Genomic DNA, 115343 nt, shown 5'->3' with positions numbered 1-115343 from the left:
GCGTTATCGATTGTCGGATTCAGTTCTGCAAGGATTTGCTGCGTCTCGTTATATTGTTGTTGTAAAAATAATAATTCTGCAAAAGCTAATGCGCTTTCCTGAACATAGGTTTGTGCGCCAATCTGGCGGAACTGCTGCAAGGCCGCATTGTAGTATTGTGCGGCCTGCTGATTATCTCCCTTTAACATGCTGGCCCTGCCAAGGCTTTGTTTAACGATAGCGGTACGCATTACGTTATTTATCTGGGTGCTGATAGCCAATGCGTCCAGCAAATATTGCTCAGCCTGGGCGATACCCTCAGGCTTTTCTAAATAACTTTCTGCAATATACACCAGAGCATAACTGTAGCTGGAAAGGTTGTTCAGTCGCTGATAGAGCGTTGCAGCCTGCTGCATATGGTCCAGCGCCAGATCATGCTCAGCAATTTTCCGGTAGGCCATGCCGAGCCGGAAATGAACAGACGCCAGAGCATCAGTATCGTTGAGTTGGTCCGCCAGTAGCATGGCCTGTCGCAGATGCTGATGGGCCTGACTGAAACGGTTATTCTGCAGTGCCAACCGGCCTAGCATAATCCGCGCGGCCAGTTCTTTGGTCGGGTCAGTAAGTTTTAGCGCTAATTGCAGGCTCTGACTGGCAAAATGTTCGGCCCTGGCTAAATCGCCAAGCTGGTTATATGCCTGAGCGAAGTTGGTCAGTACATCACTGTATAATTGTTGTTGCTCTGCACCTTCACTGTCATGTAACAGCGTTTCGGCCTGTTGCAGATAACTGATGGCATGGCGGGTATCCCGGAACAAAATGCCATATACTTTTGCGCGTAGCAGTGCAACGTGGGCGTGCTGATGATTATTTACCGCCAGCTCGCTGGCCTGTTGTAGTGCCTGCAGTGCTGCATCTTTATTGTCGGCGCTAAGATACGCCTGGGCCAATACCAGCCAGTCTGAGTAATGTCGTGGCGCTTCGCTGGCAAGCAGGGTGGTAATAACAAGTTCGTGATCTTCTGAAGCACTTTTTAAGCGTTCAACCAGCCCGGTTGCCAGTGCATTCTGACTACATAATAAGCTGTAGCAAACCAGGCCACAGAGCAATATGGTGCGGGGCATTCGCATAATTTAGTAATAACTCATTTTTTTCGCCAGTGTAGCCTGAAAGCCCGGGGCACGCTACAGCTTGCGCAACGGTTTGCCGGCTAAAAAAGCGCTTATATTGTCACACAGTTGCATCAGTAATCTGGATCTGGCTGCCGGGCTGGCCCAGCCAATATGTGGTGTAACAAGCAGGTTGGGCAGACGTTGCTGTAACAGAATATGGTCTGGGGCGGGCGGTTCAGCGCTCAGTACGTCCAGCCCTGCTGCCAGCCGGCCTGCTTTAAGTTCATTGTACAGAGCCGTTTCATCGATCAGGTCGCCGCGTGCGGTGTTGATAATAATGGCGTTGTCGGGCAGCAATGCCAGCCGCTCAGGGTTAAGTAAGCGGTAAGTGTCTGTGGTCAGCGGACAATGCAGCGACAGGATTTCAGCCTGGCGCAACGCCTGTTCAAACTGAACTCTGCCCTGCCGGCACTGTTGTATACCCGGACGCTCACTTACCACCACCTGCATGCCAAACGCTGCGGCTAATCGGCCGGTAGCCTGGCCCAGCGCACCATACCCAAGCACAACAAAGGTGCGGCCGGCCAATTCAGTTAAACGGTGGTTATGCAAACAAAAATGCGGGCTCTGGCTCCACTCACCACTGGCAAGCGTGTGCTGGTAATTACTGATTTGATTGGTTAAGCCCAGTAACAGCGCCATCGCATGTTGTGGCACTGCCGTGTCGGCGTAGCCTCTGACATTGCATACGGTAATACCTCTGGCCGCTGCTGCCGCCAGGTCAATATTGTTGACACCGGTCGCTGCTACACAAATCAGTTTAAGCTGGGGCAGGACCTTAAGGGTTTCGCCGCTAAGCGCTACTTTATTGACGATTGCAATATCTGCCGCTAGCAGCCGCGAAGCAACCTGCGCTGGGGTGGTGCTGGCAAAGCCTGTAAAATGGCAGCCCGGTAACCGTAGCGCTGCTAAATCGGTATCGCCCATCGAGCCGGCATCCAGAAAAACAATTCGGGTCATGCAATTCTCAAGTGATTTGGTTATGATGCACCCCTTCAATGGCGGAGGTGTTATGTTTCCTGCAAAATTTCAGGCGGTTATTTTTGCTTTTATCATGTCCGGCTTTATGGCATTTTTGATGTCGGGCATTCTGACGTTTATTAACCTTGGCTGGTTCAGCGGTTTCGCTGCTGCCTGGTTAAAGGCGTTTCTGTATGCCCATGCCTGCGCTTTTCCTCTGGTATTTATATTCGCGCCGTTAAGCAGACGCCTTACCGCAATGCTGATTAAAACGCCTGAACTTAGCGGTAACTGATATCTTTGTACATTGGCGCCAGTAATGCCAGTAGCGCATTCTGATCGGCAATACTGATTTGCTGGCGTTGCATAACCTTAATTAACCCTTCAACCAGCGCGTCATAATCGGCCAGCGTGATATTAAAGCCGGTGTGGCTTTCCTGCATGCTGCTGCCACTGTACTGGCAGGGGCCGCCCGTTAAGTCACACAATTGCTCAGAGAGCATGGCCCGGAACCGGCCAATGTCACTGTCAGCAAAATGGTGGACTATCCGTTCGTCATGTTCAATTTCGTAAAGTAAGCCATCGACAATGGCCGCAATGCCCTGCTCAGCACCTAATCGCTGGTACAACGTCGTTTGAGTTGCACTGCTGCAACCCAGTAGAATCAGCAGACAGGCAGCAATTAATCCGCCGCGTATTACCATGTCGCCTCCAGTGCCAGATAATAACCGGTTTGCGAACCCTGACCGGCAATGTCGCCCAAATCAACGTAGGCGCCAGTCAGGCTGACGTTTTTATTAATAAACCAGGCAATAAAGATATCGCGCCAGTGCTGTTCAGCAGCAAAAGCCAGCTTATCCGGTTTTTGTTTGTACTCTATACCAATTGCCAGATTGTAGTTTAAAAGTACGGCAGCAGAGCCCTCAAACAACAGTTGATAGTTGTTATTGTCAGCACTACCAAAACCCAGTAAGCCGGTCTGGTTTGCTTTGCTGGCACGCAGCGTACCATTTAGCAGCAGGTTACGACCGGCTACCTGATTGAACAGCACTTTACTGGCAGCCAGGTAAACATCAGTACCCTTATCGCTGGCGGCGCCGACAGCTTCAGGCAGGCCGAAATCGAGATTGCGTTTATGCTGCACACCAATGCTGATTTGTGGCATAGCGGTATACAGCAACTCCCCGGCAAGATGGTATTTCACCGAGAAAATATCCTGCGATAAACTGCCACCAATTGATTCCAGTGCAAATCGCTGGCGGGCATAGGAAAACTCCCAGCGATTATCAAAACTGAAGGCAACTCCGCCGCTGTTCAGGCTGAAATCATCCACGTTAACTCTGCTGGCAAAGGCGGTTGCCGACCATTCATCACTGCTGGCATAACCGTTAATTACCGCCCAGGGCACAATACCGCCACCGGCGTTGCCTTCAATGTTCGTGACGCCGCCGGTTGCAATAATTTTGCTGCCGGCGGTTGCCATCGCCGGTAACCACGCCAATAAAAACACTACTATTCGCGTTATCATTCAGAAACCTCCATTGTCGGTTTTTCCCGGGCGGCAAAGTTGGTTAGCCACAGGCTGAAATCAGCGGTAGCCAATGGTTTACTGAAAAAATAGCCCTGCACCGTGTCACAACCTGATTCTTTCAAATAACTTAACCCCGCCAGATTTTCCAAACCTTCAGCCGTAACCTTAAAGCCCAGACCATGGGCCAGTTTAACGGTTGCCCCTACAATAAGGGCGTCGTTATTGTTTGTTTCTATATCTTTAACGAATGCCCGGTCAATTTTTATCTCATTTACAGGCAACTGTTTCAAATACGCCAGAGAAGACTGACCGGTACCAAAATCATCAATTGCCAGATTAATTGCCATGGCTTTCAGGGTGTTTAAATTGGCAATAACTTTATTAGTATCCTGCATTACCGCGCTTTCAGTCACTTCCAGTGCCAGGGCGCTGGCCGGAACCTGATATTGCTGCAGTAAACTGCCAATCTGTTCGGGCAGGCTCTGATCCAGCAAATCGGCCGCTGACAGATTAACGGCTACCCGCAATGTCGGGTAGTCCTTTTGCCAGGCTGCAAGTTGTTTAATAACCGTTTTCAGCATCCATTGGGTAATGAGACTGATATTGCCCGAATGCTCAGCGGTCGCAATAAACTCCACCGGTGAGATAAAACCCAGTTGCGGGTGCTGCCAGCGAATAAGCGCTTCGGCGCTATGGCATTGCTCTGTAGCCAATTCAACTTTGGGTTGATACACCACATATAACTGACCGCTGTTCAGCGCGCCGGGTAAGTCGCGGATCATCGTCAGTTCACGTTGATGGGTTTCGTCCTGACCGTGCTGATAAAACGCAATACCACCACCAGCCTGACTGGCATTCTCCTGAGCCAGGTCTACCCGGCGCAGTGCAGCACTAGCTGAACCCTGTCCCGGCTCAAACGGATAAATACCAATAGCAATTTTCAAATTTATCAGTGAGTTCTGAATGTTATAAGCCGGTTGCAGGCTGCGGTATAAGTCCACCAGCTGTTGCTCGGTCAGCGTTTCGTTAAACAGCATCAAAAATTCATCACCATTTAAGCGGGCGCAAAATACCGCGGCTGGCTGGTGATGCCCTAACCTTTGTGCTAACAGCTGCAGCAGAGTATCGCCGTTGGTCAGGCCCAGCGTATCGTTAATATGCTTAAACTGAATAATATTAAGCTGCAGCAGGGTGCCGTGCTGTGTTTCTAAAATTCCCGGCAGCCGTTGCTCTACCGCATGACGATTTAGCAGGCCTGTCAGGGCATCATGCTCAGCTTGCTGGCGCAGTTGCTGCTCGCGTGCCGCAATACTGTGCTGCATGTTAACCAAAGTGCTGGTCAGTACCCCTATTTCATCCTGACTGATAGCGGGTGGCACGGCGGCGTTACCCTGGCCAATATCAGTAGCAAATTTACTCAGCTGACTTAACGGTTTACTGATACTGCGGGCAAACATAAAGGCGGCAACCAGTGCCAGTAACAGACCGAATGCAAAAATTTCAACCAACTGGCGGCGTAATTGCTGGTAGCTGGCCAGCCAGCGGTCATCGGGTAAATGCAGTAAAGCCCATAGCTGTTGCTCATTATCAAGTGGCTTACTGCGGGTAATAAAGCTGAAATCGCTCGCAAAGTGAGTTGTGCCCGCTAAGGACGTTACATTATTAAGTTGCGGTAGCAGCAACTGTTGCGTCTGGGCTGGCAGGGTACTGGTAAGTTGGTTGCCGGACTGGCTGTTCAGTTGAATAAAGCTGATATCTAAGCCGGTAATACCTTTTATCTGCTCTGCCAGCGGGACATCGACTAAGAACCCCATTCCTACCCAGGCAATTAGTGCGGGTGCTCTTACCGGCACCACTACTAATTGATAAGCCTGGCCATCAATCAGTAAAGTATCTGTAACGGCGCTGTTGCTGCCGGTTGCTGACATTAGCCGGCCAAGGTCAACCGCATCCATTGGGGCGTTGCTGGCCAGAAGTTCGCCTTTGGGGGTAAATAATAACGCCAGCTGGGCATTAATCCGGCTACCATGGTTTTGTAACACAGATTCAACAGTGGCTTGCTCAGCGGTAGCAATGGCCTGACGAAAACCAAAGTCAGCAGCCAGCAGGCTGACACTGTTGGTTAGCTGGGCAGCCCGGGTGTCCAACGCCTGCTGGAAAACCTTGCTGGCAACATTCAGTGATTGCTCTGCTTGCTGCAGCGAATTGGCACGCATTGATTTTAAGGTGGCGTAGCCGGTCAGTAACATCAGAAGGCTAAGTAACACAACCAACAAGCTTATCCATTTACTGCGCAACGAATTAAACATTCAGTGGCTACCTGCTACCAAAACCACGTTGTGGTGGCTGCGGCTTTTGCTGTGATAAATCAATGTCAAGCTGATAGGCGGCGCTTTGCACGGGCATGACAACATCTAAAACGGCGGGTTGCCGGGGTTCCAGTTGCCAGGGATGCCACAAATAAAGCTGATAGCTGCCGGGGGCAATATCAGGCCATGTCAGTTTACCGGACCCGTCGCTTACCGCGACCAGATTGCTTTCACTCACGTAAATATAGGCCTGCATATAATCATGAATGTTGCAGCCAAGAGCAATAATGCCTGGCGTATCAAAAATTATCGGTGCTTCAGGTTTGTCGGCATAGAGCTTTATTTCAAACTGTTTGGCTGGCGAAAATGAGTAAACATGATGCCGGGTTTTGTCGAGGTTAGGGAATTCTACCTCGCTGCCAGCCGGTATTGCACTGACAAAAGGAACAAAGGTTAATTGTTGCTGGGCCACCTGAATACGCTGAGGCTTAAGCTCGGGGTTGGTAAGAGAACGCAATTCCACTACCGCATCGGCCAGCGGTTGTTGCTGCTGATTGCTAATATTGATCGTTAAACTGGCAGCGAATAGCGCGCTGGACTGCAAAGCCAAAGCGATGAAAAGTCCACTGACGCTTACTTTTAACTTCATAATACCTGCCAGCTTTTTGGGTAATGTAAATAACCATAGCAAGGTCTTGGCTTAGCGACAAACAGAATCTGTATTAGCAGCTGATATAGTTTAGCCGGAGATATAACGTCAACAACCTCTTACATATTTACTAACAATTTGATGTTAGCCCGGCACCTGCAACAGTGTTAATTTAGCGTCAGACATTTAAACAATTGAGCACAACATGCAACTTATTGTTACCGCTATCAGTAAAGACTACGGCAGCATTCCGGCAGTGCGGCAGGTAAGTTTTCAGATAAATTCAGGCGAAATATTTGCCTTGCTGGGGCCAAATGGCGCCGGCAAGTCTTCCATCATCCGGATGCTGGTTGGTATGACCAAACCCGATCAGGGCAGTATTCTGGTTAGCCATCAGGATGAGCACTACGATCATGTACCGCGCCGGTTACTGGGCTATTTACCCGAAGATCGGGGTTTATACCCTGACAAAAGTATTGAAAAAAACCTGTTGTATCTGGCGCAATTACACGGCCTCAGTAAACAAAAGGCGCTAAAAGAAATGGCGCACTGGCTGGAGGTGTTTGACCTGACAGATCGTCGTGATGAAGATTTAAAGCAGTTGTCCAAAGGTAATCAGCAAAAAGTGCAGCTGATTGCTGCGGTGTTGCACCAGCCAGCATTGGTTATTCTGGATGAGCCGTTCTCCGGGCTTGATCCGATTAATCAGGAAAAAGTAGTGGGCTTTCTTAAAGCGTTAAAAGCCCGTGGCATGACTGTGATTTTAAGTGCTCATCAGATGGCGATGGTAGAGAAGCTGGCTGATCACATGTTGCTGATGGCCAAAGGCTCGGCAATTCTGACAGGCACGCTGGCTGATATTCAGCAACAGGCGGGGCCGCAACGCCAGATGGCTATAAGCTGCGCCGGGCCTGTTAACGTTGAACAGTTACAGCAGTGGTTGCCAGATCTGGCAATAGAAGTGATCAGTGCCAACAGGTTTATACTGAAGCTGACCGCTGAGCAGAGTGTTTCAGCCACCTTAAAACTGCTGGTCAACGAGTTAGAGCTTACCCAGGTGGAAATGCAGACGGCAGATTTGCATCAATTATATTTAATGGCAATGGCCCGGCATCAGCAGAGGGAACCGGCATGATTTCAAGACAAAGTGTGACTGTGGCGAAGTGGGAGTTTCTGCGATTTTTTAAATGGAAGCAGCAGCTTATTTCCTATCTGCTGATGATGGCAGTAATGGCGGCTGTTGCGTTATGGAGCTACTTTACCGATGAAAGCCGCAAGGTATACCGGATAGCCGTGCCGGCAGAATTCACCATCAGCAATACTGAACAGTTTCAGTTTCAACGGCCGACCATAGCACTGGATGAGCAACTGGCGCAGCTAAAAGACGGCGAAAGCTGGCACGGGGTGGTCACGCTCAGCCCGGATAAGGAGGCTGAGTCTGGTGTAGTACTGCATACTTTGGCAGCAAAAAAGTGGCAACAGCAGCTTGAAGCCGAGCTTAATAACTATTTCCGCCAGCAATACGCAACCGAGCTGCAGTTAACAGCCGGCCAGCTGAGCCGGCTGCAACAACCACTGGCGCTTGAATACGTTTACCTGGATGAAGACTTTAAAGGCAAAGACACCCCTGAGAAAATGATTGCGCTGGGTGTGCTTATTTTGCTGTTTATTGGCCTGAGCACAGCGTTTGGTCAGGTGCTTTTGAGTATTACCGGCGAAAAACAACAGCGGGTAACAGAACAGCTGTATGCCATCGTCACCCCACAGCAGTGGATGGATGGCAAGGTGCTGGGGCATAGTTTAAGTGCGATGAAAGCAATGGTTACCTCTGCTCTGGTGATGTTGCTGGTGTTTATAGTGGTTAGTGTGGTGGTAAGAGACGATGGTATTAACCTCAGCTGGTTGAATTGGGGCGTACTGGCCTGGCTGGTACCATTTGCGCTGCTGGGGGTATTGCTCAGTGCCTGCTTTATGGGCGCTATTGCCGCCTCAATCGATGATCCAAATACCAGTGGCAAAGGGGCAGTGATGATGATCACCTGGCTGCCAATGTTGTTTACCTATCTGGTTATCGACAGCCCGACCGGCACCGCCATGACGGTATTAAGCTGGCTGCCGCTTACCTCTTTTGCCGCTATGCCGGTAAAAATGGCGATGGTTGATTTACCCTGGTGGCAACCTGCGTTATCGCTGCTGTTGCTAGTGGCGGCCGTATGGTGGATGCGGCGGGTAGCCGGCCGGATTTTTTTGCGCGGTATGCAAATGTATGGCAAAGAGCCCAGCTGGGGCCAGATTGTTGGCTGGGCGCTGAGTAATAAGGCGGATTAGTTGCGCTCTGTCAGGGCCTGCTCAATATTAATACCAACAATAATGGTACCAATATGCTGTTGCTGCTGAAGTACAGGCATACTTAAATGGGTTAAAAAACGCCGGCTGGATTGGTCATATTCCACCGGCCCCAGGTAAAAGGGGCGGGGTTGCTCAAAAATACTGAGGAATTTTGCCTCATCGCCCTGCCAGTAATCTGACGTCAACGCGCTAATGGCAACATTCGCCCCCTGACTGTCTGTAACAATAACTTCAGTGACAATACCGTGGAAGTTTTGCTGCCATTGGGCGAGCATTTTCGACAGCGTACTTGCCAGCATAGAATCAGCCAGCTCTGATGTTTGCTGATCCTGTTCAGTTACCCACAGCTCGTCATACTGTTTAATGGCGTCCGTTGTTTGCTGCAGCGCGTTCTGCGCCTGAATTGCCGTAATCAGGTCAACATGCTGGGTTAGTGCCGTTATAGCTGGCAGTAGCATGTCAGTTATTTTCTGCTGTTCATTGTCGGGCAGGACAAAAGGGCTGCTGGCACAGCGATGTACTTGTTGGTTAAAACGATTTAAAAAATCTGGTTGCTGTTCTAGGAAACTATTGGAAAAGTAAACCCCCAGCGCGACATAGCGGAAGAAGCGCTTTTTGAACTGCTGCTCTGGCAGCTTAAGGTTTTGTTGCATCAGGACAAAGTCTTCCTGATCAGCCAGTACCACATCAATACGCTGTAAAGCCAGAAGCTGGACAAGCTGTGCCAGAGTAGTAACTTCAACGTCAAGCAGGTAGCCATTAGCTTTGAACCAATCAGCCTGATGGCTGCCTAACACGGCACCAAAACGAACACTGTCGTTTGGTTGGTGATTGTGGTTACTGCGGGAGAACCAATACCAGTTTTCCAGAAATAATGGCGCGGACAAGCTGGCATAGTTGGCAATGTCCGGGTCTGGCATAGCGGTAAAGTAGCCATCAATGCGCTGCTGTTTAACCTCATGTTTTGCCCGGCGCCAGGGTAAATAACTCAGGTTATAGCGTTGATGTTGTTGTTGCATAATGCACTGAATTTGATTGTTGGCCCGGTCATTAACTTTTGTAACGTTGGTACCAAGGGTAATTGGCGTCGCTGCAGTTGCCAGCAAATTAATGGTCAGCCAAACGTAGGTCATCTCACTGTCCTGGTTGTAGATCATGGGTACAGTATAACGGCTAATTTCAGTAGCGCTCGCGACAAGGTGAGCCAGATGCTTTATTATTGTTCCGAATTATTTGGAGTAGATATGTTTAATTCTTCGTTTCGACAGCAGGCTGCAGCCTGGCAGCAACAATTTGCCCATCGCCAACGTGGTAATTTGCTGCAGCGGTTACTGGCCTGGATAGTGCTGGGGATGATGCTGGTAGTAGCGGCCGCCATTTTGTTGTTTATGCTGCTGTTAAGCTGGCTGGTTATTCCTATTGTTATCTACCGCTACCGGAAAAAAATGCGCCGTTTTACCGAGGCTGCCCGCCAGCATGCCGAACAACATCAGTCTCAGGGCGAGCATTATCAGCAAAGCTCAGGCCGTGACAGCAGAGTCATTGAGGGCGAAGTACTGCATAAAGACGAGCGTTAACCCATGGCAGTATTTAACAAGATTGCCTAGTTTGCCGGCTGCACGGCCAGTTTGCTCTGAATATAATCGCCGTGGCGGATAAACAACAGGTCTGCAATTTTTCTCAGCATTGCTTCCTCGTTAGGCTCAAGTTCGCCATCGGCAAAAGCAACCTTCCACAATTGATCCAACAGTGCTAACCGGTCGGCATAGGGCAGATCTTTCAGTTTGCTGGTAAAGCCATGCAGGCAGGTGGCGTCTTTGGCCTGAGCCAGTGCAGCAGCAAACACGGGTTCTGCCTGCTGTGCTGTTAAACTGAATTCTGTCTGCAAATACTGCATTACCAGATCGTGCTCCTGCTGCTCCGAGCTGAAATCGGCATGCGATAACTGCAACATCAGTACCACGGCCAGATATTGCTGCTCGGTCAGCCCGGCGTCGCGCCATTGCTGATGAGTATTGCCACTGCCCTGCCAGTCTGAATTTGATTTTTCCAGTAAGTTTTTCAACAAATTAAACATAGTTTCTCCGGTTGGGCGGTTCACACCGCTTGATTTGGATAAGACGCAGCCCCATTCAAACAGTTCCGTTTTTCTGCCATAGTGGCTTAAGCATAAGCTAAGGATACCCCACATTGCCAACCCTGATTGTGATACTGCTTGGTAGCCTGATTATCGGCGCAGTGCTGGGACAGGAACCGTGGCGACGTTTTCGACGCCGACAAATTCAGACGCGGCCTTTCCCGCAGCAATGGCGCGCCATTCTCCGGCAACGGGTGCCGTACTTCCGGGCGTTGCCAGCCGATTTACAATTGCAGCTGAAAAAACATATTCAGGTGTTTATCGCTGAAAAAAAGTTTATTGGTTGTGACGGCCTGACAGTAACCGATGAAATGCGGGTTACTATTGCCGCTCAGGCTTGTCTGCTGCTGCTGAACCGGCCTGACTACTATTATCCCAGGCTTGAGCAAATTTTAATTTATCCGGCAGCCTTTATTGTTCATGGCGCCGCACCTGACGGTGCAGGGGTAGTAACCGAACAGCGCCGGGTGTTAAGTGGTGAGTCCTGGGGCCAGGGGAAAGTGGTACTAAGCTGGCAGGATACGGTGCAGGGCGCGGCAAAACCGCATGATGGCCGCAATGTGGTTATACACGAATTTGCCCATCAGCTCGATCAGGAAAAAGGCCAGGCCACCGGCGCGCCGCTGCTTAGCCGCAGCAGTGACTATCAGCAATGGTCAACCGTAATGCAACAGGCTTTTGGTCAGCTCCAACATCAAACGGCCAGTGGCATCAGCGGGTTACTGGATGGTTATGGGGCAACTAACCCCGCCGAATTCTTTGCAGTTATTTCTGAAGTGTTTTTTGAACAGCCGGAACAATTGCAGGCCCAATATCCGGCGCTTTATCAGCAGTTAAGCCTTTTTTACCGGTTAAACCCGCTAAGCTGGCAATAAAAAAGTGATCTGATGCCGGCTTTGCGTCATACTTTGTAGCTTAACAAGAACCGTTCTTATTTAGCGAAGGATGCCTTATGCGAAGTTGGATAGTCGCTTGTTGCCCCCGTTTCCGAGTGGCTCTTTTCACATTTATGTTGCTGGTTACTGCGTTGGTAATTCCCATTTTAACCATCAAGGCCCAGGCTCAGGATAATCAGCCTGTGCCAGTTCGTGTAGCCATGCCTGCAGAGCAGAGTGTTGGCCAGCAACTGCAGCTGACCGGCACTCTGACTGCCCGCCAGCATGCCCGACTATCAGCCCGTACCAACGGCCTGGTGTCGCGGGTCAGGGTTGATGCCGGCGATAAAGTGAGTGAGGGCCAGGTGTTACTGGAACTCGATCCGGCGCTGGCGACAGAGCAGTTAAAGCAGCTGCAGGCCGCCAGTCAGGTAACAGCGGCTGAACTGGCGGAAACAGCGCGGCTGGTGACAGAGGCTGAGCAGTTAACGTCACAAAAACTCTTTCCGCAAACTGAGCTTGAACTGCGCCAGGCCAATAAAGCGCGTGCTGAAGCGCTGCATCAGCAAGCACAGGCCGCTGTGGCGCACCAACAGGAGGTACTGGCCCGCCACAAACTAATTGCACCATTTGCCGGGGTAATAGCTACTAAAATGACCGATGCCGGCGAATGGGTAAGCCTGGGCACCCCGGTACTTGAACTGGTGGCGCTAAGCCCGCTGCATTTAGATGTGCAAATGCCACAGGAACATTTTCAAACGCTGGATCAGTTGCAACACGTCAAGGTGCAAAGCGATATGCAGCCTGGCACCGCACTGCAGGCCAGTATTATCGCAACTGTGCCGGTAATCGACGCCACCGCCCGCAGTTTTCTGGTGCGATTGCAGCTACAACCGTCCGAGCAGCTGCAATTACTGCCTGGCACCTCGGCCAGCGCCACCTTTAATATGACAACCCGCAGTGAGCAAAGTGTTGTTGTGCCGGCCGATGCCATATTGCGCCATCCCGATGGCAGTTTCAGTGTGTTTGTCGTGCGGGATAATAAGGCATACCGGCGTCTGGTGACACTGGGCCGGCGCAATGGCAAAGACGTGGAAGTAGAAGATGGTCTGGCAGCAGACGAGGCGGTGGTAATCCGCGGGAATGAAACCCTGCGGGATGGCCAGCAGGTAACGGTTAGCCGGGATCAGGATTAAGGAGCAGCTATGCTGGCAGCAGGAATTCGGCGCGGCACCATTCTAGCCGTAGTGGTATTAATTATTGCCGTGCTGGGCATTGCTGCCGCGATGCGGATCCCGGTGCAAATGATCCCGGATCTGGAAGTGCGCACGATCAGTGTGGTCACCGGTTGGCCGGGAGCGACACCACAGGATATTGAAAAAGAAATTCTGATTGAGCAGGAGCGTTATCTGCGCAATCTGCCTAATCTGCAGCGGATGATTTCGCTGGCTGAAACCGGCTCGGCGACCATAGAGTTAGAGTTTCCGTTCGGGGTCGATATTAACGAAGCGCTGATCCGGGTCAGCAATGCCCTGAGCCAGGTTAATGCCTATCCTGAGAATGTCGATCAGCCCCGCCTGTTCAGTAGCTCCTTCTCCAGCAATGCCTTTATGTATTTCCGGTTAATGCCGCTGCCCGGTAACCCGCTGGGGCTGGATATGGACATGGTGCGTGATTATGCCGAAGACTATGTGCGGCCGCGGATGGAGCGGGTGCCCGGTGTCTCGGAGATTGGGGTCAGTGGCGGCGCGCCGCGCCAGGTTCAGATATTGGTTGACCCGGCCCGGTTAGCGCAGCGCGGGATCAGTATGACGGATGTCCGCCAGGCTATCCGTAACCGCAATACCGATGCATCAGCTGGCGATATCGACAGCGGCAAACGCCGTTATTTACTGCGGATGGTTGGCCGGTTCAGTGATTTGAGTGAGCTGGAAAATCTGATTATTTTACAACGTGGCGATAGCACGATCCGGCTGAAAGACGTTGCCGGGGTAAAGCTGGACCATTTTGAAGTGCGGGATATGTCTTATTCTGACGGTGAGCGTACATTGAGTTTATCGGTACGCCGGGAAAGTGGCTCAAATGTCATTGATATAAAAAATGCCATGCTACCGGAAGTGGAGCGGATAAATCAGGATATGCTGGCAGCCAACGGCTTACAGCTGAAACTGGTTAGTGATGATGTGCGCTATGTGCAAAGTTCCATAACCAATGTCTGGACTAATCTTGGGCTTGGCGCCTTGCTGGCAACACTGGTTATGTATTTGTTTTTGCGTTCGCCCCGCGCCACCCTGGTGGCTGTAATTGGCGTGCCTATATGTACTATCGCCGCCTTTTTAGGCCTGCTGTTGTTTAACCGCACCATTAATGTTATTTCGCTGGCGGGTATCGCCTTTGCCATTGGCATGACAGTCGATAACACCATAGTAGTGCTGGAGAGTATTGAACAGGCCAGGCGTAATGGTTTAAAACGCTTAGACGCCGCCATCAAAGGCGTGCAGGAAGTCTGGCCGGCAGTGCTGGCGTCCACCATGACCACCGTGCTGGTATTTGCCCCCATCTTATTTGTCGAGCAGGAAGCCGGACAGCTGTATTCCGATATCGCGATAGCTATAGCGTCGGCTATTATTGCCTCAATGCTGGTGGCGGTATTTGTGGTGCCGGCCGCCATTGCCAGGCTGGGTTTTGGCTCGGGCGCAGCATTAACTGAGCAGGACGATACACCTGGCCGCTTATTGCGGGGCATAAGTAGCCTGGTTAGCAGTGCGAAAAGCCGGGTGCTGACATTAGTGATCACCCTGGCGTTAACGGTTGGTGCCGGCTGGATCCTAATGCCGCCAGCAGAATATCTGCCGGAAGGTGAAGAGCCAAAAGCCTTTTCGCAAATGATCGCGCCACCGGGGTATAACTTGTCGGAAATGAGTGTGATTGCCGACGAAATCCGGCTTATTCTGAATGATGCTGTAAATGCCGACCCTGAACTATTCGACCAGGGGCAAAGCCGGATCCCTTCATTGCAGTATTATTCGCTGAGCGTCTCAGTCGGGCGGATCTGGGTACTGAGCGAACCAACCCGTGATGACGACATAGAGCCAATGATGAATGCCCTGACCACGCTGTTCCGGGAATATCCGGGGATGCGGGCTTTTTCGGCGCGGGGCTCAATTATTTCCAGTAACGACGGCGGCACCCGGGCAGTGGCACTGGATATTTCCGGCCCTGAGTTGGCAGACTTGTACCGCACGGCCGAAGCGGCTTATCTGGCAGCGGAGCAATTGTTTGACAATCCGCAGCTAAATTCTGATCCGTCGTCATTGTCATTGGATCAGCCATTAATCGAAATCAGGCCGCGCTGGTCGCGGCTGGCCGAGCTGGGGTTCGATACCACAGACTTTGGGTTTGCTGTTGCTGCATTAAGCGACGGAGCCTTTGTTGATGAATTCTTTATGCTGGACGATAAGGTCGATATTTTTCTGTTCAGTGGTGCCGGCACTGAACAGACGCTGGAGCAGTTGGCTCAGGCGCCGGTGCAGACGCCAATGGGTACAGTATTACCGCTAAACGCGTTGGCTGATCTGGTTGAAGTAGCCGACAGCGCCAGTTTACGCCGGGTTGATGGCCGGCGCACTGTGACCTTATATATTATTCCGCCGCGGGATGTCGCGCTGGAAACAGCAGTTGCCCGGGTACAGGACGAGCTGGTGCCGCAATTGCAGCAAGCCGGCGATGTGGCCACCGGGGTCAATCTGAGTATCACCGGCGCCGCTGATCAGTTAGATGCAACCAAAGCAGCACTGGCTGGTAATTTTGCCATTGCCGTTATTCTGATTTACTTATTGCTGGTGGCTATTTTTACCCATTGGGGTTATCCGTTATTCATTCTGGCAACAGTACCGCTGGGGCTAGCCGGTGGTTTGGTAGGCTTAGCGGTTATTAATGGCATTGGCGACTTGCTGCAGTTGGCCGGCTTGCCGGGCATTTCCCAGCCATTTGATATGATAACCATGCTGGGCTTTCTTATTTTGCTCGGTACTGTGGTGAACAACCCGATATTAATTGTCGATCAAAGCCGGAAAAATCTGCAGCAGGCCAATTGTAATGTGATAGAAGCGGTAACTGCAGCGGTGGCCACCCGTTTGCGGCCAATATTAATGTCTACTACCACCACTATTTTCGGCCTGGCGCCGCTGGTGTTTATTCCCGGGGCAGGTACTGAATTATATCGCGGGGTCGGCATTATTGTGCTTACCGGGTTATTATGTTCAACCATTATTGCCCTGACGTTTTTACCGGCTTTACTGGTAACAGTAATGCAGTGGCAGCAGCGGCGGGCCGGTAAACAACAAACTACGACATAAAAAAGGTTTTAATCAGCATCGCGCCCAGCATTATGGCCATCAGCGGGTAAATCCAGCGCGCGTATTTGCTTAAATCCTGATCTTCGGCTTTTTTGCCGAACTTCTCCACCAGGGTCACTATTACAAACAGGCTGACAAATAAAATAACCAGAATGGTCAGTAAATTACCCATAAATCGCGGTTCCTTGTTATTCGCTGTATCATTGGCCTGCAGCTTAACACCGGCAGGAAGTGTTAGCCAATATGGTCGGCAACACGGTAGCGTAGCAGACGGTATTTAAGGTGAGTACAGCAATGGCACAACCCGAACTCGACAGCGGTTATTATCTGCAGCACTTTAACGAGTTACTGCAGTTTGTCGTGCAGCATTATCAATCGGTGCTAACCCCTGACAGCCAGGTTTTTATCGATGACTTTACTGCGCTAAGCGAAAGCGCGCAGCAACTGCTGGTGCGAATGCTAAATCGCAAGGGCCTGGTGTTCAGTGATACAGAACTGCAATACGCTGAAATTGGCCCAACCGGGCCGGTGCTGGACGAGCTGACTGCAGCTGGCTTTGTTGCGCCATTAACTGAACATGACTTAGCCGATTTCTGGCTGCGGCTCACCAAGGACACCTTGTGGCAGCTACTGCAACTGGCAAAAAACCAGTTTTCAGAGTCAGACTGGAAAGCGCAGGTAGCTGATTTAGCCATTAAAAAAAGCCAGACCAAACCACTGTTACTGGGCGCGGCATTAAATCTGCCAGTTAACTGGCTGCCACTCATTGCCCAGCTGCCGCAGCGTTATCTGGTGCTGCGCCGTCAGGACACATTAAATTACCTGTATTTTCTGTATTTCGGCCGGATTGAGGCCAACTTATCTTTATTTACTTTACGTGATTTAGGAATCAGGCAAAGCGGCCAGTTTAAACAACAGTTTCAGCCCCGTTTTACTGAAGCCAGCCAGGCCCAACTGGCGTACCAACTGGCCAAAGCCAAACCGGCGATCCATGACCTTGCCAAACAATTAAAAAAGCAGCCCGACAACGCGCCAACCGAATTACAGAATTGGTTTAACAAGGTAAGCGCCTGGCCTGCTGCTGAAAGCGGCAGTGCAGATGAGGCCCTGCAGCTAAAACGCAGCGAGCGCTGTTATCAGCTGGGTAAACTGGCTGAACAATGTAAGCTTAATGATTTAGCGATTAATTTTTACCAGCTAAGCAATGGGTTTCCGGCCAGCGAGCGGTTGGTCCGGTTGTATTATAGCCAGGAAAAGCTGGTGCAATGTCAGCAGTATTTGCAGCAATTACTGGCTGACCCCAGCTGTGATGAAGAATGGCTGTTTGCCGAAGATTTTTACCGGCGCAAGTTTAATGCACCGAAGGGAAACGAACGCCGCTCGCAATTAAGCCAGCTATTGCACGATGCACCAGAAATTGGAGTGGACGAACTTTATCTGGGCCAGGCCGAGCAGGGCTTAATGGCCCATTATCAGGCGCAGGACTATACGGTGTTTCATGGCGAAAATAACCTGTGGCTGGCGTTATTTGGCCTCTGGTTCTGGCATGAGTTATTTGAGCATCAGCACAGCGCCCTGCATAACCCGTTTGAGCGCCGGCCCCGCAACTTAATCAGCGGTGGCTTTTATCAGCAATTCAGCAGCGAGATAGAGCAGAAGCTACAGCAATTAACGGCGGTCAATGCTGCCAGCACTTTACTGGCAGCCATTACTGCTAACTATGGTAAAGCCAACAGCCTGTTTTACTGGCATAGCGATTTAGCAGAGCAACTGATGCCGCTAATCCAGTTTGCACCGCAAAATACCGATGGCAGCAGTGCACTTGCGCCAATACTTCGCGCTATGGCCCAGGATTTTAAGCGCCACGCTAGCGGCTACCCCGATTTACTGCTGATTAAAGACAAGCAGCTGCAGTTTATTGAAGTAAAAGCGCCTGGCGATAAAATTCAGCGTCATCAGCTGGCCAGGCTAATGGCCATGCAACAGGCTGGCTTTAAGGCCCGGATAGAAAAACTACAATGGATAGTCGACCCCAACCGCATCTATGTTGTGCTGGACGTTGAAACCACCGGCGGCAAGGCAGCAAACGACCGGGTAATTGAAATTGGCGCGGTAAAAGTGCAGGCCGGCGAGGTGCTCGATACCTTTAGTACCTTAATTAACCCACAGCGTTATATTCCGTCGTTTATTACCCGGCTAACCGGTATTAACAGCGCCATGGTCAGCGAAGCCCCCACTTTTGCTGAAATTGCCGGCAAGCTAAGTGAATTCCTGCAGGGCGCAGTATTTGTCGCGCATAACAGTAAGTTCGATTACGGCTTTATCCGCAGCGAATTCACCCGGCTGGACATGCCCTTCGCCATGCCGCAGCTATGCACGGTAGTAAATATGCGCCGCTACTACCCGGGGCTGCAATCTTACAGCCTGGGCAAGCTTTGTGAAGAGTTCGACATTAAACTCACCAACCACCACCGTGCACTGGACGATGCTACGGCGACAGTGGAGTTGTTAAAGCTGATTAATGCCAGGCGCTGTGCGCCAGAACTTGCTCCAAAATAAAACTGCTTGATTTATATTCAATTAGCGCAATAGACTGGGCTAAATTTTGGAACTTGCAGGATCTTCGCGGCACAACTCGCGGGTTTTGATCCTTTGAATAAGCTGTTATGCATATCTAGGAAATTATGGTGTTCGATTTTAACCCAACATCTGGATGGACCTTGGAGATGGAGCTTAGGTGCTTTGTGATCTTCAAGAAAACTGAAGCGGCCGGCTTCCCGAGAGGTATGCAAACTGATCTATGTAATGATTTAGCTGCTAAGTCTAATTTGAGTGCAGAAACAATAAAGGCAAAGGTTGGTAACTTTAAGTCCGAAGCCGGGTATACCAACGAGACCAACGCTTCTAAAGCAACTAAGTATCTCATCAAAAACTATGGAGCCCTATCTGAAGAAGAAACCGAAGCGCTCTTGGCTGGCTATATGTTGAGCAAGATCGAGAATGCGTAACCAGCCATTGAGTTCGCGCACTTCGTGCGCCGGACCTAGTTTCACTCGGCCGCTTATAGCGGGCGTTAGCTTTAGAGAAATCAATCATGCTTAAACTCATATTCAGTGTTTTTATTTTATTTTTATCTACTTCTTGTTTTGCAGGATGCTGGAAGATTGGGGAATTTAGTGGTTATTCAGCGAGAGCTGGTGATAAGTATGAGATCAAAGCTGATGGTCTAACAGGTAGAACCTTCATGTTACAAATAGCCGCTGAGGCTTCTGCGCTTGTGCCTAGTGATTTAACTTGTAAGCAAGTATCCTCAACATCATTAGTCTGTATTAGCAGTGAAAATCACAAAGGTGTAGTAGAAACTTGGTCTGTTGATCCAAAGAATGGCTTAGCATTCCATACAAAATCAATCAGCGGATATGGCATGTTTGACGGGGCAAATCTGTTCGTAGGGAAAATTCTAGGTTCATGTGGCTAACTGCTAACAAAGCCAGTCAGCAATATCGACTACGTGGCCTAGACAACAAACGCTGCGCGGTTTTTTTGGCCGCTTCTTGCTGCGTCAGCTTTTAAGAGTAGATTATGGACATATGGGTAGCTATATTGATCGCCTTTGGAGGTAATGCGGCACTACTAGCTATGCTAGGATTTGCTGGAAAGTCATTAATAAATCAATGGCTTAACAAGTCGTTAGTGGAGCATCAAATAAAGCTATCTAGATTTAGTGACAAGCAAGCTGATGCTATTGCAGGCACATACGCATTTGCTAGAAAATTCAATTCACGATTAAAAGAATACCTTGAAATACCTGATGTTACTGGTGGTGGATCTAGAAATGCTAGAGAGCTGGAGGTGATCAAGAGTCATAAAGAATTTTTGGATTATTACGAGCAAAATCAAATATATCTTTCAAAAAAGTCTGTTCAACTAATCGACCAAATTAATTCTGAATCTAAGAACGCTTTCAACAAATATTTGTATCAGGTTAAAAATGCTGAAAACATACCAGAGACGGCGAAAGAATGGCTTGATATTGAAGGCTGTGTGAAAAATGAGCTAGAGCAGTTATTCACTGAGTTGGAGAAAGAGTTCCGTGAAATTGTCGGCAACAAAAGCTAACAAAAGTGTCGAAATCAATAGGGTCAATGACATTGATATTAAAGCGGAAGGTAATGGCGAAGCCGGGTTTCAGTGCTTTAACCCAGGCTTCGCTGTAAATTGGCTATTGAGATAAGACAGTAATGGAGGCCCAGTGACTGTTGTTTCTTACTAAGTAAACTGTGCGATCTGCCAGGCAAAACCGTAGTGCTCTGCCATTGCTGGCGACTCGCATATTTTTGTCGAACGGGGTTATTGCTACGATAGTGCCGTCAAAAATTGCGTCGGTAATGTCGTAATCGGTAAAGCTACCGTCTGGCTGATACTGGCTAACAAACTGCTCTAAGTCAGCAAAGCTGCGGTTGCTTTCAATCTTGCTGACAATAACGTTTTCAATGTTCTTAGCGCAATCCGAGTAGATAATAGAAGCACCGCCGAACATGGCTTCGTTGCTTGTGCAAAGCGCTGCCGGATCCGGCGCTGGAAACTTGCCTTCAGTAACATCAAACGCTGCCACCGCTATGCTGTAAAACATTGCCACTAATACTAAAAATATCTTCATAAACTACCTACTTTTTTAAGTCTGGCGACCATATTGGCTTCCAGAGCTTTGCGCCATAAGTCAAAACTTACACTTTCCATCATGAACTGATTTAGACGTTCGCAACGACCGCCGAAACGAGGATCGTAGCTGACTAATTAAAGTTTTTCAGTTATTGTTAAAATAAAGTTTCATAGGTTAATATATTTGTCGGCTTGGCGAAGTTGATTTCGCTGCTTAATTTCAGGCTATCTGTTACGAACTAAGTTTTGAACCTGCGATAGTAAGGACTACTATATGAACACGATTGAAAAGCTACTAATATCACGTGGCGAACTTGAACGCATTTATGTTGGGCAACTGCATCTTTATCTTTGGCGAGCGCTGCACAATTCCACTAAGACGGGCAATCCACTGTATCCGGATTTTGAGTCTCGTGAAGTACGCGCCGGCGTCTTGCGGGCGCCTGATGTCGAAGTTTCCAAAGATAAGCGTGGTGTTGAGCAGGTAGTGTCACGGCTGGGAGAAGGTACGTCGTTGTTTGATAAGCCAGGGGCTTTTGGTGCAGGTAATTGGACGTACTTTGAGATCCCGGAAGGCACACAAATACCATCGGGCCTGATAATTACCAAAGACAGTTATAATCGACGTTTTAATGCGACACACTATTCGATAAGCCCCAACTACACGATGCCAAAGGCGCAATTTATAGCCCTGCTGGATCAGTTGGCGCGCAATGCTGAAGCACAAAGAAGGAAGTTGAGTAATGGCTGAACTTAGTCTTGCTACCTTAATGGTCAGCATCCAGGCGGTAGCTAAGCAAATTGAGCATTTTGAAGGTTTGCTAAGCTCTGAAACTGTCAGGGATAAAGCAGAAATTCAAGAGCTGCTGTTGTCTCTGGATAATGCTGCCGAAAACCTGAAAGAGGTTTATGAAAGCAAGTGGCAGGAGGGCAGTAATTTTCCTGCATATAACGAGTTGACTCGGTAGGATGACAGCATTGGGGGGACAGGCTAACAATGGGGGTAACGTTGGAAGTTATTTGTTGGCCAGAGAACTCCAACCCGAGAATTAAGTTATGTCAGTAGAGTTATATGATGCTTTGGTTTGGATTGCTCTGGCATCAACCATTAGTACCCTGATTTCCATGTGGTGCTTTATCAGAGTGACAGTGAAATATTTTGATAAAGAATTAGCGCGTATGGGCAGAGACTGGGTTACGTCAGACTGGAGGGGCTCACGAATTGGCACCTATGCGCTTGCAATTATTTGGCAGAGAGCGTCTATTTTCTATGAGATCCGCCATGAAGATGGCAGCGCATTAGCCAGGAGAAGGGATTATGTGCTGGCAGTATGGATGCAAATATCATTAATGGTTTGTATGATTGCAGCGATAATTTTTTATCCTGAGATGTCAGAATAGCTCTGCGATTTGGCATCAGAATATAGTGGGGAGCTCATATCAGCTAAAAGCTACCCGTTAGGTGCAACCTCACTACGCTGTTTCCTTGATTAAACGTTACTGCCCCTCGGTTCTATAATGTCGGTACTTAATGTCGTCACTGCCTTAGAGGCAAAACGTTAGAAAAAGGGGGCGTAGCTAATTAATTTGATGGCAGAAAATCTGCTATTAGCTCCGCTCATATTCGCTACTGATTTTCGCCAATAATCCGGCTTAACCCCAATAGCAAAGCTACTAGGGTCAGGCCAACTTATTACCGCTTATTTTTTTGGCATCAATTCAAGCAGGGCATGCACGCTTGCTTCAACACCTGATTTTATAGAAGGCTCTGGTGAAATTTTAAACTGAGGGCTATGGTGGCTTGCAACCGGTGCGCCGCCTGCTTTTGCTCGTGCAAAGTCTTCAGCAGGCGTGCCACCTACTGAGAAATAAACACTGGGAATATACGGATCGGTAGTAAAGAAACCAAAATCTTCAGCTCCCATACCAGATTCTGCCGGTGGAATTAAGGCCTCCTCTCCCATTTTTTCTACGATAACCCTTTTCAGCCGTTGGGCTAAATTTTTGTCGTTAAAGGTTGGGGGGTAAGCTTCAGGGCTCACTATGACTTCAGGCATTTTGTCGTCACTTAAGCCCGCTGTTTTAGCAGTACCAATGGCAACACGTTCTATTGCTGATAACAATTGCTCCCTAACCTCCGGGTTTAAGCTTCTTACCGTTAATTGCAAATGTGCGCGCTCAGAAATAATGTTGTGTTTAGTGCCTGAGTGGAATGAGCCAACGGTAATAACCCCTGCGTCTCGTGGTGCGAGTTCCCGGCTGATAATAGTTTGCAAATTCGTGACGATCTGAGCGCCCATAACAATGGGGTCTTTACCTTGATGAGGATAAGCACCATGCGCACCCACGCCATGAACGATAATATCTACGGAATCAGACCCTGCGTAGGGTGAACCTTCATCGATAGTAATTTTACCCGCTACTGCATCAGCATCAACATGGAAAGCAAGCGCATAATCGGGTTGGCCAAATTTTTCCCAAATTCCATCCGCCATCATGGCTGATGCACCCGGGCCTTTTTCTTCAGCAGGTTGACCGATTAACATTAAGGTGCCCGACCATTGATCTTTAATCTTAGCCATATACCTTGCGGTTCCCACTAAACTGGTGATGTGCACGTCGTGACCACACGCATGCATTACGCCAACTTCATTGCCATCCCAATCCGTCATTACGATTTGAGAAGCATTTTTTAAGCCGGACAATTCTTTTACCGGTAAACCATCCATATCGGCGCGAAGCATAACCATTGGTCCGGGACCATTTTTCAATATTGCCACAATACCTGTGCCGCCAATGCCCTCTGTCACGGTAAATCCAGCAGCGCGGATTTCTTCAGCCAGACGTTTTGCAGTATTGTGTTCCATTAAAGATAATTCAGGATTACGATGAAAATGATCCCACAACGGAGCGAGATGCGCTTTATAGTCTTTGTCTATACTGTGTGAAATTTCTGAAGTAGTAGCCGCGCTAAGCCCAATGCTTAAAGAACCAAGTAAGATAAGAGAGCAAATTTTTTTCATGGCAGTGTGTCTTATAAATGGTTTGAGATATCAAACATACACCCATCTCCCTTGAAAGTCTTTTCTGTTTGAAAATGGAGTCGTAGCTAATTAATCTTACAGCTGAAAATCTGCTTTGGGATTTTTTGTTTTGATAGCTCACCATTTTGTTCAGACCTGCAGTACCAGGGAGCTCTTGGTTGCGGTTTATTGCCCCGTATTACTGGAAGCGATATTGCCGTTTTACACGAAACTGAAATTTGTTATGCGTTTTTGAGATAGCTGATGCTTTGTGTGCGGCTAAAAATTGAGCTAAAGTAAACCAATTGTCTTGTTGGCAAGACACGAATTATAGAAAACCCATTTTGTGAGACAACGGCATTGAGTAGTCGTAGTTCGATCCTTCCTCTTTTTGACGCAACCCCCGCCTGATGGGTACGCGTTATCAGCCTCACAAGTACTTAAATCTATTGCTGTTATTGCTGGGTTCAGCAACTCTGTTAGTTTTGGTTTGGCATCAGTTTGCTGCGGAAGCTGTGCTTGCCATTACCACAGACTCGCCGTATACCGTCGAGGCTGTTGATGACCGCTCCGTCATTGAGAATGAAGAATCTAGCCGAGTGAAACTTACACGTGAGAACGGTCAATTTATTGTTGATTGTACTATCGGTGAAGGGTATGAGTGGCCTTTTTGCGAATTTCAGGTGATTCTCGGTTATCCACCTGGAGGTCTCAATTTAACACGCTATGATTCTGTCAGAATTAAGATGTGGGTGGAGGATCAGAGCGACTTTCAGATGCGGTTGTTTCTTCGCAATTTCAATCCGGCTTATTCTACCGTTGGAAATTTTCAATCTCTTAAGCTGCAGGAGTTAGCGTTCAAGCTTGGCCATGAGCAACACAGTTACGCTGCCAAACTTTCCCAGTTCACGGTGGCCTCCTGGTGGAGCAACCAATTCCCACTAACGATTGAGCACGCCGGAGCCGATATAAGTAACGTCTCTGTTCTGTCAGTGGCGACTAGCGGTCACGTACAACCGGGACGTTACCGTATCGTGATTGAAAGCATTGAATTCACGGGGCAACTTATCTCAGAGGCAAGCTTGCGGCTTGTCATTATTCTTGTATGGACTGCATGCATTTTTTTATATCTGGTATTAGATAGTGTACTCACCCGGCGTGAACTGGCGCTAAGCAGACACCATCATATCTCGCTGAGTAACATCAATGAAGCGCTGCTTATAGAGAAAGATAACTTCGCCCAGATGGCGCTCTACGATCCATTGACCGGTGTCTTAAATCGACGTGGCCTTAGTGATGCGCTAATGGACCGCTTGCAAAATGAAGAGTCGGAATTATCTCCGTGGTCGATCGTGTTTATGGATATTGATCATTTCAAAAACATAAACGATAAATATGGCCATGCGGTAGGTGACCAGGTCATAGAGCAATTTACCGCTCAAGTGCAGCGGCAAATTAAAAGAAATGACTTACTTACTCGCTGGGGGGGTGAGGAATTCTTACTGATTCTTCCGGGTACTCACTCTACCGATGCGCTGGAGGTGGTAGAGCGTCTGCGTGACCACCTGACTACTTTCCCATGGCCTAAAGGCTTGAAATTAACCTGCAGTTTCGGCGTAACGGAATATTCAATCAACGAAAATCTTAGTGTGGCAATTAAACGTGCCGACGAGGCGATGTATACCGCCAAGCAAAAAGGCCGTGACAGAGTCGAGGTTAGGCAAGCTTGTTAATCAATAGTAATCTATAGGGGCAGATCATAATTACCCTTGCCTAAACGTCTAATCTAAATCCGGTTAATGTCAGTTGGTAACTAAGTTAGTGCAATAGCGGGTGATAAAACTGATATTATTGATGATCAATTTATCGTGCTGTTGGCAGTTAACAACAATACTAAAGGAGCGCCTGTGAACCCGGAATTCTGGCAGGAAAAATGGCAAAAAAGAGAAATTGCTTTTCATCAGGCCGCCGCTAACCCATTGCTGGTAAGCTGTTTTAACCAGCTACAGCTTGTACCCGGCGCCAGGGTGTTTTTGCCCCTTTGCGGCAAGAGCCTGGATATCCACTGGCTACTGGCGCAGGGTTATCAAGTCGTGGGCGCCGAGTTAAGCGAAATGGCGGTGCAGGAACTGTTTGCTGAGTTGGGGCTGGTACCCACTATCAGCAGTGCGGGAAACTTGCAGCACTATCATGCCGCTGAACTTGAGGTGTTTGTCGGCGATATCTTTCAGTTATCACAAGCTACCTTAGGCCAGGTTGCTGCGATATACGACCGTGCTGCGCTGGTGGCGCTACCGGCTGAGATGCGCCAACGTTATGCAAAGCATCTGGTTGCAATCAGCCAATGCGCGCCACAACTGGTCATTTGCTTTGAGTATGATCAGGCGCAGCTGGCAGGGCCGCCGTTCTCGGTTAATAGCGAAGAAATGCATAACCTTTACAGCAATGCTTATCAACTTAACTGCCTGGCAGAACTCGAAGTGCCGGGCGGTTTAAAGAAAAAGTGCCAGGCCACCGAGCTGGCCTGGCTTTTAAACCAACGATAAGGTTTGCCGCAGCTAATAACAGACAAAAGCTGCCAGAATACTCCGGGCCTACTGCGCTTTTTCCTTAGCTAACCGCTGTTCCAGCCGCTGGGTTACTGCTGCTGCATAAAACTTGCAACCATCGGTATCTGCTAAGCCGTTGCTCTGTAAACGGGTTCGCATATTGCTGGCCGATGGATGCGGGGTAAGCAAGATCTGGCAATCAAGCGCCGCCAGTTTATCTAAACCGGCGCGGTAGGCTTTAAGGTAACTAAGGTGCTCACTAAAACGATAACTGTCGCTGCTAACCGGCGATAAGCTGTCGGCATATACCAGCACCTGACATTGTCCGGCTCCACAACTGGTCCACTGCCAGCTGAACGCGCCCGGGGTGTGCCCCGGTGTTGCCACGGGCATCAGGCTTAGCTTACCCAGGTTAACCACCTCGCCGGCCGTTACCTGGCCATCGACTTTAACGGCTGGAAAAGGCGGGTGCATGCCGGCTTGCGGATCGGTGGCGGCCACCACGCCACTGGCTAACACCGGTGCGGCAGCGGCAGACGCCAGCAGCCGGGCACCGCTTAGTTGCTGAAGCCGGGCTAAACCGGCAACATGGTCAAAATGTTCATGGCTTTGCAGTAGCAGTTTTATATCCGTTATTGCAAAGCCAAGCTTTTGGATATTGGCTGCAATCACCTCTGCGCCCGCTTCAGTTGCGCCATCAATCAGAATATGGCCATCGGCACTGGTGATCAGAATAGCGCTGATGCCGCAGGTACCAACATAGTAGCTGTTGCCGTAAATATGAAAGGGGGGTCCGGCTTTGTCCCATTTATCCCAGTCGGTGCAGCTGTTAACCCAGTCACTGGCTGCTGGGTTTGCTATCGTTGGGCTTGTTGTTGCGTAGCAAGTGGCAGCCACTGCAGCACAACTTAAGGTACTGACCATACAAAAATGGCGAAAAATGTTATACAACGTCATATCGGCTGCCTTAAAGAGTGGCGGGACAGCGCTAACCTTAAAGGGCGAAACTCGTTTTGGCAATTATTATCAGTTAAAGGCAGTAGCCAATAATTGACTATAATTGTCGGGACGGTCTCCCGCTGCGCTGCAATTCGCGCTTCTGAAACTTTTAACAAGATTTAATTGAAAAATGAAATATTTAGCACTGATTATTCTGTTATGTAACCCATTTTCTTTAAAGGCAGATGCTACTCAATACCGTATTCTGCATATTAAAGATAATGTCTATCGTTTTACTGCAGATCGACATCATTCGGCATTTATGGTGACTGATGCCGGCATTTTTATAACAGACCCTATTAGCAAAGATGCCGCGAGTTGGTTGAAACAACAACTTGCCTCGCGGTTTAAGGTGCCGGTCCGTTATATGGCATATAGCCATAATCATATTGATCATACTGCTGGCGGACAGGCGTTTGCCCAGGATGGGGTAACGGTAATAGCACATCAGTTAGCGGCCGATGATCTGCATATGACTAAAGCGCCCACTGCGCTGCCCGACGTTACGTTTACCGATAAGCTGACCGTCACACTTGCTGATAGCCAGGTTCAGCTTAGCTACTATGGAACAAATAATGGCCGTGGTAATGTTGCAATGAGGTTTATGCCGGCCAATGTGCTGTTTGTGGTTGACTGGATTGTTGTTGGCCGCATGCCCTATAAAAATCTGCCGGGTTATGACATTCAGGGAATGATCCAGTCAACTCGGGCGCTATTGGCTGGCCCGCCCTTTGAGATCTTTGTTGGTGGCCATGCAGAAATTGGTAAAAGGGCAGATATTGAACATTACCTGAGTTACCTGGAAGCGCTTTATGCTGCTGTCAGGGACGGCATGCTCGAGGGTAAGCAACTGGAACAACTGCAGCATGAAATTAAACTGCCGGCCTATTCAGGCCTTCGGATGTATGATGAGTGGTTACCCTTAAATGTTGAGGGCGTATACAAAACACTGGTCGACAGCTCCTATTTTAATTTCCGGCCGGATCTGCAGACAACCTTTTAATCAGAGCTTAGCGGACGTTTATATTTGCCGGCATAGCGGTATGTCAAATTGCAGCTCGCGATGGCAATGAACATTTCCAACTATGGTTAAGGGCAATTTTGGGTTGGTTTAATCTGCTAACAGTAGCGGGCTTTCACCTGCTCTGTAACTGGTTGCCGTGCTGAACACCTTTGGTTGGAGCACACTCAGGGCAGACCCATACAGTTAGCATAGAAGCTGACACTTGCAGGCCAGTCGGAGAACACACCAATTACCCCGACGTCTTGTGCCATAACGTGCAGGACTTCCAACATATCGCCATCGTTATTAATAACCGGGTTGACCGTTTGATAATACCAGCCGCCGCCATGTTGTAATGGGCCGGATCGCTCAAAAGACCAGGCAATAATATCCAGCCCTGCATCTTTAGCATTGCGGGCATAAGCAGAAGGCACAATGTTATTATCTGCGTCCAGCTCCAGCAAGGCCCACATCGGTGGCGCAACAATGTTAATTTTTTCGGCAGCATAGCCTTGCAGCTCTGTCGCTGACGGCAGATCAGAAGGGGTATTTGCGTCATCCAGATAAACTGCCTGGCGGCCGAATGAAGGCTCATTGGCCAGCCAGTATCGAATGTCAGCGATATTAAAAGACTGCGGCCAAACATCTTTGGGTTTTACGCCTGCGGTACGATAATCGTCAATAAGCTGCTGGGCATAGTCAGCCTGGCTGTACGTGCCCTGATAAGGCATTGGCACCTCGGCTGCTTTTAATTCCGGGGTAAATTTAACCCCCAGTTGTTTAAACAACGCTATGCTTTGGGCGTGCGTCAACAGGGTGCCCGTTGTGGCGTACAGATCTGTGCGCCAGGCCGGCGTGCCTTGCATATACTCTGCAACGCTGGTGGCTTCTGGATTAAAACCATCCATTTTACCCTTCAACATTTTAAATTCGGCTAAGGTTATGTCGCTGGTGCAGCATCTGGCGTGTGCCGGCGTGCCAGTGGCAGGGTCTGCCGGGGTAAATGGTTCGCTGCACTTTGCTGCCAGCTCGGGTATTGCCAGAATATTAGTGGTGGTGTGCAAATCGCATTGTGAATGACGGCAGACCAGCTCTTTGTCCTGGGTAAAGGTGACATCACACTCCATAATGCCAGCCCCCATTTGGGCTGCTGCTTCATAAGACTCCCTGGTATGCTCCGGAAATTGCAAAGGAGCGCCGCGATGGCCAATAGAAAACTGGGTTTTTTTTAACTTACGGCCGGTATTGCAGCTTTGTAAGCGCTGTTTCAGCGGGCTGGGATCCATATTATCAACTAAATAAGCGGGGCGCGGCCCGAACTGCACAGCATACTTGTCGGGTAATTTAAGAGCAGGGCTACTGATAGTTGTCTGGTTGTCGTAAAGATTAAGCTGAGAAGTTTCAGCAGCGTGGCCGAAAGCAAACACCGGGCTCAGCGAGAATGCCAAATACAGGGCGGATATGCCAGGACCGCGCAAGATCGTTAAATTGAGCATAAACTTTTCCTTGGTAGTTAGTTTAACAATAGCAGCATTAAGGAACGCATTTAACAGCCGATTCACTGCACGGCAGTAATACCCTATTCAATGTATGTGAATTAAAAGTGAAAAATTGATGACTATAATATGATGATTTAATCTGTGGCGGGAGGCATTGGTGTTTTTATGTGCAGTTCAGTCTACAGCAGGCTAAAAGCCTGTATGCTTGAATATAGCGGGCGGCAACGCCGTGCGGCGGCTTTTTCTGACATTGACATCGGGTGGTGAAGGCGAATGACCCAAGGTGAACGCAGTTATGCAGGCTGGACCTGGTTTGTGTTATGGCGTTTTGTCGTGACAGTGGTGCTGGCGCTATTGCTGCTGCTCATCGTCTTGCGCTTTGTGCCGCCGCCAACGTCATCTTTTATGTTGCAAAGCCCCTATCCGGTGCGCCAGCAGTGGGTAAGTATTGATACCTTGCCGCCCCATGTGGCGCTGGCGATGGTGGCCTCTGAAGATCAGTTATTTCCAGAACATTTTGGTGTCGATTTTGCCGCTATCAGTGATGCTCTGGAGCAGTATGACGAAGGTGGCAATCTGCGCGGTGCCAGTACCATTAGTCAGCAAACAGCAAAAAACTTACTACTCTGGCCAGGGCAAAGCTTTGTTCGCAAAGGGTTGGAAGCCGGCTTAGCGCTAAGTCTTGAAGTACTTTGGGGTAAAAAACGTATTTTAGAAGTGTATTTAAATATCGCGGAGTTTGGCAAAGGTATCTATGGAGTGGAAGCGGCCAGCCAGCATTATTTTGGCAAAGCTGCCAGCCAGCTGACTAAAAACGAAGCCGCCCGCCTGGCTGTGCTGCTCCCCAGCCCCCGCAAACGAGATCCGCGTCAGCTGACACCTTATCTGCGTGAGCGGGTGGTTTGGGTAGAACGGCAAATGCGCCAACTCGGCCCGGCTTATTTAACTCCAATCCTGAATTAACCTGCTGGCCATCCACTTGCTCTGACAGCGTTCCTCACTATACTTTTAATTTTAAATTAAAGGATACCAAATAGTGATTAAAATGTTAATTTTGGTGCTGTTAATCTATTGCTGCCAGTCAGCCGCGGCAAGCAAGCCAGAGCTGCTGCTGGCAGAGGTGTACCATGAACAGATTGACGTACAGCATTATTGGGTTAGCGAAAAGCTGGATGGGGTGCGGGCCTACTGGGATGGTAAGCAGCTGATTTCCCGAGGTGGCAATGTTATTGCTGCGCCAGCCTGGTTTGTCGCTGGTTTTCCGCCCCGGGCGTTAGATGGTGAGCTATGGCTTGGGCGAAACCAGTTTGCGGCTACCTTAAGCATTGTCAGTAAACTGCAGCCGGTAGACAGCGAGTGGCAGCACATTCGCTATTACTTGTTTGAGTTGCCAGATGCTGCAGGTACTTTTACCGGACGGATTAGTGCCATGCAGGCGCTTACTCAGCAATACAGCAGCCCTTATTTACAAGTTGTGAAGCAGTTCCGGATTGCAGATAACGTACATTTGTTGGCTAAACTTGCTGAGCTTGAAAGCGTTGGTGCTGAAGGGTTGATGCTGCATCATCAGGATGCCTTATACAAAACCGGCAGAAGTAGCGATTTGCTGAAACTGAAGACCTATCAGGATACTGAAGCACAAGTTGTTGGCTACCGGCCGGGGAAGGGCAAATATCAGGGTATGGTGGGTGCTTTAGTGGTTAAAACGCCGGAAGGTAAAGAGTTTGCGATTGGCAGTGGTTTAACCGACGCTTTGCGCCAGACACCGCCGGAAATTGGTGCTGTGGTAACTTACCGCTATAACGGTTATACCCGACATGGTCTACCGCGTTTTGCCCGGTTTTTAAGGGTGCGGGAGGCGTTGTAGTGGGTGAGATGGCTTAATACTGCCAGAAAACTGCGATAAGTTACCTTCTGTGACATTTGTCGCAGATTCTGCTTGACATTGCTGCGACAAATGTCGCAATCTGGCGCTATTCGTTAATTTCTGAACACTATTCTATGCAACAGCCTACCGCACCAGAGCTGGAAATTCTGAAGTTACTCTGGCAAAAACAACCGCTTACTGCGCGTGAGCTGCATGATGAGCTGGCGCCTGTGCTGGGCTGGGGCTATTCATCTACCCGCAAAACACTGGAGCGAATGGGAGCAAAGGGGTTTATTAGCTGCAGCAGCAGCGGTAACAAAAACACCTATACCGCTATGCTGGATAAAATGCCGACTCTGGCAGCTTACGTACAGGATTTCGCGAACCGGGTTTTTGAAATAAAAGAGCCATTGCCGGTGGCAATGTTTGCCAATAGCAAACTGGTGAATGCCAGTGAAATGGCCGATCTGGAAAAACTGCTGCAACAGTTGGCCGGTACTGAGCAATCCGCAGCAGATAAGGATCGGTAGCATGGCTTTGCAACTGTTATTGTCGTTGCTGTTGTGCAGTGTCTGGGCGGTGTTGCTGTGGTGGGCCAGTCAGTATCTGCTGAAAAAAATCTCCGGCTTGCAGCAATGGCCGGCATTTTACTGGTGGTTGCTGGGCTCATGTTTTTTGCCGTTATTACCGCTACCGCAAGTGGGCCAGTACTTTGCTATTCCCTCCGTTTTGCTGCATGACACGCTGTACGCCGTGCAATCCTTAGCTGCCCAGCCAGCTCACCCAGGTCTAACTGAGCAGCCGGTGGCATTGGCCTGGTTCTGGCGCGGGCTGCTGGCATCGGTGGCTATGGTGAGTTTGTGGCGTTTAGGGCGGGTGATCAAACAGTGGCGGCAGTTACAACAGTTAATCAGCTTAACCGAACCACTGGCTGCGGCGAGTGTATTAACCCCGGCGCAACAGACAACCTATCCGCAGCTTGAAATTAGGCAAACCCAGGCTGCGGTATCGCCTTTTATTGCCGGCTGGCGGCATATGGTATTAGTCGTACCAACCTACATCTGGCAATTGCCCGCAGAGCAGCGCCATTTGTTAATTGCACATGAGCTGGTACATCTGAACCGACACGACCCTCAACAGTTAATTCTGCTGCGGCTACTGGTTGCCTGTTGCTGGTTTATGCCAGTATTAAAACGGATTGAACAGGCTTTTGTGCGAAGTATTGAACTGGCGGTTGATCAGGCAGTATTAGCCAGCCAACCTGAACGGGCGGCAGTGTATGGTCAAACCTTACTGAACAGTTTAAAGCTCAGCCGGCCCAGCCGGTTGCCTGGCCTGGCCGCTGGCTTTATCCATGGCAGCGCGGGGTCGACTTTTTACCGGCAGCGCTTGCAGCAGTTATTTAAAGGGCCGCAGCCGTTGTCTGACTGGCAAAAATGGCGAATTGGCGTTGTTTTTGTTGGCAGTGCATTTTTGTTGCAGCTTAGCAGCGTGGCTTTAGGCTACAATGCGCCGCCGCAGCAGTGGCTATTGCCGCTTAGTCAGCCAGTGGTAAGTTCATTTTATGCCGAGCGACATCCCATCAGGCAAAACCGGCCACATCAGGGCCTGGATTTCGTTGCTGCCAGCGGGGTTACGGTTAAAGCCAGCCAGCAAGGCAGGGTGCTGATTGCCGATGCCCGCAGCCTGAACAGCCGCTATGGCAACGTAGTGCTGATAGATCATGGCCATGGCTACCAGACTTTATATGCTCATCTGAATGAATTTAGCGTTACAGCGGGCCAGAGTATTGATGCAGGTGAGCCGGTAGGTACAGTAGGTACCAGCGGCCGGGTGACCGGGCCGCATTTGCATTTTGAGATATTGCACAATGGCGTTCAGCAGGATCCGGCCAGCTATCTGGTGCTGCCTTAATCAATGACCGCTTTTTTAATGCCACGTTTCACTGATAACAAATTAATGATGGAGCCCTGAACAATGCCAAAACCTTTGCAGCTTGCTGCACGCCTGGCCCGTTTAGCTGATATTCCTGCCCGTCACCGGCGGGTCATGCTGCTACTGTCGCTGCTGACCCTGATAGTTACCTTCTGGCCTGCGCCCCGCAGTACCCCGGCACCGGTAACGGCAGTGGTAATGCCCGGCCTGGTGGCCGAAGGCTGGCGCAGCTGGCAGATGACTCAGCTTAGCGATAACTGGCAGCAGACAAAGGGCTTATTAGCGTCAGTGCTGCAATCTCAGAATGAGCACATCCGCCATTACGCTATCGAACCCGGTGACAGTTTAAGCCGTATTTTCTCAGCTCAGGGTTTCAGCCAGCAGCAAATGCAGCAGATAATGGCTGCTGATCAATCGCTGTTAGCGCTGGATGTTCTGCGACCAGGTAATAATCTGACCTTTCAGCTGGATGACAATCAGCAATTGCAGGCGATGGAGCTGTTTATCCATGCTGGTCACCGGGTGCTGTATCAGCGTGAAGCCGATGGCGAATTCAGTTATCAGGAGCTGCTTGATCCCGGCGAGTGGCAGAGCAGCACCCTGACAGGCACAATAGCCGGTAGTTTTTATCAATCGGCGAAACAGGCCGGATTAAGTGATGCCGACATTGCCACCGTGCATCAGCTATTCCGGGAGCGGCTTAATTTCTCGCGCGACATTCAGGCGGGCGCCCGTTTTCAGGTGGTTCGAAGCGACAACTATGTTGGCGACACCGCAACTGGTCTGAGCCGGATTGAAGGGGTACGGCTGTTTAACCGTCGCCAGCAGCTCAGTGCATTTTTGCATGACAATGGCCAGTTTTATGATGCCAGTGGTGAAAGCCTGCAGCGCGCCTTTATGCGGGTGCCGTTGGCCCGAAACTATCGGATAAGTGATGATTTTAATCCGCGCCGGCTGCACCCGGTAACCGGCCGGGTACAGCCGCACAACGGCACTGATTTTGCGACGCCAACCGGCACACCGGTACTGGCGGCGGCCGAGGGTAAGGTTATCCGGGTAGAAAACCACCCCTACGCCGGTCGCTATATCGAAATTCAGCATTATGGCCAGTATAAAACCCGTTATCTGCATCTGCATAAAAGCCTGGTCAGGCCCGGCCAGCGGGTAGAGCGTGGCCAGCGTATTGGGTTGTCTGGCGCCAGTGGCCGGGTAACCGGGGCCCACCTGCATTACGAGTTGCATATTAATAACCGGCCGGTAAACCCGATGAAAGCCCAAATACCGCTGGCAGAGCCGATCCCGGCTGACAGCCGCGATGCTTTTTTGCAGCGGGTAGCCTTTATGATTAAACAAATGGATCAGGAAACGATGCTGGTACAGCAAGGCTGCTCTGTAGGTACTGTCAGCAAGTTTTACGGCAATACTGGCTGCACCGGTAATTTAGGTTTAAACAGCAGCGCTTTGATTTTGGAAAAAGGCGTCAAAACGAGTGCGTTGCCAAGCAGCACTAACGCAAAACCGCTAAAGGTATAGCTACTCCAGACAAAGTCTTCAAACAGGGTGCTAAGCACTACCGCCACCAGCGGAAACAGTACTATGGTGTAGCTGGCTTTTTCCGGGCCCATGCCTTTTAACAAAGCAAAATAAGTAGCGAATGCTATCACTGAACCAAACACCGCTAAGTACAGCAACGAGATAATAAACGCCGGCGAGGTGCTGAAAGTAAAAGGCGTACCGCTGATCAACACCAGCAAGGTAAGGCCTACCGCACCATACAGCATGCCCCAGGCATTAACCTGAGTGATCGGTAAACCAGCGCGGGAGTTGCGGACGCTGGCCATATTGCCCAGTGAGGCACTAAGTGCACTGCCCAGCACCAGCACCAGGCCAATTAAACTGGCATTGGTAAAGTCCAGGCCATCTAAATCGGGGTAGAACAGTACCACAATGCCGGCAATGCCCATCAGGGCGCCAAAATAAATACGTTTTGCTACCGGCTTACCAAAAAATAACCGGGTATTAATGATATTCATCAACAACATAGTGGTAAAAGCGATGGCGGTCATAGCAGAGGTTAAATACTGCTGTGCCTGATAAATCAGAATATAGTTTAAAGCAAAGTTAAACAGGGCCAGCAGGGCGATAAAACCATGATCTTTAGCACTAAAACGCATAGGCAGGCGGCGCCACCAGCAAAACAGCCACATCAGTAGAGCCGATAACACAAAGCGGTAAGTTAACGATACTTCTACTGCCACTTCACCCAGCTGAAACTCGATGGCGAACCAGGTCGATCCCCAGATAAGAACAGTAATAAGGTAAAGCAGGGCATTTTTCATAGCAAGGAGGCGCAGACAGCAATAAAGGCGCTGATCATAGCGCCTTAACGGGCGCTAAAACAGTAGCGGGGCAGAATATTTATTTTACCCCGCCACTAAGGTTAGTTGTTGCGGGGAAACGCCTGCAACGTCATTGCTGCAACCTGACGCAGTTGCTCAGACGTGGCGCCGTTATTGGCCTGAATAGCCATGCCCTGCAGCACGGTACCCAGATAACGAGCTAAGGTTTCAGCATCGGCAGTGGCGGGTAAATCGCCGTCAAGTTTGGCTTGCTCAAAGCGTGCACGCAGTTTTTGTTCGCCTTCAACGCGGCGGTTAAGTAGGGCTTCTTTTACTGTGGCGGCGGCTTCGCTGCATGACAAGGCACCCTGTACCACCACACAACCTTGCGGATGAGCCTGATCAGCCATGTTCATGGCTGCGCCATACAGCATATGCTCGGCCACCTGATAGGCGGTAGGCTTTTCCAACGCCTGCAGGAAAAACGCGCAAGGCCGGCTTTCATATAACTCTATCGCTTTTAAAAATAACTGTTCTTTGTTGCCAAAGGCAGCATATAAGCTGGGTTTATTAATGCCCATGGCTTCAGTCAGGTCAGACAGCGAGGTACCGTCGTACCCTTTGCGCCAAAACACATCCAGTGCTTTCTCCAGAGCAGTGTCAACGTCAAAAGCCCGTGGCCGGCCCATACTTGGTGTGCAACTTACTACTGACATAAATCCACTCCTGCATTAAAACGTGCTGGTATAGTAAACAGCAAAATAACCCTTGTCCAGTAAGGGTTACTTACCGCTTAGTACATATTGGCGGGTAAGTGGCGAGTTCTAAGCTTCGGGCCGCAGCTAAGCACCAACTGCAATGGCAGGCCAGTAACAAAGCGGTGCAAATCGCCCGCCAGCGCTACAACGCCGGCTCAGGTGAGTTTTTAGACCTGCTCGACGCCGAGCGCGAACTGCTGCGCAGCCGCGATCAACTGGCAGTAGTGCAACAGCAAAGTTTTACCCGCTTAGTTGCCATTTACCGCAGCTTTGGTGGTGGGATACAGTTGATTTAACATTGGGTTGCTATGAAAGAAGCCGGGCTTGCCCGGCTTCTTTCATGGTCTGCTAAGAGCGAAAAGCGGACATTACGCCGAATACCTATTCCTTATGAGCGCTATTACTTCATGCAGCATTTTGTCGGTTAGTCGCTTAAGAGATCAACTTGAAGCTCTGCTCTCTATTTTGACTGACTGGATTAATAGGCATGCACACACAAGCATCATACCCAGCCAACCTATTGGTCTAAATGTTTCGTCAAGAATCCAGACTGCTAAAATTGCAGCAATTAATGGCTCTATTAAAGTGATCAACGTTGCCTTACTTGCATCGATAGACCGAAGCCCATAACCATATAATAAGTAGCCAAAAAACATGGGGATAATAGCCATATAAAGAGCAACAATTGTATTTCCGGCTGAAACGAACAGGTTTTCGCCGGTAACAAATAATGAAGGTAATAGGATGAGTGCTGCAAGACCAAATAACCCAGCCATCGCAGATCTTGAATTGACTCCCGAATTTATCATGGATTTCACTGCCAATGAATAACCTGCATAAGTCAGTCCAGCTACCAAGCCAAGACAAACACCAATTTGCTGTAGGTGAGTATCCATCTCGATGACTTCCCTTGATGTTTTTCCTGAACTCAACAACAAAACACCTCCAGCACCTAACACGAAGCTAACTCCCCATTTCCAAGAGAAAGGTTTTTGGCAAAAAAGACGCTCCAGAATCACTGAAAAAAGCGGTGCACTAGCGATAGATACTAAAGTACCTATAGTAACGCCAGACCAACGCATAGATGTATAAAATGCTAACGGGTACACCGCTACACATATGCTCCCAGCAACAAGGATAACCGGCATTTTTCGCATTTTTGATAAGTCATGCACTAAGCTCTTTGCGGCATTAGCACATAAAAAAATGCCACCAAACCCCATAGCGAAAGCGCCTATTGCTAAAGGGCTTACGTTCGATGCGAAATGAGCTACCGTCCCCGTTGTTCCCCAAAGCAAGCTCGCAAAGACAATTGCCAGAGCGCCGTTAAAACGAGAATTTATTGACATCGCCGCTATCCTTAACTACCAATTAACCAAAGTGGTGAGATGGTACAAGTGTTATAGATTAAACATTTGGCTATAAGGACGTATTTGTTGTCGATTCAGACGGAAGTTATTTCTTAAAATGCGTCGGAGGAAATCCAAAGTATTGAGTGAATTTACGGCTAAATGCGGATAGCTCAGGATAGCCGACCATTTCACCGACCAGTTGAACAGTAAAATCCGTATGTCTAAGCACTGCCTGAGCTTTTTCCATCCGTAACTTGGTGATATAGCTATTAACAGTCAAACCAGTTTGCTTTTTAAATAAAAATTTAAGTTGTGTGCCGCTAAGGCACGCTACTTTTGCTAGTAGGTTTATCGTTAACGTCTCTTGAAGGTTCTCTTGAATGTAGCGCATTGCGCTGACAATACGACTATCCAGCTTCGGAAGCAGTTCCTGTTCTGCTAGCAAGAGATAAAATGTTTTGTACATAGATCGCTCTAGTTCAGCATTTAGCTGAAGCTGTAATTGCGCTTCTATAAATGACAGATAGCAGGAAAGTGATTTTGAAATCGTGAAAACAGTACCATCAAAAAAATTAATATTTTCAGGAAGCTCGCTCATATCTGCGACGACAAATAGCGCTTCAGGGTTTGCATTAAAAAGATGTGCTTCATGCTTCCTTACTACTACACATTCACCCGCTGCGACTCTGCCGCTAAAACTTCCGACTTTAATAACTATCACGCCACGGAGTGGCAAAACCAATTGGTAATAGTCATGTGAGTGATTGGTGGGCTTAGTGCTATAAGAACGAATACATAATGCGTCGAGCATAAATCAAAGCACCAATTTAAGATTATCAGGTTAACATGTATGTAGACAGATACTACCAAATAAAATACCTAGGGTTTCTATTTTTGTCTGCTCTTGGCACTTAGCTGCCTGGCAACCGAGGTCTACTGTCGGGAATGAGCGATTATCGGAAGTTCAGCTTTTGTCTAATAATGTTAAAATGATGCTAGTTGTTTAAGAGAATCTACTTATGAAAACCATTGGAAAGCTGGCTAAAGAACTAGACATTAACGTAGAAACAGTCCGATTCTATGAACGTAAAGGGATTATCGTGCAGCCACCAAGACCTGATAATGGTTATCGTATATATGACAAAACTCACATCAATCAACTTAAATTCATATTAAAAGCTAAAGCTTTGGGCTTTACACTTGATGAAATCGCTTCACTCATGTCTATGAGTGGAAACTGCGCTGATGTCGAATCGATGGGGTTACACAAGCTTGAGCTGATCCGAGAAAAAATTGCCGATTTGCAACGGCTAGAACAAGTGATTCAAGATATGACAAATTCTTGCAAAGCCAATCAAGACCCCAATTCCTGTCCAATAATAAATTCGCTCAATTAGCTGTTGACTCCGTACCCATATACGGAGTTTAAACTACCTCAAAAGTAGAGGTAATTATGATTAATAAAATTCTAGATAAAGTAGGCTCCGGTGGAGTATGGTTAGCGGCACTTAGTTGTACAGGTTGCTTTCCCGCTTTAGGCTCTCTAGCATCAGCTCTAGGGCTAGGTTTCCTGTCACATTTTGAAGGAATAGCGGTTAACACTTTATTACCGTTATTTGCTGCGCTCGCTTTATTGGTCAACTCGTACAATTGGTATCAACATAAGCATGTGGCAAGAGGCATATTAAGTGTTATTGGCCCAATTGCTGTATTACTGACCCTTTATCCGTTGTGGCAATACGATTGGAGCACTTACTTATTTTACTTTGGGATCACATGGATGGTATTTATGTCAGTGTTGGATATCGTCAAGCCTGTTAAGGAACCCGTATGCAAGGTATAGAATTAGAGTCTAAGATTACTTGTCCCGAATGCGGGTTTAGTAAGGTCGAGACCATGCCAACAAACGCTTGCCAGTGGTATTACGAATGTGAAGGATGCAAAGCGCTGCTCAAGCCGTTAAAAGGTGACTGTTGCGTATATTGTTCTTACGGGACCGTTAAATGCCCTCCTATTCAAGAAGGAAGCAGTTGCTGCAACAAATCTTAATGTCTGCTTTTGGCACAAAGCGGCCAGCTCGTTATAACCCTAATGGCAGTAATGAGTAAATAAAGATCGTTGATACCCAAAACTGAAAATGGGGTCGTAGCACTTTTCAGACAATACGTGGCTCAACTTCATAAGACATCCCTTTCTCGTTATTTTGGCCAACAAAGAACTACTTTCAAAAGTAATTGAAGTTCTTAATATTTATCAGGTTGTACCGAATACCCAATCTAGAACATAACCGATGGATGCGCAACTTGAAAAAACATGACGTTACTGCTGAGTGGCCAGCTAAATGCAGCTGTACTGTTGAAATGCATTTAACTGGTCATTAGGAAAATGAGGGCGGAGCACTTTTCAAGTTAGTTAGCTCAGACTCTTTTTTGGGGCTTTATTTTTCCGAGCCCAGCCAGGTTGTTATGGTTGCCAGTAAATACCTGGCTTGCAATAGGCATTCAGTTACAGCGGCGTCTTCGACTAAGTCGCCGGAGTAATCGGTAATATTGCGCTGTTTTCTAAGTGCATCAAGCACAATCATTCTTTCCGTTTCAATGCCCACAGTTTTAACCAGCGATTGAATTAACGTTTGATGATGTCCGGGTTTGCTGGTTAGCGTTCGAAAGCCTGACGCCTGTAAAGCCGCATTCGCCAGTTGCATGATGGCTTTGTAGGCGGTGTCAAAGCGCGTTTCGTTGCTAAGGCCAGTTAATTCAGCATCTTTAATATTGCGTTGTGCTGCTTCAAGTAGCCGGCGTATGGCCGCGCTATCGGGTTCAATGTGCTCCAGCGATTTCCCTATCAGGTTGTCTAATGTCATCCGTGTCTCCTAGTATTGGCAGCATCGGGCTGTCGAGTATCTGCTTGATAAAACCAGATTGTGCATTTAGTGCGTCCTGCCACTCATTTACGGAATACAACTTTGGGTTTATCTCGCGCCCCAGCTCTAGCTGCGCAGGATACAGTGCGGCCACCACTTCAGCATAGCCTGCATTGCCGACTAACAAAACATCAATATCGCTGGCCGATGTTGCCTTACCGCTGGCAACAGAGCCATAAACCGTCGCAAACTGCAGCTTATTGGCTAGTGGTTGTAATGCCAGGCGCAGTACATCAGTCAGGCCGCTGGTTTTACGCACAATGCTGCTTAGCTCGTCAAATACTATGCAATTAGCGTCTGCCTGATAATAGGTCTGGTTACCTTGCAAGGTCTTTTTTAAAATACCGGCTTCGGCCAATTTCGCCAGTTCTTTATGCAAAGTACCGGGCTGGGTATGGGTTAAGCGGGCAATTTCACGCATGTGATACGCCTCGTCCGGGTGCAATAGCAGTAAACCCAGCACCCGACGGCGGTACTCTTTAAACAACAATGAGGCAAGCGCAGACATTGAAACACCAAGTGAAGCCAAATAAGCTACAAGTGTAGTCTTTTTTGCTTCGATTGGTCAATTTTAGACTGCTATACAAAAATGTAAATTGATCGTTTTGTTTGAAAATGGGGTCGTAGCACTTTTCATACAGCTGAAAATGGGATTGGCTCAACTTCATAAGACATCCCTTTCTCGTTATTTTGGCCAACAAAGAACTATTTTCAAAAGTAATTGAAGTTCTTAATATTTATCAGGTTGTACCGAATGCCCAATCTAGAACATAACAAGTCGAAGTGCAAACTTTAGGGAAAGTCCAGAGAGTTAGGGCAATGCCTGATACTCATCAGCGATACTGCGCAAGCTCTTCCTGAATTTGCATAAACTCTTGGTGGGTGTCGGGTTCCAGCTCGCTTAGTGCTCTGGCTATATTGACTTGCATGGTTACCTGCGCCACTTCTGTAATTTCAGGCGCAACAGCTTTATTTTGTTGGTGGGCAAACCAGTTAAGCACTTTGGCCAAATGCCAGATACTGCTGCTGCCGCTGTGCAGCGGGGTGGGGAAGCTTTGCGTGTGGTTTAGCACAAGCTTACGCATATTCTGCCGGCTAAAGCCTAGCAGTTCGGCAATATCGGTTAAGCCAACCAAATCGGGCGTTGCTTCAATAAGGGCGGCGCGTGGAATGGCAGTTTTTACATCTTTAATGGCAGAGGTTATTGCAGCAAAAGCACTGTTGGCTTCACGGTTGAATTGCAGCGCGATGCGGCCTGGTTGGCCGATACCAATAAGGGCATCATCACAGCCTGCCAGCGCCAGCTTTGCAATGTAATTTGCTGCGTCATGATTCGCATCCGGCAAGGCAAACTTTAAAGTAAACTCATATAGTTTCATCGGCTTACTCCTTAAAGTTGTGGTTTCGTTGTGCGGTGCAGTTATCTATCACCCGCCTAACTTGCCGGGCATGGTTGACTGGGCTTTTTGGTGTACTCCAGATACTGGCAATACAAAATTCACCGCAGCGGCAGCTATTGTCGTTATAAGGGCAATACATTCGTCCCCAGGCATGGCTGCCACCTACTTCAATAACCCAGCCGTGCTGCTCGGCATATTGCAATGCGTCTTCAATATCCTTTTTAGGATGCTTTTTCCTTGGCATTTGTCATCCTTGCCGATTCTAGTTATTTACAGTCATGTTGTCAAATGACAACCTTAAGATGAAGTGTTGCAGATTGGCTATTTGTTACTATTAAGTTTTTTAATTGTTGTTTTTGTTATTGGTTGCAGCATAGCAGCGCTACAAGGAATGTACACATCTGCTACTGCGCTCAACACCATAAAATCTCTGCCCGAGCCTCTTGCTGAGCGCTGAACAACCAGAGAGAATAGCGCCAGTTTGCAGTTGAGGTTGCTATGGTTAATCTGGCCCTGATGGGCGCTTTTATCCCAACATTTTTATTTGTGTCGGTGACGCCGGGTATGTGCATGACGCTGGCGATGACCCTGGGCATGAGCCAGGGCGTGCGCCGTACTTTCTGGATGATGTGGGGCGAGATGCTCGGCGTTGGTCTGGTTGCTGTGTTGGCGGTGCTGGGTGTGGCGGCGCTGATGCTGCAGTTTCCGGCCGTTTTTCAGTGGTTTAAAGTGCTCGGTGCCTGCTACCTGACCTATATTGGTGTGCAGATGTGGCGGGCAAGAGGCAAGCTGGCGATACCCACAGCAGGGCTGGTGCCACAACTGTTGCCCAGGCGTACTTTATTCAGTCAGGGCTTTATAACTGCGGTATCTAACCCGAAAGGTTGGGCCTTTCATATGGCGCTGTTGCCGCCGTTTATCGACAGCCAGCTGGCCTTCTGGCCACAGCTGGTTATTTTAATCAGCATTATTCTGCTATTAGAGTTTTTATCGATGCTGCTGTACGCCAGTGGTGGCAAAGCTTTGGCACTATTTTTAACCCGGTCTAACCGGGTGCAGTATTTAAACCGGATTGGCGCCAGCCTGATGTTTGGTGTGGCGCTGTGGATGCTGCTCGGTTAGTTTAAGTCGGGCTACCAGCTTTTACCCGGTGCTTTATTGCTGCCTAAACCACCACTTAATACCAGTTGCAGTGCCTCGGCAGGTTTCATATCAAGGTTGCGGGTGCAACTGCGCGGCACGACAATGGTATAACCACCGACGTTGTATGCCATCGGCATAAATACCGCCAGCTGGTCTTCCTGCATCAGGGAAGACATCCGGTCGTTGGCCTGGCCACCCTGCTTAGTGACAATACCTATCAGCTCAATCTCTGATGATGGTAGCTTAACCATGACGACTGAACCGTCGGTAAAATTCTTGCCTGACATCACATCAATAATGTCCTGCAACATGCCATACACCTGTTTGGTACCCGGTAGTTTCATCAAAATTTTGCCGGGCAGTTGCCATAGCCAGTTACAACTTGGCCAGCGTGAACTGTAACCAATGGCAATACAGATCAGGATAAAACCGAGTATGGCCATGCCAGGCAGATACCATTCGCCCGGTAGCACCAGCTGTAGCAATGGTGCCAAACCCGTCTCAACCATCGCTAACAGCCAGCGCAACACCTCAATGGTGATCACTAATGGCAGAATAATGGCCAGACCTTTAAGTAGACTTTTTACAATAACTTTCATCGGTTACCTTTATTACTTAGTATTATTTAAGGCATGAATTGCAAAACTACCCAGCCAATGGCCGCCTTCGTAACTGTCGCCAATCAGGTTGGGGTAAGAATGCGCCATATGCTGATCAGCCACCTTGCGTAAGTGCTGGTATTGCGGATACTGGTTAGCCAGCGCATATAAATTCCAGGCCCGGCTAAAGTTTAAGCCATCCAGATGCACCAGCTTGCCATCGCTGCGATCACTTACTTTGCCCGGTGCTAACTGATAGTCAGGATTGGCCAGTTGCGGCATAAAGCCGTTTAACCAGGGCAAAAACTGCTCTGCCGGTAAAATACGCTGCATCAGGCCAATTTCTTCCAGACAGGGTGAAATAAAATCAAAGCCACTGGGTTCCCAGCTGATTGGGCAGTTTTTATCCTGCAGGTAATAGTCTCTGGCGCGCTGTTCAATAAGCTGTTGCAGTTGGCTATGGCCACGGTTGATGGCGTAGTCATAAGCGAAACCTAAACCAAAAGCGGTATTAGTGTGCTCGCCGACCCGGATGGGGTAAAGCAAACGTGGTAAAAAGCTGATATAACGCTCTACCAGCAAATCCGCCAGCGGTTGCAGGTTAGTGGCCAGCTCACTGGCTAATGGGTCCTGCAAGGCATGCAGCTCGTCGGATAGCTTCAGCAACCAGGCCCAGCCATAAGTGCGCTCAAACGAAGCATTAATATCTTTACTGAAAAAGGCCAGCTCCTGCGCTATTTTTTCCGCCGTCAGGTTGCGTTTCAGAATAGCTTTTACAGTTGCAGCTTGCTCCAGTTCTGGAAATTGCCGTAACAAGGTTACCATTGACCAGTAACCATGAACCGCACTGTGCCAGTCGAAACAGCCATAAAACACCGGATGCATGGCTATTGGTTCTTTAACATCCGCTGCGCTGGCCAGAGTTACCCCGGTTTTGTAAGGGTAGGGGGTTTCAACACAATGCAGCGGTAAAGTCACCAGCTTATTGGCTTCTGCCAGATTTAACGCCTGGCTGCCATTGCTGCTTTGGGCTGCTGCCAGGCTGAACGTGGCGAATGCCAGGCTGCTGATCAAAACCATTAGTTTCATTTTTTAACTCCGACAGCTTATTAGCTTAAGTGTTGATGACGCTTTCATCACCATGTTTTAGCGGTTTTCCAGCCGGTTGTAATCCAGCCAGCCGCCACTAACAGGGTTACGCTGCTGAAATAAGGCATTAATATTATCACTAAAGGTCCAGAAGTTTGGGTTAGTGCGCCGGACCCCGAACTCGTCAAGTAAACCGGCGTAATCTTGTTCATTACTTATTTGCTGAGCGGCCGCTACCAATTTACCGATATCAGTTTCCTGCAAATGCCAGAACGCATCGGGGTAGCTGCCCAGCAAACCATGCACTAAAGTCATATTATCGTTTGCCGGGTCACGGTTATCTTCTTCAGCAAACAAGCTGTTAACGTTGAAATGGGCGCTGTTGCGAATAAGGGTAAACAACTCTGGTGCACTGCCGTCAACCGGCTCTATCATGATCATGGTGACTTCCGGCAGCGTAGTAGCTGGCAAGCCGGTTAAACCAGCCAGCTGCTGCAGCAACTGCATGCTGCTGTCAGCTAGCTTACTGTTGCTAAGCTGGTGTTCAGCCGGCTGCACCTGCTCAAGATGTTGGCCAAACAGCTGATACAGCTCTGCTTTCTGGTTATCTGTGTTAAAGCTAATGCCGCTGGGCTGGTTAAAGGGGTTAATATCTTCATCCAGAAACCGGCTTAATTCCGGCGCTGAGTTTTGGTACCAGTCTGCCAGTTCAGTCCGGCGTTGTGCCGGTGGCAGAAAAGCCAGAAAGTTGGATTCTCCCTCCATCCGCAAAAAATCCATGTATAACCGGGTCATTAACTGGTGGCCAAAGTTGCCATGCACGTCAAAGCCTGCTACCAGCAAATAATGAATACGCTCCAGTAATACATAGTCAATTACCCAGGCCGTTTTTGGCGGTGCACCAATTAACCCCTTAATTACAGTGGCATTGTCAAAATGGCGAAAAACCGTCAGGCTGGCATTAAGGTTGGTGCCGTCACCGTCCCAGATTGTGGCAGGGGTAAGATAACGTTGCGGATCAACAGCATTTGCCAGAAATTGATTACGGGCCCGCAGAAAATTACCCTGGCGCTTAGCAAAATCCAGCCAGTGAGTAGGCAGAGTGGTGCTTTCATCCTCTGCTGGTAGTCTTAGGTTAGCCTGCTGGCTTTGGTAAAACTTCTCTAGCTGGACCGAGTTTAACATATCGGGATCGACAAAATAGACCCAGAAATGATCATTGATTACATTTAGTGCTACCTGGCCACGACACACCGGCCCTTTGATATAGCCCATAATGGTATGCTCAGCGCGCTCCAGCATAAAGCGGTAGCGGGCGTTAACCGGTAACTGGGCAAAGGCGGTAAGCGGGTTGGCGGCAATTTCAGGCTGATAACCAGGCAGCGACGTTACCTGATAATCGGCATTAACAAACCACTGCTGCCACTTTGCCAGCAGTTCGTCATTAATCGCATAGGGTTGATGAGTTTTATGCACAATGCTGGATACCACCGGCACCAATCTGTAATAAACCCGGTTAACCTTTGGGTCATCGAACGGCCGGCGGCTGGCGATAACGTTTACCGGTTGGCCGGGTGCGGTTGCCGAGCGCATCAGCTTATAAAATTGCGGTTGCTGGCCTGGTTCTGCCAGCGCGGGAAAATACAAATGCGAAGCAAACAAATGCTCATAAATATAGCGGGCGCTAAGTTGCATTTTCATCGTATCGGCATTTAAGAACTGCTCTAACTGAGCTACTGCTCTTAACGCTGTTTCGGGCAGGTTAACTGCTTCAGGCATGGCTGCGCCGCTGGCAAGCCAGTTAATCAGTGTCTGATGTTCATCTTCTGCCAGGCCGGGCAAACCATAAGGCATACCCGCTAATGGTTGTTTACTGGCATAGTTATCGAATTTTTCGATGGTTGTGCATTGCTGGGCACGGTTCAGGCTGAGATCAAAGCTGTCGTCCAGTCTTTTAGCAGATGGCAGCGGATGTTGTTGCTTTAACAATAACATTTGGGCCAGCAACGACCCTTTAATATTAGCCTCTGCAGTTTGCCTGCGTTCGTTTAAAACCGGGTGAAAACCACGCTTACGCCATTCAGCAGGCCCCGACGCATCAACAAATAATCGTTGCGGAGTGGCGGCGGTAACTCTGGCGCCATCATATACGGTTTGCGGATTTGCGCCCCGGCTGATACCTTCCGCTGAACTCATTTTCAGCTGACAGGGAGCATCATAACAAGCATGGCAAACAACACAGCGACGCTCAATAATAGGTTTTGCCAGTTCCTGATACAGCTCGGCCTGGGCTGCAGTTGCGTCTGATGATGCCGCTCTGTTGGTTGCTGACGCTTTGCCGTAGTTTAAATCCAGCTTGAAGGATGACAGAGCAACGAAGCCCAGGCAGCCAAACAGTAAAATGATGATGCTAAATTTCAGATAATGCGCTCTTAACACTGCTGCTACTCCGTGGTGCCAGTCGATTTTTATCAGGTAATACTACCGGCATCTGGCCATAATGGCGACTTAAAGTCGTCAACAAAAAGCAGGGTGTAACATTAGCAATAGTGTTTATTACTGACTATCTTTAGCGCTAAGCCTGCATTTCTGGAAAGCAAAACCATGCCAGATTACACCCGGCCCGGCGTTTACGTTAATGAAATACCGGCCAGTTCTCAACCTGTTACAGCAGTAGCTACCTGCACCGTTGTTTTTGTGGGTTGTGCTGCCAGTGGCCCGGTTAATCAACCGGTGCTTATCAGCAGTTTTACCGAGTATCAACGGCTGTTTCAACGCACTGCTGAAGCAGAACAGCATAGTCAACCCGACCCGATGACATTGGCGGTAATGGCTTTTTTTGGTAATGGCGGCAAAGACGCTTACATATGCCGGCTGGCCAGCAAGAATGACGAAAATGATGTTGCCGGACTAACGGTAAATGACTATAACCGGTTTTATCAGACTGTACTTGCAACCTTGCATGATTACAGCCTGTTACTGTTACCCGGCCAGCAGTGGCATAGCAACAAACATGCTCAAAGCAATGCTGTAATCAGCGCTACGCTGGCGTTTTGCCAGCAGCAACGTCAGTGCATGCTATTACTGGATCTGGCTGCTGATGTGCAACTTAGCAGCGCAGCCGGTGCATCAAGCCTGGGCTTACCCGCATCCAGCTTTGCCGCGCTGTATTATCCATGGGTAACCATCACCAACCCGCTGGCAAAAGGCACCCTGACAATACCACCGGCTGCCGTGGCTGCGGGTTTATACTGCCGTAACGACGCCCGCTATGGTGTCTGGAAAGCCCCTGCCGGGGTTAGCGCTAAATTAATCGGAATTACCGGGCTGGTATATCAGATTGATGACAACTTACAGCAGCAGCTTAACCCTATGGGTATTAACTGTATTCGCACCTTGCCGCGGGTAGGCACGGTAATCTGGGGCGCACGCACGCTTGCCAGCCAGGCCGATCCAGATTGGCGCTATATTTCGGTGCGGCGCACCGCCATTTTTATCGAGCAAAGCGTTTTGCAAAGCCTGCAATGGGCAGTGTTTGAGCCTAATGACCATTCGCTTTGGCAGGCGGTACGGCGCAATATCAGTAATTTTATGGTTACGTTGTTCCGGGCCGGCGCGTTTCAGGGCGCGTCCCCGCAGGAAGCATTTTTTGTGCGCTGCGGCCTGAACGAAACCATGACGCAGCAGGATATAACACAGCACCGGTTGATCATTGAGCTTGGATTTGCGCCGGTTAAACCGGCAGAATTTGTCGTGATCAGAATTACCTATCCACTCGGTTCGCCATAACCATTGGCAGCTCATCTTTACAATACTCTGGTACGGCACGGCCAGTGGCACCGTGCGCGCTCAACTCCGCCAGCGGCTTATGTTAAACTATCGAAAATTTTCAGATAGATAACCCTTTTCAGGAGTTTTTCGTGGCTGCATTAAGTGCGTTATATCCGCAACCGTTATGGCAATGGTTTGAACAAATTTGTGCTATTCCTCATCCGTCAAAGCATGAACAGGCATTAAGTAAGCATATTCAGGACTGGGCCGGCAACCTTGGTTTAAATGTGGTTGAAGATAAGGTAGGTAACCTGATTATTAAAAAGCCTGCTACACCAGGCATGGAAAACCGCAAGCCGGTTGTTATTCAGGCTCATTTAGATATGGTGCCACAGAAAAATGCCGATAAAGTTCATGATTTTACTAAAGATCCGATAGAAGCCTATGTTGATGGTGACTGGGTTACCGCCAATGGCACCACTCTGGGCGCAGACAACGGTATTGGTATGGCTTCGGCGCTGGCCATATTGGGCAGTAGCGAGATAAAGCATGGCCCGTTAGAAGTGCTGTTAACCATTGACGAAGAAGCAGGTATGACCGGTGCTTTTGGCCTGGAGCCTGGCATGCTGGAAGCGGAAATTCTAATTAATACCGATTCTGAGCAGGAAGGCGAAATTTATATGGGCTGTGCCGGTGGAGTGGATGCTGAATTCAGCGTCCCGGTTAGCTGGCAGAGCGTTGCTGCGGACAGCAAAGCGGTAACCCTGAGTTTAAGCGGGCTGAAAGGCGGCCACTCGGGTGTAAATATTCATTTAGGCCGCGGTAATGCCAATAAATTGCTGGCCAGGTTTTTAGTGGCTGAGGCACAGGAGCTGCAATTGCAACTCAGTGAATTAGCCGGCGGTTCATTACGGAACGCTATTCCGCGCGAAGCAGCGGTAACCCTTTGTTTGCCGGCCAGTAAAGTTGATTTACTGCAACAAAAGATCAAAGTTTTTGAGCAATTAGCCCAAACAGAGCTGGCAGCAGTAGAGCCCGCCATTAAATTCAGCCTGCGTGAAGCCACTCTGCCAGAGCAGGTAATGACAGCTGTCAGCCAGCAAGCGCTGTTAAACCTGCTGCACGCCTGCCCGAATGGGGTAATGCGAATGAGCGACGATGTGCCTGGAGTTACCGAAACCTCATTGAATATGGGGGTTATCAGTACCAATGAAAATCAGGTGCAGGTACTTTGCTTAATACGCTCGTTAATTGACTCAGGCCGCGAGCATGTCGAAACCATGCTGGCTTCACTGGCACAGCTGGCCGGGGCAGAAGTCACCTTCAGTGGTGCTTACCCGGGCTGGAAGCCTGATCCGGATTCAGCTGTAATGAAAATCGTCAACGATACCTATCAGGATATTTACCACAAACAACCGGTTATCATGGTTATTCATGCCGGATTGGAGTGCGGCCTGTTTAAAAAGCCGTATCCGGAGATGGATATGGTATCAATTGGCCCGACTATCCGTTACCCGCATGGCCCGGATGAAATGGTCAACATTGAAACCGTCGGCCAGTACTGGCAATTACTGCTGGCAGTACTGGAGCGGATCCCGCCCAAAAACTAATTTTGCCAGCATGCTGTTGTTTAAAAACAACGTGTAACAGTGCAATACACTGGTCATTTACCAGGCGGTAGATGACCAGGCTCAGCCTGAGTTAAGTTTAGTTAAGCCATGCTTTGGGCTACTCTGTTTACTTATTTTGAATATCAGGGGAGCAACAGATGTCAACGCCGGTCGATACTACTGATAAAAACGGAACCAACAATAATAGTAACAACAGCACAGATGATCCCTTAGATTCGCATCACACGCCCGCCAATATTTCCGATCGCATTGCTTTTCGCCTGACCAAAATGCTGCGTTTTTGCGCCGATACCTTTTTTGCCAAGCGTTATGGCCATCGCGCTGTTATTCTGGAAACGGTTGCCGGGGTACCCGGTATGGTAGCCGGCATGCTGCGCCATATGCGCAGTTTACGCCGGATGGAAGACGATCACGGTTGGATCCGCACCCTTTTAGATGAAGCCGAAAATGAGCGGATGCATCTGATGACCTTTATCGAAATTGCCCAACCAAACTGGTTTGAACGTTTTCTCATCCTGATGGCCCAGGGTATCTTTTTCAGCTTTTTTTTACTGCTGTATATTATTTCGGCCAAAACTGCCCACCGGTTGGTTGGCTATTTTGAGGAAGAGGCCGTGTACAGTTACAGCTGTTACCTGCAGGAAGTAGATAGTGGCGCTATCGACAATATTGCCGCCCCCCAGGTGGCAATTGAGTACTGGGATCTGGCCGCTGATGCCCGGCTACGGGATGTGATTATTGCCGTAAGAGCAGATGAAGCAGGGCATCGCGATGTTAATCACGATTTTGCTAACCAACTGGCAGGGCAGTAAAGATGTAAATAGCATTAGCGTTGCTGTTTTAGTTAATTGCAACTACTCTTAGCTAAGATGCTGTTAAATATACGTAATTTCCTATTATGGTGAATATGGGATGGATAAACAACTTGAGCAGCTGGCCCAGTTTGTCGCTACTGCTGACTCCGTTGAAGGCTTAACCAGGCCGTTACTGGCCTTACTGCAAAGGATAACCGGCCTTGAGTCAACCTACCTTACTGCCATTGATGAAACGGCCGGGGTGCAACATATTCTGATTGCCCATAATGCCGGTGTATTGCAGTTACCCGAAAGCCTTACTGTGCCCTGGCAGGATACCCTTTGTAAACGAGCGCTGGAAAGTAAGCAATTTGTCACCGAAGATGTCGCCGCTTGCTGGGGCGATTCTGATGCCGCCCGTGAACTGGGATTAAAAAGCTACATCAGTGTGCCGGTAATGAACCAGGACGGCAGCGTGTTTGGTACCTTATGTGGTGCCAGCTCCCACAATGTTGAGCTGAGCACGATGTCTCATTTACCTGAGCTGTTGCAGCTTTGCGCTGATTTAATTGCGCATCAGCTTAACAGAGAAAGTCAGGCAAAGCTGGCTGCTGAGCGTGCGGCCGAAGCGGAGCTGCAATTAAACCGGGTAAGTCTTTTTGCTAAGATCAGTGAGCTGTGTATGGCAGGCCAGTCACTAAGTTTAGCCATTGGCCAGACTGCAGAATATATGCTGGAAAGTGGCTTCTGTAGCCGGGCTGTCGCCTTTGATTTGATTAACGATGAGCTGGTTGCGGTTAATTCGCAAGACGAGCCCTGGAATATCATAGTGCAGGCGCTGCGTAACGAACTAAGCGTTGAAACCCGCCGTCGTACTATTATTCCGCTTACAATACCAGAGGGCATTCAGCAACAATTCGGTGGCTTTTTGCAAGCTGGCCACGATACGCTTTTGATAAAAATATTTGCAGAAGATACGCCGGTAGCCCTGATGTTTGTCCAGATTGCGCCTTCTTCGGCAGTGCAGGCTGAAAACCGGGCGCTATTGTCAGCAATCAGTAACTCACTGTCGTTGCTGGCCAGCCGGCTGGCTGATCACAATGCGCTAACTATACTGAATCAGCAGTTAGAGTATCAGGCGCAACACGATACCCTGACAGCATTACCTAATCGTCGCTATTTGTTTGATGAACTGGCCCGACAGTTATCCCGTGCCACCCGGCAGCAGCTTAGTTTCTATATACTTTTTATTGACTTAGATGGTTTTAAACTTATCAATGATAGCTATGGTCATGAAACCGGCGATGAGTTTTTACGTCAATTTGCTAAGCGTATCCGCAAAGCGATGCGCAGCGGCGACTTTGCAGCCCGCCATGGCGGGGATGAATTTGTTATGTTGTGTCAGTATTCAGCGGGCAGCCCAGCGGAGTTACAGGCAGAGCAGTTGGTTAAACGCATTCGCGCCGCCACCAGTGGTACTTTTGAGTTAGCCGGTGTAACCCTTGACTATAATGGCCCCAGCCTTGGCGTGCTGCAGTGGCGACCGGGTGATATCACCGATGGCGATCAACTGCTTAGCCAGGCTGATGCCGCCATGTACCAGGACAAGCAACAGCGGCGCAAACTGCGCCAAACTAAGAGCTAGGGTAGTGGTTTAAGTGACAAACCTTTTAGTTGACTGCGTAACCTGTTCATAAACGGAATGTCCGGGTCATTCTTTTCTGTAAAATAGTTGGCATCAGTCTCTTTCCACCACTTGGTATCCCGAAACCGGTGGTATTCACTGTGGCCCAGCACATATTCTATCGGGTACTTACCGGCCAGGTACCGGATAAGCCGGGTATTGGCGTCAAGCTGTGCTTCAGTCATCGGTAAGCTATCGCCATCTGCCACATTTTCAATACCAATGGCAGTGTAATTTAAGCCTATGGTATGGCGCGCCATAATCGTTTCCGGCATTAACTGGTAAATCGTGCCATCGCGGTCAATCACAAACTGGCTGGACACATTTAAATCGCCACCAGACCGAATCCCATCACGTGCTGCCGGCAGCTCTGGCGGGTTAAATACCTCGAAGGTTTTTTCAAAAGTCGGAATAACGGTCCAGTGCACCACCACCATCCGCGGTTTAATGGTAGGCTCATCCTGCACCATGTTATAGCGCTCCTGCATATACTGCAGGGTCAGCGCTTTGCGCTTGGCATCAAAAACAATCGGCTTTTGAATAATAACCAAGTCATCGGACATGGTTTCAGCGGCATACAAGGAGGATACTAAACCCAACATACATAGCAGCAGTTTTTTCATGGCTATTCCAGACAGCAAAAATTGTCATACTGGTTTTATAGCATAAATCACGAAATTAATGGTAAAGGATAGTGTTGGGAATGGAGGATGGCACTTTTTTTGAAATGGTGGCCCCAGCTGGGTGAAACGAGCGCAGTAACAAAGCATTGCTTTGTGCGAGCTGAACGCGCAGCAGCTTTAGCTGCAAGAGGGAATAGTCTGCTGTGGGGTATCATGAAAGCGTGGCTTGAAATGGTGGCCCCAGCTGGGTGAAACGAGCGCAGTAACAAAGCATTGCTTTGTGCGAGCTGAACGCGCAGCAGCTTTAGCTGCAAGAGGGAATAGTCTGCTGTGGGGTATCATGAAAGCGTGGCTTGAAATGGTGGCCCCAGCTGGGTGAAACGAGCGCAGTAACAAAGCATTGCTTTGTGCGAGCTGAACGCGCAGCAGCTTTAGCTGCAAGAGGGAATAGTCCGCTGTGGGGTATCATGAAAGCGTAGCTTGAAATGGTGGCCCCAGCTGGACTCGAACCAGCGACCGATCGATTATGAGTCGAGCGCTCTAACCAACTGAGCTATGGGGCCACGTTAAACTTTTTATTGAGGTGCCAGGGTACATCCTGTAGCCTCATTCCGGCTCGACCGTCCACGGTCTCGCCTTCGTGTCTTTCGGCGTGACGTTAAGTCACCCCTCATCGCCTTATGGCGACCGCCCCTCAGCCAACTGAGCTATGGGGCCACGTTAAACTTTCTGTATTAAAGCGGCGTGCAGTATAAAAACTTTTAGCTGCTTTGTCATCCGGCTTGTTAGGCTAAGTGCGGTTAATTGCTGCTTTTTTAGGCTTTAAGCCGATATAAATAGTAAAGGCGCCATTTGGCGCCTTTATCTGGATAGCTGATGCAGCCGGTACTTACTCGTCCAGGAAGCTTTTTAATACTTCTGAACGGGAAGGGTGGCGCAACTTACGCAGTGCCTTGGCTTCAATCTGCCGGATCCGCTCACGGGTTACGTCAAATTGCTTACCCACTTCTTCCAGCGTGTGGTCGGTATTCATATCGATACCAAAGCGCATCCGCAGTACTTTGGCTTCGCGGGCGGTTAAACCAGCCAGCACTTCGTTGGTCGCGTTTTTCAGGCTTTCCATAGTGGCAGAGTCGAGCGGTGATTCACCGCCGGCATCTTCAATAAAGTCACCCAGATGTGAATCTTCATCATCGCCAATCGGCGTTTCCATGGAGATCGGCTCTTTGGCTATTTTTAACACCTTACGAATTTTGTCTTCCGGCATTTGCATCCGCTCTGACAATTCTTCCGGTGTTGGCTCGCGCCCCATTTCCTGCAGCATCTGGCGGGAAATCCGGTTCAGCTTGTTAATGGTTTCAATCATATGCACCGGAATACGAATAGTCCGGGCCTGGTCAGCGATAGACCGGGTAATCGCCTGGCGGATCCACCAGGTGGCATAGGTTGAAAACTTATAACCGCGACGGTATTCGAATTTATCTACCGCTTTCATCAGGCCGATATTGCCTTCCTGAATTAAATCAAGGAACTGCAAGCCGCGGTTGGTGTACTTTTTGGCTATAGAGATAACCAGTCGTAAGTTAGCCTCGACCATTTCTTTCTTGGCGCGACGAGCTTTGGCTTCACCAATCGACATCCGGCGGTTAATATCTTTGATTTTAAAGATACTTAAGCCGGTTTCTTCTTCTACTTTCTTCAGCTTTTCAACGCTGCGAACCAAATCTTCGCGCATTTCTTCCAGCCGAACTGAATAGCCTTTGCCGGCTTTTATTTCTGCATCAATCCAGGCTGTAGAATTTTCATGGCCAGTAAATGCTTTAACGAAGGTTTTCTTCGGCATTTTTGCGTATTCAACGCAATGCTTCATTAACAGCCGTTCCTGGATCCGTACCCGGTCCATCATTTCCCGCATGTTTTTAACCAGGCGGTCGAATTGTTTAGGCACTAACCGGAAGCAGCGGAATACTTCGCTTAATTTTTCAATTTCGGCTTTGGTAGTGGCATGCTCGCGGCCATTTTTTTCAATAGAGTTACGGGTTACTTCGTATTGATCACGCAGTTCGCCAAATTTAATCCGGGCTTCTTCCGGATCCGGCCCCGTGTCGGCGTCAGCATCATCATCGCTGTCGTCGTCATCGTCATCGTCGTTATCGTCATCCTGCTTATCGGCCGGCACTTCAGACCCAATGTGGCTGGCAATAACCGGTGCTTCATCAATTTCGTTCGGGTCAATAAAGGCTGAAACAATGTCGCTTAGCCGGATTTCTTCGGCTTCAAATTTATCCCATTGCTCCAGCAGATAAGTAATTGCCTCCGGGTATTCGGCTACTGAGGTTTGTACCTGATTGATGCCGTCTTCAATCCGTTTAGCAATGTCAATTTCGCCTTCGCGGGTTAACAGCTCAACGGTACCCATTTCCCGCATGTACATTCTAACCGGATCGGTTGTGCGGCCAAGTTCTTTGTCGACACTGACCAGCGCCTGAGCAGCTTCTTCAGCAGCGTCTTCATCTGTGGAGGCGTCAGACATTATCAAATCATCGGCATCCGGGGCGTTCTCAAACACCTGGATACCCATGTCATTGATCATTCGAATAATATCTTCGATTTGATCAGAGTCGATGATGTCTTGTGGAAGGTGATCGTTAACTTCGGCAAAAGTAAGATACCCTTGCTCTTTACCCTTAATGATCAGGAGTTTTAACTGCGACTGAGGACTTTGCTCCATAGAGACTTATCTTCCACCAATGTTGATTAATGTAAAAATGCGAACTAGCGATTATAACAAACCGAAGCTTTTCTAGCCAGTCGGAGTTAGCTCACAGGTCGCGGTTTTTTGCTTTTCAGTGCTTTTAGCAACAGCACATATTCATGTTGTTCGGCCTGGGTCAGCTGTTTTAGTTTATCTTTTCTCTCCAGAGCTTCCAGTCGTTGTTGCAGGTATTGATCTTCAATAGAGTGAAACGTGTCCAGAAATTCGGCTGACAATTGTTCAGGTTCTATCTGGTGTTGCCAGGTTGCCAGCTTTAACAGGATGGCATGCTCTGGCAGATCCCGCCAGTATTCCAGCAGTTGCGCCGTGGTAAGCCCCGGCTTATCGAGTAAATGTTGCTGTACGGCCAGTAATAAACTGATACCTGGTATGTCGGCACTGGCCAGTTCTGGAGCATAGGGCATAACATTAACCAGTTCCGGAGTTTGCAGCAGCAATGCTATGGCCCGGCGCATAGGGGTCATTTTAATACCCGTCGGTACCGGCCTGACCTGCTGCCTGTTAGGTGCCGGTTTCAGCCTTTCGCTGGTTCTGCCCAGTAAATTGTCCAGTTTCTGTTGCAGCGTCTCCTGATAAAAAGTACTGGGGATTTGCTTAATCAGTTCACTGCCTCTGGCCATTAATGCCGACTTGCCGCCATCGGTATTGGCATCAAACTCCTGTAGTAAATGTTCAAACAAATACTGGCTTAATGGCAGTGCTTGCTCCAACCTTGCCATAAAGGCGGCTTTGCCTTCTTTTTGTACTAGTGAATCCGGGTCTTCGCCATCAGGCAAAAACACAAAGTTTAACTCAACGCCATCTTTTAGTTGTGGCAAGGCATTTTGCAATGCGCGCCAGGCAGCGTCGCGACCAGCGCGGTCACCGTCGTAACAGCAAATAACCTTTGGACTGTATCGAAACAACGTATGCATTTGATCAGAGGTGGTGGCGGTGCCAAGGCAAGCGACAGCAAAGCGAATATCATGCTCGGCCAGCGCTACCACATCCATATAGCCTTCAACCACCAGCAGCTGCTTTAAATGGCCTGGTTGCTGCCGCACCTGATACAGGCCGTATAGTTCGCGACCTTTATGAAACAGCCGGGTTTCCGGTGAATTCAGGTATTTTGGCTGGCCATCATTTAAAATGCGGCCGCCAAAGGCGATAACCCGGCCGCGTTTATCATGAATAGGAAACATCAGCCGGTCGCGGAAAAAATCGTATTCACGACCATTGTCATTGCGGTTAACCAGTTTCAGTTCAACCAGCTGCTCACGTACCGCTTTTGGTTTGCCGCCGCTTAATTGCTTTAGTACCCCGTCCCAACCATCGGGGGCGTAGCCCAGTTGAAAGTCGTTGATGGTTTTTTCAGATAAACCACGCTTTTGCAGATACTGTTGTACCGCGGGGCCATTGGCATGTTGCTGTAATTGTTGCTGATAATAGTCGGCGGCTTGTTGCATTAAACTGTAGTCGTCAGCCTGAGCGGCTGGCCGGGCCGGGCCTTTGCCTTGTTCGCGCGGTACGTCCATGTGCAGCTGTTTCGCCAGCTCTTCAATGGCTTCAACAAACTCCAGTTGCTCAAACTCCATCATAAAACTGATGGCATTGCCGTGGGCACCACAACCGAAGCAGTGGTAAAACTGTTTGTCGGGGCTGACGGTAAACGACGGGCTTTTTTCGCTATGGAAAGGACAACAGGCAGCGTAGTTTTTACTACCTGCTTTTTTAAGTGGTACGCGTTGGTCTATCAGTTCAACAATATCTGTTCTGGCGAGCAGATCATCAATAAACTGACGGGGTATTTGTCCTGCCACTGATGTCCTTTATATGGTTTCCAGAAAAAGACAAACCGTGCTCAAAGAACACGGTGTGCAGATATCGGCCTGACGCCTGATTGCGAACCTGCTGGCTAGAACCGCTATGGTGCGGCTTGGCAGGTTTACGCCGGTTGGCTGTAACTTAGTACAGGCGGATCCGACGTGCATTCTCGCGAGAAAGCTTTTTAGCGTGGCGTTTTACCGCTGCTGCTTTCTTGCGCTTACGAACCCAGGTAGGCTTCTCGTAAAATTCTTTCGCGCGTACATCAGCTAATACGCCAGCTTTTTCACAAGAGCGCTTAAAACGACGTAATGCTACGTCAAAGGGTTCGTTCTCTTTTACTTTAACAACAGGCATTAAATTCTCACCTCGGTCAAACTTGGTTATCAGTAACCAATTACGATTAAAAATGGTGCGGCATTTTACGCAAAAACCCCCGTGCTTGTAAAGCGAATAAGTGATCTTAAATCAGATCTTCTGGCTCTGACAGGGTGAAGTCGTTACAATGCGCGCGTTAAAGGCCGGCAAGTGTACCTGAAGTTTCCGGCCAGATCCTACTATTTGCTGATTATTTAACACGATTTTTGGGAAGCCGATGCGCGTATTAGGTATAGAAACATCTTGTGATGAAACCGCTATTGCAATCTATGATGGCGAAAAAGGTTTATTAAGCCATGTTTTGTACAGTCAAATTCCGCTGCATGCCGATTACGGCGGTGTGGTGCCTGAGCTGGCTTCGCGCGATCATGTCAAGAAAACGTTGCCGTTAATAAAACAGGCAATTGAGCAGGCCGGCCTTAACGCCAGTGATATTGACGGCGTAGCCTACACGGCAGGCCCTGGTTTAGCCGGTGCTTTGCTGGTAGGTGCCACTATTGGCCGCAGCCTGGCTTATGCCTGGCAAAAGCCGGCATTGGCGGTACATCATATGGAAGGCCATTTGCTGGCGCCGATGCTGGAGGATAACCCGCCGGCTTTTCCGTTTTTAGCGCTGTTAGTTTCTGGCGGGCATACCCAGCTGGTGGGGGTAGAGGGCATTGGTCGGTACCAGTTACTGGGTGAATCGATAGATGATGCTGCCGGTGAGGCATTTGATAAAACGGCCAAACTAATGGGACTATCCTACCCCGGTGGCCCATTGCTGGCGAAGCTGGCGCTTAGCGGTGACAGCAAAAAATATAAGTTTCCACGGCCGATGACAGATCGTCCCGGGCTCGATTTCAGTTTTAGTGGCCTGAAAACCTCGGCTGCCAATGTTATTGCCAAAGAGGGCAGCACTGAACAGGTACAGGCCGATATTGCCGCTTCATTTCAGCAGGCTGTGGTGGATACCTTAGTGATTAAATGTGAGCGGGCGCTTGAGCAAACCGGTTATCAGCGGCTGGTGATTGCTGGTGGGGTAAGTGCGAACCTGTCGTTGCGCGAGCAACTGGCGGTGCTGTTAAAGCAGCGCGGTGGTGAGGTATATTATCCGCGCAAAGAGTTCTGTACCGACAATGGCGCCATGATTGCTTATGCCGGCTATCAGCGTTTACAGGCCGGTCAGCAGCAAGACCTGACCATAGGCGTAACCCCACGCTGGCCCATGCAGGAGTTAGCGCCGGTTTAGTTTACACAGAGAAATAACGACGACAGTAGGTGTTGGCTGCGGTTGCAACTCCCGCTTTGGCTCGCCACAGCAACTCGCTCGCGCTGGCGCACTCACTCAGACACTCTGTGGCGCCCAAATCGGGATTCCAACCTTGCTTTAATAGGTTTGTGCAGGACGACTTAAAATTACTCGCGAATGCGTTTGGACTTATCCCACACTTTACTTTCTTTGCCCTGATACAGCCGGACAATATTCTGGCGGTGGCGGGCAATAATCAGAATGCTTAGCATAATGACCGGCACGGTATATAAAGGTTTTATCCACCAGGTAAATAGCGGTGCCAGCGCCACGGTAATAATGGCAGCTAACGAAGAGTAACCAGTTACTGCCACCAGTAATACCCAGCTGGCGATTAACAGCCCGGCTAAATCCAGGCCAATTGGCATCATGGCACCAAAAGCGGTGGCAACCGCTTTACCGCCTTTAAAACCAAAAAACACCGGATAAATGTGGCCTAAGCAGGCACAAATGGCTATGGCGCCAAGCCAAAGCGGTTCAATTTGCAGAAAGTAAGAGCCCCAAACCGGAATAGTGCCTTTTAAAATATCAAATAGTAACACCAGTACCGCCGGCAGAGGGCCACCGAGACGTAATACATTGGTGGCACCGGGATTGCCTGAACCATGAAAACGCGGGTCGGGCAGACGAAACAGCTGGCATACCAGCACTGCTGATGACACCGAGCCCAGTAAATAGGCGGCAAACATCATAATAACAATCAGCAGGGTCATTTCGACGGTTCCTCAGCACCAGTTTTTGCGATAAGATTGCGGCTCGCTACACGGCAGCAGGATAAGGGCTTGGTAACATTTTACCTATCCGACCAGCCTACCTTAAACGAAAAATAACGCAATCCGGATTTAACTGAATGGACATAGTTTTTATAAAACAGCTACAAGTCGATACCATTATCGGGGTGTATGACTGGGAGAAATCCATTCAGCAGCGTTTGCTGCTTGATCTGGCGCTGACTGCTGATCAACGCAATGCTGCCGCCAGAGACGATATTAGCCTTACCCTTGATTACGCTGTTATTGCCGAAAAAGTCACGGCGTTGATTACTGCCGAGCCAATTGAACTGATAGAAACCGTCGCTGAAAAAGTCGCGAACATGTTGCTGACAGAATTTGCCACCAGCAAAGTGGAAGTAACGGTAAGTAAGCCCGGCGCTGTTGCACAGGCGCAAACGGTAGGCGTGCATATTGTAAGAACCGCCCCGCTGGCAACACCGCCGAAGGACTATGCCTGATGGCCCGCATTTTTATCAGTATTGGCAGTAACACTGAGCGCGATCATTATATTCGGGCCGGCGTATTATCGCTTAAACAGTATTTTGGTGAAGTTCAGCTTTCTTCGGTGTATGAAAGCGAGGCTGTCGGCTTTAATGGTGATGCGTTTTATAATCTGGTTGCCGCTGCAGACACCGACCTGACCATTGCTGATTGCGTGCAGGTGTTAAAACAAATTGAAGACAGCCATGGCCGTATCCGCGGCGCGGAAAAATTCTGTGGCCGGACCCTGGATTTGGACCTGCTTACTTACGATCAGGTGGTGTGTCAGCAACCCATTATGCTGCCACGCGGCGAAATTACCGAAAATGCATTTGTATTGTGGCCGATGGCCGAACTGGCGCCCGACGCCATTCATCCTCTGACATCGCAGCGATACGCTGAAATGTGGCAAGCTTACCCCAAAACCAAACAAAAAATCTGGCCGGTGCCGTTTAACTGGAGCAAATGTAATTGAGTACAGTGGAAGTTATTATTTTAGCCATTCTGCAGGGCTTAACTGAGTTTCTGCCTATTTCGTCTTCAGCGCATCTTATTTTACCATCCGCTATTTTAGGCTGGCAGGATCAGGGGATTGCCTTTGATGTGGCGGTGCATGTTGGCACGTTGTTGGCGGTAATGTTGTATTTCCGGCAGGATATCGGCCGCTTAATCGTCGGCTGGCTGCAAAGCCTGGGCGGCCGACACAGTGCCGACAGTAAACTGGCCTGGTGGGTTATTCTGGCAACAATCCCGGCAGGTCTGGCCGGCTTGGTGGCGGCCGATTACATTGAAACCTACCTGCGCTCACCCTGGGTGCTGGCAGCAACCACTATAATCTTTGGCCTTGCGTTGTGGTGGGCCGATGCGACAGCCAAACAGCAGCAGAATATGGAGCAACTTACCTGGCGCCAGGCGCTGTTTATTGGTGTGGCCCAGGCCATCTCACTAATACCAGGTACCTCACGTTCGGGTATAACCATGACCGCAGCAATGCTGCTGGGGCTTGATAAAGTCAGTGCGGCCCGTTTTTCTTTTTTGTTGTCGATCCCGATCATTATGCTCAGCGGCGGTTATCAGGCCAGTAAGCTGTTATCCGAGCCTGAGCGTTTTGATATCGCTGGTATTGCTCTTGGTATGGGCCTGGCTTTTATCAGCGCGTTAGTGTGTATTCATTTCTTTTTAAAAATTATTAGCCGGATGGGCATGCTGCCTTTTGTTATTTACCGGCTGTTGCTGGGCGTTGGGCTGATTATTTTTTTAAGCTGGTATGCGGTTTAAGCAGTTACTCGGTTTGAGTATCTGACCAGGCTCGTTTAGCGGTGCTAATTGCGGCTAAGCGGGCCCGTTGTAATTCAGCGCCTATTGCCTCACCTTGCAGACCGCTGGCGACAATGTCGCGCACATTTATAGCTTTTGCTGCCTCTGCCAAATGCTGCAGATAGGCTGCCTGCGGATATGCAGCCTGCTCAAAGCCGGTGCGACCGCGCAGGTCTGCTGTGCAGCAGAGCAAAATGTCGGCTAGTCGCTGTGGTTTACGCCAGATATCAATGCCATTAAACAGCTTTAATACGGTAGCCGGTTTTAATTCGCGGGCTTTATGTACCAGTTGATGATATTCACAGACTAGCAACGCCAATTCTTTACAATCGTTTGGTACCCGCAGCCGCTGACACAACTGCTCAATTAACGGCAGGCCGGAATATTCGTGACCATGATGCGCCGGCAACACTTCTGGTGGCGTCACACCTTTGCCTAAATCATGTACCAGCGATGCAAAGCGAATAGTTAACTTGTCTGATAGCGCAGCTGCCTGCTCCAGCACTAGCAACGTATGTAGCCCGGTGTCAATTTCCGGATGCCATTTCTGTGGTTGTGGTACGCCCCATAATGCCGCCAGCTCAGGCATCAGGGTTGTCAGTGCGTCACAATTATAAAGCAACTGAAAATAAGCCGCCGGACTTTTGCTGCCAAGCGCTTTGGCGGTTTCCTGCCACACCCGCTCCGGACTTAAGGTGGTCAGCTCGCCGCTACTACTTAGCTGGCGCATCAATGCCAGTGTCTCGCTCGCTACACTAAAACCCAGATGGGCATAGCGGGCATAAAAACGGGCAACCCGCAGCACGCGCAACGGGTCTTCGGCAAAGGCATCGGAGACATGGCGCAGAATTTTCTGCTCGATATCGGCCTGGCCGCCATAAGGGTCAATTAAATTACCTTCGCTGTCTCTGGCAATGGCGTTAATAGTCAAATCGCGACGCTGTAAATCCTGCTCCAGGGTAACATCGGGTGCGGCGTACACCCTAAAGCCGGTGTAGCCTTTACCGTTTTTGCGCTCGGTGCGGGCCAGCGCGTGTTCTTCTTTGGTTATCGGATGCAAAAAAACCGGGAAGTCTTTACCCACCTGCTGATAACCCGCAGCCAGCATTTGTTCGGGGGTGGCACCAACGACTACCCAGTCCCGCTCATGAAAAGGATAGCCCAGCAGCTGATCCCGCACTGCACCACCGACAAGATATATCTGCACATGCTTTCCTGATTGCTTATTTTTTGCCATTATAGCGCCGTCAGTCTAATTTGCAGCGCTATTAACGCAGGATGCTTTGATGTATACCGGTTTTTTCGGTTTAACCAGCCCCCCTTTTTCGATTGCCCCGAATCCGGATTTTATGTATCTGGGCGCCAGGCATACTGAGGCGCTGGCCCATTTACGCTATGGTCTGGGCGATGCTGGTGGCTTTGTATTGCTGACCGGCGAAGTAGGTACCGGCAAAACCACAGTGTCACGTTCGCTGCTGCAGGAACTGGATACGGATACCGATGTTGCCTTTATCCTCAATCCAACCTTGTCTGAGCTGGAGTTGCTGGCGGCCATTTGTGACGAACTGAAAATCCGCTATAAAAAGGCCGATGCCAGTTTGAAACTGTTGGGCGATAAAATTACCCAGCGTTTGCAAAAGAACCACCAGGCAGGCAGAAAAACCATTCTGATCATTGATGAAGCCCAGCACCTGCAGCCGGCTGTGCTGGAGCAACTGCGGCTGCTGACCAATCTGGAAACCAATACCAGGAAATTACTGCAGGTTATTTTAATCGGTCAGCCGGAACTGCAGCAATTATTGCAGCGTAATGACTTACGCCAGTTAGCACAGCGAATAACAGCCCGTTACCATTTGTTGCCGCTGGATTTAAACGAGGTGCAGCAGTATTTAAAATACCGGCTGCAAGTGGCAGGCTGCAGCCGGCCGGTATTCAGCCCCAAAGCGGTAACCGCACTTTATCAGCAAAGTGGTGGTATACCCCGGCTACTTAACTTACTGGCCGACCGGGCCATGCTTGCGGCATACAGCCAGCAAAAGCCATTGGTAGAGGTAGCGCAGGTGCAACGCGCCGCAGGCGAGGTGTTGCCCCTGAATTCGTCTGGTTCTGCTGGTGCGGTGCGTACAGCATTGCCTGGATGGTTCTGGCCGCTGCTGGCTGGCACTGGTATAGTTATCGGGTTTTTATTGGCGATGGTTGTACTGCCGATGTTGAGAGGATAATTTGTCAATTTTAATGGATGCACTGAAACAACAGGTTGAGCCGGCAACGGCTGTCGGCGGACGGCAGCAAGGTAATGGCTGGCGCAATCTGGCTTTGCTGCTGGGGTTTTGTCTGGCCGTACTGCTGGGGGTTGCACTGGCCAGTTGGTGGCAACAGACAAACCAAAAAACCAATGATGCCAGTATTGAGGTTGCTGTTAGTAACGATCAGCAGGCAGAGCCCGAACTTGCCAGCAGCACCAGCATTGCCGCAGCATTACAGAGCGCTGAATCAGTTGCGGCGACTCCGGCACTGCCCGAGCAGGAGCAATTTAAAGCTGAACCCAAAATAGTCAGTGTTACTGCACCGGCTGCTGAATCGCAAGCCAGCCAGACAAGTGAACAGAAAGAGCAGGCCGCGCTGCCAGAGGTTGAAGTATCAGATGAGTTACGTCAGCGCTTTGCCTCGGCTATGGCAGCCAGTGACGTCGATAATCGCCAGTCAAGGTCGGTGGTCAGGGGAAACAGTGCACCGGCCAAGGATATCAGCGAGTTGCCATTATTAATGCAGCAGCAAATACCATCACTGAGGTTTGAGGCCCACGTTTATGCAACCCAAAGTTCGCAGCGCTGGGTTAAAGTTAATGGTAAAAGCTTACAGGAAGGACAATGGATTACTGCTGATATCCGATTATCAGAAATTACCCCGCATTTCGTATTACTGCAAATGGGTGATGAGTTATTCAGTATGCCTGCCCTCACAGACTACAATTAGCAGGTAGCGCTTTAAAGTTAGCAGGTAGCGCTTTAAAGATAGTTACGTACGTCCAGGCCGTATTTTTTTAAATCAACACAACCTTCAATATGCTCTTCCTGCTGGCGGGATAAGTCCATAACCTTTGGCACAATATGATGCTGATGCACGCTGTGATAAAACAACTTCACTTTCGGCTGAGTAGGCTTTTTCGGGTTATTTTCCAGTACCAGTGCCAACTTGCCGGTGCTCAGTTTAACCACGGTACCGGGTGGATAAACACCGATGCATTTAATAAATAACTGCAGTAATTCGGTATCCAGCTGCAATGGCGTCTGGCTCAGCAAATAGCGTGATGCAGCTAACGGGCTCTGATTACTGCTAGCCGGGTTAGTCAGTTTTTCGTACTGATTAACAATAGCCAGCATCTGGCTGCCTTTCGCTATTTGATTACCCTTAATTGGCGGTGAGCCGCTGCCATCAAGCAACGCACAATGCTGACTGATCCAAAGAGATACCTGTCCGGCTAAATCTTTATTACGTTGCAGGGCGGCCAGACTGGTACCAATGGCGGCGTGATCAGGCTGGCTGAGTAATTCAGGTTTCAATGCTTTACCAACATCATGTAATAACGCTGCGGTAATAAGAGTTTTGCTGCGATCGCTGGGTAAGTTAATAAATTTAGCGAAAGCGGCAATATAAACTGCACAGTTAACACTGTGCTGCAACAGGCTGTCGCTTTGCTCTGCAATCCTGGTTAAACATAACAGTACATCCTGATTGCGGCTGACTGAGTCGGACAATCCGGAGCTGACTTCGTGTACCAGCATCAGGTCAATGGGTTGCTGACTGCGGGTAGCGTCTAACACCAGTTGCTGCACCCGCTGACTTTGCAGCAGGGCTTTTTCGGCACGGGGCCATTCGTCAGCAAAAAGGTGCCGGGCCGGCGCGGGTTCAGGCTCGGCAGCCGGCGGTGCGGCTTTTTCTGGTTCTGGTGTCGGTACTTCTGTTGCTAAAAATCGGGCAGGGTCGACCAGAACGGCCAATACGCCTTTGGCCTGCAATTGTGCAATAGCCTGCTGGCTGCGAACCCAGCCGGCATGCTTAACGATAATATCACCGCGTTGTTCAACTACTTCAACAACATAACTGCCAGGTTGCAGCTCAGTGACAGAAACTTTTTGATATGCCATCCAATTGCCAGCTTAAACCTATGCCAAAAAAGAAGCCTGATTATACGCTAAATCACTTAACCTGACGTTAACGTGTCGATTAAAAGCAGTGTTTCTGCGCTTAAGTGGAGCAGCTCAGCGTTTTATAATTTATTAAAACTAAGCATAGCAAAAGTTAGCAATTTTGTTGTTTTTGTTTGTTATCGTCTACCAGCCGGCCCGACTGGTTATTTTTAATAATTATCAGTATATAATCGGCTGATTAGTGCCTTAGTATGACAGCCGCAATCATGACGTTACCATTAAAACCGAAAAGCCTGGATCGGATTGACCTGAATATTCTTGATACCCTGCAAAAAGAGGGGCGGATAGCCAACGTTGATTTGGCAAAGAAAGTAAACCTGAGCGCCAGCCCTTGTATTGACCGGGTAAAGCGGTTGGAAAAAAATGGTTATATTGAAGGTTATGGCGCGCGCTTAAATGCCGGAATGCTGGGTTTCGGAACGACGGTTTTTATAGAAATTACCCTGGATAACACTACCAGCGCGGTATTTGACCGCTTTAAAGATGAGGTATTAAAAGTGCCGCATGTGGTTGAGTGCCATATGGTCGCAGGCGGCTTTGACTATCTGTTAAAATTGCGGCTGCCGAATATGGATGCCTACCGGATTATTCTGGAGCAAATTGTTGATTTGCCCGGCGTAGTAAAAAACCACACCTATGTGGTGATAGAGCAGGTTAAGCGTGACACCGGGCTGCCGTTGAAAGCCAACGACAGCCTGGCGCAGTAACGCCGTTACATCCAGCGTTCGCTTTCGCGACGCTTTGGCCATAAGGCAGGCAAGACTAAACCAAAAATAAGGCCGATTAATAAAATGGCTGAACCAATAACCATCGGGTTTTGCCAGATACTGGTTTGGGTTGCCTCCAGCTGCGCTTTCAGTTGCTCATAAGAGCGGTTTGCCTGAGCCAGCTGCTCCTGAGCATTTTCGCGTTCAACAATCGCGCTGTTAAGCTGACTGTTTAAGCTATTTCGTTCTTCTTCAAGTTGTTGCAGCTGACGCTGCTGATTGTCAAAGCGCTCAGTGAGGTTTTCCAGTTGGGTAACAAGGCCGGGAGAGTAGCTGATGTATTCCTTCGGTAACCAGCCGGTTTTATCGCCATCATATCTGATTTGAGCATACTCATTGTCTTCACTGATATAGGTAATGGGCTGACCTGCGTTGATCGTGCCGACGATCCGGTACTGATTACCGGGGCCCGAATGCAGATAAACAAACAGCGCGTCACTGATAAAAGCCGGCTTTTCTTCGCTGGCCTGCTGCGCCATAAGCGGCAGGCTAAAAGTTAAAACAACCAGAGGCAGGAAAAATATCCGGGAAACAGAGCTGCGAAATAATCTAAACATAGGTATCCTAATTCAATCTAATCAACGGTTACGCTGGTGCAGGGGTTAACACAATACCCCGGATGATAGGGAGTTGTCAGCAACTTGACAAGTGTAAAAGTTGGCCAGGCTGAGCGCAGCCTGCTACAGAGGATAGTCTGATATGAGTATGGAACTGGAATTAAAGTTTTTAGTAGCCACGGCGGATAGCACTAAACTACCCGCGCTGTTAGCGACCTGTGGCAACCTCACTGACAAAGGCCCTGCCACCTTACTTAATGCCTATTACGATACACCGGATAACTGGTTTCGCCGCCACAATATGGGACTGCGCAGCCGTTTGAAAAATGGTTGTTTTGAACAAACCATTAAACTGGCGGGGCAGCAGCATGGTGCCTTACAGGCCCGGCCGGAATATAATCTGCCCGCTGCTGATATTGTACCTGAGTTGGCGGCATTTCCTGCTGAAATCTGGCCGGAGGGTACGAATATAACCACGTTGCAACAGCAGCTAACCGAGATTTTCCGCACCGATTTTATTCGCCACAACTGGCAGCTGGTCACAGGCGACAGCTTACTGGACGTGGTATACGATTGTGGCGAGGTAATAGCTGCTGACAAAACTGAGCGTATTACTGAACTTGAGCTGGAACTGTTAAGTGGCAAAATTAATCCGTTGTTTAGCGTGGCAAAACATTTAATTAGCAAGCTGCCCCTGCGCACCGGCTGGCTGAGTAAAGCCGCCAGAGGCTATCTGCTGGCAGGTAAACAGCAGCTTAGCAAGCCGCTGAGCGGCCAACAGGGGCTGATTGCTAATCTGACCGCACTGCAAGGCACTGAAGCACTGTACTACCGACAACGGGCCGATCTGACGGATCAGGCCCTGCATCTACCATTGCTGGAACAGGCCGGCCATTATCTGCAGAGCCTGAGCGACGAGCTTACCGCCTTGCAATATCATGATTACAGTGAGCAAGCGGCAGCGCTGGCCGGCCAGGTTCTGCAAGGAATCGAGGTGTTTGAGTTGCCGCTTTACAACAGTTTTCTGCTCTCGCTAAGCCAGCTGCTGTTACAGCAAAGCAACCTGGCCACGGGCGATCAGACGCTATGAGTCACTCGGACAGCTACTGGCAGGAAGCTTACCATCAGCTCAGAGGAGCAGAGCTGGCTGATGCACAGCAACAACAGCTTATCAGCTTGTTAAAAGCCAGTTTGTTTTTGGGGCGGACCTTGATTCAGCAACCGGAGCTGACAGAACTGCTACTGGATAAAGAGGCGTTGGCACACCAGCTTAACCAGCCCTGGCAGAACCCACTTAGTAGTGTTGATCCAGCAGACGAAACAGCGGTATTCCGTCAGTTACGGCGCTACAGAAACCGGGCACTGACCATGCTTCTAGCCGCCGATATTTATCAGTTGCAAGACATAGAACAAAGTCTGGCCAGAGTCTCAAGCCTGGCCGATTGTCTGATTAACAGCGCCTATCACTGGGCGTATCAGGCGCAACAGCAGCAAAATGGTACACCTTTTGATGATTGCGATTTACCGATGCCGATGCTTATCCTTGGCATGGGTAAGCTTGGCGGTAAAGAGCTTAATTTTTCTTCTGATATTGACCTTATTTTTACCTATCCGGGGCATGGTGAAACCCGGGACGGTCGGCGGACACTGGAGCATCAGCAGTTTTTTACTAAAGTAGGCCAAAAGCTGATTGCGGCGTTACATCAAGCCACGGCAGATGGTTTTGTCTACCGGGTAGATATGCGGTTAAGACCATTTGGCGACAGCGGCCCGCTGGTGCTGAGCTTTGCAGCACTGGAAGATTATTATCAGGAGCAGGGCCGCGACTGGGAGCGGTATGCCCTGCTTAAAGCCCGCGTGCTGAATCCTGAACCACAGCATACAGCAGAACTGCAAAAATTATTAAAACCGTTTATTTACCGGCGATATATCGACTTCTCTGCTATTGAGTCGCTGCGGCGGATGAAACAACTGATAGAGCAGGAAAACCGGCGGCGCAATCGGGTAGACAACATCAAACTGGGTGCAGGTGGCATTCGGGAAGTCGAGTTTGTGGTGCAAACCCTGCAGCTGATCCGCGGTGGCAGAATTCCGCAACTGCAACAACAAAGCCTGTTGCTGGCGCTTGAAGGCCTGGTGCAACATGAGATGTTAACCGCCAGCCAGGCCAACGAGTTAAAAAGAGATTACTTATTTCTGCGCCAGGTAGAGCAGGCGCTGCAGGGCATTGATGACAAACAGACACAAACCCTGCCTGCTGACGATAACGGCAGGTTGCAACTGCTCGCCTGTCTGAATATTGCTGACTGGCCTACCTTACAGCAGCAGGTAGCCGATGCGATGGCCAGGGTGCATCAGCAATTCAAGCTGGTCATTGATCATGAAGACAGTCCGGAGCAGCAGGAGTTAGGTATCGGCCGCTTATTGTGGGGTAGTCAGTTACCCCCGGCAGAGCTGGCTGAGCAGCTGGACTGGTTGGACACCGAACCTGCTGTAAAGTTGATTGAGGATTTGCAGGCGTTTCGCCAGGATTGTCAGAAGCGCAGCGTTGGCCCGCGTGGCCATGATTTTTTAAGTAAGCTGATGCCGATATTGCTGCATTTGCTGCAAACCGAGCAGGCTGACAGTTTGGTACTCAGCCGGGTGCTTGGAGTATTCCGGCAAATTATGACCCGTACCGCCTATCTGGAATTACTGTTTGAAAACCCGGCGGCACTGCAGCAGCTGGTGTTGTTATGTACCCAGAGTGGCTGGCTGGCGGAACAACTGGCCAGATACCCGATGCTGCTTGATGAGCTGATCGACCCCGAGCAGCTATACCGGGTGGCGGATAAATCTGATTATCAGGATCGGTTGCGCCAGTATTTGCTGCGGGTGCCGGATGACGATCTGGAGCTGCTGATGGAAACGTTCCGGCAGTATAAACAGGCGCAGCAATTGCGGATTGCTGCTGCCGATATCAGTGGTGCATTGCCGTTAATGCAGGTTAGTGACCATTTAACCTGGCTGGCCGAAGTAGTAATGGAGCAGGTAGTGGCCATTGCATGGCAGCAAATGACCGCACGTTATGGCCTGCCAGAGGGAGCAAGCGAAACTGATCGCGGCTTTGCAGTAATAGCTTATGGTAAAATGGGCGGTCTGGAACTGGGTTACGGTTCTGATCTTGATTTAGTGTTTTTACATCGTTGCGATAGCCTGGCCAGTACCAATGGCGATAAAGCGATAGACTCCCGCCAGTTTTATCTGAAACTGGCTCAGCGGGTATTGCACCTGGCAACCACCCGCACCAACAGTGGTGTGTTGTACGATATTGACACAAGGCTGCGGCCTTCGGGTAACTCTGGCCTGCTGGCAATTCACATCGACACCTACTTTCAGTATTTGCGTGATGAAGCCTGGACCTGGGAGCATCAGGCGCTGGTCAGAGCCCGCCTGATTATCGGCGCAGAGCAAATGACCACCCGTTTTAATAGAATCCGGGCCGATATTATAGAGCTTAAGCGCGATGCTGCGCAGTTACGCCTTGACGTGGTTACCATGCGGCAGAAGCTTCGCAGTCATCATGGCAGCGCTGACGATGATGTAAAGCATAGTGCCGGTGGTATTGTCGATCTGGAGTTTATCAGCCAGTATCTGGTGCTGGCTCATGGCAAAGCTTACCCGGCGCTGTACCGGTTCAGTGATAATATCCGGATCCTTGATGCTGCTGCTGACGCTGGTCTGCTTGCCCCAGAGCAGGTTGCTGAACTACAGCAAGCTTATCAGCTATTACGGGGTTGGGGGCACCGGCTCACTCTGGCGCCGGCCCGGGTGCCAACCGAAAGCCGGCTGGCAGCAGCACGCGCTGCGGTGGAACAGGTATGGCAGCAATTATTTTCGGATAGTCAGCCAGGCTAGCCGCTGATGATCGGCTGGCAATGCTGCTGCAGATAAGGCGTAAGCCGGTCTGTAATAACCGCAGCGCGCTCATTCGGGCAAAAGTATGTTAACACCGGTTCGGCAAAGTCTGGCGCAATGGCTTTCCCAATGCTCTGTACCGTGCCCAGCAAGGTTGTATCGGTTTGAAAATACTGTTTAACCACGTAATCGCGCGGCAAGGTCCAGTATAATTCTACACCCTCACTGCGGGCATACTGGCTGAGAGTGTTTTTTAAACTATCACCGGCCCGAAACCGGCGGTCGGTGACCAGCCCCTGCCAGTTTGCTGCGGCGGGCATCACTTCACGACCACGCTGGGCCAGGTTGCGGCTTAACTGGCCACTGGTGTCGGGCAGTGTAATATGATAATCACTCTGCTCGTTGCTGCCGGCCTGGTTACCGCGGATTTTACTGTAAAACTCGCTGAAACCGCGGGCTGCCGTGTTAACCGTTTCCCCTTTAAAAATCATTTCAGATTTGCTCAGCAGCAAATAAGCGCCAATAGCCACAATAGAAAGCAGTATTATTTTCCGGATCCAAAAGCCCATCTGCATTAGCTCCCGCTGCGGTTCGTTTCTGCTGCCATTTTGTACAGCGAGGGTTCTTCTGGTGATGGCCGGGTTTTAAAACGGCGGTGTAACCACATGTATTGCTCCGGATGTTTCAGGACGGCCTGTTCAACCCATTGATTAACGCGGGTTACATCAGCTTTGTCGTCGCCGCTGGGAAAATCAGCCAATGCCGGCAATACCTCAACCTGATAACCCTGATAACCGGGTAAACGGTAAGTATAGACCGGGATTACCACGCAGTTAGCGGCATTGGCAAATAACAGGGTACCGGTGGTAGTAGCGGTTTTTGGCACCGCAAAAAACGGCACAAATTCGGCGCGGTTGCGGCCATAATCCTGATCGGGCAGATAAAAACATACTTCCTGCTGATTCAGTGCCTGTATCAACCCTTTCACATCACGTTTGCCCACCATGTATTTGTTGGCGCGGTTGCGGCCATGATACTGCAGGTAATCCATTAACGGGTTATTGTGTGGCCGGTAAAAACCCACGCTGGGGTGGGTTAAACCAAACACCCGGCAGGCGGCTTCCAGATGCAGAAAATGCGCTGCCAGTAACAACACACCTTTGCCATCTGCCAGCGCAGCTTCAATATGCTGATAGCCTTTAAAATGCGCCAGTTTACGTACCCGCCAGTTGGGCCACCACCAGCCAATAATGGTTTCAAACAGGGCTTTGCCGGATTCCGAAAAATTTGCTTTGAGCAGAGCCTGTTGTTGCTCAGCGGACATGTCGGGGAAACACAAGGCAATATTCCGGGCCGCCACTTTGCGTCTGGAACCCATTAGTTTATAAAGCAGCATACCAACAGCACTGCCCAGTGCCATTAATACCCGGTAAGGCAGCCAGCTTATCAGCCACATCAGGCCGACACCCAGCCATAACAACCAGTATTGGGGGAGTAAAAAACGCCAGCTAAAACGGGGAGCATTAACCACTATGGTTGTCTCATTTGAAAATAATGCGGCTATTGTAACGAAAAACGCTGGCCAGAAAAGGCCAAACTGGTAAGAGGTTCACCGCAGGCGCGGTGAACCTTTGGTAGATTACTCGGTTAACGCCTGATTTATCGCCAATAAGTCCTGTTCAGACAGGTTACCTGCTGCCTGTTTTAGTGACAATATCGCAATAACATAGTTGTAGCGGGCGCCGGATAAATTACGGCGTGCTTCAAACAGGTTACGGGTGCTTTGCAACACATCAACGATAGTCCGGGTACCCACTTCAAAGCCCGCTTCGGTTGCGTTTAACGCACTTTCAGCTGAAATTACCGCTTGCTCCAGCGCCCGGATAGTTGCGATATTGGCGTTGATATCGTTAAACGACACCCGGACCTGGCGCACCGCTGTGCGGTAGCTCTGCTCTAAATCCTGACTGGCAGCGACATAATTAGCCCGGGCGACGTCAGTTGCCGCTACAGTACCACCACCGCTGTATAACGGTACCCTTAAATTTAAACCGATACTGTTATTATCAAATCGTGGTGGATTACTGGTTTGTACCATGCCAGCAAATTTTCTATCTGCTTCGCCATCCTCTGTGCCATAGCTGGCTTCAAGGTTCAGGGTAGGGTAGTGGCCAGCTTTGGCATTCTCAATATCATTCTGCGCCACTTCCAGCGCCAGTTTATTGGCCTTGATATTCAGGTTTAGCTCTTCGGCAAGCGCTACCCAGGCATCGGCGGTAGCCGGAGAGGGTAATACGGTGTCAAACTTGCTCGTATCTAAGCTGGCCAGTTCACTATGGTATTGACCGGTAATTTCGCGCAGTGTTTCACGGGCAGTTTCCAGCATATTCTGGGCAGCGATTTCCCGCGCTACTGCACTGTCAAACTGGGCCTGGGCTTCATGCACATCGGTAATAGCCGTTAAACCGACAGCAAAGCGCTGCTTGGTTTGCTCCAGCTGGCGTTCAATGGCCCGTTTTTCTGCACCGGCAAAACCCAGGTCGTCTACCGCTTTTAACACATTGAAATAGGCCTGAGCTACCCGGACAATTAATCCCTGCATTTCGGCATCCAGAATGGCCTGGCTTTGCAATGCCAGCTTTTCAGCCGTGTTAAGATTTTTCCAGTTAGTCCAGTCGAATATTGATTGGCTTACGCCAACCTGGGCACTCCAACCCTTAGATTCTACTTCCAGGTTAACCAGTTCATCTCCGATAAACGTCTGGCTTTCCCGGGTGCTTCTGCTGTAACCCGCCGTTAAATTAACCTGAGGCAATAAGCGGGCTTTAGAAATATCAATCCGCTCTCTGGCGGCATTGCGAACCGCTTCTGCCCGCAGTAATTGTGGATCTTTCTGGGTGGCCAGCTGATACACAGTGGCTAAATTTTCTGCTAAAGCGCTTACGCTGAATACGGTCAGCGATGACAGAATTAAAGTACTTAAAATCGTTTTTTTCATAATCACCAAGTCCTGGCTTAACGGAAACTGCCCAAATGATAACCTGTTACGGTAAACTAAGTCAGGATTAAACCGTAAAGTTACCGTCAAGAGTGTAACAAAATGTGAGAGCAGACATGTCTGAAATCAATAAATCCGATTATCCATCATTTGTGGCACAAGATGTAGAGATAATCGATAAAAGCACGGCTTTTCAGGGTTTTTTCCGGGTTGAGCGCTGTAAGCTGCGTCACAAACTGTATGCCGGCGGCTGGAGCAGCCCGCTGGTGCGGGAAATTTTTGAGCGGGGGCACGCGGTTGGCGTGTTACCGTATAATCCGCAAACTGATGAGCTGGTATTGATTGAACAGTTCCGGGCCGGGGCAATGATCGAAAACCGTAGCCCCTGGTTGCTGGAAATTATTGCCGGTATGATAGATAAACAGCAAAGTGCAGAAGATACCGCCCGGCGCGAGGCGCTGGAAGAAGCCGGGCTTGAGCTTGCTGAGCTTTGGCCTATGCTTAGTTATTTTTCCAGCCCCGGAGGCAGTACTGAACGGGTACAGTTGTTTCTGGGTCGGTTAAATCGCGCTGTTGAGCCGGGTATTTATGGCCTGGCCGCAGAGCATGAAGATATAAAAGTGCAGCTATTACCACGTACTGAAGCCTTGCAATTGCTGGCAGAGGGTAAAATTGATAATGCAGCCACTGTTATTGCGTTGCAGTGGCTGAGTTTACACTTAAATGAGGTGCGAAGCGCCTGGAGTCAGAATGCTGTTGACTAAACCGCGGCAATATCAGCCGCAGTTGCCAGATTTTCTAAGTTTATGCGAGCGTAACTACGCCCGCCTGAACCGTTTATTGCCGGCCGGATACAAACCCGGCCTGCAATGGCATATTGCCATCACCCCCCAACAGCAATATCAGCTTACTGTGCTGGAATGTGGTCCTTTTACCACCCGGCTGCAAATTGAATTGATCAGCTCTGAGGCTTCGGCTGGCAGTCACTATCTGAGCCCCGGTTTTGACGTGCAGCTTTATCATGATGCCCGCCTGGCCGAAGTGGTGCGGGTAGCCCGCTATCGCCAGTTTGCAGCGCGATATCCGTATCCTAACCCGCAGATGATGCAGCCCGACGAAAAACGACAGATAAACCTGTTGCTGGCCGACTGGCTGAAACTCTGCATAAGTCAGGGCTACCATGCAGCAGTGGAATTAAAGTAATGGCCGTATTGCAGTTAACCGGCAAAACACAGTATCAAATTATTCAGTTAAGTGATTGTCACCTGTTGGCCAGTATCGATGGCGAGTATCAGGGGGTGAAACCGGGCCGTTACCTGCAGCGCGCTATCCAGACTATTGTCAATTGCGATAGTTCGCCCGATGCGATAATTCTCAGTGGCGATCTCAGTCAGGATCACAGTGCTGAGTCTTATCAGTTGCTGGCTCGCTTGCTGTTACCTCTGCGCTGTCCGGTGCTGGTTCTGCCGGGTAATCATGATGACTATGAACAGCTTAGCTGGTTGGCTGCTCAGCCGCCGCTGGTTAAAGCAACCAGTTTGCAGCTTGCCGACTGGCAATTATTGCTACTCGATACCAAAGGTGACACACCTGCCGGATATTTCGGCGTCGAACGGCGGCAGGAACTTGCGCAGCGTTTTGCTCAGAGTAGCGCCAGCTATTTCTGGCTATTCAGTCATCATCACCCATACCCGCTTGGTAGCGCCATTGACAAACATGGCTGGCAGGACGCTTCGCCGTTCTGGCAACTATTGGCAACGGAGCCCCGGGTAAAAGGCCTGGCTCATGGTCATTGCCATCATGCCTATGCCCGGCAGCATCAGGCCATTCAGTTGGTGGGATGCCCGGCCAGCTCAGTGCAGTTTTGTCAGCAGCACAGCTGGCAAACCCTGGACCAGGGGCCAATGTATTGTCACTGGCAGTTTGCGACTGATGGCCAGGTTAGCTGGCAGTTTATCAGGGTTAGTGAATAACGTGGTTAACAGGAGAGCACAGGCTTGACCCTATACTATTTACATGGCTTTGCCAGTTCGTCGCTGTCGGTGAAAGCAGTGCTGGCCCGTGATTATTTTTCCGGTAATTATCCGTCCTATTCTTTTGTTACTCCCGATTTAGCCTATACCCCGGCTGAAGCGATGGCGCAGTTAACTAGCGCAATGAACAGTGCACCGCCCAGTGCCATTATTGGCAGTTCGCTTGGCGGATTTCTGGCTACTGTTATGGCTGAGCGGTATCAGTGCCGGGCCTGCTTAATTAATCCGGCGGTGGCGCCGCATCAGGTGCTGGCAGATTACCTGGGGGAGTATCATCATCCGGTATTGAAGCGCAGCTACACGGTTTTGCCAGAGCATATGGTTCAGTTAGAGCAATTGATGCCACTGCGCATCCAACAACCCGCTAACTATTTAGTACTGTTGCAAAGCGGTGATGAAGTGTTAGATTACCGCAAAGCCGTTAGCTATTATCAGGGCGCCCGGCAACACGTAGTAACGGGTGGCGACCACAGCTTTATCGGTTTTGCCGATTATCTGCCGGCCATTGCTGAATTTTGCCAGTTAGTGCCGCCTGCCAGCGCAGGCTCCCAGTGATTAGACAGTGACAAAAACTATGACAGAACAACTGTACAACGCCGAATCGATTGAAGTTTTAACCGGGCTTGAGCCTGTGCAACGCCGTCCTGGGATGTATACCGATACAACCCGACCCAACCACCTGGCGCAGGAGGTTATTGATAACAGTGTCGATGAGGCATTGGCCGGCCACGCCGACTTAGTGCAGGTTATTTTGCACGACGATCAGTCGCTGGAGGTGATAGATAATGGTCGTGGTATGCCGGTTGATATTCACCCGGAGGAAGGGGTGTCAGGGGTTGAGCTGATCATGTGTCGCTTACATGCCGGCGGCAAATTTTCTAATAAAAATTATCAGTTCTCAGGTGGTTTGCACGGGGTTGGTATTTCCGTGGTCAATGCTTTATCAAGTCGGGTGGATGTAAGTATTCGCCGTGATGGCAATGTATACGACATTGCTTTTGAGCATGGCAATAAAGTGACCGAACTGGCGGTTACCGGTACTGTTGGTAAGCGTAATACCGGTACCCGGCTGCGGTTCTGGCCAACACCGTCTTACTTTGATTCACCGAAATTCTCAGTCAGTCGGCTGTTGCATGTGCTAAAAGCCAAGGCAGTGTTATGCCCTGGTTTAACCGTGAAATTCGATGACAAAGTGAATCAGCAGCAATACAGCTGGTGTTATCAGGCCGGGATCCGCGATTATCTAGCTGAAGCGGTGCAAAACTATGTGGCGCTGCCAGAACAACCTTTTGTGGGTAACTTCAGCGGCTCACAGGAGGCGGTTGAGTGGGCGTTGTTATGGTTGCCGGAAGGCGGTGAGTTAATCACTGAAAGTTATGTAAACTTAATTCCGACGGCCCAGGGTGGTACCCATGTTAATGGTTTACGTCAGGGGTTACTGGAAGCCTTACGTGAATTCTGCGAATTCCGGACCCTGCTGCCACGGGGCATAAAATTGTCGCCGGAAGATGTCTGGGACCGTTGTAGTTACGTGTTAAGTGTAAAAATGCAGGATCCGCAGTTTGCCGGCCAGACGAAAGAGCGCTTGTCGTCGCGTCAGTGTGCGGCTTTTGTCTCAGGTATTGTCAAAGATGCCTTCAGCTTGTGGTTAAACGAGCATACTGATATTGCGCTGGCCCTGGCTGATTTCTGTATTAACAATGCCCAAAAGCGGTTAAAAGCAGCCAAGAAAATTATCCGCAAGAAAGTGACGTCTGGGCCGGCCTTGCCAGGCAAGTTAACCGATTGTTCGGCCCAGGATTTAAATCAGACCGAGTTATTTCTGGTTGAGGGAGACTCGGCCGGCGGCAGTGCTAAGCAGGCCCGGGATCGCGAGTTTCAGGCGGTTATGCCACTGCGCGGTAAAATTCTCAATACCTGGGAAGTGGAGTCTGGCCAGATCCTGGCATCACAGGAAGTGCATGATATCTCGGTAGCGATTGGTATTGACCCGGACAGCCAGGATTTAACCGGGCTGCGCTATGGCAAAATTTGTATTCTGGCTGATGCCGACTCAGATGGTCTGCATATCGCCACCTTGCTGTGTGCGCTTTTTATGCGCCATTTCAGCACACTGGTAGCTGCGGGCCATGTTTACGTTGCCATGCCGCCGTTGTACCGGATTGATATTGGTAAAGATGTGTATTATGCCCTGGATGAAGATGAGAAAACCGGAGTGCTGGACCGGATAGAGGCGGAAAAAAAGCGTGGCAAAGTTAATGTGCAACGTTTTAAAGGTCTGGGCGAAATGAACCCGCTGCAACTGCGTGAGACAACCATGGACCCCAATACCCGGCGGCTGGTGCAGTTAACCATTGATGATGTGGGCCAGACCATGGAATTAATGGATATGTTGCTGGCAAAAAAACGGGCTACTGACCGGCGTGACTGGTTAGAGTTAAAGGGTGACCGGGCGCTGATAGCCTAGTACCCCAGCCATTCTTTTGGGGCAACAAAATCAGAGGATGTAAAACCGTTTTGATTAGAGTCTGTCGTTATCTGCTGTTGTGTTGTTGTCTGAGCCTGGTATTTACAGCGCAGGCAGAACCTGTTCCTGCCTGGCTGCTGGAACTTGAGCAATTAAAACACCGCGAGCCGGAACAAAGCCTGGCTAAACTGACCGCTCGCCAGGCAGAGTTTGCTGGCCAGCCAGACAGTGTTAAGGCCTACTGGCTGCGGCAACAGGCCGCGTTATACAGTGCGCTGGGCCGGCATCAGCAACAGCAACAGGCTGCCCGCCAGGCCCTTGAATTACTGCAGGACACTGAATCAGCATTGAAAGTGGAAGTGTGGTATGAGCTGGGCTACGCTCTGGAAATGCAGGTGCAGCTGAGTGAGGCATTACAGCATTACCAGCAGGGCACGGCGTTAGCCACGCTACTGGACAATGAAAAGCTGATTTTACGCGGCCAGATCAATCAGGCGGCTATTATGAGCGAGCAAAACGACGACCAGCAGGCATTAACGATGTTGAAAAGTGTGTATCAGCGCGCTGAACTGCTGCAGGATCCGGAAATTCTGGCTGAGGTCAATGCGCAGCTGGGTTTAATGTATTCATCGCTGGGTTTTGAAAAAGACGCGCTGGAGTTTTTGCAGCGGGCGCTGGTGCAGTATCGGCAATTAGGCTGGGTAAAAAATGAGATAGCAGTGTTGTTTAATCTGGCCCGGACCTACAGTTATCTGGAAAATTATCAGCAGGCGCTTGACCACTTTAATCAGATGTTGCAACCAAGTCTGGCAGCAAAAGACAGCGTAAATTTGTACCATGCTTATCTGGGGCTGGCGATTACCAGTGCCGAAATGGGCCGCACTGAGGTGGCGCTGAGCTACATTGAAAAAGCAGAGCAGTATCTGACTCATTTGCAATCTACTTATCATGTACAGTCGCATCATTATGAAAAAGCGCTGATTTACCGGGATTTAGAGCAGACATCACTGGCGATGCAGCAGCTGATGCTGGCAGAGCAGGCGGCAAGAGAGCCGGCTGAGCAAGTCGACCATGTGTTGCTTGCCATTCAATTGCTGCGCGCTGAACTATTGGCACAGCAAGATCAGTATCAGAAAGCCTATCTGGCATTGCACGATTTTATTGATGGCTTTCAGCAATTGCGTAATAAAGAAAATGAGCTGGCGCTGGAACATATGCGGCTGGAGTTTGACAGCGAACGGCAGCAGGTGCGCACCAGTTTACTGGAAGCAGAAAATGAACTTAGAGCCTTGCGTTTACAAGAGGTGGAGCGCAAGCGGCAGATCCAGTTGTTATGGCTGGCGATACTTGGCTGCACAACCTTAATTTTGCTGGGCGTTGTATTGTGGCAGTATTCCCGGCGTGCCGGTAAGGCCAGCAAAGTAAACAAAAATAGCGACGATTTACCGCTGTAAATCAGCAAAAAGTTAACTGCAACGAAGTTAGTTTAATAAAAACAGGAACCGGCATGACAGAAACGGTGTTATCCCAGGACGGTGTAGAGCAGTTGCCGCTACGCCGCTTTACTGAAGAAGCCTATTTAAATTATTCGATGTACGTCATTATGGACCGGGCCTTGCCGCATATTGGTGATGGCTTAAAGCCTGTGCAACGGCGCATTGTTTACGCTATGTCAGAGCTGGGTTTATCGCATCTGGCCAAGTATAAGAAATCCGCCCGTACCGTCGGTGATGTACTGGGTAAATTTCATCCCCATGGTGACAGCGCCTGTTATGAAGCAATGGTGCTGATGGCCCAGCCTTTTTCATATCGCTATCCGCTGGTTGACGGTCAGGGTAACTGGGGGGCGCCGGATGATCCGAAATCCTTTGCCGCCATGCGTTATACCGAAGCTAAGTTGTCCCGTTTCAGTGAGGTGTTGTTATCTGAGCTTGGCTCGGGTACTACCGACTGGCTGCCTAATTTTGACGGCACCCTGGAAGAGCCAAAAGTATTGCCGGCACGTTTACCGCATATCCTGCTTAATGGAATTACCGGCATTGCCGTTGGTATGGCAACAGATATTCCACCGCATAATGTGCGTGAAGTTGCTAATGCTTGTGCAGCCTTACTCGATAACCCGCAAAGCAGCATTACTGATTTAATGCAGTATGTTAAAGGCCCTGATTACCCGACCGATGCGGAAATTATCAGCCCGGCCAGTGATATCGCTGCTATATATCAAAGCGGCCGCGGCAGCATAAAAATGCGGGCGGTATATCAGCTGGAAGATGGCGATATCGTGTTAACCGCTTTGCCGCACCAAACCTCAGGTGCGAAAATTCTGGAGCAAATCGCCGGCCAGATGCAGGCGAAAAAATTACCGATGGTCAGTGATTTACGTGATGAGTCTGATCATGAAAACCCAACCCGGATCGTTATTGTGCCGCGCTCTAACCGGGTTGATGTTGAACAGCTGATGCAGCATTTGTTCGCGACCACTGATTTAGAGCGTAGCTACCGGGTTAATTTAAATATTCTGGGGCTGGATCAACGGCCGCGGGTGAAAAACCTGCTGGAAATTCTGACCGAATGGCTTAGTTTCCGTCGCGATACTGTGCGTCGTCGCCTGCAGTACCGGCTGGATAAAGTACTTGACCGCTTGCATGTGTTAGAAGGTTTATTAACGGCCTTTTTAAATATCGACGAAGTGATCCGGATCATCCGCACTTTTGATGAACCCAAGCCTGAACTGATTAAAGCTTTTTCTCTAAGTGAGCGCCAGGCAGAAGCCATTCTGGAATTAAAACTGCGCCACCTGGCGAAGTTGGAAGAGATGAAAATCCGCGGTGAACAGGATGCGCTAAGTAAAGAGCGCGATAAGCTGCAAAGCATTCTGGGCTCGGAGAAAAAGCTAACCAAACTCATCCGCGATGAATTGCTGGCCGATGCTGAAAAATACGGTGATGAGCGGCGCAGCCCGCTGGTTACCCGCGATGAAGCGAAAGCGCTTAGCGAAAAAGAGTTACTGCCCAGTGAGCCGGTAACGGTTGTGTTGTCTGAAAAAGGCTGGGTGCGCTGTGCTAAAGGCCATGATGTTGATGGCAATGCCTTAAGTTACAAGGCAGGAGATGCCTTTAAAGCGATGGCCAGCGGTCGTTCCAATCAGCAGGCGGTATTTATTGATTCCAGCGGTCGCAGTTATGCTACCGAAGCGCATGAGCTGCCTTCAGCCCGCGGTCAGGGCGAGCCATTAAGTGGTCGTTTCACCATCGTCGCCGGCGAAACAGTTGATCATGTGCTGCTGGGTGATGAAAAGCGGGCACTGCTACTGGCCAGTGATGCTGGTTATGGTTTCGTTGCTGAATACAGCGATTTACTCAGCCGCAATAAGGCCGGTAAGGCGGTGCTCAGTTTACCGGTCGGTGCTAAAGTATTACCACCGCTGGTGGTAAAACAGCCAGACACTGACTTATTGCTGTGTATTTCAAATGAAGGCCGGATGCTGGTGTTCCCGGTAAGTGAGTTACCCAAACTCAGTAAAGGTAAGGGCAACAAGCTGATGTCAATTCCATCTGCCCGGGCTGCCAGCAGAGAAGAATATATTTGTCAGCTGGCAGTGGTACCGGCCGATGGTGGGGTGACGCTGGTAGCGGGTAAGCGCAAACTTACCCTGAAAACCGCGGATCTGGAGCATTACCGTGGTGAACGGGGACGGCGGGGTAATAAATTACCACGTGGCTTGCAGCGGATTGATGAGGTTCAGTTACAACAGTGCGTTGCTGACAGCCCGGCTGCTGACGACACCGTCAGTGATCAAACCAGCATCGACAACTAAAGCCGCTATACTGTGCCCCTTTGAGCCAAAAGGGGCCCGATAGTGATTGCGGTTGTACGTTTAATATTACTGACGTTATTTTTTATTATCAGTACGGTGGCAGGGTTAATTGTCTGCTTGTTCAGGCCTTTTCATCCTGACAATGTCGCGCTGTTTGGCAGCTGGTATGGCAAGGTTGCCTGGATCCTCGGTATCGAAGTCGAAGTGCGGCGAGATCCAGCTATTATTGCCGGTGAGCCCTATGTGTTTATTGCCAATCATCAGAATAACCTCGATTTATTTACGTTAAGTGGCACCGTTTTACCGCGCACGGTAACCATTGGTAAAAAAAGCCTGAAATATATTCCGTTTTTTGGCCAGTTATACTGGTTAAGCGGCAATATCATGATTGACCGCGATAATAAAAATAAAGCATTAAGTACCATGCTGGCCGCGGCAGAGCGTATTTCTCGCCATAAAATTTCAGTCTGGATGTTTCCGGAAGGTACCCGCAGCTATGGCCGCGGCCTGCTTCCTTTTAAGATGGGCGCTTTTCATATTGCGCTAGAGGCAAATGTGCCACTGGTGCCGGTAACGATGAGCAGCACCCATGGCCAGTTTAAGCTGAACCGCTGGAATAACGGCAAAGTCATTGTCCGCTTTGCCGCGCCAGTACCACTTAGCAAAGAGGATAACCTGCGGCAGTTTGCCAAAAACATCCGGTTACAGATGGCTGAACAAATCAGGCTGCTTGATGAAGAGCTCGGCAACGACTACACTGCGCGAAACAGCAAATCAGAAGAGTAATGGCATGGAAAACTGGCAGGAATTTACCGAAGACACCATAAGCGCGCTGCTGGAAGATGGCAGTGATCCGGATGCACTTTATACCGTTGAACACCATTTCTACGATAAAGACTTTAACAAGCTGGAAAAACTGGCTGTTGAATTGTTCAAACTGGGTTATGAAGTGACCGACGCCGAAGAAGTCGAGTTTGAAGATGGCGCCAGCGCCTGGGTATTTGATGCTATTCGTGAGCAATCACTGGAAATCGCCCCAATTGTCGCTGATGCTATGAAGCTGGAACAACTGGCGCATAAACACGGCGTGGAATACGACGGCTGGGGCACCTACTTTGAAGGTGACGAAGAAGACTTTGAGCTAGACGACGAAGAGTAAGACATTGTTTCGCAAAAAAGCCGCTTTAAGCGGCTTTTTTATTTGTGCTTCGGGCTAGCTGATATTAACGGGTCTGATTTTGTCGTAACTGAACAAGACTTGCAGGGCAACCGCGCGCTTTAATGCGGTCAGGATAACCGTTAATGCCGCTATGGAGGCAACCGATGCCCTTACGACTTTTTTGGTTTGCTTTGCTGTTTTACTCCGGGCTGGTCAGCGCCTTTACTGCTAATGTAATGGCGCCGCTGCAGGTGACTGATCGGGTTGAATTTCAACGGCAGCTGGCGATAGCCAGACAAATCGGAGTTGATGGCGTATCAGTTGATATCTGGTGGGGGCTGGTGGAGAAAGCCGGCGATCAGCAATTTGACTGGCGCTACTATGACGCCATTTTCAGTGATATCCGAGCGGCGGAATTAAAAATCATACCAATAATGGCGTTTCATCAATGTGGTGGCAATGTCGGAGATGATTGCGATATTCCGTTACCACCCTGGATTTGGCAGCACTACCAGCAGCAGGGCGTTACCGACGCAGAATTGCAGTATCAAAGCGAATTTGGCAACCGTTCAATTGAAACTGTCGCCTTATGGGCAGATCAATGGGTTCTGCCGCAATATATAGAGTTTATGCAGGCGTTTGCCAGCCAATATGCGGCACTGGCGGCGGATATCAGTGAAATTAATATCTCTATGGGGCCGGCTGGTGAATTGCGCTATCCCTCTTATAACAGCCACGACGGCGGCCGCACCGCTTACCCAAGCCGCGGCGGTTTCCAGGCATATTCAAAATTAGCGATCAGCGATTTTCGCGCTGCTATGCAGCACAAGTACCAGACCATTGCGGAATTGAATCAGAGTTGGCAGACGAATTTCAGCGCGTTTAGTCAGCTGTCGCCACCGCTTGATGGCGACACTTTTATAGCTAGTGGCGCTGCATATAACAGCGCTTATGGCCGGGATTTCATTGATTGGTACCATACAGCACTACTGGCGCATGGCAAACGCATGATGGATGCTGCTTTGACCGCTTTTTCAAATAAATTGGCAGCAATCGAACTGGGGTTTAAAATTCCTGGTATTCACTGGAAAATCGCTGCAACTGACTACAGCCAACGCAGTGCCGAGCTGGCTGCCGGGCTGATAACAACAACAACGCCTTTTAGCACTGACAACGGTTTCGGCTATGCCGGTATTGTTAGCCTGGCGGCCGGTTATGCTGAAGAACCACGTGGTGTCGTACTGCATTTTACGGCGTTGGAAATGGATGACAAACCAAGTGGTACCGGCCAATCGATGGCTAAAACCCTTGTGCGCTGGCTAGGGGCGGAAGCTGCCCGCCAACAGGTCGTGTTAAAAGGCGAGAACGCCCTGGCCGGTGGAGTAACCACCCGTCAGGGCTGGGATAATATTGACGCGGCGTTTCGTCGTGGTCACTATCAGGGGATGACCGTATTGCGACTGGCTCAGGTTACCGATGGTGGTATTGGCCAGCGCCGCTATCAGCAGTTAATTGAGCGTTATCGCCGGCAAGATCAATGACACCAATCATGCAGTCGTCAGGTAAGACTGCTGTTTAGCTTTGCGACACGGCCTGGCCGTCCTGCAACCTTTCTGCGCCCCGGGTTACCACCTTTTCACCGGCGTTTAAGCCTTCATCCACGGTTACCCAGTCGCCACTGCCTTCGCTAACTTTGACTGCTTTGCGATGAGCAATATTATTGGCATCGACGGTAACAACATAGGTGCCGTCGCTGCGCAGGATCAGCGCATCCCGGTGCACGGTAACAGCGGCTTTGCTATCGCGGCTGGCCACTTTAACACTAACCAGTTCACCGGCCAGCCAATGGCGTGAGTCCTTCGCCAGCTTCAACCGCAGTTCAGCCCGCTGACTCTGGGCATCTGCAGCGGGGATAACGGCGCTGACGGCAGCACTGCCCTGGTGCTGAGCACTGCTGATGTTGAGCTTATCGCCCACCCTGACAAAGCGAACATAATTCAGTGGCACATAAGCGCGCACTTCCAGCTGATAAATATCCTGCAGCCGCAGCAATGGGGTGCTGCGTGACACATCGCCTCCGGCCTCGCGTAACCGCTCTGCTACTACGCCGGCAAAAGGGGCGCGCACTTCGGTGCGGCTTAGCTGATCGGCTAACTGGGCGATACGGGCGTTGATAATCCCGGCATCGGCTTGCGCCAGTTGATAGTCAGCTTCTGCTTTGTCCAGCTGCAAACCGGCGATACTCTGGCTTTGCTGCAATTCCTGTAACCGCTGGTACTCGCGCTGAAAATAGGCTGCCTGCAGGTTGGCACGCTGCAACTGAGCGCGAAGTTCAGCCTGTTGCAATTGCAGTGGCCGCGGATCCAGTTGGGCCAGCAAATCACCGGCTGCAACCAGCGTACCAGCTTCGGCAACCCAGCTTAAACGCCCGTCGATACCGGCGGTAAGTTCGGTGTTGTTCTGGCTGTATACGGTGCCCGCTGCATCGATAGTCGGTACCTCGTACGATAGCCGGCTTTCAGTTAATTGAACTGAGGTTGCCGGTGCGGTTTGGGCGAAGGTCAAGGCAGAGAAAAGAATACTGCTCAGCGACAGAATTTTAAGCATGGGAAGTTCCTTTTGCCGCCGGGGCGGCTACATTAGTACGCAGTGCTGCCGGGCGCTGCAGTTGCAACACTGCCGGTAGTAAAATAAGGGTAAACAGGGCACTGATTGCCATACCACCAACGATCACCGTGGCCAGACCGCGGTAAATTTCAGCGCCAACCCCGGGGATTAACATCAGCGGCAACATGCCAAATAAACTGGTCAGGGTGCTCATATAGACCGGCCGGGCCCGCAGCAATATCGCCTGTTGCACTGCGGCCTGGCGACACAGACCTTCTCTTTCCGCACTGCGGGTTTGGTCGACAAGTAAAATGGCATTATTAACCACCAGCCCGAGTAAAATAATAAAGCCAATCATGGTTAGTAAGTCCAGTGACTGCACCGTAAACAGGTTTACCAGCGCAAGGGCCAGCACGCCGCCGGCGATCGCCAGCGGCATTACCAGCAATACCAGCAGCGCATCACGTAGTGACCGGAATAACGCGCTCATCAGCAGCAGTAATATCAGCAGGGCCAAACCAAAATTCAGCAGCATCTCATCAATAGCCGAATTCATCTGACTGGCATTGCCGCTTAGCAGCAGACTGGCACCGACAGGCAGGGCTTGTTGCATCGGAGGCAGCACATGTTGTTGCAGAATTTCCATACTTTCATCCAGCGACATGCCTTCCGGTGGCCGGACAATTAAACTAATGGTGCGTTTGCCGCCAATCCGCCGCAGTTGTGATGGCCCAACGGTTTGATTTATGTCAGTCAGCACACCGAGCATCTGTACGCCTGCTCTGGGCGTAACCAGTGGCATTGCCGCCAATTGCTCTGGTGTTTGCCAGCGGTTGGCCCGCAGGATCACATTCATTCGGTCGTTGCCATCAAAATACTCTGATACGAACAAGCCGCTGGTAAAGGCCCTGACATAATTTGCCACGTCGGCGCGGTTTAAACCGGCCTGACTCAGCGCCCGGTCGTGTGGTAGCAATTGCAACTCCGGCTCGGCCATATCCAGCGCGGGCACGGGCTGAGCACTGCCACCAGGCAGGTATTGCTGAACAGCAGTAACACCCAGCTTAGCCACCTGAGCCAAAGCGTGCAGGTCAGGTCCCTGCAGGTTTAGTTCGATACTACGGCCATCGCCACCGCCAGAGACATTGATCATTGAACCCCGGAACAAGAAAACCTGTGTATCGGGAATACCAGCAAATACTTCATTGCGCACCACGTCCATTAACTGCTGTACTTTAGTGGGATCAGCGGCGTAGATAAAACCGCCGCTGGCATTAGGGCCAAAGGTGTAAAAGTTATAACTTTTTATGCCGGGCGTTTTACCGCCTGTATAGTAAGGTGTCAGCCGTTCAACCACCCGGTCGGCCAGTTCTTGTTCAATGTAGTCAATATTGCCGCCCGGCGGCAGACTAAACGAAAAGAAGAAGCCATCAGTCGGCGCCCTTGGCATAAAGTCAGTGCGGGGCACTAGCAAAACGGTTAGCACTACGGCGCCGCCCAGTAAGCCTGTTATCCAGGTCAGCCGCTGCCGGTTGCTGCTGGTCAGGCGCATAATAAGCAGGCTCAGCTTGTGCCAGTAACCAGTAAAAGGGTCCTGACTTTGGGTATTACCCAGCCAATAACGGCTGGCCAGTGGTACTACTGTTATGGCAGCAATAAAGCTGCTGCATACAGCGACTGATAAGGTTAACGCGAGATCGGAAAACAGCTGGCCCTCGATACCGGCCATAAACAGAATAGGCAGGAAAATGGCCACTGTTGTGGCGGTAGAGGCCAGCAGCGCACCGCTAACCTGCGCCGCGCCGCGAAGCGCTGCCTTCTTGTCATCCAACCCTTCGCTTTTCAGACGCAGGATATTTTCCTGAACAATAATAGCCGCATCCAGCACCAGGCCCACTGCAAACGCCAGGCCAGCCAGTGAAATAACGTTCAGGCTACGGCCAAGTAACTGCAATACCAGCAGTGCAATTGCCAGCGACAGCGGAATACTCAGGGCAATAATTGCCGTGGCCTTCCAGCCACGCATAAACAGCCACAGTAAGCCGAGCGCCAGTAGTACGCCCAGGCCGAGGTTACTTTTTACCAGCGCCAGCGCATTACGAATATGCACTGATGCGTCAAAACTCAGCTCCATCAACAGCCCGGCTGCAAGCAGTTCGCCCTGATTCAGCTCGTTAATTGCCTGATTTATTTCATCAAGCAGGGCAACGGTGTTGGCGTCGTTATTGCGGGCAATGGTGATATAGTAGGCCTGTTCGCCATTACGCAGGGTGAAACCGGTGCGGTCGGTAAAGCCCACCTCAATAGTGGCGACATCACCCAGATAAATGGGCCGCTCACCACTGTATGTCAGGATCATATCCTGCAGTGATTCCGGGTTAAACTGGCCGGCGAAGCGCACAGTGTACTGGCGCCGGCCCACATCGGCAAAGCCGCCGGAGGCATCGGTAGCCGCCCGCAGTTGGCTGGCAATATTATTGATGTTCAGCCCAAGGGCAGCCGCGCGTTGTGGGTCAAAGGTAATTCGCAGCTCGCGTGGCCGCTGGCTGTTTAAGTTGACCTGGCCGACACCCTGAATGCGACTTAAGCGCGGCTGCACGGTATCCTCAATCAGTTGCTGAAAACTGGCCATATCCTGCACGTTATTGCCGGGCAGAGGCCGTATGAGTATCGAGGCTGCATTAGGCAGATTCTGGCCGCCACCGGCAACCACGGTCGGTTTAATGGCATCCAGCGGCAACGGTGGTGCCTGGTTCAGGTTATTTATGACATCCAGCATGGCCTGCTGCATATTGGCACCCACTTCAAAAGTGAGGGTGATCGAACCGAAGCCGCGTTGAATATTGGTTTCAACCTTCGTTACGCCGCGGGTATTTTTAATGGCATTTTCAATGGGTTCAATAATGACGGTTTCAACTTCCTGTGGCGCCGCGGAGCGCCAACCGGTAAACACCGAAATTTGCGGCTGTTCAATATCCGGGGTGATCTGAATCGGCAGTTTCAGAACACTGATAAGGCCAAATAATAAAATCAGCAATGATATAACAATAATACTGGCCGGATTGCGCAGCGCAGCGCGGGTAAGGTTCATAGCGGCATCTCAGGGGCTTTATCTGCCCGAAATGTATGCGTTGCCTGAAAAAAAGCGATGAGATTGGGGCAAGCGGAGGGAATTCTGCGGCAGAAGGGGCGCTATTAATATTGGCTTACAGGCTGTAACACGCTGTTACAGCCTGTAAGTCGGCTTCAGTTGCCACCGCCGAGTTTATCAAATAGCTTATCTTTAAGCTTATCTTTAGCCTGGTCTTTCACATCGGCCAGTTTGGCATTAAGCATTTGCTCAATGTTTTCCTCCAGCGCGCCGGCTGCGTCGTCTTGCTGATTAAGCAAGTTGAGCCATTCGCTCTGGCCACCCAGTTGCTGCTGCAGCTGGCTGTCGAGCTTGCTACGCAATTCAGTTTGCAGTGCTGCTATTTTTGCTTTTGCTTCACCCAGCACTGCATCGGCCAGCAGCTTATCAAGTGGTGAGCGAATACTCACTTCTGGTGCACTGATTAAGCCACTGGCGTTTAAGTTAAGCGGGATTTCTGCTTGCTGATTGAGCAGCGTCGCCAGCTGCTGCACATAATTATTATCACTGGCGCTGAACTGTGCTTGCTGCAGTACCACCCTGGCTTGCTGATCTACGTTATTGTCAACCAGATTCAGTTTACCACTGGTATTCAAAGTGGCACTGGCCAGCTTAAGCAGAATATCATCACGGCCAATATCCATACTGTCGACCTGAATACCCTGCAGTTGCCAGTTTACATTGGTAACCATTTGCTCCAGCACGGCAAAGTCACCATCCAGCTTAAGCAACGATAGCTGGGGCAGGCCGGTTACCTCGGCATTAAAGCGGGTTGCGGCATTTATAATCTGATGCTGCGCAGTAATATCCTGCAATTCTATTAACGCTTCGCCGCCACCGATCAGCCAGTTAACCCTGGCGTTTTTAATCCAGAAATCCGGATAAGGCTGGCTTGGAAGTGGCAGAATGCGGTTGGCCAGGGTAATTTCGGGCTGGTCAGTTTGCGCTGCTTCAGCGGATTTTTCCGGGATATATGGTGCTGCCAGGCGATAAACGGCCTCAAGCTGGCCAATCCGCTCGCCCCAGAAATCACCCAGTAAAATCTGGCTGATTGGCGCCAGGCCACTTTCGCCGATATTGGCCAAATCCTGTAATTTCTTCCAGTCACTGCTGCTGGCATCGCGCACGGCACTCAGCGCCTGTTGCAACTGTTGTCTGCTCTGGCTCAAGGTTTGCTGCACGTCTTTTAATTTTTGCTGTTCAATCCGCAGGCTGTCCTGCAGTTTTTTCAGCTGCGCCGCCTTGGCTGTTAAATCGGCGGCATTGTCAATTTTACTGTCGGTAAGTGCTTTAATCTCTGCCTGAATTTGCTCAAGTTTTTCTTTGTCAGGTAACTGTGCCTGAATATCACGCAATACCTGTTGTTGGTTCTGGGCAAGTTGTTTTAGTTCTTCACCACGGGCAACAGTTTGTAAGTTGGCCCTGGCTAACAGCTCGTCGGCGTCAGGTAAGTCGAGCCGTAATAATTGCTGAAAATCGACTTTATCGGCCGGGTCGGCATTGGGGCCGCGAAACACTTTGCCCGGACTGTTGCGCTCAGTGCCATAGGCTAAACCATCAACTGATAAATCATTAATAACGTAGTAGCCAAGTAGCGCCGGCCACACTTCCAATGCAGCGCGGGCATTGCTAAAACTGATGCTGTTATGCGTAGGTTTGGCGTTGTCGGTAATTTGTAATTCACTGACATTGAGGGTAAGCGGCGCCAGGCTGACCGAGACATTACTGATATTGACTTCAGCACCGACTGCTTTTTCCAGGGTGTACACCATACCAAGCCGGATAGCAGTGCCAAGGAACAGATAAACCAACGCCAGGATAGCGGCAAGCAGAGTAAGAAAAATTAACCAACCGGATTTACGGATCATTGCTCGCTCCTTAATTCAAATTTTCATACAGCTGAACAAGCTTGCTGGCTTTTAACATCTGCACCACTTTCCATTGTTGCAGTTTGCTCATCACCCGGCCACGATATTGCTTGACCAGTATGGTGCCAAGCCAGGCCACTGGCAGCAGTAATAGTATGCCCAGCACAAAGGCGCCCAGCACCAGGGTATGGTGCAGGTGAAATAATTGCAGGGTTTCGCTTTTGGCCAGCAACTGCAACAGCGCTGGATGTTGTGCATATTGCCAGGTAAGGCTTTCCAACGCATCACCGAAAATAAACATCAGGCCACTGCACAGGCCCCATACCAGCAGAAAGGTTGCCAGATTGACGGTGAGCAGGCACACCAGCAGCAAAATCAGCAGCGTCAGCAGGCCAAAAGGCAGTAGACCGGCCAGTAAACCCAGACCAATGCCCCAGCCTATTTGCCAGGGGGAGGCTTCAGAGTTCAATACTTTCAGAATTCGGGCAAGCAGGGTTAACATGGGACATCCTTTATCGTCACAATGGTTGCTGTTATATAAGGTAACAGCCACACCGGCGTTTGTCAGCCGCCGGTGGGTAAAACAAGGATTTATCTAAAGATTTTAGCCACGTTATGATTGCAGCTGATGACGCAGCCGGCGTTGATTAAGCTGGCGCCAGATAATGCGCAGAATCAAGCCTGCCAACAAAAAGGCTGCCACCAGTTCCAGCCAGCCGGGTAGTACCGAGTGCTGATGTTGCATCGCGCCCTGCACCGAGATATCAAAATAGGCCAGGCCCTGATCCAGCAACCAGCCAAACAGCACTGACATGACGATCACCCCGAACAGATAGGCCGCCAGCGCTCTGCTACCGAGTTCTTTATACACCACACTGATAGTAGCAATATTGGTGGCCGGGCCAGCCTGCATAAACACCAGTGCAGCACCGGGCGAGATACCTACCAGCATCATCGCTGCAGCGATAGGAGTTGATGCGGTGGCGCAGACATACATGGGCACTGAAATCAGCACCATTAACAGCATGGTCCAGATGCTGCTGCCGTACTGGCTTAAATAATCCATTGGTACCAGTGTTTGCACCAGCGCAGCAAAAAATAAGCCCAGCAGCAGCCACAGGTAAAAATCGCTGAGCAGTTTGCCGCTGCTGTATTGCAGGCCTTGCTTTGCCTGCTGCCATAGCGTTAATTTTGCAGCTTTGTTTTTATTAGTGGCACAACATGACGCTTTAACCGGTTCGCTGATTACCGCTGCGGCTTTGCCTGCGCAGCAACTTTTTGCTGTTGGCAGAGCAGGGGCTGGCGCTGGCTCTGTGACCGGGGTTGCTGGTTCACTGGCCTTACCGACTAATAAACCCGAGACAATGGCGCTTATTATCGCCGCAACGGGTCGCACTATCGCCATCACCGGCCCAAGCAACACATAGGACACAGAAATCGAATCTACCCCGGTTTCCGGGGTGGCACTTAAAAAAGCAACAGTTGCCCCTTTACCGGCACCGCCGCGGCGCAACTGCATCGCGGCCGGGATCACCCCACAACTACAAAGAGGCAGCGGCGCACCCAGTAGTGCACCTTTTATCACTGGTGTTAAGCCATCACCGCCCAGTTGCCGCTGTAGCCAGCTCATCGGGATCCAGACTTTCATTATCGCTGCTACCACTAACCCGACCAGCAGCCACGGGGCTGACAGCACAAATAGCTGCCAGAAATTGTCGATAAAACTTAACATTAGCCGGGCTCCTTTTGGTGGTGGGGGTGATGCTGTTCAGGCTTAACGGTGCTGCCTTGCTCCAGCGCTGTCAGAATTGAGCATTCAGTGGCGCTGATGCTGCCACCACAACAGGCCTGATCGAGCTGTTGCAGTGCCTGCTGAAACTGCCGAAGTTCCGCCAGCTGCCTGGCAATTTCCTTAAGCTTTTGTTGTACTTTGTCTTTCACATCACTGCATTGCCATTGGCTTTTGTTATCTTCAATTTGCAGCAGTTCATGAATTTGCAGCAAACTGAAACCGACACTTTTCGCGCGCAAAATAAAAGCCAGGCGCTGGCTGTCCGCTTCGCTTTACAAGCGGTAGCCTGCCTCTGAGCGGGCGCTGGGCCTTAATAGCTGCTGTTTCTCATAAAAGCGAATGGTATCCACACTGACACCATGCCGTTTAACTAACTCACCAATCTTCATCTGGCTGCTCCTGTTATCAGCTGGCAACGACTATGGACACAGTATAAACCCTTGAGCTTACTCCAGAGTCAAGAAGCTTTAAAAATGATTATGGTTGCTTTTGCGAACAACAGCCGGCAGGGTGCGATAGAAAGGTGCCGGAAACCACGATAAAGCGGTTACGATGGGTTATTACAAAATAAATATTGTTAATAAGCAGGGAATACTAATGCGCCATCTTTTTCTAACTATGGGTTTTGGCGTGCTGCTGACGCTAAGCGCTTGCAGTAATCAACCTTTAGCCCCTCAGTCGGCTGTCACCGGGCCTGACACGGCACAGAGCACGATTAATCCGGCCTGGCTGTCAACCGCAGCCGCGCAGCAAGCTTTAGCCGATGGCAAGCTGAGCTCAGAGCAGCTGGTAAGCTACTACTTGCAGCAAATTGCCAGCAATAACAACAGCGGCCATCAGCTGGCGGCGATAAGCGATATTAACCCTGATGCGATGAGTCAGGCACAGCAGCTGGATGCTGAGCGCCGTGCCGGTAAGGTGCGCTCGGCGCTGCATGGTTTGCCGGTGGTATTAAAGGCTAATATCGCGACAAAAGACAGCCTGCCGACAACGGCAGGAGCCCTGGCATTACAGGGCCACCTTACCCCGGCAGATGCAGAGCTTGTCAGTCAGTTACGCACAGCCGGCGCGATTATTCTGGCTAAAGCTAACTTGTCGGAATGGGCTAATTTTCGGGGCGAAAATTCAGCCAGTGGCTGGTCTGCGCTTGGCGGCCAGGTTCGCAACCCACACTTATTAAGTCACACACCCTGTGGTTCGAGCTCAGGTTCTGCCGTGGCGGTGGCGGCTGATTTCACTTTGCTGGCTGTTGGCACCGAAACTGACGGTTCTATTATGTGCCCCTCGGCAATCAATGGCATTGTCGGTATTAAACCCAGCCGCGCTGCTGTATCGGGTGAGGGCATTATCCCGATTGCCTCGGCGCAGGATATTGCCGGGCCGATGGCCAGAACGGTTTATGGTGCCGCGTTACTGCTGGATGCGATGCTAAGCCCACAGGCAAAACAACAGTTTACTCAGCCGCTTAGCACTGCGGCCAGGCAGGCCCCAACTGCAGGCAAAGTATTACTGGTTCGTGCCTATGATAAGCAAGACCAAGCCCTGCCACAGATACTTGATAAGCTGGCTGCAGCGCTTACAGCAGCCGGTATAGAGGTAGTCAGTACAGATAGATGGCAGTTGCCGCCTGAGCTGTATCAGGCAGAGCTAAAAGTATTGGTGTACGAGTTTAAGCGGGATTTAGAACAATGGTTGCGGGACTATCAGGTGCCGGCAGAGCGCGATACGCTGGCTGAAATTGTTGCCTTTAACCAGGCTATTGGCGAAACAGCCCTGGGCTTTTTTGGCCAGGAGTACCTGCAGCAAGCCGCAGCGATTAACCTGGAAACTGACAAAGTCAGTTATCAGCAGGCGCTGAACCAAAGCCGGCAACTTTCTGAGGCTGCTCTGGACCAGTATCTGCGAGAGCAGGGTTTTGATGCCATTATTCTGCCGTCATATGGCCCGGCCTGGCCCATTGATCATGTTAAGGGCGATGCCTTTAATTTTGGTACCTCAACCGCGGCAGCTGTGGCGGGTTACCCGTCCGTGACAATTCCGGCAGGTTTCAGTAGTATTTTACCGTTAGGCGTTAGTCTGGTTGGGTTACCCTGGACAGAGCCGGAGTTATTAGCATTGGCCAGCCTGCTGGAACAGCAACTGGCAGCTTATCAGCAACCGGGCTTTGTAAAGCAGTTAAGCGAGTAATAAACTTAAGCTGGCAATTTTGACTTGTTAGCCGCTTAAGCGTAATCTTAGCGGCAATTGCCTCTGGCATTTATAAGCTAAACTAACTGAGTAATACGGCAGCTATTCCAAATATTATGTTAAGCACCCTATGTTAAGTACATTGGTACAACGACAAAAGCACTGGACTATCCCGTTGATGGTCAGTTTGGCGCTGTCCTGGTGTTTATTGCTGTGTAATGGCCTCGTTAGTCAGGCTATTGCTGCTGATTATCAGCAACATGTTGTCATGTCGACTGAAAGTCCGCCGTGTCATGGTGTTATCAGCGAAGTTGATGTGCCACCGACCGGCTCAATAATTGTTGATAGTACACATGATAATTGTTCTGGCTGCGACACTCCGGCAACCCAGCTTGAGTCTTTATCATTACCGGCAGTAGTATTATCGGTCAGTTGGTTGCAGGTAAATGAACTGTGGCCAACTTATTCGCATAATTCAGACAATTTTGTACACCCGTCTCCGCCAAGACCTTCTGTCCCCTTATATCTGCGAAAAAACCAGCTGCTGATTTGATCCCGGCCGTGTTGCCTACGGTTATTTACGGTATTTCAAATGCAGAGGTTTTACTATGTTTATCCCGGTTAAAAGCGGCTTGCTGGCCAGTTTGCCAGTGTTATTATTCGTTGGCGGCGAAGCGCTCGCCCAGCAACACCAGCATGATCATTCCCAACACGTCAGTGTTCTGCAAAGCACGCTGGCAAGTCAAAGCACGCTAAAGCAGCTGATAACGGGTGATAAACCCGCCACCGTCTATACCTGTTCAATGCACCCGCATGTCCGCTCCACCAATCCGGATGATCGTTGTCCGATATGCGGCATGGCGCTTATCCCGGTAACGACAGACGACGCTGAAAATTCTGCCGATCCCTCGTTAAATCCGGCCCCTTTGTTAAGTGCAGAAGGCGCGGTGCGGTTAAGCCCGCGGGCCCAGGCATTGCTGCAGCCAGAGTTAACTCCGGTGCGGCGGCAGCAGGCCGAGCACAGTATGGCGTTAGTCGGTAAGCTGGCTGCCGATCAGAGTCGGTTGAAAACTATCAGTGCCTGGACTTCTGGCCGGATTGATAAGTTCTACCTTGATAGCAGCGGGGTCGATGTCACTGCGGGCCAGCCGATGGTAGAGATTTTCAATCCGGATCTTATTGTTATACAACAGGAACTGGTGCAGGCTAAGCAGCTTGCTGGCGCCCGCGGCAGTAGTTTACCGGCCGACAGCACCCTGGCCGCTGCACGGCGCCGCCTGCGGCTGTTAGGGGTGCCCGCCACCCAGATTGATACGATTTTACAAAGTGAGAGCCTGCAGGATACGGTCACGATCAGTGCGCCGGTATCAGGTCGGGTCCTGGAAAAAATGGTGAATGAAGGTGCTTATGTCAGTGCCGGCCAGCCACTGTTCAGCGTACTGGCGCTGGATAAACTCTGGCTGGAGCTCGAAGCCTTTGAGCATCAGCTTGGCGCTATCAGGCCGGGGCAGAAGATAAGTGTTGAATTGCTGGCACTGCCGGGAGCAACATTCGATGCCGAAGTATTGCTGTTGGAACCTCAGGTGGACAGCAACCAGCGCACCGTTACTGTCAGGGCGGTGCTGGACAACCCGGACGGTCAGCTGTTACCCGGAATGCTGGCCCGGGCAAGGCTGCTCGACACTGAGGATAATGTGCTGCTGATTCCGGCATCTGCGGTGCTGCATACCGGCAAGCGCTCGCTGGTCTATGTGCAACAGCCCGGCCAGAGTGCAACCTACAGCGGCCGCGAAGTTACGCTGGGCCGGCGCTTTGCTGATCAGTATCAGGTGCTGGAGGGCTTAACAGAAGGCGAACTGGTTGTCAGCAAAGGGGCATTTCGCTTAGATAGTGAGCTGCAAATCCGGGGGCTGCCCAGTATGCTTTCTGCCGACGGTCAGGCCGGTAATCCCCACGCAGCCCACGGCCATCAGCAGATGAGCACCCAAACAGCAGCGCCAGTGCAGACAGCATTAGTGCCGCAAGACAGCTTCAGTCTGACGGAAGCTCAGCAAAATGCCATTCTGGACACATATCAACAGTTATACCTGGCGTTAACCGAGGATAGGTTAACCGACTGGCAAGAAGGGACTGTGGCTTTTGAGCACGCCGTTAACGCGGTTAGCTGGCCTGCTCATTTACAGCAGCACGTCGCACAGTTACTGACTGGCACCGGTCATAGCCAGCATGTCACTGACCTTGAACAGGCCCGGGCCCAATACTATCTGCAGGTGCAGGCTTTGTTAGCGCTGGCCGGGCAGGGTATGCTGGCTGAGGGCTGGTACCGGGCATATTGTCCTATGGCGCGCGACGGTGAGGGCGCCAGCTGGTTACAGAGACAAACTGAGGTATTAAATCCGTATTTTGGCTCTATGATGCAAGGCTGTGGTGACATTGAGCAGCAGTTCAGCGCCGGAGGTCGTTATGCACACTGAACCTGGCCTGCAGCAACAACAGCACTCCTGGTTTTCACTGTTGATTGGCGCCTGTCTGCGCCAGAAATTGCTGGTGCTTTTAATCAGTGCTTTGCTTGTCGTGGTTGGTGTTGGCTATGCGCCTTTTGGCTGGCAAACCGGCATACCGCTTAAACCGGTCGCGGTGGATGCAATACCGAACCTGGGTGAAAACCAGCAAATTGTTTTTACCGAGTGGCCCGGACGTTCGCCACAGGACGTCGAGGATCAGCTGAGTTATCCGCTGAGTGTCGCCCTGATGGGCGTGGCCGGTGTTAAAGACGTGCGCACCTTATCGATGTTTGGTTTTTCCAGTATTGCCGTTATTTTTGATGACAGTGTTGAGTTTTACTGGTCGCGCAGCCGTTTGCTGGAAAAGCTGGCCAGCCTGCCGGAGGATACATTACCGGCTGGGGTGCAGCCGAGCCTGGGGCCGGATGCCACGGCATTAGGCCAGGTGTTCTGGTATACATTAGAAGGGCGCGATCCAACAGGTAACAGCACCTCTGGCTGGGATCTTGACGAGCTGCGCAGCATTCAGGACTGGTATTTACGAACTGGTTTGCTGGCCGCTGAAGGCATCAGTGAGGTTGCCTCCATTGGCGGCTTCCAGCGCGAATATCAGATAGAGGTTGATCCGGACTTACTGCGAATTTATCAGGTTAGCCTGGCCGACGTCAGTAATGCAGTAATGGCGGCAAATCTGGATGTCAGCGCTGGCAGCCGCGAGATTAATGGTGTCGAATACCTGTTGCGCGGTGTTGGTTTAGTAAAAAACCTCAGTGATATTGAACGGGCGGTAGTGCGCCTGGCGCCTGATAATACGCCGATTACAGTAGCAGATGTGGCAAAAGTCAGTACCGGTCCGGCTCAGCGTCGTGGCGCCCTGGATGTGGCAGGAGCCGAAGCAGTGGGCGGCGTGATAACGGTACGGCAGGGTTATAATCCGCGTCAGGCTATCGATAATATTTATGCCAAGCTTAACCAGATCAGTCGCGGTCTGCCGGCTAAAGCTGTTATCGACTGGCCGCACACCAGCGCGGCGCAGGTAGCAGACTTTGCAAAGGCCAATGCATTACCGGCCTGGGGTAACGATAACAGCCAGTGGACCTTGTTTTTGCAACAGCATCCGGCCGATAGCTGGCCACAGTGGCTAACCTTAAGTCAGCTGACGGTAGTGCCGTTTTATGATCGCTCAGAGCTGATTAACGAAACCCTGGGAACCCTTGAGCAGGCACTTAGCCTGCAGATCCTGATTACCATCATCGTGGTGCTGGTGATGTTATGGCACCTGCGGGCAGTATTTGCCGTCAGCACTATGCTGCCGTTAGCGGTACTGTTGAGCTTTATAGGCATGAAACTGTTTGCAGTAGAAGCCAATATCGTGGCGCTGGCCGGTATTGCCATCGCCATCGGTACCATCGTTGATATGGCGATAATTGTCAGTGAGAACCTGATCCGCCAGCGCCAGCAGCAACCTGAGTTAACGGCTTATGTTGCGGTGCAGCGGGCAATGCAGGAAGTGGGGCCGGCTATTATAACCGCAATTAGCACGACCATCGTCAGCTTTTTACCGGTTTTCAGTATGACAGGTGCCGAAGGTAAGCTATTTGGCCCGCTGGCTTACAGCAAAACCCTGGTGTTACTGGCGGCTGCCTTCCTGGCGCTAACGTTATTACCTGTGCTGCTGTTTTTACTGTTTTCACCGCGAATGGAGGGGGTTAAAAAGTACTTGCGGAGCCTGACGGCCCGCTGGCCCCGGTTAACCCTGCCTTATAATTCAGGTACCCGTCTGCGGGCATTACTGTTGTTAGTGTTGTTGTTAGCCGTCACCGGCTTGCTGGCATATTTCTGGCAGCCGCTGGGCCCGGCTGCCGGCTTGCTGAGCAATATTCTGCTGGTTGCTACGCTGCTTGGCACAGTACTACTGTTTTTCTGGCTGTTTTCATTGTGCTATCTGCCGCTGCTACGACTGGTATTGAAGGTGAAGCTGCTGTTTATGCTGCTGCCGTTGTTGCTGGTGTTGTACGGGCTTAGTATCTGGTTGGGTGCTGAACGGGTATTGCCCTGGGTAGCTGCCGACAGTGCCACAGCACAGCGTTACCCCGGCATGGGACGGGAGTTTATGCCTGCCCTGGATGAGGGGGCGTTTTTGTTAATGCCAAGCCTGATGCCGCATACGTCAATAGCCGAAGCGCTGGATGTGCTGCAACAGCAGGACCTTGCGATTGCAGCTATTCCTGAAGTTCGCTCTGTCGTCGGCAAAGTTGGCCGGGCCGATACTGCACTTGATCCGGCGCCATTGGGTATGATTGAAACGCTTATTCAGTATCATAGTGAGTACAAAACCGATGCTGCCGGCAACCGGCAGTATTTTCGCTATGATACCGTTGAAAACCAGTTCGTCAGAGACAGTGACGGCCAGTTAATCTCTGACAGCCAGGGTCGGCCATACCGGCAATGGCGGGAGCATATTCACAGCCCGGACGATATCTGGCAGGAAATTATTCAGGCCGCGCAGCTGCCGGGCGTTACGTCAGCCCCGCAGTTACAGCCCATCGAAACACGTCAGTTGATGCTGCAAACCGGGATGCGCGCCGCAATGGGGATAAAACTGGCGGCACCGGATCTGACCACTCTGGGGCAAACTGCCATAGAGCTTGAGCAGTTACTACGCCAGGCCCCGGCCGTCCAGGCACAGACCGTCAATGCCGAGCGGGTTGTTGGCCAGCCTTATCTGGAGATCCATCCGGACCGCGCTGAAATCGCCAGGCATGGCCTGAGTATGCAGCAGGTGCAGCAGGCCATTGCCAGCGCGATTGGCGGCATGGATGCCGGCCGGATTATTGATGGTCGTGAACGTTATCCCATCCGGGTCCGTTATATGCGGGAGCAACGCGATACGCTGGAGCAGTTGGCTGACGTATTAGTCGACACGCCGGCCGGCTATCCACTGCCGTTACAGCAGTTAGCTGAAATTCGCTATCAGCGTGGGCCGCAGATGATCCGCTCAGAAAACACCTTTTTAACGGCTTATGTTACTTTTGCCGGCAAGCCGGGTGTGGCTGAAGTGGAGGTAGTTGCGGCGGTGGCAGCTTATCTGGATGCAAAGCTAAGCAGTGGTGCCTGGCAGCTGCCTACCGGCGTCAGTTATAGCTTTGCCGGCAGTTTTGAGCAGCAGCAGCGCGCAGCGACAACGCTGTTATGGGTGGTGCCGCTGGCACTTATCATTATTTTTATGTTGCTGTATCTGCAGTTCCGCCGGGTCAGCACCACGCTGATGATCTTCAGTAGCATTGCCGTGGCCTGGACCGGTGGTTTTATCATGCTTGACTGGTTTGGCCAGAGTAGCTTTTTAAATATCAGCCTGTTTGGTACCAACTTGCGCGAGCTGTTTCAGTTGCAGCCGTATAATCTGAGTATTGCGGTCTGGGTGGGGTTTCTGGCGTTATTTGGTATCGCAGTCGATGACGGCATCGTGATGGCCAGTTACTTAAAGCAGGCCTTTACTGACAGCAAACCGGGCAGTAAAGCAGAGGTGCGGGCGCTGGTGCTTTCAGCCGCAGCAAAGCGGATCCGGCCCTGCCTGATGACCTCGGCCACCACTATTCTGGCATTATTGCCGGTGCTAAGTGCCACCGGCCGCGGGGCTGATTTAATGATCCCAATGGCCATCCCAACCTTTGGCGGGATGTTATTTGTACTGTTAAGCGTATTTATGGTGCCGGTGTTGTATTGCGCGGTGGAGGAAAGGAGATTGAGATAGACGTAAAAAAGCGCCAATGGCGCTTTTTTTACGTCTAAGAGTTAGGCCAGCAGAATAAAACCAAAAAAGGCCACTATGGCTGCGATTAAGGCATAGGGGAACTGAGTTAGGGCATGGCTCATCAGGTTACAGCCTGAGCCTTGCGCTGCCAGTACTGTCGAGTCACTGTAAAAACAGGCCTGGCTGCCAAAAGAACTGGCCGATAACAGCGCGCCTATTACCAGTGGAATATTGGCATCAACCGCAAACGCCAGTGGCATTACTATCGGAATAGATACCGCAAAAATACCCCAGCTTGAGCCGGTAGCGAATGCCAGAATCGCCATAGCTAAAAATACCAGTGCCGGCAGCATCTGGGCACTCATATAAGGGGCCAGGTTTTCGATAATATATAGCGGCAGACCGAGTTTGTCGCAGACATCTTTAAAGACAAAAGCGGCAATAACGATGCTGATCGCGGGCAACATGGTTTTAAAACCATTCATCATAACGTCCATCATTTCAGATAACGACATCAGTCGTTGCACGCCATAATAAACAAAAGAAAATACCAGAGCAGCAATCACACCTTTTAAAATATCAGGCTCACTTAATGAGTCGCCAAGCAACATGGTAAAGACAATCAGCGCCAGCATTGGCATAACAAAGTTATGCACTCTACCGTGTTTATTACTGGTTTCAAACTCCTGCTCTACTGAGCTTACCGCGTATTCATCACTGGTATGGTAGGGCATTTCATCAACTGCATGATTTTGCAAGCGTATCCCAGCCTGCGGGCTGTCGGCCAGCTCACATTCAACCGGTGTACCCTGTAGCGTTGCCAGTTCCGCTTTCTTCATTGGCCCAATATCCGGCATCAGTTTTAAGGTAACCAGCATAACTACAAAAATAGCCACGATCGGGTACAGCATATAAGGAATAGCTTCAATGTAAACTGCTACCCCTTTGCCCTGTTCGGCAACATTATTATCCTCGAGCAATCCACCAAAAAATACTGCCCAGGTAGAAATAGGTACCAGCACACAAACCGGTGCTGCAGTAGAATCGACGATATAAGCCAGTTTTTGTCTGGACACTTTAAATTTGTCTGTCACCCGCTTCATCGCTTCGCCAACCGACAATGCATTCAGATAATCATCAACGAAAATAATACAGCCCAGCAGAAACGTCATAAACATTGACGAGCGTGGGCCACTGGCTTTACGGGCCCCGAAACGGCCAAATGCGACTGCACCACCGGTATGGATCAATAACCCAATCAGCGCACCAAAACCGGCACATACCAGTATCAACCAGCCAATAGTTTCGTCTTGCATTACATTAACGGAGATATCAGAAAAATTTGATAATGCATCCAATGGGTTAATCAGCAGCAAACCGGTAACGGCACCCAGGATCAGCGCGAGAATAGGACGCTTTAACCAGACAGCAAAGGTCAGAACGACTAAAGGTGGTATTAAACTTAATGCTGAAGGGGTTACGGCAGCGGCCTCGATGGCCGCAGCGACCGGCTCAGCAAGGTTTCCTACAGTGCTATCTGCTGACATTGGCTATTCTCAAATATAAAGCTCTGTTATCAGAGTCGGGTTGATAAACCGCTGCAGCAGATAAGACAACGCAACGGAGCGCATTTTTTATAGTTCTGAACTCATTATCATCAAAATGGAGTTACGGTTTCGGTTCGTCGAAAACCACCGCGCAATAATATCAAAAAATTTTTTTTCCACCAGAGAATTGTCTTGGTGGGAGAGCAAACCCTGCTGTGCTTTTGTTAATTGCCAGAGTGATTGTCATGAAAATTTACACTAATAAGATTATTAAATGTTAATTAATAGAAAAAACAGTGAGTTAAAATCTGGCCTGATTAATGCTTTATACATGGAGAATGCGAATACTAGCGGTTATTCGTCCTTTTGTTCCATCAAGGAGATACATATGAACAAATTAACTAAGGGTCTGTTGGCGGGTGCCGCTCTGCTGGTTGCGCCATTTACTCAGGCGGCAGTCATTGAGTGGTCTTATAACGTTACGACCGAATGGCTTGATGCTGAGTTTAGCGCTGGTGGTGGTACTCAGATTGAAAACAGCTCGCTGATTAGTTGGGGTGCAACAGGTGGAGATCATACTGATCCTACTCAAAACGCAGCTAATTCACGTAGCGGTCTGGAAATTACTAATTCACCAGCAATGGGCAATGTGTTTACCAATAACATGATGCCTGCGCCAACAAATACTATTACCCATTTCAACAATATACTGTCCAGTAGTTTTGCTACCCTGGTTAGCGCAGAAGTAAGAACTACGCTGACGTTAACCCCGGTTGATCCGGCCGGGCCTGCTGCGCCGGAGTTTATGACTGATTTCTTTGTTGATTTTATTGAAACACCAAACACCAGTCCTTGTGATTTCCCAAGTGACACGGTGTGTGACGATATCTTTGTTATTCAGTTTGGCGCGCTTAATAGTGAGTTCGTTTATGATGGCATTACTTACTTTATCAGTATAGTTGAATTAACAGGTAACCTGAACCCACTGCCTGATGCGACTTGTGCAGAAGCCGGTGTTGCTGCTGGCTGTTTAGGTTTTACCACGCAAGAGAGTACTTTTACTCCGGCGCAGTTTGGCTTTTTAATTACCAGCCGTCCGGTAAATGTTCCTGAGCCAGCTATGTTAGGTTTGTTTGGCTTAGGCTTGTTAGGTTTACGTGCATTTGGTCGTCGTCGTTCAATTAAAAAATAAGTGATATGGTAGTAGCTTACCGTTACACAGAAAAACCGGAGCTTGCTCCGGTTTTTTTATGCCTGATTGATATTGTTGAATTGCTGACAAAGCAGATTTTAGACCAGGCTAAAGCATTTTTTTTGTTATAAGTCAGAGCTATACATTCTGTTTTGTCCAGTCAGCAATACTACGTATTCAATGTAAAGTGTCACAATTGTTTACATAATTGGCACTGCTGTTTTAATAACTTCTTTAAAAGCAAATGCTTAAGTAAATGGCACGAAAAGTGCTGTATTGAGGCGGAAGCAAATAATAATAATGGTTGTTTGCTCATTTGTTCCATCATGGAGATTAATATGAACAAATTAAGTAAGGGGTTGCTGGCGGGCGCTGCGCTACTGATTGCACCGTTTACGCAGGCTGCCGTGGTAGAGTGGTCTTACAACGTTACAACGGAATGGCTGGGTGCAACGTTCAGTGGTGCCAATGCTAATCAAATAGTAAATGACTCACTGATAAGCTGGGGACGGGCAGGTGGTGATCACACTAATCCAAACCTTAGTGCGATAAATTCCCGCAGCGGCATAGAAATTAGTAATTCACCGGCTGCTGGTAGTGTGTTTACTAATGGTATGATGCCTGCACCAACTAATATCATTACCCATTTTAATAATACGCTTTCTAGCACTTATAGTACCTTAACCAGTGCCAGTATATTAACCACACTGGATCTGACGCCGTTAGATCCTGTTGGCCCTGCAGTTCCTCAGTTTACGACCAGTTTTTTTGTTGACTTCATTGAAACGCCAAACACAACACCATGTAATTTCCCATCAGTTACAGTCTGTGACGACATTTTTGTGATTCAGTTTGGAGCATTGAATACTGAATTTGTTTATGACGGCATAACTTACTTTTTAAGTATTGTGGAATTATCAGGTAATTTAACACCGTTACCAGATGCAACGTGCGCAAGAGCAGGTAAAGCAAATGGTTGTTTAGGTTTTACTACCCGTGAAAAAACCTTTACTCCTGCTCAGTTTGGGTTCTTTATTACAACCCGTCCGCTAAATGTGCCAGAGCCAGCCATGTTAGGTTTGTTTGGTTTAGGCTTGTTAGGTTTAAGAGCCTTTGGCCGCCGCCGTTCAGTTAAAAAATAAGCGAATAGGTATTTTGCTGCTGAACTAATAATAACCGGAGCTTGCTCCGGTTTTTTAACTGCACAAGTCGGGATTGGTAAAATACCCGGACAATGAAAAAAGGCGACTAAATTGTCGCCTTTTGCTATCCATATTAACCAGCTTACAGCGCTGAAATTTCTGCTTGTTGTGCCTGCAGTTTAACCAGAGCCTGCTCTAGCTCAGCTTGTTTTTCCCGTTCTTTGGCCAGGACAGCCTCTGGTGCTTTAGCAACAAAGCCCGGGTTATTCAGCTTGCCGCTAACCCGTGCCAGTTCCTGTTGCGTTTTTTCCAGCTGCTTGCCAATCCGGTTGAGCTCTGCTTCTTTATCAATTAGGCCTGCCATCGGGATCATTAAATCCATGCTACCGACCAGCTGAGTTGCACTGGCCGGCGCCTTCTGAGCACTATCTAATACCGTCACGCTGTCGAGTTTTGCCATCACCATTAAAAAGTTCTGGTTCTGCTGTAAGCGACGCTGTTCGTCAGTATTCAGGTTGCGCAGTAATACGGCAAGTGGCTTGCTGGGGGCAATGTTCATTTCACCACGGACATTGCGAATGGCTGTAATGACCGCTTTCAACCATTCTAAATCGGCCATAGCGGTGTCATCTGCCAGCCGGGCATCAAACTGCGGATAGGGTTGTAGCATGATGCTGTCCGCTTTGCTGCTATCAATGACAGACGCTGCCAGTGGTTTAACCGACTGCCAGATGGTTTCGGTAATAAATGGCATTATCGGATGCATCAACCGCAGCAGGCTCTCCAGCACAGTAACCAGAGTGTGGCGGGTGCCGCGCTGCTCAGCCTCAGTGCCTTTAAACAGTACCGGTTTGGTCAGCTCTAAATACCAGTCACAGAACTGGTTCCAGGTAAACTCATACAGAGCCGAGGCAGCCAAGTCGAAGCGGTAGCTGTCGATATACTGATTAACCTGTTTTACCGTTTGCTGGTATTGCGCCAAAATCCATTTATCAGCCAGTGATAATTGTTTTGTTTCAGTGCCAAAACCGCAGTCTTTGTCTTCGGTATTCATCAGCACATAGCGGCTGGCATTCCACAGCTTGTTGCAGAAATTTCGGTAGCCCTCTAAACGTTTCATATCCCAGTTAATATCACGGCCTGTCGACGCCAGTGAGGCCAGGGTAAAACGCACTGCATCGGTGCCACTTGCAGTGATACCATCAGGGAATTGTTGCTCGGTTTGTTTAGCTATTTTTTCGGCCAGCTTGGGTTGCATTAAATTACTGGTGCGTTTAGCCAGTAAGTCGGGCAGGCTGATGCCGTCAATCATATCCAGCGGGTCAATAACATTGCCCTTGGATTTTGACATCTTATCGCCGTTTTCATCCCGGATAAGGCCGGTAACATAAACGGTTTTAAATGGCACCTGTGGTTTACCATCATCATCTTTAATAAAGTGCATGGTCATCATAATCATCCGGGCTACCCAGAAGAATATGATGTCAAAACCGGTTACCAGTACGTCAGTTGGGTGAAAGGTTTTTAAATCGTCGGTCTGCTTCGGCCAGCCCAGTGTGGAAAATGTCCACAATGCTGAGCTGAACCAGGTATCCAGCACATCATCGTCCTGGCGCAGCGCCAAATCAGCCGTTAACTGATATTTATTGCGAACTTCCTGCTCACTGCGGCCAACATATACTCCGCCGTCATTGTCATACCAGGCCGGAATGCGATGGCCCCACCAAAGCTGACGCGAAATACACCAGTCCTGAATGTCACGCATCCAGCTGAAGTACATGTTTTCATATTGCTTGGGTACAAATTCAATCTGGCCGCTTTGTACTGCTTCAACAGCTGTTTTGGCCAGTGGTGCCACCCGTACATACCATTGATCGGTCAGTAAGGGTTCAATAACTACGCCACTGCGATCACCATAAGGCAGGGTGTTGGTTAAGTTTTCGACTTTTTCCAGCAAACCTGCCTGTTCAAATGCCGCTACAATGGCTTTACGTGCTTCGTAGCGGTCCAGCCCCTGATATGTATCAGGAATAGCGGCGGTCATTGCCGGGTTATGCTCACCGTTAAAGTGGAAGCATTCTCCTTCGCTGCGAATGGTGGCATCCTGGGTCATGATATTGATCATCGGTAACTGATTACGTTTACCTACTTCATAATCATTAAAATCGTGAGCCGGTGTGATCTTGACGCAACCGGTTCCTTTGTCTTTGTCGGCATGCTCATCACTTATTACCGGTATCCGGCGATTTACCAATGGCAGCAGCACCTCTTTGCCAAGCAATGCCTGATAGCGCTCATCGGCCGGGTTAACGGCAACAGCGGTGTCACCTAACATGGTTTCCGGCCGGGTTGTAGCGACGACGAGGTAGTTTTTACCGTCATCGGTTAGCACACCGTCAGCCAGTGGGTAGCGTAAATGCCACATATGGCCTTGCTGCTCTTTGTTTTCCACTTCCAGATCTGAGATAGCGGTGTGCAGTTTCGGGTCCCAGTTTACCAGGCGTTTGCCGCGGTAAATTAAGTCGTCCTGATATAATCTGACAAAGACTTCCTGAACGGCCTCGGATAATCCTTCATCCATGGTAAAGCGCTCACGCTCCCAGTCGACCGAGTTACCCAGCCGGCGCATTTGTGAGGTAATAGTGCCGCCGGACTCTGCTTTCCAGTCCCACACTTTTTCAATAAAGGCATCACGCCCCATCTGGTGGCGGCCGGGCAGGCCAGCTGCTGCCAGTTGCCGTTCCACTACCATCTGGGTAGCGATACCAGCATGATCGCTGCCAACCTGCCATAAGGTGTTTTTGCCGCGCATCCGCTGGTAGCGGGTCATCGCATCCATTATGGTTTGCTGAAAGGCATGGCCCATATGCAGGCTGCCCGTAACATTTGGTGGCGGGATCATGATGCAGTAGCTGCCATTACCGGTGTCGCCGGCCGGTTTAAAATAGCCTTTGCTTTCCCATGCGCTGTACATGGCTTGTTCTATCTGACTGGGATTAAATGTTTTTTCCATGAGAGTACCTGTTGTTCAGTCGGCATTGACAGTAGCAGGGGTAATTCCCGACTGACGATATTGCTTATAACGTTCCCGGGCCTGCGCTTTGGCAGTGGCCTCAGCCGGAACAAATTCGATAATGTCGGCAAACCGCCTGACAAAGTCCGGCATGTCTGGTGCAAGATTAATCAGCACCTGGCGGCTTTGCCTGGGAGGTTGCCAGCTTATTTCAACCGGTGCACCGCGGGCCGGGCCTTCACCACTCAGGTTATGTGGTACAAAGCTGTCGGCATCAAACTGCCACAGTAACTGGTCGATTAGTTCGGCATCTTGCTGGCTGGCAGTATAAACAAAAACCCGTTGGTTAGCGCGGTAAAAGTTAGCGCATAACTGACAGGCTAAAGCAAAATGAGCTGGCACAGTGCTCAGCTCATTTGCAAGAGATTGCTGGCTTTCAGCCAGCACATAAAAGGTAACCGTCATCAGTGATCCTGATTGTGGCCAGCACGGTTAATTAAAAACTGAGTTAACAATGCCACTGGCCGACCCGTCGAGCCTTTGTCTTTACCGCCACTGCGCCAGGCTGTGCCGGCAATATCCAGATGAGCCCAGTTATATTTGCGGGTAAACCGTGATAAAAAGCAGGCAGCAGTAATAGTGCCGGCAGCACGGCCACCTAAGTTACTGAAATCGGCGAAGGGGCTTTCCAGTTGTTCCTGATAATCATCCCATAGTGGCAGGCGCCAGGCGCGATCGCCGCTTTGCTCAGACGCGTTCAGAATTTCATGTGCCAGCGGGTTGTGATTACTAAGCAGGCCAGAGGCATGTTTACCAAGGGCAATAACGCAGGCGCCGGTTAAAGTGGCTACATCAATGACCAGTTCCGGGTCAAAGCGTTCAGCATAGGTCAGGGCATCGCATAGTACCAGCCGGCCTTCGGCGTCAGTATTCAGTACCTCAACGGTCTGACCTGACATAGTTGTTAAAATATCACCAGGGCGGTAGGCATTGGCATCGGGCATATTCTCAGCAGCAGCAAGTATTGCAACGATATTGACCGGTAAACCCAGCGCGATAACTGAATGCATGGTGCCCAGCACCGAGGCGGCGCCACACATGTCGTATTTCATTTCATCCATGCCATCGCCCGGCTTTAAACTGATACCGCCTGAGTCAAATGTCAGGCCTTTACCAATTAATACCATCGGGGCGCTGTCGTTGCCGGCACCGTTGTATTTGATTACCGACATTTTCGGGCCGTTTACTGAGCCACGACCAACTGCCAGGTACGAGTTCATGCCATGGCTGGCCAGTTCTTCGGCACCCAGCACTTCAACACTTACCTTGTCAGATAGCTCAACCAATGCCTGCGCCTGCTCGGCCAGATAAGCCGGGGTGCAGATATTCGGCGGCAGATTGCCAACGTCTTTACACTGCTTAATACCAGCAGCTATAGCCAGACCTTGTTCTACCGCACGCTCGCCAATGGTTAAATCACGCCGGGTAGGTACGTTAAAAACAATTTTACGCAGCGGCCGGCGGGTTTCGTCTTTTTTGCTTTTTAAACGGTCAAACACATACAGGCAGTCCTGAGTGGTTTCCACCGCATGGCGCACTTTCCAGTAAGTATCACGGCTTTTGACATGCAACTCAGATAAAAAGCATACCGCTTCCATTGAACCGGTTTCATTCAGGGTGCTGATCGTTTTAGCAATGATCTGGCGGTATTGCCGCTCGTCCAATTCACGTTCTTTGCCACAGCCAACCAATAATACCCGCTCACTAAGCACATTAGGGACATGGTGTAATAACAGCATTTGACCCGGTTTGCCTTCTAAATCGCCGCGGCGTAATAAATTGCTGATATAACCTTCACTGATTTTATCCAGTTGCTCTGCTACTGCGGAAAGACGACGTGGTTCGTATACGCCAACAACAATACATGCGCTGCGTTGTTTTTCCGGACTTCCGCTTTTAACGCTGAACTCCATACTTACTCCTGATTCTAAAAGACTGTGCTACTATAGCCGTTAACAAATGTCGTTGTGCTAAGGCGCAAGCTGATTACATGGCTGAATTCTACCGCGAATTGAGAAAAAAGCTCGGCTTTCACGGTACTTTGCCTGATAATAATTGTTATAAATATCAAGTTTACTTAAAAATTGCCAGGTTTCCAGCAAAAAGACAGGTTTTAGGGGGCATTTTTGATTATTTTTCGCTATCTGATTGGGGAAGTCTTTCGCGCCCAATTGGCTGTCTTTGTTATTCTTACCAGCATTATTATCAGCCAGCGTTTTGTAAAAATTCTGGCCGATGCCTCTGAAGGTGATTTGCCGGGCCGGCTGGTCATGAGTATCGTTGCGCTTAAATTGCCCCAGCTTGCAGTTATAATTCTGCCATTAAGTGCATTTTTAGGTATTTTAGTGGCTTATGGTCGGGTATACGCTGACAGTGAAATGACAGTGTTGCATGCGACCGGGGTCAGTGAGTGGTATGTCACCCGCCTTACTTTGTTGTTGTCGGTGTTAATGGCCATTCTGGCTGGCAGTGTTACCTTATATCTGAGCCCATGGGCTACGGAGCGCGAATATCAGTTACTGGAAAAAGCTGACAGTAATGTTGGCTTATTTTCACTGGTGCCGGGGCGCTTTCAGCACACCGCAAATGAGCAAGCCGTTATTTTTGTGCAGGAAATCAGCCGTTCAGGTAATAATTTATCGCGGGTCTTTGTTGCCCAAACAGAACTTCATGGTGAGCAGGCCCGGCACGCTATTGTTTACGCCGAAACCGGTGCTGTGAGCGAAGATGCAGCCAGCGGTGCTCAAATGCTGGAATTACAGCAGGGCCGCAGATACGCCGGCGACGGTCGCTCACCAGCCTATGAAGTTACCGAGTTTGGCCGCTATCAAATTCAGCTACGGGAACAACAAGTTGAGCAGCGCCGGCGTAAACTCAGTAGTTTAAGTACTCCATTGTTATTGCAACAGCAAAGTGCGGAGGCCGCTGCAGAATGGCACTGGCGGATAGCTATTCCGTTATCTATCCCTATTCTTACTTTGATAGCAGTGCCATTGAGCCGGGTTAACCCACGTCAGGGCAAATTTGGCAGGTTGTTACCAGCTTTGCTGCTGTATCTGGGCTACTATGCGCTATTGATTATTGGTCGTTCGGCACTGGAAGACGGCAAAATCCCCCCTGAGTTCGGCATGTGGTGGCTGCATGGCAGTGCGCTGCTGCTTGGTCTGTTTTTAATTCTGCGAAACCGCTCTGGTGCCCGGCGTTTTCGGGCCTGGGTAGCGAGGCGCGCCTGATATGCTGAAGATCCTTGATATATATATAGGCCGCACTATCCTGGCCACCTCGGCACTTACCTTGAGTGTTTTAATTGTATTGTCGGCACTGTTCCGGTTTATTGACCAGATGCGTTCGATTGGTCGAGGTTATTATGACATGGTACATGCTGCATTATTTACCTTGTACAGCATGCCTGGCGATGTCGTGTTATTTTTCCCGATGGCCGCATTAATTGGTGGCTTGATTGGAATGGGCATGCTGGCCAGTAGTAGTGAGTTGGTTGTTATGCAGGCCGCCGGTTTGTCGCGGCTTAATATTATTAACTCGGTGATGAAATCAGCCATTGTTATGGTGCTGATAGTGATGGCGGTAGCCGAGTGGGGGGCGCCGGTAAGCGACAGAACCGCGCGGGAACTCAGAATTAAAGCTATTTCCGACGGTAACCTGTTTGCTGCGCGTCAGGGCGTATGGGCCAAAGATGGCGACAGCTTTGTTAATATTAAAGAGGTTGACGACGTTGGAAACCTCGCTGGTTTAACTATCTATAAATTTGGCAGTGATTTGCAACTGGAAACCATTATCAGTGCAGACAGCGCGGCATATCGTAATGAGCGTTGGCGGCTTGAGAATGTTACCGAGCTGTCTTTTTCTGCCGAACGGGTGTTGCAAAATAACGTGGAGCAGCTGCAGTGGCGTTCCAGCTTAAGCCCTGACAAACTTGGTGTGGTAACTATTAAGCCCGAAATGTTGTCAATTACCGGTTTAGCCCGGTATGTCGATTATCTGGAGCAGAATGATCAGGAAGCCAGCCGCTATGAGCTGGCTTATTGGCGTAAAGTACTGCAGCCGTTGTCAGTTGCCGCCATGCTGTTACTGGCGCTGAGTTTTATTTTCGGGCCATTGCGCAGTGTAACCATGGCAGCAAGGGTGCTGCTCGGTATTCTCACCGGCTTTGGCTTTTTTATGAGTAACGAGCTGTTTGGCCCGCTGGCGCTGGTGTATCAGTTACCACCGCTGGCCGGCGCCATGCTGCCCAGTTTGCTGTTTATGGCACTGGCGGTGTACCTGATGCGCAAAAAAGTCTAGCTGTCAGCCTGCGGTTTTATGCACATTCAGGCTTTTACTGTGATCTTTACTTATCACCACCATCTGGCTGGCGGTAAGCTGGTCCTGCAATGCCAGGCCTTTACCCCAGCGTAGCCACAGCCAGACATTTCCTAAGCCGAATAACGCCAGCAATGCCCGGGCCAGCGCCTGCGGTGGGCTAAGCGGCAAGCCATTTTGCTTAACTACGACTATTCGCCAGGCGCGCATACCCAGGGTCTGGCCTGCTTTACACCAGAAATACACATAAAAGCTTAATATCACCGCCACCAGGTAGCTGAAGTACAGCCAGCGGCGCAGCCCGGTATTTAAGTAATCCGCAATATCCGTGTAACCGCTCAGGTTAACCAGACCGACCCAGGCCAGCAGTTGCACCAGCAGCATAGCAACACCGGCAGCCAGCATCACCAGCGCCGCTAATACCAGAATATCGTAAATTATTGCCGCTAAACGGCGGGCAAAACCGGCACGGGGGGCATTGGCAAGCATAACTGTGTCCTGTATCAAAACTTGGCCAAGTTTAACACGGCGAGGTTTTTTTACGATCCTGCGCCGGGCTTTTTTCGCTGCTGCTGGTTATTTGTGCAATTAAAAGCCAATTAAAACAAAGTGTCATAAAAGCACTTGCCAAGCTTTAGCAGCACCGTATAATGCAGGCGTTTACCTCAAAATATCCCTCAGTGCCTGGGTGGCGAAATCGGTAGACGCAGCGGATTCAAAATGCAAAGCGTCTTCGAATGTGGTAGACATAACCTGTTGAATAGTCTACGATTCAGCGAAGGTTAAAAGTGCAGGTCGCTTGCAAAGTTTTGCAAAGGTCTGTAACTAGGTTAGTTACAAAAGAAAAAGTCCTCTCAATGCCTGGGTGGCGAAATTGGTAGACGCAGTGGATTCAAAATCCACCGTTGGCGACAACGTGCCGGTTCGAGTCCGGCCCTAGGCACCATAATAAGATGTTCTCTTGTTAGTACCTATTCAAATGTATCAATGAGAGTTTAAAATCGTAAAGCTCAGAATTTATCAGTATTTCCTCACAGTTCTGTCCAAACCAAACATCGTTGTTGTGTTTTGCTGACATAGATGTCATCTGAAGAAAAATAGTTTCTGAAGCAAGTGACTTTTCAGGAACAGGGATTGGTTGCCTATTAGATGTTTTGAGATAAAATCCCGATTTATATGCTGATTGACTTGATCTAGCCCACAGTACAAATCCATCTCTTGAAACGACCAAAACTGATTTGCTTTCTGTATACTCAAGCCACCTGAGTATTGCCGCGACAAGCGAAACTCCATAGCGGTTTGCACACTGGCTAATTAATTCGATGCTGGCTTTTATATTTGCAGGAACTTGTAATCTATAGTCATCCAACGGCATTAATAAGTTTGCGGCAAATACATTCGCCTCATGTTCCATCTGACGATACTCTGAATCCCATCTCACTAGATCCTGTTCACCACATTGAATTCCATCTGGATGTTCAAGGCGATGAATGAGATAGTGACCAAACTCATGAGCAAGCGTAAAGTTAAGACGACCTGGG

General features: G+C 49.9%; 105 protein-coding genes, 2 tRNA genes and 1 pseudogene (2 of these 108 only partly in view). 59 read left to right on the top strand and 49 right to left on the bottom strand.

Annotated elements, in window-relative coordinates; translation table 11 throughout:
- Both KQY15_RS08045 and KQY15_RS08040 read right to left on the bottom strand, forming a co-directional pair.
- Positions 1-1109 carry the 5' portion of a tetratricopeptide repeat protein gene (locus KQY15_RS08045; protein ID WP_217668672.1) on the bottom strand. It extends 982 nt beyond the left edge of the window, so only the first 1109 of its 2091 coding nucleotides appear in the window; its start codon is at positions 1107-1109; the stop codon falls past the left edge of the window.
- A 54-nt stretch (positions 1110-1163) separates the two neighbouring features.
- Positions 1164-2111 carry a D-2-hydroxyacid dehydrogenase gene (locus KQY15_RS08040; RefSeq protein ID WP_217668671.1) on the bottom strand — a complete coding sequence of 316 codons (948 nt, stop codon included), beginning with the start codon at positions 2109-2111 and terminating at the stop codon, positions 1164-1166.
- A gap of 52 nt (positions 2112-2163) precedes the next feature.
- Here KQY15_RS08040 and KQY15_RS08035 point away from each other — a divergent pair, with 52 nt between their 5' ends.
- The gene (locus tag KQY15_RS08035; RefSeq protein WP_217668670.1) at positions 2164-2406 is read left to right on the top strand and encodes a DUF2798 domain-containing protein; all 243 of its coding nucleotides are present in this window, start codon (positions 2164-2166) and stop codon (positions 2404-2406) included.
- Here KQY15_RS08035 and KQY15_RS08030 read toward each other — a convergent pair.
- Genes KQY15_RS08030 through KQY15_RS08015 form a run of 4 tightly spaced genes read right to left on the bottom strand, consistent with a single transcriptional unit; the run spans position 2393 to position 6600 of the window.
- Positions 2393-2815: a group I truncated hemoglobin gene (locus tag KQY15_RS08030; protein ID WP_217668669.1), complete on the bottom strand. Its 423-nt coding sequence runs from the start codon at positions 2813-2815 to the stop codon at positions 2393-2395. The genes KQY15_RS08035 and KQY15_RS08030 overlap by 14 nt on opposite strands.
- On the bottom strand, positions 2809-3639 hold the full coding sequence (locus KQY15_RS08025; protein ID WP_217668668.1) for a DUF3034 family protein: 831 nt from the start codon (positions 3637-3639) through the stop codon (positions 2809-2811). The genes KQY15_RS08030 and KQY15_RS08025 overlap by 7 nt, the downstream gene beginning before the upstream one ends.
- Positions 3636-5951 (bottom strand): putative bifunctional diguanylate cyclase/phosphodiesterase, encoded by a 2316-nt coding sequence (locus KQY15_RS08020; protein ID WP_217668667.1) that lies wholly within the window; start codon positions 5949-5951, stop codon positions 3636-3638. Before KQY15_RS08020 ends, KQY15_RS08025 begins: the two co-directional genes overlap by 4 nt.
- Positions 5952-5958: 7 nt before the next feature.
- Positions 5959-6600, bottom strand: a complete 642-nt coding sequence (locus KQY15_RS08015) for a methylamine utilization protein (protein ID WP_217668666.1) — start codon at positions 6598-6600, stop codon at positions 5959-5961.
- Between the two features lie 205 nt (positions 6601-6805).
- Between KQY15_RS08015 and KQY15_RS08010 the strand changes: the two genes are divergently transcribed.
- Together KQY15_RS08010 and KQY15_RS08005 are read left to right on the top strand one after the other, a co-directional pair.
- Positions 6806-7735 carry an ABC transporter ATP-binding protein gene (locus KQY15_RS08010; RefSeq protein WP_217668665.1) on the top strand — a complete coding sequence of 310 codons (930 nt, stop codon included), beginning with the start codon at positions 6806-6808 and terminating at the stop codon, positions 7733-7735.
- Positions 7732-8928 carry an ABC transporter permease gene (locus KQY15_RS08005; RefSeq protein WP_217668664.1) on the top strand — a complete coding sequence of 399 codons (1197 nt, stop codon included), beginning with the start codon at positions 7732-7734 and terminating at the stop codon, positions 8926-8928. Before KQY15_RS08010 ends, KQY15_RS08005 begins: the two co-directional genes overlap by 4 nt.
- On the opposite strand, the gene KQY15_RS08000 is transcribed toward KQY15_RS08005, so the two are convergent.
- Positions 8925-10082 (bottom strand): hypothetical protein, encoded by a 1158-nt coding sequence (locus KQY15_RS08000; protein ID WP_217668663.1) that lies wholly within the window; start codon positions 10080-10082, stop codon positions 8925-8927. The two genes, KQY15_RS08005 and KQY15_RS08000, sit on opposite strands and share 4 nt — an antisense overlap.
- Before the next feature lie 111 nt (positions 10083-10193).
- Here KQY15_RS08000 and KQY15_RS07995 point away from each other — a divergent pair, with 111 nt between their 5' ends.
- Positions 10194-10526: a hypothetical protein gene (locus tag KQY15_RS07995; RefSeq protein WP_217668662.1), complete on the top strand. Its 333-nt coding sequence runs from the start codon at positions 10194-10196 to the stop codon at positions 10524-10526.
- 26 nt (positions 10527-10552) lie between these two features.
- Here KQY15_RS07995 and KQY15_RS07990 read toward each other — a convergent pair whose 3' ends face one another.
- Positions 10553-11026, bottom strand: coding sequence for a tellurite resistance TerB family protein (locus KQY15_RS07990; protein ID WP_217668661.1), 474 nt, complete (start codon positions 11024-11026; stop codon positions 10553-10555).
- Between the two features lie 113 nt (positions 11027-11139).
- Here KQY15_RS07990 and KQY15_RS07985 point away from each other — a divergent pair, with 113 nt between their 5' ends.
- From KQY15_RS07985 to KQY15_RS07975, 3 genes are all read left to right on the top strand, one after another.
- The gene (locus KQY15_RS07985; RefSeq protein ID WP_217668660.1) at positions 11140-11961 is read left to right on the top strand and encodes a M90 family metallopeptidase; all 822 of its coding nucleotides are present in this window, start codon (positions 11140-11142) and stop codon (positions 11959-11961) included.
- 203 nt (positions 11962-12164) lie between these two features.
- Positions 12165-13157, top strand: a complete 993-nt coding sequence (locus KQY15_RS07980; RefSeq protein ID WP_217668659.1) for an efflux RND transporter periplasmic adaptor subunit — start codon at positions 12165-12167, stop codon at positions 13155-13157.
- 9 nt (positions 13158-13166) lie between these two features.
- The gene (locus KQY15_RS07975; RefSeq protein WP_217668658.1) at positions 13167-16319 is read left to right on the top strand and encodes an efflux RND transporter permease subunit; all 3153 of its coding nucleotides are present in this window, start codon (positions 13167-13169) and stop codon (positions 16317-16319) included.
- On the opposite strand, the gene KQY15_RS07970 is transcribed toward KQY15_RS07975, so the two are convergent.
- Positions 16309-16491: a hypothetical protein gene (locus KQY15_RS07970; RefSeq protein WP_217668657.1), complete on the bottom strand. Its 183-nt coding sequence runs from the start codon at positions 16489-16491 to the stop codon at positions 16309-16311. The two genes, KQY15_RS07975 and KQY15_RS07970, sit on opposite strands and share 11 nt — an antisense overlap.
- Before the next feature lie 122 nt (positions 16492-16613).
- Between KQY15_RS07970 and KQY15_RS07965 the strand changes: the two genes are divergently transcribed.
- The 4 genes from KQY15_RS07965 (at position 16614) to KQY15_RS07950 (ending at position 20438) form a co-directional block, all read left to right on the top strand.
- The gene (locus KQY15_RS07965) at positions 16614-18878 is read left to right on the top strand and encodes an exonuclease domain-containing protein (protein ID WP_217668656.1); all 2265 of its coding nucleotides are present in this window, start codon (positions 16614-16616) and stop codon (positions 18876-18878) included.
- A 125-nt stretch (positions 18879-19003) separates the two neighbouring features.
- Entirely contained in the window at positions 19004-19327 is a 324-nt protein-coding gene (locus KQY15_RS07960) for a hypothetical protein (protein WP_217668655.1), read from the top strand.
- Positions 19328-19413: 86 nt separating this feature from the next.
- A complete protein-coding gene (locus KQY15_RS07955; RefSeq protein ID WP_217668654.1) occupies positions 19414-19797 on the top strand; it encodes a hypothetical protein in 384 nt (127 codons plus the stop codon).
- 104 nt (positions 19798-19901) lie between these two features.
- Positions 19902-20438 carry a hypothetical protein gene (locus KQY15_RS07950; protein ID WP_217668653.1) on the top strand — a complete coding sequence of 179 codons (537 nt, stop codon included), beginning with the start codon at positions 19902-19904 and terminating at the stop codon, positions 20436-20438.
- Positions 20439-20541: 103 nt separating this feature from the next.
- On the opposite strand, the gene KQY15_RS07945 is transcribed toward KQY15_RS07950, so the two are convergent.
- Entirely contained in the window at positions 20542-20979 is a 438-nt protein-coding gene (locus KQY15_RS07945; protein WP_217668652.1) for a hypothetical protein, read from the bottom strand.
- 276 nt (positions 20980-21255) lie between these two features.
- Here KQY15_RS07945 and KQY15_RS07940 point away from each other — a divergent pair, with 276 nt between their 5' ends.
- The 3 genes from KQY15_RS07940 to KQY15_RS07930 all read left to right on the top strand — a co-directional run bounded on the left by KQY15_RS07940 (position 21256) and on the right by KQY15_RS07930 (position 22382).
- Entirely contained in the window at positions 21256-21732 is a 477-nt protein-coding gene (locus KQY15_RS07940) for a Tse2 family ADP-ribosyltransferase toxin (protein WP_217668651.1), read from the top strand.
- Positions 21725-21949 (top strand): Tsi2 family anti-toxin, encoded by a 225-nt coding sequence (locus KQY15_RS07935; protein ID WP_217668650.1) that lies wholly within the window; start codon positions 21725-21727, stop codon positions 21947-21949. Before KQY15_RS07940 ends, KQY15_RS07935 begins: the two co-directional genes overlap by 8 nt.
- A gap of 88 nt (positions 21950-22037) precedes the next feature.
- Positions 22038-22382, top strand: a complete 345-nt coding sequence (locus KQY15_RS07930) for a hypothetical protein (protein WP_217668649.1) — start codon at positions 22038-22040, stop codon at positions 22380-22382.
- Positions 22383-22681: 299 nt separating this feature from the next.
- Here the strand turns inward: KQY15_RS07930 and KQY15_RS07925 are convergent, their stop codons facing one another.
- Positions 22682-24004 carry an amidohydrolase gene (locus KQY15_RS07925; RefSeq protein ID WP_217668648.1) on the bottom strand — a complete coding sequence of 441 codons (1323 nt, stop codon included), beginning with the start codon at positions 24002-24004 and terminating at the stop codon, positions 22682-22684.
- Between the two features lie 410 nt (positions 24005-24414).
- On the opposite strand from KQY15_RS07925, the gene KQY15_RS07920 reads away from it, so the two are divergent.
- Positions 24415-25737, top strand: coding sequence for a GGDEF domain-containing protein (locus tag KQY15_RS07920; RefSeq protein ID WP_217668647.1), 1323 nt, complete (start codon positions 24415-24417; stop codon positions 25735-25737).
- A 174-nt stretch (positions 25738-25911) separates the two neighbouring features.
- Positions 25912-26550, top strand: a complete 639-nt coding sequence (gene tmpT, locus KQY15_RS07915) for a thiopurine S-methyltransferase (RefSeq protein ID WP_217668646.1) — start codon at positions 25912-25914, stop codon at positions 26548-26550.
- A gap of 48 nt (positions 26551-26598) precedes the next feature.
- Here tmpT and bla read toward each other — a convergent pair whose 3' ends face one another.
- A complete protein-coding gene (gene bla, locus KQY15_RS07910; protein WP_217668645.1) occupies positions 26599-27510 on the bottom strand; it encodes a subclass B3 metallo-beta-lactamase in 912 nt (303 codons plus the stop codon).
- A gap of 172 nt (positions 27511-27682) precedes the next feature.
- Between bla and KQY15_RS07905 the strand changes: the two genes are divergently transcribed.
- Positions 27683-28555, top strand: a complete 873-nt coding sequence (locus tag KQY15_RS07905; protein ID WP_217668644.1) for an MBL fold metallo-hydrolase — start codon at positions 27683-27685, stop codon at positions 28553-28555.
- A 185-nt stretch (positions 28556-28740) separates the two neighbouring features.
- On the opposite strand, the gene KQY15_RS07900 is transcribed toward KQY15_RS07905, so the two are convergent.
- Positions 28741-30051, bottom strand: a complete 1311-nt coding sequence (locus KQY15_RS07900; protein WP_217668643.1) for a glycerophosphodiester phosphodiesterase family protein — start codon at positions 30049-30051, stop codon at positions 28741-28743.
- Between the two features lie 276 nt (positions 30052-30327).
- Here KQY15_RS07900 and mtgA point away from each other — a divergent pair, with 276 nt between their 5' ends.
- The 5 genes and pseudogenes from mtgA to KQY15_RS19025 form a co-directional block, all read left to right on the top strand.
- Positions 30328-31017 (top strand): monofunctional biosynthetic peptidoglycan transglycosylase, encoded by a 690-nt coding sequence (mtgA, locus tag KQY15_RS07895; RefSeq protein WP_217668642.1) that lies wholly within the window; start codon positions 30328-30330, stop codon positions 31015-31017.
- A gap of 82 nt (positions 31018-31099) precedes the next feature.
- Positions 31100-31921, top strand: a complete 822-nt coding sequence (locus KQY15_RS07890; protein WP_217669005.1) for a DNA ligase — start codon at positions 31100-31102, stop codon at positions 31919-31921.
- A gap of 56 nt (positions 31922-31977) precedes the next feature.
- Positions 31978-32451 carry a BlaI/MecI/CopY family transcriptional regulator gene (locus tag KQY15_RS07885; RefSeq protein ID WP_254795547.1) on the top strand — a complete coding sequence of 158 codons (474 nt, stop codon included), beginning with the start codon at positions 31978-31980 and terminating at the stop codon, positions 32449-32451.
- A gap of 1 nt (position 32452) precedes the next feature.
- Positions 32453-33835: a M23/M56 family metallopeptidase gene (locus KQY15_RS07880; RefSeq protein ID WP_217668641.1), complete on the top strand. Its 1383-nt coding sequence runs from the start codon at positions 32453-32455 to the stop codon at positions 33833-33835.
- A gap of 63 nt (positions 33836-33898) precedes the next feature.
- Positions 33899-35132: pseudogene (locus tag KQY15_RS19025) on the top strand (peptidoglycan DD-metalloendopeptidase family protein); the annotation flags it as partial.
- A 136-nt stretch (positions 35133-35268) separates the two neighbouring features.
- Here KQY15_RS19025 and KQY15_RS07870 read toward each other — a convergent pair.
- Together KQY15_RS07870 and KQY15_RS07865 are read right to left on the bottom strand one after the other, a co-directional pair.
- Entirely contained in the window at positions 35269-36195 is a 927-nt protein-coding gene (locus KQY15_RS07870; protein WP_217668640.1) for a DMT family transporter, read from the bottom strand.
- Between the two features lie 101 nt (positions 36196-36296).
- A complete protein-coding gene (locus KQY15_RS07865) occupies positions 36297-36911 on the bottom strand; it encodes a TetR/AcrR family transcriptional regulator (protein ID WP_217668639.1) in 615 nt (204 codons plus the stop codon).
- A 98-nt stretch (positions 36912-37009) separates the two neighbouring features.
- Between KQY15_RS07865 and KQY15_RS07860 the strand changes: the two genes are divergently transcribed.
- Positions 37010-37249, top strand: coding sequence for a TolC family protein (locus tag KQY15_RS07860; protein ID WP_308160234.1), 240 nt, complete (start codon positions 37010-37012; stop codon positions 37247-37249).
- A 144-nt stretch (positions 37250-37393) separates the two neighbouring features.
- Here the strand turns inward: KQY15_RS07860 and KQY15_RS07855 are convergent, their stop codons facing one another.
- The gene (locus tag KQY15_RS07855; protein ID WP_217668638.1) at positions 37394-38302 is read right to left on the bottom strand and encodes a DMT family transporter; all 909 of its coding nucleotides are present in this window, start codon (positions 38300-38302) and stop codon (positions 37394-37396) included.
- Positions 38303-38408: 106 nt separating this feature from the next.
- Positions 38409-39116 carry a helix-turn-helix transcriptional regulator gene (locus KQY15_RS07850; protein ID WP_217668637.1) on the bottom strand — a complete coding sequence of 236 codons (708 nt, stop codon included), beginning with the start codon at positions 39114-39116 and terminating at the stop codon, positions 38409-38411.
- Between the two features lie 208 nt (positions 39117-39324).
- On the opposite strand from KQY15_RS07850, the gene KQY15_RS07845 reads away from it, so the two are divergent.
- The 3 genes from KQY15_RS07845 to KQY15_RS19020 are packed head-to-tail and all read left to right on the top strand — an operon-like array spanning position 39325 to position 40354.
- Positions 39325-39702: a MerR family transcriptional regulator gene (locus KQY15_RS07845; RefSeq protein WP_055648499.1), complete on the top strand. Its 378-nt coding sequence runs from the start codon at positions 39325-39327 to the stop codon at positions 39700-39702.
- Positions 39703-39758: 56 nt separating this feature from the next.
- Positions 39759-40148, top strand: a complete 390-nt coding sequence (merC, locus tag KQY15_RS07840; RefSeq protein WP_055648498.1) for an organomercurial transporter MerC — start codon at positions 39759-39761, stop codon at positions 40146-40148.
- Positions 40136-40354, top strand: coding sequence for a GDCCVxC domain-containing (seleno)protein (locus tag KQY15_RS19020; protein WP_082389681.1), 219 nt, complete (start codon positions 40136-40138; stop codon positions 40352-40354). The genes merC and KQY15_RS19020 overlap by 13 nt, the downstream gene beginning before the upstream one ends.
- 388 nt (positions 40355-40742) lie before the next feature.
- Here KQY15_RS19020 and KQY15_RS07835 read toward each other — a convergent pair whose 3' ends face one another.
- From KQY15_RS07835 to KQY15_RS07820, 4 genes are all read right to left on the bottom strand, one after another.
- Entirely contained in the window at positions 40743-41168 is a 426-nt protein-coding gene (locus tag KQY15_RS07835) for a DNA-binding protein (protein ID WP_217668636.1), read from the bottom strand.
- On the bottom strand, positions 41125-41736 hold the full coding sequence (locus KQY15_RS07830; protein ID WP_217668635.1) for a nucleotidyltransferase domain-containing protein: 612 nt from the start codon (positions 41734-41736) through the stop codon (positions 41125-41127). The genes KQY15_RS07835 and KQY15_RS07830 overlap by 44 nt, the downstream gene beginning before the upstream one ends.
- Before the next feature lie 325 nt (positions 41737-42061).
- On the bottom strand, positions 42062-42607 hold the full coding sequence (locus KQY15_RS07825; protein WP_217668634.1) for a helix-turn-helix transcriptional regulator: 546 nt from the start codon (positions 42605-42607) through the stop codon (positions 42062-42064).
- Positions 42608-42611: 4 nt separating this feature from the next.
- Complete coding sequence (locus KQY15_RS07820) at positions 42612-42872, bottom strand: hypothetical protein (protein WP_217668633.1); 261 nt, start codon at positions 42870-42872, stop codon at positions 42612-42614.
- A gap of 254 nt (positions 42873-43126) precedes the next feature.
- Here KQY15_RS07820 and KQY15_RS07815 point away from each other — a divergent pair, with 254 nt between their 5' ends.
- Entirely contained in the window at positions 43127-43750 is a 624-nt protein-coding gene (locus KQY15_RS07815) for a LysE family translocator (protein WP_217668632.1), read from the top strand.
- An 11-nt stretch (positions 43751-43761) separates the two neighbouring features.
- Here KQY15_RS07815 and KQY15_RS07810 read toward each other — a convergent pair whose 3' ends face one another.
- The 3 genes from KQY15_RS07810 to KQY15_RS07800 are packed head-to-tail and all read right to left on the bottom strand — an operon-like array spanning position 43762 to position 47898.
- Positions 43762-44370, bottom strand: a complete 609-nt coding sequence (locus tag KQY15_RS07810; protein ID WP_217668631.1) for a DUF502 domain-containing protein — start codon at positions 44368-44370, stop codon at positions 43762-43764.
- Positions 44371-44382: 12 nt separating this feature from the next.
- Positions 44383-45459, bottom strand: coding sequence for a DUF2891 domain-containing protein (locus tag KQY15_RS07805; RefSeq protein ID WP_217668630.1), 1077 nt, complete (start codon positions 45457-45459; stop codon positions 44383-44385).
- Positions 45460-45516: 57 nt separating this feature from the next.
- Positions 45517-47898 (bottom strand): fatty acid cis/trans isomerase, encoded by a 2382-nt coding sequence (locus KQY15_RS07800; RefSeq protein WP_308160233.1) that lies wholly within the window; start codon positions 47896-47898, stop codon positions 45517-45519.
- 165 nt (positions 47899-48063) lie between these two features.
- Between KQY15_RS07800 and KQY15_RS07795 the strand changes: the two genes are divergently transcribed.
- From KQY15_RS07795 to KQY15_RS07780, 4 genes are all read left to right on the top strand, one after another.
- Entirely contained in the window at positions 48064-49248 is a 1185-nt protein-coding gene (locus KQY15_RS07795) for a phage tail sheath family protein (RefSeq protein WP_217668629.1), read from the top strand.
- Between the two features lie 131 nt (positions 49249-49379).
- Positions 49380-50840, top strand: a complete 1461-nt coding sequence (locus KQY15_RS07790; protein WP_217668628.1) for an aminoacyl-histidine dipeptidase — start codon at positions 49380-49382, stop codon at positions 50838-50840.
- Positions 50841-50998: 158 nt separating this feature from the next.
- Entirely contained in the window at positions 50999-51673 is a 675-nt protein-coding gene (locus KQY15_RS07785) for an alternative oxidase (RefSeq protein WP_217668627.1), read from the top strand.
- Between the two features lie 100 nt (positions 51674-51773).
- Positions 51774-53300 carry a sensor domain-containing diguanylate cyclase gene (locus KQY15_RS07780; protein WP_217668626.1) on the top strand — a complete coding sequence of 509 codons (1527 nt, stop codon included), beginning with the start codon at positions 51774-51776 and terminating at the stop codon, positions 53298-53300.
- On the opposite strand, the gene KQY15_RS07775 is transcribed toward KQY15_RS07780, so the two are convergent.
- The 5 genes from KQY15_RS07775 to rpsU all read right to left on the bottom strand — a co-directional run bounded on the left by KQY15_RS07775 (position 53297) and on the right by rpsU (position 58898).
- Complete coding sequence (locus KQY15_RS07775) at positions 53297-53962, bottom strand: peptidoglycan recognition protein family protein (protein WP_217668625.1); 666 nt, start codon at positions 53960-53962, stop codon at positions 53297-53299. The genes KQY15_RS07780 and KQY15_RS07775 overlap by 4 nt on opposite strands.
- Before the next feature lie 486 nt (positions 53963-54448).
- Positions 54449-54525, bottom strand: a tRNA-Ile gene (locus tag KQY15_RS07770).
- 326 nt (positions 54526-54851) lie between these two features.
- Positions 54852-56693: an RNA polymerase sigma factor RpoD gene (rpoD, locus tag KQY15_RS07765; RefSeq protein ID WP_217668624.1), complete on the bottom strand. Its 1842-nt coding sequence runs from the start codon at positions 56691-56693 to the stop codon at positions 54852-54854.
- A gap of 86 nt (positions 56694-56779) precedes the next feature.
- Positions 56780-58537, bottom strand: coding sequence for a DNA primase (gene dnaG, locus KQY15_RS07760; protein WP_217668623.1), 1758 nt, complete (start codon positions 58535-58537; stop codon positions 56780-56782).
- A 145-nt stretch (positions 58538-58682) separates the two neighbouring features.
- Entirely contained in the window at positions 58683-58898 is a 216-nt protein-coding gene (gene rpsU, locus KQY15_RS07755) for a 30S ribosomal protein S21 (protein ID WP_019675131.1), read from the bottom strand.
- 238 nt (positions 58899-59136) lie between these two features.
- Between rpsU and tsaD the strand changes: the two genes are divergently transcribed.
- Entirely contained in the window at positions 59137-60150 is a 1014-nt protein-coding gene (gene tsaD / locus KQY15_RS07750; protein WP_217668622.1) for a tRNA (adenosine(37)-N6)-threonylcarbamoyltransferase complex transferase subunit TsaD, read from the top strand.
- A gap of 167 nt (positions 60151-60317) precedes the next feature.
- Here the strand turns inward: tsaD and plsY are convergent, their stop codons facing one another.
- Positions 60318-60923, bottom strand: coding sequence for a glycerol-3-phosphate 1-O-acyltransferase PlsY (plsY, locus tag KQY15_RS07745; RefSeq protein ID WP_217668621.1), 606 nt, complete (start codon positions 60921-60923; stop codon positions 60318-60320).
- 137 nt (positions 60924-61060) lie between these two features.
- Between plsY and folB the strand changes: the two genes are divergently transcribed.
- Genes folB through KQY15_RS07730 form a run of 3 tightly spaced genes read left to right on the top strand, consistent with a single transcriptional unit; the run spans position 61061 to position 62741 of the window.
- A complete protein-coding gene (gene folB, locus KQY15_RS07740) occupies positions 61061-61441 on the top strand; it encodes a dihydroneopterin aldolase (protein ID WP_217668620.1) in 381 nt (126 codons plus the stop codon).
- Positions 61441-61938: a 2-amino-4-hydroxy-6-hydroxymethyldihydropteridine diphosphokinase gene (gene folK / locus KQY15_RS07735; RefSeq protein WP_217668619.1), complete on the top strand. Its 498-nt coding sequence runs from the start codon at positions 61441-61443 to the stop codon at positions 61936-61938. Before folB ends, folK begins: the two co-directional genes overlap by 1 nt.
- Positions 61935-62741 carry an undecaprenyl-diphosphate phosphatase gene (locus KQY15_RS07730; protein ID WP_217668618.1) on the top strand — a complete coding sequence of 269 codons (807 nt, stop codon included), beginning with the start codon at positions 61935-61937 and terminating at the stop codon, positions 62739-62741. The genes folK and KQY15_RS07730 overlap by 4 nt, the downstream gene beginning before the upstream one ends.
- A 4-nt stretch (positions 62742-62745) precedes the next feature.
- Here KQY15_RS07730 and KQY15_RS07725 read toward each other — a convergent pair whose 3' ends face one another.
- Positions 62746-63987, bottom strand: a complete 1242-nt coding sequence (locus KQY15_RS07725; RefSeq protein WP_217668617.1) for a multifunctional CCA addition/repair protein — start codon at positions 63985-63987, stop codon at positions 62746-62748.
- A 79-nt stretch (positions 63988-64066) separates the two neighbouring features.
- Here KQY15_RS07725 and KQY15_RS07720 point away from each other — a divergent pair, with 79 nt between their 5' ends.
- Together KQY15_RS07720 and KQY15_RS07715 are read left to right on the top strand one after the other, a co-directional pair.
- Positions 64067-65002 carry an ExeA family protein gene (locus KQY15_RS07720; protein WP_217668616.1) on the top strand — a complete coding sequence of 312 codons (936 nt, stop codon included), beginning with the start codon at positions 64067-64069 and terminating at the stop codon, positions 65000-65002.
- Between the two features lies 1 nt (position 65003).
- Positions 65004-65756, top strand: coding sequence for a general secretion pathway protein GspB (locus tag KQY15_RS07715; protein WP_217668615.1), 753 nt, complete (start codon positions 65004-65006; stop codon positions 65754-65756).
- A gap of 32 nt (positions 65757-65788) precedes the next feature.
- On the opposite strand, the gene KQY15_RS07710 is transcribed toward KQY15_RS07715, so the two are convergent.
- On the bottom strand, positions 65789-66928 hold the full coding sequence (locus KQY15_RS07710) for a cyclic di-GMP phosphodiesterase (protein WP_217668614.1): 1140 nt from the start codon (positions 66926-66928) through the stop codon (positions 65789-65791).
- A gap of 269 nt (positions 66929-67197) precedes the next feature.
- On the opposite strand from KQY15_RS07710, the gene KQY15_RS07705 reads away from it, so the two are divergent.
- Positions 67198-67698, top strand: a complete 501-nt coding sequence (locus KQY15_RS07705; RefSeq protein WP_217668613.1) for an Lrp/AsnC ligand binding domain-containing protein — start codon at positions 67198-67200, stop codon at positions 67696-67698.
- Between the two features lie 5 nt (positions 67699-67703).
- On the opposite strand, the gene KQY15_RS07700 is transcribed toward KQY15_RS07705, so the two are convergent.
- Positions 67704-68315, bottom strand: a complete 612-nt coding sequence (locus KQY15_RS07700; protein ID WP_217668612.1) for a TIGR04211 family SH3 domain-containing protein — start codon at positions 68313-68315, stop codon at positions 67704-67706.
- A 142-nt stretch (positions 68316-68457) separates the two neighbouring features.
- Between KQY15_RS07700 and KQY15_RS07695 the strand changes: the two genes are divergently transcribed.
- Both KQY15_RS07695 and glnE read left to right on the top strand, forming a co-directional pair.
- Positions 68458-69405, top strand: a complete 948-nt coding sequence (locus tag KQY15_RS07695) for a CYTH domain-containing protein (protein WP_217668611.1) — start codon at positions 68458-68460, stop codon at positions 69403-69405.
- The gene (gene glnE / locus KQY15_RS07690; protein ID WP_217668610.1) at positions 69402-72212 is read left to right on the top strand and encodes a bifunctional [glutamate--ammonia ligase]-adenylyl-L-tyrosine phosphorylase/[glutamate--ammonia-ligase] adenylyltransferase; all 2811 of its coding nucleotides are present in this window, start codon (positions 69402-69404) and stop codon (positions 72210-72212) included. Before KQY15_RS07695 ends, glnE begins: the two co-directional genes overlap by 4 nt.
- Here glnE and KQY15_RS07685 read toward each other — a convergent pair.
- The 3 genes from KQY15_RS07685 to tolC all read right to left on the bottom strand — a co-directional run bounded on the left by KQY15_RS07685 (position 72209) and on the right by tolC (position 75210).
- On the bottom strand, positions 72209-72787 hold the full coding sequence (locus KQY15_RS07685; protein ID WP_254795542.1) for a TcpQ domain-containing protein: 579 nt from the start codon (positions 72785-72787) through the stop codon (positions 72209-72211). The genes glnE and KQY15_RS07685 overlap by 4 nt on opposite strands.
- Positions 72787-73743: an LpxL/LpxP family Kdo(2)-lipid IV(A) lauroyl/palmitoleoyl acyltransferase gene (gene lpxL, locus KQY15_RS07680; RefSeq protein WP_217668609.1), complete on the bottom strand. Its 957-nt coding sequence runs from the start codon at positions 73741-73743 to the stop codon at positions 72787-72789. The genes KQY15_RS07685 and lpxL overlap by 1 nt, the downstream gene beginning before the upstream one ends.
- Before the next feature lie 108 nt (positions 73744-73851).
- On the bottom strand, positions 73852-75210 hold the full coding sequence (tolC, locus tag KQY15_RS07675) for an outer membrane channel protein TolC (RefSeq protein WP_217668608.1): 1359 nt from the start codon (positions 75208-75210) through the stop codon (positions 73852-73854).
- 116 nt (positions 75211-75326) lie between these two features.
- Here tolC and nudF point away from each other — a divergent pair, with 116 nt between their 5' ends.
- From nudF to KQY15_RS07625, 10 genes are all read left to right on the top strand, one after another.
- Positions 75327-75974 (top strand): ADP-ribose diphosphatase, encoded by a 648-nt coding sequence (gene nudF, locus KQY15_RS07670; RefSeq protein ID WP_217668607.1) that lies wholly within the window; start codon positions 75327-75329, stop codon positions 75972-75974.
- Positions 75961-76413 carry a DUF1249 domain-containing protein gene (locus KQY15_RS07665; protein ID WP_217668606.1) on the top strand — a complete coding sequence of 151 codons (453 nt, stop codon included), beginning with the start codon at positions 75961-75963 and terminating at the stop codon, positions 76411-76413. Before nudF ends, KQY15_RS07665 begins: the two co-directional genes overlap by 14 nt.
- Positions 76413-77183, top strand: coding sequence for a metallophosphoesterase (locus KQY15_RS07660; protein WP_217668605.1), 771 nt, complete (start codon positions 76413-76415; stop codon positions 77181-77183). The genes KQY15_RS07665 and KQY15_RS07660 overlap by 1 nt, the downstream gene beginning before the upstream one ends.
- A 24-nt stretch (positions 77184-77207) precedes the next feature.
- Positions 77208-77798: a YqiA/YcfP family alpha/beta fold hydrolase gene (locus KQY15_RS07655; protein ID WP_217668604.1), complete on the top strand. Its 591-nt coding sequence runs from the start codon at positions 77208-77210 to the stop codon at positions 77796-77798.
- 19 nt (positions 77799-77817) lie between these two features.
- On the top strand, positions 77818-79710 hold the full coding sequence (gene parE, locus KQY15_RS07650; protein WP_217668603.1) for a DNA topoisomerase IV subunit B: 1893 nt from the start codon (positions 77818-77820) through the stop codon (positions 79708-79710).
- Between the two features lie 50 nt (positions 79711-79760).
- Positions 79761-81164, top strand: a complete 1404-nt coding sequence (locus KQY15_RS07645) for a tetratricopeptide repeat protein (RefSeq protein WP_217668602.1) — start codon at positions 79761-79763, stop codon at positions 81162-81164.
- Between the two features lie 53 nt (positions 81165-81217).
- The gene (gene parC, locus KQY15_RS07640) at positions 81218-83527 is read left to right on the top strand and encodes a DNA topoisomerase IV subunit A (protein WP_217668601.1); all 2310 of its coding nucleotides are present in this window, start codon (positions 81218-81220) and stop codon (positions 83525-83527) included.
- Positions 83528-83569: 42 nt separating this feature from the next.
- The gene (locus KQY15_RS07635) at positions 83570-84313 is read left to right on the top strand and encodes a 1-acylglycerol-3-phosphate O-acyltransferase (RefSeq protein WP_217668600.1); all 744 of its coding nucleotides are present in this window, start codon (positions 83570-83572) and stop codon (positions 84311-84313) included.
- Positions 84261-84686 (top strand): ribonuclease E inhibitor RraB, encoded by a 426-nt coding sequence (gene rraB, locus KQY15_RS07630; protein WP_254795541.1) that lies wholly within the window; start codon positions 84261-84263, stop codon positions 84684-84686. Before KQY15_RS07635 ends, rraB begins: the two co-directional genes overlap by 53 nt.
- A gap of 164 nt (positions 84687-84850) precedes the next feature.
- The gene (locus tag KQY15_RS07625) at positions 84851-86227 is read left to right on the top strand and encodes a family 14 glycosylhydrolase (RefSeq protein ID WP_217668598.1); all 1377 of its coding nucleotides are present in this window, start codon (positions 84851-84853) and stop codon (positions 86225-86227) included.
- A gap of 34 nt (positions 86228-86261) precedes the next feature.
- On the opposite strand, the gene KQY15_RS07620 is transcribed toward KQY15_RS07625, so the two are convergent.
- From KQY15_RS07620 to KQY15_RS07590, 7 genes are all read right to left on the bottom strand, one after another.
- Positions 86262-87293 (bottom strand): efflux RND transporter periplasmic adaptor subunit, encoded by a 1032-nt coding sequence (locus KQY15_RS07620; RefSeq protein WP_217668597.1) that lies wholly within the window; start codon positions 87291-87293, stop codon positions 86262-86264.
- Complete coding sequence (locus tag KQY15_RS07615) at positions 87286-90384, bottom strand: efflux RND transporter permease subunit (RefSeq protein ID WP_217668596.1); 3099 nt, start codon at positions 90382-90384, stop codon at positions 87286-87288. Before KQY15_RS07615 ends, KQY15_RS07620 begins: the two co-directional genes overlap by 8 nt.
- Before the next feature lie 155 nt (positions 90385-90539).
- Positions 90540-92291 (bottom strand): TIGR03545 family protein, encoded by a 1752-nt coding sequence (locus KQY15_RS07610; RefSeq protein WP_217668595.1) that lies wholly within the window; start codon positions 92289-92291, stop codon positions 90540-90542.
- A gap of 10 nt (positions 92292-92301) precedes the next feature.
- Positions 92302-92793: a TIGR03546 family protein gene (locus tag KQY15_RS07605; RefSeq protein WP_217668594.1), complete on the bottom strand. Its 492-nt coding sequence runs from the start codon at positions 92791-92793 to the stop codon at positions 92302-92304.
- Positions 92794-92904: 111 nt separating this feature from the next.
- Positions 92905-94023 carry an SO_0444 family Cu/Zn efflux transporter gene (locus KQY15_RS07600; RefSeq protein ID WP_217668593.1) on the bottom strand — a complete coding sequence of 373 codons (1119 nt, stop codon included), beginning with the start codon at positions 94021-94023 and terminating at the stop codon, positions 92905-92907.
- Positions 94023-94334, bottom strand: a complete 312-nt coding sequence (locus KQY15_RS07595; protein ID WP_302850318.1) for a MerR family DNA-binding protein — start codon at positions 94332-94334, stop codon at positions 94023-94025. The genes KQY15_RS07600 and KQY15_RS07595 overlap by 1 nt, the downstream gene beginning before the upstream one ends.
- A 21-nt stretch (positions 94335-94355) precedes the next feature.
- Positions 94356-94472 carry a MerR family DNA-binding transcriptional regulator gene (locus KQY15_RS07590; protein WP_217668591.1) on the bottom strand — a complete coding sequence of 39 codons (117 nt, stop codon included), beginning with the start codon at positions 94470-94472 and terminating at the stop codon, positions 94356-94358.
- Between the two features lie 208 nt (positions 94473-94680).
- Here KQY15_RS07590 and KQY15_RS07585 point away from each other — a divergent pair, with 208 nt between their 5' ends.
- The 4 genes from KQY15_RS07585 (at position 94681) to KQY15_RS07570 (ending at position 102528) form a co-directional block, all read left to right on the top strand.
- A complete protein-coding gene (locus KQY15_RS07585) occupies positions 94681-96270 on the top strand; it encodes an amidase (RefSeq protein WP_217668590.1) in 1590 nt (529 codons plus the stop codon).
- Between the two features lie 130 nt (positions 96271-96400).
- Entirely contained in the window at positions 96401-96823 is a 423-nt protein-coding gene (locus KQY15_RS07580; protein WP_217668589.1) for a hypothetical protein, read from the top strand.
- A 55-nt stretch (positions 96824-96878) separates the two neighbouring features.
- The gene (locus KQY15_RS07575; protein WP_217668588.1) at positions 96879-98744 is read left to right on the top strand and encodes an efflux RND transporter periplasmic adaptor subunit; all 1866 of its coding nucleotides are present in this window, start codon (positions 96879-96881) and stop codon (positions 98742-98744) included.
- A complete protein-coding gene (locus tag KQY15_RS07570; RefSeq protein ID WP_217668587.1) occupies positions 98734-102528 on the top strand; it encodes an efflux RND transporter permease subunit in 3795 nt (1264 codons plus the stop codon). The genes KQY15_RS07575 and KQY15_RS07570 overlap by 11 nt, the downstream gene beginning before the upstream one ends.
- 41 nt (positions 102529-102569) lie before the next feature.
- On the opposite strand, the gene KQY15_RS07565 is transcribed toward KQY15_RS07570, so the two are convergent.
- Positions 102570-104075 (bottom strand): Na+/H+ antiporter NhaC family protein, encoded by a 1506-nt coding sequence (locus KQY15_RS07565; protein WP_217668586.1) that lies wholly within the window; start codon positions 104073-104075, stop codon positions 102570-102572.
- A gap of 388 nt (positions 104076-104463) precedes the next feature.
- On the opposite strand from KQY15_RS07565, the gene KQY15_RS07560 reads away from it, so the two are divergent.
- The gene (locus KQY15_RS07560) at positions 104464-105267 is read left to right on the top strand and encodes a THxN family PEP-CTERM protein (protein ID WP_254795539.1); all 804 of its coding nucleotides are present in this window, start codon (positions 104464-104466) and stop codon (positions 105265-105267) included.
- A gap of 152 nt (positions 105268-105419) precedes the next feature.
- On the top strand, positions 105420-106409 hold the full coding sequence (locus KQY15_RS07555; RefSeq protein ID WP_254795537.1) for a THxN family PEP-CTERM protein: 990 nt from the start codon (positions 105420-105422) through the stop codon (positions 106407-106409).
- 142 nt (positions 106410-106551) lie between these two features.
- Here KQY15_RS07555 and KQY15_RS07550 read toward each other — a convergent pair whose 3' ends face one another.
- From KQY15_RS07550 to pepA, 3 genes are read right to left on the bottom strand one after another with little or no spacing between them, the layout of a single operon-like run.
- Entirely contained in the window at positions 106552-109422 is a 2871-nt protein-coding gene (locus KQY15_RS07550) for a valine--tRNA ligase (RefSeq protein ID WP_217668584.1), read from the bottom strand.
- Positions 109423-109437: 15 nt separating this feature from the next.
- Positions 109438-109887, bottom strand: coding sequence for a DNA polymerase III subunit chi (locus KQY15_RS07545; RefSeq protein ID WP_217668583.1), 450 nt, complete (start codon positions 109885-109887; stop codon positions 109438-109440).
- Complete coding sequence (gene pepA, locus KQY15_RS07540; RefSeq protein WP_217668582.1) at positions 109887-111395, bottom strand: leucyl aminopeptidase; 1509 nt, start codon at positions 111393-111395, stop codon at positions 109887-109889. Before pepA ends, KQY15_RS07545 begins: the two co-directional genes overlap by 1 nt.
- A gap of 213 nt (positions 111396-111608) precedes the next feature.
- On the opposite strand from pepA, the gene lptF reads away from it, so the two are divergent.
- Both lptF and lptG read left to right on the top strand, forming a co-directional pair.
- The gene (gene lptF, locus KQY15_RS07535; RefSeq protein WP_217668581.1) at positions 111609-112715 is read left to right on the top strand and encodes an LPS export ABC transporter permease LptF; all 1107 of its coding nucleotides are present in this window, start codon (positions 111609-111611) and stop codon (positions 112713-112715) included.
- A 1-nt stretch (position 112716) separates the two neighbouring features.
- Positions 112717-113784, top strand: a complete 1068-nt coding sequence (lptG, locus tag KQY15_RS07530; protein WP_217668580.1) for an LPS export ABC transporter permease LptG — start codon at positions 112717-112719, stop codon at positions 113782-113784.
- Between the two features lie 3 nt (positions 113785-113787).
- Here lptG and KQY15_RS07525 read toward each other — a convergent pair whose 3' ends face one another.
- The gene (locus KQY15_RS07525; protein WP_217668579.1) at positions 113788-114291 is read right to left on the bottom strand and encodes an RDD family protein; all 504 of its coding nucleotides are present in this window, start codon (positions 114289-114291) and stop codon (positions 113788-113790) included.
- Between the two features lie 370 nt (positions 114292-114661).
- Between KQY15_RS07525 and KQY15_RS07520 the strand changes: the two genes are divergently transcribed.
- Positions 114662-114748: transfer RNA gene (locus KQY15_RS07520), tRNA-Leu, on the top strand.
- Between the two features lie 18 nt (positions 114749-114766).
- Here KQY15_RS07520 and KQY15_RS07515 read toward each other — a convergent pair.
- Positions 114767-115343, bottom strand: the 3' portion of a protein-coding gene (locus tag KQY15_RS07515) for an ImmA/IrrE family metallo-endopeptidase (protein ID WP_217668578.1). Its footprint extends 257 nt past the window's final position; only the last 577 of its 834 coding nucleotides appear in the window; its start codon lies beyond the right edge, outside the window; its stop codon occupies positions 114767-114769.

The sequence above is a fragment of the Arsukibacterium indicum genome, assembly GCF_019100565.1.
Taxonomy (GTDB): domain Bacteria; phylum Pseudomonadota; class Gammaproteobacteria; order Enterobacterales; family Alteromonadaceae; genus Alishewanella; species Alishewanella indicum.
Note: the sequence above shows the minus strand (reverse complement) of the source record. Positions and strands in the feature narration are given on the sequence as shown.

Bases quoted from the DNA above. Each gene is read 5' to 3' on its own strand.
- KQY15_RS08035 (WP_217668670.1), top strand. From the start codon at position 2,164: ATGTTTCCTGCAAAATTTCAGGCGGTTATTTTTGCTTTTATCATGTCC.
- lptG (WP_217668580.1), top strand. From the start codon at position 112,717: ATGCTGAAGATCCTTGATATATATATAGGCCGCACTATCCTGGCCACC.
- KQY15_RS08015 (WP_217668666.1), bottom strand. From the start codon at position 6,600: ATGAAGTTAAAAGTAAGCGTCAGTGGACTTTTCATCGCTTTGGCTTTG.
- KQY15_RS07870 (WP_217668640.1), bottom strand. From the start codon at position 36,195: ATGAAAAATGCCCTGCTTTACCTTATTACTGTTCTTATCTGGGGATCG.
- KQY15_RS07780 (WP_217668626.1), top strand. From the start codon at position 51,774: ATGGATAAACAACTTGAGCAGCTGGCCCAGTTTGTCGCTACTGCTGAC.
- KQY15_RS07890 (WP_217669005.1), top strand. From the start codon at position 31,100: ATGTTAATTTTGGTGCTGTTAATCTATTGCTGCCAGTCAGCCGCGGCA.
- KQY15_RS07930 (WP_217668649.1), top strand. From the start codon at position 22,038: ATGTCAGTAGAGTTATATGATGCTTTGGTTTGGATTGCTCTGGCATCA.
- merC (WP_055648498.1), top strand. From the start codon at position 39,759: ATGATTAATAAAATTCTAGATAAAGTAGGCTCCGGTGGAGTATGGTTA.
- KQY15_RS07570 (WP_217668587.1), top strand. From the start codon at position 98,734: ATGCACACTGAACCTGGCCTGCAGCAACAACAGCACTCCTGGTTTTCA.
- KQY15_RS07850 (WP_217668637.1), bottom strand. From the start codon at position 39,116: ATGCTCGACGCATTATGTATTCGTTCTTATAGCACTAAGCCCACCAAT.
- KQY15_RS07605 (WP_217668594.1), bottom strand. From the start codon at position 92,793: ATGTTAACCCTGCTTGCCCGAATTCTGAAAGTATTGAACTCTGAAGCC.
- KQY15_RS07820 (WP_217668633.1), bottom strand. From the start codon at position 42,872: ATGCCAAGGAAAAAGCATCCTAAAAAGGATATTGAAGACGCATTGCAA.
- KQY15_RS07935 (WP_217668650.1), top strand. From the start codon at position 21,725: ATGGCTGAACTTAGTCTTGCTACCTTAATGGTCAGCATCCAGGCGGTA.
- KQY15_RS07700 (WP_217668612.1), bottom strand. From the start codon at position 68,315: ATGTTTAGATTATTTCGCAGCTCTGTTTCCCGGATATTTTTCCTGCCT.
- KQY15_RS07905 (WP_217668644.1), top strand. From the start codon at position 27,683: ATGAAATATTTAGCACTGATTATTCTGTTATGTAACCCATTTTCTTTA.
- KQY15_RS07815 (WP_217668632.1), top strand. From the start codon at position 43,127: ATGGTTAATCTGGCCCTGATGGGCGCTTTTATCCCAACATTTTTATTT.
- parC (WP_217668601.1), top strand. From the start codon at position 81,218: ATGACAGAAACGGTGTTATCCCAGGACGGTGTAGAGCAGTTGCCGCTA.
- KQY15_RS07810 (WP_217668631.1), bottom strand. From the start codon at position 44,370: ATGAAAGTTATTGTAAAAAGTCTACTTAAAGGTCTGGCCATTATTCTG.
- KQY15_RS07620 (WP_217668597.1), bottom strand. From the start codon at position 87,293: ATGCTTAAAATTCTGTCGCTGAGCAGTATTCTTTTCTCTGCCTTGACC.
- KQY15_RS07960 (WP_217668655.1), top strand. From the start codon at position 19,004: ATGGTGTTCGATTTTAACCCAACATCTGGATGGACCTTGGAGATGGAG.
- KQY15_RS07625 (WP_217668598.1), top strand. From the start codon at position 84,851: ATGCCCTTACGACTTTTTTGGTTTGCTTTGCTGTTTTACTCCGGGCTG.
- KQY15_RS07525 (WP_217668579.1), bottom strand. From the start codon at position 114,291: ATGCTTGCCAATGCCCCCCGTGCCGGTTTTGCCCGCCGTTTAGCGGCA.
- KQY15_RS07695 (WP_217668611.1), top strand. From the start codon at position 68,458: ATGAGTATGGAACTGGAATTAAAGTTTTTAGTAGCCACGGCGGATAGC.
- folK (WP_217668619.1), top strand. From the start codon at position 61,441: ATGGCCCGCATTTTTATCAGTATTGGCAGTAACACTGAGCGCGATCAT.
- KQY15_RS07615 (WP_217668596.1), bottom strand. From the start codon at position 90,384: ATGAACCTTACCCGCGCTGCGCTGCGCAATCCGGCCAGTATTATTGTT.
- KQY15_RS08030 (WP_217668669.1), bottom strand. From the start codon at position 2,815: ATGGTAATACGCGGCGGATTAATTGCTGCCTGTCTGCTGATTCTACTG.
- KQY15_RS19020 (WP_082389681.1), top strand. From the start codon at position 40,136: ATGCAAGGTATAGAATTAGAGTCTAAGATTACTTGTCCCGAATGCGGG.
- rpoD (WP_217668624.1), bottom strand. From the start codon at position 56,693: ATGGAGCAAAGTCCTCAGTCGCAGTTAAAACTCCTGATCATTAAGGGT.
- pepA (WP_217668582.1), bottom strand. From the start codon at position 111,395: ATGGAGTTCAGCGTTAAAAGCGGAAGTCCGGAAAAACAACGCAGCGCA.
- tolC (WP_217668608.1), bottom strand. From the start codon at position 75,210: ATGAAAAAAACGATTTTAAGTACTTTAATTCTGTCATCGCTGACCGTA.
- KQY15_RS07995 (WP_217668662.1), top strand. From the start codon at position 10,194: ATGTTTAATTCTTCGTTTCGACAGCAGGCTGCAGCCTGGCAGCAACAA.
- KQY15_RS07855 (WP_217668638.1), bottom strand. From the start codon at position 38,302: ATGTCAATAAATTCTCGTTTTAACGGCGCTCTGGCAATTGTCTTTGCG.
- KQY15_RS07965 (WP_217668656.1), top strand. From the start codon at position 16,614: ATGGCACAACCCGAACTCGACAGCGGTTATTATCTGCAGCACTTTAAC.
- plsY (WP_217668621.1), bottom strand. From the start codon at position 60,923: ATGACCCTGCTGATTGTTATTATGATGTTTGCCGCCTATTTACTGGGC.
- KQY15_RS07945 (WP_217668652.1), bottom strand. From the start codon at position 20,979: ATGAAGATATTTTTAGTATTAGTGGCAATGTTTTACAGCATAGCGGTG.
- KQY15_RS07955 (WP_217668654.1), top strand. From the start codon at position 19,414: ATGCTTAAACTCATATTCAGTGTTTTTATTTTATTTTTATCTACTTCT.
- nudF (WP_217668607.1), top strand. From the start codon at position 75,327: ATGTCTGAAATCAATAAATCCGATTATCCATCATTTGTGGCACAAGAT.
- KQY15_RS07575 (WP_217668588.1), top strand. From the start codon at position 96,879: ATGTTTATCCCGGTTAAAAGCGGCTTGCTGGCCAGTTTGCCAGTGTTA.
- KQY15_RS07590 (WP_217668591.1), bottom strand. From the start codon at position 94,472: ATGAAGATTGGTGAGTTAGTTAAACGGCATGGTGTCAGTGTGGATACC.
- KQY15_RS07795 (WP_217668629.1), top strand. From the start codon at position 48,064: ATGCCAGATTACACCCGGCCCGGCGTTTACGTTAATGAAATACCGGCC.
- KQY15_RS07920 (WP_217668647.1), top strand. From the start codon at position 24,415: ATGGGTACGCGTTATCAGCCTCACAAGTACTTAAATCTATTGCTGTTA.
- KQY15_RS07720 (WP_217668616.1), top strand. From the start codon at position 64,067: ATGTATACCGGTTTTTTCGGTTTAACCAGCCCCCCTTTTTCGATTGCC.
- KQY15_RS08040 (WP_217668671.1), bottom strand. From the start codon at position 2,111: ATGACCCGAATTGTTTTTCTGGATGCCGGCTCGATGGGCGATACCGAT.
- KQY15_RS07830 (WP_217668635.1), bottom strand. From the start codon at position 41,736: ATGTCTGCGCTTGCCTCATTGTTGTTTAAAGAGTACCGCCGTCGGGTG.
- KQY15_RS07565 (WP_217668586.1), bottom strand. From the start codon at position 104,075: ATGTCAGCAGATAGCACTGTAGGAAACCTTGCTGAGCCGGTCGCTGCG.
- KQY15_RS07705 (WP_217668613.1), top strand. From the start codon at position 67,198: ATGACGTTACCATTAAAACCGAAAAGCCTGGATCGGATTGACCTGAAT.
- KQY15_RS07660 (WP_217668605.1), top strand. From the start codon at position 76,413: ATGGCCGTATTGCAGTTAACCGGCAAAACACAGTATCAAATTATTCAG.
- KQY15_RS07880 (WP_217668641.1), top strand. From the start codon at position 32,453: ATGGCTTTGCAACTGTTATTGTCGTTGCTGTTGTGCAGTGTCTGGGCG.
- glnE (WP_217668610.1), top strand. From the start codon at position 69,402: ATGAGTCACTCGGACAGCTACTGGCAGGAAGCTTACCATCAGCTCAGA.
- KQY15_RS07685 (WP_254795542.1), bottom strand. From the start codon at position 72,787: ATGCAGATGGGCTTTTGGATCCGGAAAATAATACTGCTTTCTATTGTG.
- KQY15_RS08010 (WP_217668665.1), top strand. From the start codon at position 6,806: ATGCAACTTATTGTTACCGCTATCAGTAAAGACTACGGCAGCATTCCG.
- KQY15_RS07975 (WP_217668658.1), top strand. From the start codon at position 13,167: ATGCTGGCAGCAGGAATTCGGCGCGGCACCATTCTAGCCGTAGTGGTA.
- rpsU (WP_019675131.1), bottom strand. From the start codon at position 58,898: ATGCCTGTTGTTAAAGTAAAAGAGAACGAACCCTTTGACGTAGCATTA.
- KQY15_RS08000 (WP_217668663.1), bottom strand. From the start codon at position 10,082: ATGACCTACGTTTGGCTGACCATTAATTTGCTGGCAACTGCAGCGACG.
- bla (WP_217668645.1), bottom strand. From the start codon at position 27,510: ATGACGTTGTATAACATTTTTCGCCATTTTTGTATGGTCAGTACCTTA.
- KQY15_RS07865 (WP_217668639.1), bottom strand. From the start codon at position 36,911: ATGTCAGTAGTAAGTTGCACACCAAGTATGGGCCGGCCACGGGCTTTT.
- KQY15_RS07970 (WP_217668657.1), bottom strand. From the start codon at position 16,491: ATGGGTAATTTACTGACCATTCTGGTTATTTTATTTGTCAGCCTGTTT.
- KQY15_RS07900 (WP_217668643.1), bottom strand. From the start codon at position 30,051: ATGCTCAATTTAACGATCTTGCGCGGTCCTGGCATATCCGCCCTGTAT.
- KQY15_RS07835 (WP_217668636.1), bottom strand. From the start codon at position 41,168: ATGACATTAGACAACCTGATAGGGAAATCGCTGGAGCACATTGAACCC.
- tsaD (WP_217668622.1), top strand. From the start codon at position 59,137: ATGCGCGTATTAGGTATAGAAACATCTTGTGATGAAACCGCTATTGCA.
- KQY15_RS07710 (WP_217668614.1), bottom strand. From the start codon at position 66,928: ATGGCATATCAAAAAGTTTCTGTCACTGAGCTGCAACCTGGCAGTTAT.
- KQY15_RS07845 (WP_055648499.1), top strand. From the start codon at position 39,325: ATGAAAACCATTGGAAAGCTGGCTAAAGAACTAGACATTAACGTAGAA.
- KQY15_RS07560 (WP_254795539.1), top strand. From the start codon at position 104,464: ATGAACAAATTAACTAAGGGTCTGTTGGCGGGTGCCGCTCTGCTGGTT.
- KQY15_RS07990 (WP_217668661.1), bottom strand. From the start codon at position 11,026: ATGTTTAATTTGTTGAAAAACTTACTGGAAAAATCAAATTCAGACTGG.
- KQY15_RS08025 (WP_217668668.1), bottom strand. From the start codon at position 3,639: ATGATAACGCGAATAGTAGTGTTTTTATTGGCGTGGTTACCGGCGATG.
- KQY15_RS07580 (WP_217668589.1), top strand. From the start codon at position 96,401: ATGTTAAGTACATTGGTACAACGACAAAAGCACTGGACTATCCCGTTG.
- KQY15_RS07950 (WP_217668653.1), top strand. From the start codon at position 19,902: ATGGACATATGGGTAGCTATATTGATCGCCTTTGGAGGTAATGCGGCA.
- KQY15_RS07550 (WP_217668584.1), bottom strand. From the start codon at position 109,422: ATGGAAAAAACATTTAATCCCAGTCAGATAGAACAAGCCATGTACAGC.
- KQY15_RS08020 (WP_217668667.1), bottom strand. From the start codon at position 5,951: ATGTTTAATTCGTTGCGCAGTAAATGGATAAGCTTGTTGGTTGTGTTA.
- KQY15_RS07805 (WP_217668630.1), bottom strand. From the start codon at position 45,459: ATGAAACTAATGGTTTTGATCAGCAGCCTGGCATTCGCCACGTTCAGC.
- KQY15_RS07925 (WP_217668648.1), bottom strand. From the start codon at position 24,004: ATGAAAAAAATTTGCTCTCTTATCTTACTTGGTTCTTTAAGCATTGGG.
- KQY15_RS07825 (WP_217668634.1), bottom strand. From the start codon at position 42,607: ATGAAACTATATGAGTTTACTTTAAAGTTTGCCTTGCCGGATGCGAAT.
- KQY15_RS07585 (WP_217668590.1), top strand. From the start codon at position 94,681: ATGCGCCATCTTTTTCTAACTATGGGTTTTGGCGTGCTGCTGACGCTA.
- KQY15_RS07600 (WP_217668593.1), bottom strand. From the start codon at position 94,023: ATGTTAAGTTTTATCGACAATTTCTGGCAGCTATTTGTGCTGTCAGCC.
- KQY15_RS07785 (WP_217668627.1), top strand. From the start codon at position 50,999: ATGTCAACGCCGGTCGATACTACTGATAAAAACGGAACCAACAATAAT.
- KQY15_RS08005 (WP_217668664.1), top strand. From the start codon at position 7,732: ATGATTTCAAGACAAAGTGTGACTGTGGCGAAGTGGGAGTTTCTGCGA.
- KQY15_RS07610 (WP_217668595.1), bottom strand. From the start codon at position 92,291: ATGATCCGTAAATCCGGTTGGTTAATTTTTCTTACTCTGCTTGCCGCT.
- mtgA (WP_217668642.1), top strand. From the start codon at position 30,328: ATGACCCAAGGTGAACGCAGTTATGCAGGCTGGACCTGGTTTGTGTTA.
- KQY15_RS07665 (WP_217668606.1), top strand. From the start codon at position 75,961: ATGCTGTTGACTAAACCGCGGCAATATCAGCCGCAGTTGCCAGATTTT.
- parE (WP_217668603.1), top strand. From the start codon at position 77,818: ATGACAGAACAACTGTACAACGCCGAATCGATTGAAGTTTTAACCGGG.
- KQY15_RS07940 (WP_217668651.1), top strand. From the start codon at position 21,256: ATGAACACGATTGAAAAGCTACTAATATCACGTGGCGAACTTGAACGC.
- folB (WP_217668620.1), top strand. From the start codon at position 61,061: ATGGACATAGTTTTTATAAAACAGCTACAAGTCGATACCATTATCGGG.
- rraB (WP_254795541.1), top strand. From the start codon at position 84,261: ATGAAGAGCTCGGCAACGACTACACTGCGCGAAACAGCAAATCAGAAG.
- KQY15_RS07775 (WP_217668625.1), bottom strand. From the start codon at position 53,962: ATGAAAAAACTGCTGCTATGTATGTTGGGTTTAGTATCCTCCTTGTAT.
- KQY15_RS07545 (WP_217668583.1), bottom strand. From the start codon at position 109,887: ATGACGGTTACCTTTTATGTGCTGGCTGAAAGCCAGCAATCTCTTGCA.